The following is an 84269-nucleotide window of genomic DNA, read 5'->3' as shown; positions in this document are numbered from 1 at the left end:
GCGACGCAAGGCCGCTTCAACCCAACAAGGGTACTTCTGAAACCAGGCCTATCGCTGTTCTCACTGCAACGACAACTGCTTCAACCCAACAAGGGTACTTCTGAAACCGGATCAGTCGTCAGCGTCAGGAAAACGCCGTCGTCGCTTCAACCCAACAAGGGTACTTCTGAAACCCTGCCCGATATAGCGCCTACAGCGGCTAATAAGCTTGGATTCAGAAGGAGAACTTCGTCGACCCTCAATTCTGTGCTACCCCCCGGGGGGTCGACAGATAATGCCTCTCTTTTGTTTCAGCGATTAATTGTCGCCTTTCTCTAATTCGGTCGCGTCGAGCTCGCCAGCGAGATACTGCCGCCCCTTTCTTCGTATGATTTGGTAGTAAGTCACACTCTCGTCCGATTTTTCGATTAGGTTCCGCTCCAGAAGTTGCTCAATCTCTACGTGATTAGACATCTGAAAACGCCGAAAAACAACCACAAGGGTTGCTTCGACGCTGAATCAATGAACCGGTGGTTTCCGACCATTGGATTCTGACAACTCCAGAAATATAAATGATAGTCAAAGAAGAGAGAATCAGCCTGCGTCACGAAACAGAGTTATGAACTTCCACCGAAGATCGCTCCGAGAATCCTGAACGGCAACAATGTCACCCAGATCGCGAGCTTGAACGGAGCGACGATCAAGAACAGGACGAAGCTCAGCAGTCCACCTGAGGAACCAGAAGAGTTACTGACGGAATTCAACTTTCCGCTGATCTGCTCTTCGTCTACACTGCCTTCGTATTTGCGTCGAATTTCTCCGGCGTAGTTTTCACTGCAGTCGAGGCGGTCGGCGATCTCCTTGTTTGTGATATCGGGATTTTGAACAGCGAGCGTAAGAATGTCTTCTTGAAGGTCGGTGAGGTCTATCATGGTAGTTCTCCTGGGGTTCTGTGAAGATTCTATCCTGCTATAGTAATTTTAAATATAAATATTATTCGACCTATGTGTCTCGTTCAATCAGCAGTCGAAGCAGATGAGAATTCTAACTCCCGTCCTTCTCTAGTTCGTCTGCATCAAGATCGCCAGCAAGGTACTGCCGACCTTTCTCCGTGATTCGGTAGTATCCTCTCTTCTCTTCTATTTTCTCTAATAACCCTTCTTCCGCTAATATGGGCATTCTTCGTTTAACCGTCGGGTGAGAGATTCCTTCGATGTTGAAAGACACAACCGCTGGTGGCATTGCGATTCCTTGCTCGCCGAAAAATTCGAGAATCGCAGGGTCGGACTTAGTCATCCAAGATACCAGCGGGCGCATTATCCCGCTCTCTTTGCTCTATTACCATAATTACAGGTACCCCCGCACTGTTTGATACCAATTGGGTTTTCTATGATACCTATTGGTATCAAGATTTATTACCCCTCCCTGATTTGGCAGATGGTAGGAAGCAATTCGCGGACCCGTCGCTGTTGGGTCTACTGTCGAAAGTAAGCGGACCGATGCTAGGGACATCGGGTCCGCGGTAGCTTCCAAATGCACGCAGGAAGCCATGTACGAAGAAAACTCGCGGGGTCTTGAAAGCCCCGACTGTCTGAATGAATCGACTGCCAACTGCCCCTACTGCGACGAACCGATCCTCGCGCTCGTCACGCGCGGGCCATCCGCGCACATTCTGAGCCCGTGTGGCTGTCCGGTCGGCCCGATCACCGCACGCGAACTCGTCTCGAACACGTCACAATCGAGAGACGAAACGACGAATTCGACCGACGGAAGTTCTACTTTCACTTTCACTCCGCTGTCGAAAACCCATTTAATAGGGGGTCCGAGTACACCCGAACCGATGACACAGACGAAGAAGTCGCGAGGTGAGTACCAATGACGACCACCGTACTCTCCATCGACGATCTTTGCGACCAACTGCGCGAACTCGAAGCGAAAAAGAGAGAACAGGGCCAGACGCCCGCCGTGCTCGTCGGAGATCTCGTCGGCGAATTCGACGTGCGCGCACCCGACGAATCGCCCTTCGACACCATGCAAGTCGGCGACAGCGCGTTCTCGCCCGACACCTTCGCCGACGCAGACGGCACCGCCGCACTCCGCCGCGCGGACCCGGCGCTGCTCCACACCATCATCGTGGACGAGGACGACCTCTCGGACGGCGCGAAGGCCATCCTGAACGACGAAGCACCACCGAGCGACGAGGAGGAGGTGATTCCGCCGCTCACCGAGTACGAGGACCTCATCGCGGACGACGACCTCGACGCCTGCGACATCTGCGGGAAACACCGCGGCGTCGAGGAAGCCGACGTGCGCAACGAGGAAACGGGTGAACTGACGACCGCGTGGCTCTGCCCCGAGTGCTACGACCGGCTGGTCCGGTACAACCACGACGAACCCGACGCGTTCGACGACGTCGAGACCGACGACCGCCTCGCCACCGACGGCGGCTACGCGTTCAGCGACCTCCACGCGTTCAAGCGCGACATCCTCTACGCGGTTCGTGACCTCGAACGGGACGAACCCCCGAAGGGGCTCGCCATCAAGCGAACGCTGGAGGACGACTACGAGACCGTTCACCACTCGCGGCTCTACCAGAACCTCAGCCAACTCGTCACCTCCGGCCTGCTCGACAAGGGCCGGAAGAACGGTCGGACCAACGAGTACGAAACGACCGAGGCGACGCGGCGCATGCTCGAAGCCAGCACGAGGCGACGGGCCGAACAACTCGGAATCGCGGCCACCGGAGGTGACGCCTGATGGACCTCGTTGCCTGTCAGTACGGTTGCGACGAGCCCGGATGCGACTTCGGCGGCGACGCGAAGAACGGCATGGGCATCGCCGCGCAGCACCACCAGAAGTACGGCCACTCGACGTGGGTGGACACGATCTATACCCACCGCTACGGCTCGGGAGGTGATTCCGAATGAGCGACCACGAAGGCGACGTTTCCGCAAATGACGTACCGAGAACGAAAGCCGAATTGACGGAGCGCGTCACCCAAAACGGCGAACTCTTCGCACGCCCTCAACGCTGGACGTATCCGGACGGTCGGGAAATTCACGTTCTTCCCGATCTTCACAGCGACGGAATCACGGACATTTTCGTCGCCAAGCGAACCGAGAACGGTTCGACGATGCTCCTTGCGACGAGAACCGAGATTCACGCCGAGGACGACATGACCTGCGAGCTCATCGACCTGGGGGAGTCGTGGTTCGACGAACTCGTCAACGCTCCCTGCCTGTCGCTCCCGCACGAGATGCAGTCCGCACGCGACATGCTGCTCCATGTCGTCGATGATTGGAACGAGATACCGGACGCCGGGAAGGCCAACGCGTTGGGTCACATCATCGACGATTTGGAAGTGGCCCGTAGGGAGGTGGCAGAATGACCGGCCTCGACTGGCCCGCGACCCTCAAGCGAACCGACCCCGCGGAGCGAACGCGAAACAACCGCTACGCGGCGTCGCTCCGGGACTCCATCGACGACCTCGAAACGGAACTCGGACGCGTCGGCGTGGACGACTGGCGGCTCTCGACCGCGGCCCAACACCAGAAGCGGAACCCGCGGTATCCCTACGCGAACGCCTCGCCGACGGATCCTGGCGCGGTCGTCCGGTGGACGATGGACGGCGACCAGTACGCCGTCGCCTGCGACGCCTACTCGCGTCTCCGGGACAACGTGCGGACGCTATACCTCTACCTCCGCGAGAAGCGAAAGATGGAACAGCGCCCCGTAGAGACCGGCGAGAGCGAGTTCGCCAACGCTCGCCTCCCGCCCGCCGACGAAGGGGCCACACAGGGCGCGGTAGTCGCCCGTCAACCGCCCCACGTCCTCCTGGACGTCGCACCGAACGCTCCGGCCAACGTCGTGAAGGCGGCGGCCCGGCAGAAGCTGAAGGAGCACCACCCGGATCGCGGCGGAGATCGGGAGATGTTCAAGCGCGTTCAGGATGCGAAGGACGCCATGCTCTCGGAGGTGGACCGATGAGATCGGACAGACGGCCCGACCCTTCGGACCTCTCGATGCGTCGAGTGGTCAAACGGTACCTCAAACGCAGGCGCGCGGACTCGACGACGCCAGCGTCGATTCGTGGGAGTATCGGCTCAAGCTCTTCGTCGAGTGGTGCGAGGGCATCGACATCCAACGCGTCGGCGAGCTCCAAGCCTTCGACCTCGACGAGTACTACGACGTTCGGAGCGGGAAAATCCGACCGGCGACGCTCGAAGCCGAGATGTGGACGCTCAAGAAGTTCGTCGAGTACCTCGAACAGCTCGGCGCGGTCGATGACTTGGCCGACGCCGTCCGCATTCCCGACGTGGACGAGGACGACCGCTCCAACGAGGAACTCCTCGAAGAGTCACCGGCGCTCAAGTTGATCGACCACTTCCGAAACGACGATCAACTTCGTGGAACCCGCAACCACGCGTTTCTCGAAATCGCGTGGCACACCGGCGCGCGGATGGGAAGCATTCGTGCGTTGGACCTTCGGGACGCAAACCTCGAAGAGAACTACCTCCATTTCCAGCATCGCCCCGAAACGGGCACGCCGCTGAAGAACAAGAAGCGGGGAGAGCGACCCGTCGCCATTCCGACCGAGGTGTCGGACGTCCTTCGGGATTACATCGCCAATCATCGCTACGACGTCTACGACGATCACAACCGCCAGCCGTTGCTGTCGAGTACGAGGGGCCGACCCGGAAAGAACACCATCCGGGTGTGGTCCTATCTCGGGACGTTGCCGTGCCACTACTGTCCGTGTCCACACGGGAGGGAGCGGGAAGAGTGCGAGATGACCGAATTCGCACACGCCAGCAAGTGCCCGTCGAGTCGGTCCCCGCATCGGATACGCACGGGGTCGATCACGTGGCAGTTGAACATCGGTATCCCGCCGGAGGTCGTGGCGGAGCGAGTCAACGCCGGTCTCGATGTCATCGAACAGCACTACGACAAGGAGTCTCCGTTGGAGCGCATGGAGCGCCGACGTCGTCAACACATCGAACGAATGGAGGTTGACCGATGACGAAAACCGCCAGCAGTGCATCGGGTCGCCCGATGGTAGTTTTCTGCAGAAATTTATTTGGATTTAGTTCGGAACTGCCCCGACCCATCTATTTCTACCACGAGTAACCAACGAGCGACGATAAAAAAAATTGGTACTATTCCTGCAGAGTCATCGCCGAAATATTCAGTTACGAACGTGAGCGGTTCCGACCGACTCATTCCGGGAGGTTCTCGAAGTAGTTGCCACAGCGGTAGTATGCATCGAGGACGGAGGGCACAACTACTCGGTGAGGACCGCGCTGTCTACAGAGTGGCCCGTTAAAGCGCAAGCGAGTTGGTTTGTTGATGGCTCAGACAGACGATAGCTGTAGCACGCATTCTGAATCACCGGCATCCTGCGAGCGGTCACTTAGATGCTCATTGATGGCCGCCCTCCTTCGATTTTGAACTCATTTTCGAGTCTCATAAATAATAAATATGTTGGAATTCTTGTTTTACAATACTAGAAAAACACCTTTGTCAATTCTACAATAATATACTCCCGTATCGCTCTGTGAAATGCTACCATCATCCAAAGAAATGTCAGGATACAATCGTAGGATGAACAACGGAACGGCGAATTGGAGAGAAACGGATCCCGATCCACAGCTGGATCTCGACACGATCTTACGTGCAGTGAATCACTCATATCGTCGCCACACACTCATGTATCTCAACGTTGAGAACGAACCACAACCAGTTGCCGATGTCGCGACGGCAGTTGGTGAGGAGTTGGAACAGCATTCTGACTCCGATCGTCAGCAGATTGCGCTGGCCCTGAGACATCAACATCTACCTCTTCTCGGGGAGGCTGGATTAGTCGAATGGACATCCCGTGATCTCATCGAGTCAACCGGGATAACATCCGACGCCGTACGCCTGATCCAAAACGTCCCGAAGTATTTCGAATGAACACTACATCCAATTTGTTCTAAATAACTCGGAGAACGATCGTTGGACATGATCAAACATGAGGGATACAAATCCGATTATTTTAAGCATGAGTACCCAGTAGCAGCTTACTCGGCAACGTAAGTGCTATAAAATCTCACCATACCAACTGGTTCGATTAGAGAATCCAAAAACCATGACCGATTCAACTAATCCACTGTCAGATACTCCCCAGCCAATTCAGCCGAAACTCACCGACGGCGGTGAAACAGACTCACTCCCGGTAGCGATCGTTCGCGAGGTTGCTGCAGAGAAAGAGGTTGAAACATCCTCGCTCCCACCGATCTACGAGACGATCAACCCAGACGCTCTTGAGGAACTCTTCGACTCACCGTTGGATGGTACGTCCCAAACGACTGGACGTATCGTGTTCGAGTACAGCGGGTGCCGAGTCGTAGTTACGAGTACTGGTGCTGTACAGGCAACACTACTCGACGACGGCCAAGAAATATGAACTTCCCGCGAGTTTCGGCAGTCGCGTTCACGGTATACCACCCTGAGCACGGAACACTTCGATATCGACGTCACTGATCCGCAGCAGATCGTCGGTCAACTCCTCCGCGCCGTCGGCAAACTGCCCGCCGGGCTCGTGAACGCTCATCGGAGGCTGGCGAACGACACCGGAACATCCTTCGGTCCGAGAAGGCCCATCGAACGACCGATGCGAGTACGGCCGCTGGATCGAGCGGGAGCGTCTTGCAACGAACCACAAACGGCGAATGGCAGCGAATCGGAAGCGTTCCCGCTGGAATTCACTCACTCGCCTCACTCTGAAGGTACGACTTTTCGGGGGCGTCTCTTTCTTCGCGGTCCAATTGAGCAAGTGACCTTTGTGTAGCGAGCAGTGTAGATAAAGCAGTTCGACTCCGATTACTCGCTATGGCAATCGTCGCAGAGGTTCTCCTCGCGGATCGAGCGCTCCCGTTGGTTGATCTCGCGTGCTCGATCCCGAGTAACGAAATATCCATCTCCAACATCGTCCCGCTCGAAGATGAACGGCTTCTCGTCGCGGTGACCATGACCGACGACTCGCGAGAGGCATTCGAGCGGGAAGCAGACGCACAGCCAGAGGTGGTTGACGTGGTAGAAATCGGACGGACAGCCGAGGGGTGGTTCTATCGATTGACAATCGACGATGAATCCGGCCTCGCCGCGTCACACGATCACGAGTCGTTCAAGGGCGTACTGATGAACGCGTCGGTAACCCCCGAAGGGGTGAGACATCAGAAGGTGTTCTCCGACTACGAAGCGTTCAAAACCCACCGAGATCTGTGTGCGGCCCAAAACATCCCGTTCAAATTGCTGACCATCGCAGCCGATCCCGAAAATCCCGGAGAACGGGATCAGTTTGGACTCACGGAGAAACAGCATCAAGCAATCTCGCTCGCGTTCGCTCGTGGATACTACGACTCTCCGCGCACTTTGACGACGAAGGAACTCGCTAACGAACTCGGGATTTCCGGCCCGTCCGCATCCGACCTTCTCCGCCGGGCCGAGAATCAACTCATCAGTCAGACGCTCGGACCGGAGCAATCGGTATCCCAACACACCCAGTAGCTATGCGGGCTGTGGTTCCTCGAACTCGAACGTGACTCCGGTCAACTCTTCAGAGACCTCCCACAGACGGCGTGCAGTAGCGTGGTCGTACGACGTCGCGTTCGAAACGACGTGGGTCGGGTTCCCTCGCATCTCCAAGAGCCCGCCCGGGCCGATGTAGTGACCGCCGTCGACGTTCGCCGCTGTCGCAGCATAGAGCGCTGGAAGTGCACCGGCGACGGCGGATTGCGTCATGAAGGTGTTCACGAATTTCCTGACGATTTGTTGAATGACGGATGTATCCATCTCCGTGTCGCCGCTCACAAGTTCGGTCGCCGACGACCCCGGATGAGCGGCGACAGCAATCGTGTCAGCCCTACTTGCGCGAAGTCGTCGGTCCAGTTCGTAGGTGAACAGCAGGTTTGCGAGTTTACTCTGCGCGTACGCCTCGAATCGGCTGTAGGACTGTTTTCCATGGAGGTCGTCGAAGTGGATTTCTCCAGACCCGGACTTATGGGCGATACTACTCTGCGTGACCACGCGGGTCTCTCCGTCGGTCTCCACGAGGTGGTCGAGGAGGAGTCCGGTGAGCGCAAAGTGTCCGAGATGGTTAACGCCGAGTTGTCGTTCGAACCCATCCTCTGTCGTCGAATACGGCGTCATCATTATGCCAGCGTTGTTGAGGAGCACATCGAGGCGGGCGAACTCGGACTCGAACTCGGTAACGAACTGTCGGATGGATGCTTGACTTGCAAGGTCGAGTTCGAGCACCGTCAACGATACGTCGGTGACCATCGACTCGATCCTTCGACGTGCACGATTTGCTCGGTCGAGGCTCCGGCACGCCATGACGACGTGTGCACCTTTGCGCGCGAATGCTTTGGTCGCTTCAAGCCCAAGCCCGCTGTTCGCACCAGTGACGACGACTGTACGACCGGATTGGTCGGGCATATTCGTCGCAGTCCAGTTCGATTCTGTTGACGCTTCCATACGATGATCGAAGTTCGTCTACTGGCCTGAGTCCTGTGCTAATATACAAGTTTATTTAAGTAGACTTCCGGAGACCATCCGTGCGAATTCGGATGGACATCGGTTTCTCCATTGGTGAACCGTACTCGTGACCTACACACGCAGTCTCCGGTGGACGTTCCGAATTTGCTAGCGACGGACGATGAGCAAGAAGAAAGCCACGAATGAGACACCGACGATTGAATCGTAACGGTTTCTCTCGCACCAACCAAATTACTAATACGCTATAAATAGTGCACGACTGCATGGCGGTTATTGTTGAGTTATCTCTCCCTCCGGAGAGCTTCCCGTTAGGAACGATGCTCACTGCCGACACCGAACTTCATATCGAGTTCGAACGCATCGTCCCTGTCGGGGGCGAAGTCGTGCCTATCTTTTGGGCGTGGGACGGTGACTTGGATGCCTTCGAACGGCGCGTTCGAGACGACACCAACGTCCAGCAATTCGTTGCAATCGACCAAGTGGAGGACCGTCGCTTGTATCTCCTCAATTGGGATATCCCAAGTGGAGCATTTTTGGAAGGACTCACCATCACGGAGGGCATTATTCGGAGTGCGCACGGATATGGAAACGAAAACTGGGAGTTCGAATTGCTGTTCCCCTCTCAAGACCAGTTGACGAAGTTCCATAACATCAGCCGCGAGAACGAGATCCAGTACACACTCGGCAAAATGCATTCATTGAGCGAGGCTGGAGCATCTGAACTCGAAACCATCGTCACGAACAAACAACGAGAAGCCATCGTGCTCGCATTCCAACGCGGGTATTTCAAGACGCCTCGGCAGGTCACACTCTCGGAACTGGCGGCCGAACTCGATATCACCCAACAGTCGCTATCCGACCGAATCCGACACGGAGTCGAAGCAATCGTGGAACACGTGCTGTTTGGTACGTCCGAATCCTGAATTTCGGATCCCCTTTCACTTCCTTCGTTCTATTTAGTGAGACCTGTTCGAACAGACCAAGACCTTATACATCCAGTTCCAGTAGTCCTGATCAAGATGGACACGTCGCCAAACGACGAAAGCGAACAACGTTCGCTGGACGTCTTATTTAAACTCCTCGCGGACGAACAACGTCGTCAAATCCTGTCCTATCTCATTTCGAACGCTGATCAACCCGTTCCACTCGAAACCATCGTAGAACATCTACAGACACACACTGGCACGAATCGAGAGCGACTGAAGATCCGTCTTCATCACATCTCCCTTCCCAAACTGGCGGATCATGGTGTGATCGGGTATGATCCTTCACTGCAACTCATTTCGTATACTGAACGCCCACGTCTCGAAGCGTTGGTGCAGCAAGAGCAGATTCTCGTCGATGAGGAGGGCGAGTCTGATACCGATTGACGAATCGGGGGGCGGCGAACGACACCGGAACACCCTACGGTGTTCATTCTCGCCGTGCTATTCCGTCGATCGAGGCGAACTGGAGTCGCTACGCGAAACAGCGAAGAGGAATGTGATAGAAAAGCTTCTCACGCAGTATCGGTGTAAGCGGTAGTGCCAGACGGTTCGTTCCGGGCATTCTACCGCGGAGGGATTATTCTCGACTGTACAGACCGTACATGACCGCGCTAGCTCCCACACTCACTGGACTTACCACGATCGTGGAGACCCCACCGCCAATACGCAAGAACTCCTGATACGTGCTAAAGTTCGCTGAACCGCTCGGAACTCCCACGATGAGTACTGCCCCGACGGCACCGAGGAGAATCGATGCGATACCGATCAGAACTGTCACACCAAAAATAGTCCACGCGTGCCCCTTCGTGAGAGAAAAACTGCGCTGTAGTGCTTCTATCGGGCCACAGTCTTCCAGCATGATCGTCGCCGTGACTAACTGGAAACGCACGGAGAGATAGATGCCAGGGATAACGAGGAACAGTGCCCCGATGACGATGAGGATTCCCGCAACGATTCCAGCAATCAGTACGAAGAAAACACGGACCAGGAAGGAACGCTGGCTTTCGACGTCTCCACCCAGAGTGTTAAACGCCATAATTATCCCGAGTGCCCCGGCAACGAGCGAGAAGAAATTAGAGAACGTCTGAGAAAGAAGTCCGGAAAGACCGGTGATCAAGAACAACCCGAAGATGAGGGGAGTGTGAATTACCGTCGAAACTGCTTCGGAGGTGATATCGATGAAGCCGCTCGAAACGGTTAGATCCGTTTCGATAGCTGATGATGTTCTACTCATTTTAATATGAGTTGACCGTTGAATCGAGGGAGTAAATATCTTCAGTTAGATCAGAACGCATCGTAGACGATTTGCGATCATGGTTCATCCGATGCGTCGAGGATACGAGGCACGATCGACTGCTTCGACGAATCAGGGGATCGACACTCCGAATTTATTTCACAACGGATCGTGCTAACTCACATATGACGTCGCCGCCCTCGATACACGGAACGGTTGCTCCGGGATTCGAGCCGGTTGCCGAAACGTTCGTGGAAAACTTCCGGCGTCGAGACGAACTCGGTGCCGCCTGTGCAGCGTATCACGAGGGGGAGAAGGTAGTGGATCTCTGGGGAGGATTTCGCACCGTCGCCCGCTCGAAACCGTGGACCGAGGACACGCTCGTTCTCGTTTTCTCGACGACGAAGGGAATGGCGGCGACGGCCGTCGCGCATGCACAGTCGAACGGGTTATTCGAGTACGACGATACGGTTGCCACCCACTGGCCCGCATTCGGTCAGAACGGGAAGGACGAAATCACGATCCGCGAACTACTCGCCCATCAGGGGGGAGTTGCGGCACCACGACGGAAACTGAATCCCGGACGCATCGCGGATACCGAGACCCTCTCGTCGATGCTCGCATCGAAGCGTCCCGAATGGACGCCGGGACGCCGTCACGGCTACCACTCGTTCACCCTGGGATGGTACGAGAGCGAACTCATCAGAAGGACGGACCCGGAGGGACGAACCCTCGGTCAGTACTTCGCCGACGAGATCGCCGCGCCGCTCGACGCCGAGTTTTACGTCGGACTTCCCGACGATGTCTCCCGGGATCGAATCGCCGAAATCGACGGCTACAGCGTCGCCGAGTTTGTGACACACATACGTCAGTTCCCGTGGCGGATGGTTCTCTCGCTGTTGTCACCGCGGTCGCTGTCGAGTCGTGCGTTGGATTGTTTCGAGATCGACTCGCCCGCCGAACTCGATCGGCCGTCGTACCGCTCGGTCGAGATTCCATCGGGCAACGGTATCGGTCGTGTGAGAGATATCGCTGAGATATACGGGATGCTCGCCACCGATGGAGGCGATCTGGACATCGGGACCGACACGCTAGACGAGTTGAGACGGCCACCGAACCCGCCGCGACAGGGACCGGTGGATCTCGTGTTGAAAACCGAATCCGCCTATTCGCTCGGCTATTCGAAGCCGTCGTCCAATTTCCGGTTCGGACGTTCCACGGCCGCGTTCGGCACCCCCGGAGCGGGGGGATCGTTCGCCTTCGGCGATCCAGACGAAGGGCTTGGGTTCGCGTACGCCCCGAACCGAATGAAGCCGCAACTGTGGGACGACCCCCGAGAGAGGGCCCTTCGGAAGGCGCTATACGACTGCCTCGACTGATTGGGCTGGCGGTCCCGGCGGAGGAGATACCGATTACACGACCTCCCATTACACGACCCCCCGATACCGTTCGCGCGGAATCGACGCAGTTCGACCGTCAACACCATAGTTCGGTCAGTTCAGGTGTCGATACCGTCCGGGCGTATTTACACCACCGCCGTTCGATATATTTTGTGCAATATCCTAGAATGAGAAACTATCTTTAAATAAATTTTCGAAATGTAGACGCGACCATGAAGGATTTGTCCCTTCATTGTCTCTGGGAACATGTGCTCACTGCTGAACTCTCAATTCAAACATCTATTCTCGAAGCGACACTGACGGCGTGTCCTCACACGACCATCGAGGTGGAACGTGGGCGAAGCATCGACGACGGGAAGACTATTCAGTTGTTGCTTTGGGTGAAAGAGGGCGAAGACGACGAATTCGAAGCGGCCGTGGGAAACGACTCGTCGATCACGGAGGTAAAACAATTCTCTGAGGACACCTCCCGTGAGGACGACGTCCGTCGTCTCTATCGTGTGGAGTTCGCCGAAGCGGCGATCACCGTCGCTCCGGGTTCGGCGTGGATCGAACGCGGCGTCATTCTACTGGACGCAGTCGGGACGTTCGAGGGGTGGGAAGTCAGGCTCCTCGTGCCGGATCGGGAAGCGTTCACGTCGTCCATCGACTGGTGGCAGGCTAACTTCGGAAGCGTCTCGGTCGATGCGCTGTACAGCAGCGCGGACGATTCGGGAGGGACGGGACTGACCTCGCTCCAATACGACGCGTTGCTCCGAGCGCTAGAAACGGGCTACTTCGACGTGCCACGGCGAACGACGCTCGAAGAACTCGCCGACGAGTTCGACATCAGCGCACAAGCGTTGTCGGTCCGTCTGCGCAAAGGAACCGCCACGCTGGTCGGGAACTCCGTCGCGGAGGACCCGATATAAAGATTTGAGTCGTCAACCCACGGGCACACCCATCGGCGAGCGGTATATTTCCGCACGATGGACCGTGGATCCCCATTGAGTCGCTCGTTCGATGTGTTGTCGAACTATCGCCGTCGTCTCGTTCTCTACCATCTCCTCGAAACGTTCGATGGGTGTGCCTCCCTCGAAGCCCTGACCGACATCATCGTCGCCGAATCGGAGGGACTGGACGTGACACCCGAGACACACCGGCGCACGATGGTGAGCCTTCAACACGTTCACCTTCCCAAACTAGTCGCCATGGGTGTCGTCGAACACGACGAAGCGGAGAACGTGGTCCGTTTGCGAACGCCTTCACCGATGGTCGATCGACTGCTGGATCTCTGTCTCGACTACGAGACGTACGATCACTGCCGGAATTGACGCCGAGCATCAGTCCCATCAAACGAGGTTGTCGGCGGAACCGACGATTCCAAAATCGCAATCCGGCCGAACTATTCGTCGACCGGTTCGACCTGCTTGCCGGTCGCTTTCGGAATCACGCGCTGTTGGGCGTCCTCCCATTCGCAGTCGAGTTCTCGGCCGTCGAACAGTCGGTCGAGGAAGACGGCCAGTCCGGCGACTTCCGAGTGCGGTTGGTTCGTCACGCCGACGTTCCAGTCGGCGGCCTCGTACACGTCGAACGAGACCTTTTCCGCACCGACGACGACGAGGAGCGGTTCCTCGTCTCCCGTATGGGCGTCCCGAATCTCATCCTCCACGTCCTGCACGCGCTCGCCGTACATCGTGAGGTGGACGACCGTCCCCTCCCAATTCCGGATGAGCGCCTTCTGGCTACCCGAGCATTCGACATCGAAGGGGCCGCCGAAGCGGTCGGTGATGTCGCGGATGGTGTCCCGTGACTGTCCCGCGTTGTCGGGGAGGACGACCTCGTCCGCCCCGAGCGCGCGGGCCGTGAGTCCGACGTGGGTGGTCATTCGCTCGTCGCGTCCGGGCCGGTGGCCGAGGCGAACGACCGTGACCGACGGTTCGTCGTGCATGCGCGGAAAAAGGAACCGGTTCGGTTAGGGGGTTTCGAATTTCACTCGAAAGCCTGTGCAACGCCGATTTCGTCGGTGACGCCGACGTACTCGGAGAGGAAGTAGGTAACACCGATCAACAGCGCGACGCCGAGGAGGAGGGTAGCGCTCACCGGAATTCCGGTGTAGCCGCTGACGAGGAACGATCCAGTCGCGATGACTGCCGCGAGCATCGCGTACGGAATCTGCGTGTTGACGTGGTCCACGTGGTCGCTGGCGGCGAACATGCTCGACATGACGGTCGTATCGCTGATGGGTGAGCAGTGATCACCGAAGAGCGACCCCGTGAGGATGGCACCGATGCCCATCACGAGCGGTGACCCGAGCGAGTGCGCCAAGGGGACGGCGACAGGGAACAGGATTGCCATCGTCCCCCACGAGGTGCCGATGCAGAAGCTGATGATCGCAGCGCTCAGGAAGATGACGGCCGGGAGCAGTTCGGGCGTGATGATACCCTGCGAGACGCTGACGACGTAGTCGCCGACGCCCAGTTTCTGGCTGACCGAGCCGATGCTCCACGCCAGCGAGAGGATGGCGACGGGGAACATCACCATCTTGAATCCCTCGAAAATGGAGTCGCTCACCGCGTCGAGTTCGATGCGGGCGTGGCCGACGAGGATGGCGAGGATCGTCCCGCACCCCGCGAACGCCGCCCAGAGGATTGCACTCGCCGTGTCGGCGTCTTCGAGCGCGTTGCTGAACGAACCGCCGTCCATTCCTCCCCCGGTGAACCAGAGGCTGAACACGGTGACGAAGATGAGGACGAGGATGGGAGACACGAAGTACCACCAGCGCGGATCGACGTAGTCGGGCGTTTCGATGTCGCTCGCTTGTGTCTCCATCAACGGATTAGCGTCGTCGCCGAGGACTTTCCCTTTCTCCCGAGCGCGGCGTTCGGCGGCCTGCATTGGGCCGAAGTCCCAATCGGTAAGGACGATGATGAACACCAACACGATGGCGAAGAGGCTGTAGAAGCGGAACGGGATGGACTGAACGAACACGATGAACGGTTCCTTATCGATTCCCAACGCGTCGAACTGTTGTTTGATGAGTCCGACCTCGTAACCGAGCCACGTCGAGACCACCGCGATGCTCGCTGTCGGAGCGGTGGTCGAGTCGAGGATGTACGCCAGTTTCTCCCGACTCACGTCGAATCGGTCCGTGACGGGTCGCATCACCGAACCGGAAATCATCGTGCTGGCGTACGAGTCGAAGAAGATGAGCATTCCCAGGATGGACGTCCCCAACCGGGCTTGCCGACTCGACCCTACCCGTTTGACGATAGCGTCCGCCACCGAACTCATACCACCTGAAAGGAATATCATTCCCAGCATCGCGCCGATGAGGAACGTAAACAACAACAGTTTGACGTTGAACGTCGAGGTGACGTTCGCCACCACGAACTGCAACCCTCGGGCGGCACCGGCGATGGGATTCCATCCGACGAGAATCGTCGCACCGAGCCAAATTCCGGCGAACAAGGAAAGGAGCGCTTGTCGCGTGGTGAGAGTTAGCACGATGGCGATCAACGCCGGGAGTAAACTGATCAATCCGTATGTCTCAGCAGCCATACCGGAAACCATTTCGATATTTGTGTATAAGCGTTATTGGCGTTCAGTGAAAAATTAGATAATATTTCACGAGATCGCTTTCGATTCAAAACCTCGCTCCGGAGGGGTGGACGACGGACCGGAACACACTTGCCGGAAACAATCACACAAGCGAGCATGCAGCTTACAGGAAAGCGGATCCTCGTAACCGGCGGTGCCGGTCTGGTCGGTTCTCACCTCGCAAAGCGCCTCTCCAAATCGAACGATGTGACGGTCGTCGACGACCTCTCGAAGGGAACGCAGGACCGCGTTCCCGACGGTGTGACGTTCGTGCAGGCGGATATGACCGAAGAAAATGACGTGGCAGAGGTCATCACCGAAGACCTCGACATGGTGTTTCATTTCGCGGCGTACACGGACACGAACTACGCCCAGCCGCGCAAACTGTTCGAAGAGAACAGCGAGATGACGTACAACATTCTCGAACGAATGCACGATGTCGACGTGACCAACTTCGCGTTCACGTCCTCTTCGACGGTGTACGGCGAAGCGCCGATGCCGACGCCCGAGGACTACGCGCCGTTGGAACCCATCAGCATCTACGGGGCGAGCAAACTCGCGGACGAGGGAATCATCTCGACGTACGCTCACTCCTACGGGTTCGACGTGTGGATGTACCGCTTCGCCAACATCGTCGGTCCGCACCAGCGCGGCAACGTCATTCCGGATTTCATCGAAAAGCTGCTCGAAGACCCCGAATCGCTGACCATCCTCGGCGACGGACGACAGGAAAAATCCTACCTCCACGTCGAGGAGTGTATCGACGCGATGTGCCACATCGTCGAGAATGGGGAAGACGATTTGAACACGTACAACCTCGGGACGCGGACGACGACTTCGGTCAACGCCATCGCGGACATCGTGGCCGACGTGATGGGACTCGACCCCGAGTACGAGTACACCGGCGGCGACCGCGGATGGACGGGCGACGTACCCAAGATGCGTCTCTCCATCGAGAAACTGTCGGCGCTCGGCTGGGATCCCACCCAGAGCAGCGACGAGGCGGTTCGACGTGCCGCAGAACAGTTGTACGACGAACTGAAATAGATCGGACTCCCGAGAAAATCAGAGTTTGAAGTCTGTTCGCGCTTCCACGTCTTCTTCCACGATTTCGAGCGTCGCGACGACGGTGTACTGGCCCGGTTTCGCGTCGGGCCATCCGCCGGAGTAGGTCTTCTCGACGTCCGGGTCGAACGCCACGTTTTGGAGCGCTTGCGTGTACATCTGCCCGTCGCTTGCGCGCCAAATCTCCGCGCCGTCGTCGAGGACGGCGAAGTCGGCCTTGAGGCCGCTCCGGAACGTCACGTTCGTGGGGTCGGTGTCGGTGTTTTTCACCCGCAGTTCGAACTCGACGGTTCCGTCCGTCGGCGTCGCCGTTACTTCGCTTTCGAGCGTCATTATTTACAATTCGTTTCGCTAGTTCGAAAAGGTTGTCCCCTTCGCTCCAACTCTCCCCTCTCTTTCTCTTTCGGACTCGCTGATTCGGGACCCCTGCTGAAAAATGCCGCCGGTGATACTGATGGAGATACGGCCGTCAGCTGATGAGATGGCCGTCAGCTGATGAGATGGCCGTGTTAGTGATGAGAACGGCGTGTTGGTGATGAGAACGGCGTGTTGGTGATGATGCGGTCGTCGGGATTAGACCGCCGAGTACACGTCCAGGAGGCCGTAGCCCTGCTCGTTGCTGGACAGGCCGAGGTCCTCCGCGGTGTTCTGGAGGCGGCTTCGGGCACCCGTGTTGGAGTAGCCGAGTTGGCCCATCAGGATGCCTGCGGCACCGGCGACGTGCGGGGTCGCCATCGACGTTCCCGAGAGCGTCTCGTAGGAGTCTCCGTAGTAGGTCGAGTAGATGCTGCTGCCGGGTGCGGCAATCTCGACTTCCGATCCGGTGCTGGAGAAGTACGAGAGGCCGTCCGAGGAGTTCGTCGAACTGATGGCGACACATTCGCTGTACTTCGCCGGGTAGCCGACACAGTCCGTGCACGGTCCGGAGTTCCCGGCCGCCGTGGCGAGGAAGACGCCGTTGTTGTAGGCGTACGAGACCGCGTCCTGCAACGCGGAGGAACCGGACGAACCGCCGAGGCTCAGACTCCCGACGTCCCATCCCTGATTCGCGACGTATTCGATACCCGCTGCGATGTCGGAGTACGACCCGCGCCCGTTGCTGTTCAGTACCTTCACGGCGTGGAGCGTGGCCTCCGGTGCGACCCCGACGACACCCTGACTGTTGTCCTCCGCGGCCGCGATACCGGCACAGTGCGTCCCGTGGCCGTTGTTGTCCTCCCAGCTCGAACTGGTGTACGAGGTCCCGCTGCCGATGTTGTTGTCCAGGTCGGGGTGCGAGGAGTCGATTCCCGTGTCGATGATGGCGATGTCAGCGCCCGCGCCCGTGTATCCGGCACTGTGTGCTTCATCGGCGTCCACGCGGTCCACGCCCCACGGAAGGGTCTGGCTGAGTGCGTGCATCGTCCCGTCCTCCTCGACGTAGCGTACCTCGCTCCGTCGTTGGAGCGCTTTGACGGCCTTCTTCGGTACTTCGAGCGTCACCGCGTCGAACGAGAAGTCGTGGTGAACTTTCGACGACGCGTCCATCGCCGCCCGCTTTCCTGCTTTTCCACGATATCCGACGTTGACCCGTACCTTGTCCGTCGGTTTCGCGTTTGCGAATCCAGTGACTGCCAGTCCTGCCGTCGCTCCACCGGTCGCCCTGAGTACGTTACGTCGTGAAACCGCCTTTTCGTTGCGTGGCATTGCGATTGAAATCATGTAGCGTGCTCTCTTAAATTTTTTTCTTAGATCACTAGATTAAGAAAAACAATATACTCTTCTGGAATAATCCGTTTCGACGTCGTTCGTCGCTCAATTTTCGCTCGAATCCAGTCCCAACGCGGCCGCGACGTCCACGAGTCCGTAGCCCTGTTCGTCGCTCGACAGGCCGAGGTCCTCCGCCGTCTCACGGAGTCGTTGGCGTGCGCCCGTGTTCGTGTACCCCGTGGCCATCACCTGTGCCGCCGCGCCGGAGACGTGCGCCGTCGACATCGACGTCCCCGAGAGGGTTCGGTAGGTGTCGTCCCAGTACGTCGAGTTGACGCTTTTACCGGGCGCGATGAGTTCGATTTCCGGGCCCCGACTCGAAAAGCTGGCAATGTCGTCTTCGGTGTTCGATGCGCTCACTGCGACGACCTCCGACGACGAGGCCGGATAGCCGACACAGGACGTGCACGGACCGGACCCGCCCGATGCACCGACGAGCAGGCAACCGTTGCTGTAGGCGTACTGCACCGCGGAGTCGACCGTCGAGGACCCGGACCCGCCGCCGAGACTCAGGTTGATGACGTCGTAGCCCTGGTCCGCCGCCCACTCGATTCCCGCCGCGATGTCGGAGTACGATCCACTGCCGTTGCTATCCAGCACCTTTACCGCGTGGAGCGTGGCCTCCGGTGCGACGCCGACGACGCCCTGACCGTCGTTCGCGGCACCGATGATTCCCGCGACGTGTGTCCCGTGGCCGTTGTCGTCGCTCCACGAACTCCCGACGACGGCTTTCCCAGTCCCGAGGTTCGCCTGCAGGTCCGGATGGTTCGAGTCGATGCCGGTATCCACGACGGCAACCTCGGCACCCGTGCCGGTGTAACCGCTCTCGATGGCGATGTCGGCGTCGATACGGTCCACGCCGTGTGGAAGGTCCTGCAGGAGCGCGCGCATCGTCCCGTTTTCCTCGACGTACGCCACGCCCGGCGCGGATTCGAGGGCCGATATCGCGTTCGCCGGAACGCGAACCGTCATCGCGTCGATGGAGTCGAACTCCCGTACCACGTCGTTCGCCGCTTCGCGGGCCATCCGTCGTCCGGAGTGTGTCTCGAAGCCGACGTTTACCTCCCGAAGCCCATCCGTCCCGGCGGCGACGCCGCTCGCACCAACGGCAACCATCGATGCACCGGTCGCTTTCAATACGGTCCGACGAGTCGTAACTCGTGTTTCGTCCGTCATCAAAACAAATAGAGACCAACCCAGTATAATATTTATTTCTAGCAGTTAGTACTAGTATTTACTAATTGATTTGGTGTGTAAATGTTCCAAGCGTCCGGTGCAGTAGCTCGTCGGTTTTGAAAACGAAAGTTGGTGTGATGAACCGTCGACCGGGTCGCCGTCTCAGTTGTCGCTGGAGTCGAGTCCGAGCGCGGCGGCGACGTCGAGGAGACCGCTTCCCTGTACGTTGCTCGACAAGCCGAGGTCCTCGGTCGTGTTCAGGATTTGGCTCTCCGCGTCGCGGGCCGAGTAGCCCTGCGCGATTAGCTGACCGACCGCACCGGCGACGTGCGGGGTCGCCATCGACGTTCCGGAGTAGGTGTCGTAGCCGCCGGGGACGGTCGAATAGATGTCGGTACCGGGGGCGATGATGTTGACTTCCGGACCTTGGCTGGAGAACGAGGACTGTTCGTCGCTGTCGTTCGAGGACGCGACGGTGATCGTCTCGGGGTAGGCACCGGGGTACTCGACACAGTCCGTACACTGGCCGTCGTTGCCTGCCGCCGCCACGAGCACGACGCCGTTGTCGTACGCGTACTCGATAGCGTCCTTGAGCGCCTGCGAGCTGGAGGAGCCACCGAGACTCATGCTGGCGACGTCCCAACCCTGATCCGCGACGTACTCGACACCGGCCGCGATGTCGGAAAACGACCCGCTTCCGGAACAGTCGAGCACTTTGACGGCGTGGAGCGTCGCCTGCGTCGAGACGCCGACGACGCCCTGGCTGTTGTCCACGGCGTTCGCGATACCGGCACAGTGCGTCCCGTGGTTGTTGTCGTCGGACCACGAGTCGTTACAGGAGTTGCTGTTCCCGTAGAAGATACAGCTACCCGTGTATCCGCCGCTGCCACAGGTGACGAACGACTTGCCCGAGCCGATGTTCGCTTGCAGGTCCGGGTGGTCGTCGTCGATTCCCGTGTCGACGATGGCGATGTCGGCACCGGAACCCGTGTCACCGTTGTCGTGCGCGACGTCCGCATCCACGCGGTCCACGCCCCACGGCGTCGTCTGAGCGAGGGCTTCCATCGTGCCGTTCTCCTCGACGTAGCGGATGTGGGGGTTCTTTTCGAGCGCGGTCGCCGCCCGTTTCGGGACGCGAATCGTCATCGCCTCGATGGAGTTGAACTCGCGGACGACTTCGTCCGCACTGCTTCGGGTCATCGCCCGTCCGCGTGCGCTCTTGAACCCGACGTTCACTTCCACCTTGTCCGTCGGCTCGGCCGATGCCAAGCCAGTCGCACCGGCCGCTGCGATGGAGCCACCGGTCAGTTTGAGAATATTACGTCGTGATACGCCATTGGCTTTCCTTACCATACCATATGGTAGAATGAAACATGAGTTTAAAAGATTAACTATTTTACTTAGTATAAGTAAAATTGAAGAGATATTAACTTTCTATCGGATAATGAATTTTGTATAAATCGGGGGAGCGATGGTCGGCTACCGAACAGACCGGGTTAGTTGTCGCTGGAGTCGAGACCGAGTGCGGCCGCCGTGTCGAGGAGTCCTGCGCCGCTCTCGTTGCTCGAAAGGCCGATGTCCTCCGCGGTTTGTTTGATCGTGTCCCGCGCCTGCGTGTTCGACGCCCCGTCGGCCATCAACTGACCGGCGGTCCCCGCGACGTGCGGGGTCGCCATCGACGTTCCCGAGAGGGTGTCGTAGCCGCCGGGGACGGTCGAGTAGATACTACTGCCGGGTGCGGCAATCTCGACTTCCGATCCGGTGCTGGAGAAGTACGAGAGGCCGTCCGAGGAGTTCGTCGAACCGACTGCCATGACTTCCGGATAGGCTGCGGGGTAGCCGACGCAGTCGGTACACGGACCGCTGTTGCCCGCCGCGGCGACGAGGAAGACACCGTTGTCCACCGCGTACTGACACGCATCGCGGAGCGTGGAGGAACCGGACGAACCGCCGAGACTCATGCTCCCGACGTCCCATCCCTGATCCGCGACGTACTCGATACCCGCCGCGATGTCCGAGTACGACCCGCTACCCTGGTTGTCGAGCACTTTGACGGCGTGGAGCGTCGCCTGCGTCGAGACGCCGACGACGCCTTGGCTGTTGTCCACGGCGTCCGCGATACCACCACAGTGCGTGCCGTGTTCGTTGTCGTCGTCCCAGTCGTTCCGGCACGTGCTCTTTCCGCCGCGACACTTGACGAACGCCTTGCCAGACCCGATGTTGGCTTGGAGGTCGGGATGATCCGAGTCGATTCCCGTGTCGATGATGGCGATATCAGCGCCCGCGCCGGTGTCACCGTCGTCGTGCGCGACGTCGGCGTCCACGCGGTCCACGCCCCACGGAAGCGTTTGGCCCAGTGCGTGCATCGTGCCGTTCTCCTCGACGTATCGAACGTGAGGGTTCTTTTCGAGCGCGGTCGCCGCCCGTTTCGGCACACGGATCGTCATCGCGTCGATTGAATTGAACTCCCGCACCACGTCGTCCGCACTGCTTCGGGTCATCGCCCGTCCGCGTGCGCTCTTGAACCCGACGTTCACCTCCACCGTGTCCGTCGGCTTCGCCGCCGCGAGTCCGGTCGCACCCGCCGCCGCGAGCGAACCGCCAGTCAGTTTGAGAATTTTACGCCGTGATACGCCATTGGCTTTCCTTACCATGCAACTGTAACAATAAACCATGTGTTAATATAATTTCTTGCCCATGTTGTGAAAATAAACCACAGTTTCAGCTTCACTGACCGTTTGACCATCACCGAAGAGACACCGTTACGCCCCGGATTGCGCGTTTTCCTCGACGTAGCGTATTTCGGGATGGCCGTCCAGTTCCTCCCACTTTGTGCGCGGAATCACCACCGTCACCACGTCGAGCGACTCGAACTCCCGAACGACGGTCACTGCGGCGTCCAACGCCGCTCGTTTGCCTCCCTCACCGTCGTACCCGATGTTCGCTTCGACGGTATCCCGCTCGGAACCACCCGATTCGTGGCCTGACACGACGTACCATTGCAAGGGGTATTATTAAACTATTTTCATAAATGTGGTCCACATTAAGATAATAAAAAATCAACAGATGAGAACGAGAACCCGTAGATATCGGGCGGAACGATACGTCTTTTATCCGGTGAAACCCAACGTCAGTTGTGCAGATCGTCGGCTACGAGACGGGCGCATCCGGTGACGAACCACCAGCACTGCTGGTGAGCGACGGCGATTCCCTTTCGCGCGAGACGCTCGAACGGGGGACCGAACTCGAATACACGCTCGGAGAACGACACTGTGCGGGAACGTTCGACGGATCGACGCACATCCCCTGTTCTCGCCCCGACGCCCCCTACTGTGACGTCCACACAAGCACGTGGGTCTGTGCTCGCTGTACCGGCACCTGTCTCAAGGACGAGATGGACTGTTTCGAGGACCACGCCATCTACCTCGCCGCGTTCGCACCCACGATATTCAAAGTCGGCGTCACCCGTGAGTGGAGACTCGAAACGCGACTTCGGGAACAGGGTGCGGACCGCGCCGCCCACCTCGCGACCGTGAAGGATGGTCGAATCGCCCGCCAGCGCGAAGCTGAAATCGCCGAGACGTTCACCGACCGCGTCCGCGTCCCGGCGAAGATTCGAACCCTCAATCGAACCGTCGACGGAACCGCGTGGCAGGAGGCAGTGTCCCGGTTCGACCCGCTCGAAACGTTCGAGTTCGATTATGGGTTCGAACTGGAATCCGCACCCGTCCACGAGACGCTCGCCAGCGGTACCGTCCTCGGAACGCAAGGCCGCGTTCTCGTCCTCGAACGCGCCGGGACGGCCTACGCGACGGACATGCGCGACCTCGTCGGCTACGAACTCGAAGTCGGCACGACCGACCGAAGCCTGCAGGCCAGCCTCGGCACCTTTTAGATTCCGTACTCCCCACGTTCAGTGTGGCAGACGTGACCCTCTCCTTCGAGAACGGGACGCTTCGGGTCGAAACCGAGCGCGAAATTCCCCACACCGAACCCGACCCGCGCTCGAAGACGCGCCGCGCTCCCGCCTTCCGCTACGCGGCCATCCGCAAGTACTGCGAGGAGAATGGACTCTCCATCGCGGAGACCGTCCTCGAACTCCCTGAACTTCCGCCGCTCTACTCCGCCTACGAACTGCGTGATTATCAGAAAGACGCACTCGATTCGTGGGAGGACGCGGGACGGCACGGAGTTCTCGAACTTCCGACGGGAAGCGGAAAAACCGTCATCGGCGTGAAGGCCATCGAACGCTGTCAGACCCCGACGCTCGTCGTCGTTCCGACCATCGACCTGCTCACGCAGTGGCGGCGTATCCTCGAAACCGAGTTCGACGTTCCCATCGGCCAACTCGGCGGCGGCGAACAGAACGTCGAGGGACTCACCGTTTCGACTTACGACTCGGCGTATCTCCGGGCCGACGACATCGGCGACCGGTTCGGTCTCGTCATCTTCGACGAAGTGCACCACCTCGGCGGCGAAGGATACCGAGAAATCGCTCGCCTGCTCGCCGCCCCCGCCAGAATGGGGTTGACCGCGACGTTCGAACGACCGGACGGCGCACACGAGGTCGTGAGCGACCTCGTCGGACAGAAAATTTTCGACATCGACGTGGACGAACTCGCCGGAACTCACCTCGCGCCGTACGACGTGAAACGCATGACCGTCGAACTCACGCCCGAGGAGCGCGAGCGATACGAGGCGGCACAGGGCGTCTTCACCAACTACCTCGCCAGTTCGTCCATTCAGATGCGGAGCGGGAGCGACTATCAGGAACTCGTCAAGCGGTCAGGAAGCGACCCGAAAGCCCGCAAGGCGCTCCTCGCCAAGCAACGCGCGCGGGACATCATGATGAACAGCGAGGGGAAAGTCACCACGCTCGGTGAAATCCTCGGCAACCACCGGGACGACCGGATCATCGTTTTCACCGCCCACAACGACCTCGTGTACCGCCTCTCGGAGCGATTTCTCATTCCGGCGATCACCCACCAGACGTCGGCCCCCGAACGTCGGGAAATTCTCGACCGCTTTCGGCGGGGGGAGTACTCGCGCGTCATCACGTCGAACGTGTTGGACGAAGGGGTGGACGTCCCGGATGCCAACGTTGCAGTCGTCCTTTCCGGGAGCGGAAGCGAACGCGAGTTCACCCAACGTCTCGGCCGAATCCTCCGCGCAAAGGACGACGGAGGGCGTGCGCTCCTGTACGAAGTCGTCACCGAGGAGACGGCCGAAGTTCGCGTCGCGAACCGTCGACGATAGATTTTCGTCCATCCGTTCAGATAGTATAGAATGTTTTCATACTATCTTTTGCATCTATAGTTTTGATAGTATCCTGATAGTACTCAATATTCGTGTCGTCTTTGTCTCGGATGGGGACGACCTCTCCCTCTGACATGGCTCCCAGGGGTCGCCCCCGACTACTCTTCGAACCTGAGACTGACGATGACCGAAGTATCCACCCCATCGACGACCGACGAATACGAACTACTGACTGCGAAACGGAAAGAGCAGGTCGGGAACACCGAGACGGCAACCGTTCGGCGCGTGCACGTGACCGAGACGCACGTCAGGCTTTCACTCGACTTCGGGTGGACGGCCGACCCGGAACGGATCAGTTACGATTTGGACGACGACGGTGACGTGCGTAACCTCGAAGCCGTGACCGCCGAACACGGTTTCGAGTTCGCGCAGGTTGGTTACTTGGAAGAACTTCCGCTGGCAGTTCGATACACGGGTGACGAATGGGTTCCGACCGCCCACACCGTGTCCTCAAGCGGGTACGATTCCTTTCACGAAGCCGTTAACGCGGAGCGTGTTCGAGTACCTGTCCGCCGATTTCTCGCTCGGATGCGGTCGATAACCATGGAAGAGTTCATCGTCGGCGTGATACTCACCAAAAAAATGCTCGTGGTCGCGATTCTGATCTGGTGGCTGCTGTAGTTACTTCAGATTGATGGATATCGGCCGGTTCGTTGCGTTCTCATATCTGTCGTACGTCATGTCGAAGGGAACACTGACCTCTTTCGTCTTTCCTGCGGGAACCGTTATAGTCGGTGTTTCCTCGTGAACGGTACCGTCCGTTTTTACTGTCACCTTGAGGTCCGCGGACTCCGTTTCCTTTCCGGTATTTTTCACGGTAACGACGACCACGAGGTGACCGTTTTCCCCCTTCTTCGGTTTGATTCCGCGACTTTCTAGGTCTCCGGATCGACTATTATCACCGTCATCCTTCCGATTTCCACGGTCACCGAGAATGGCTGCACAACCGCTCATCGAGGTAAGAGAGACAACGAGACCGAGTTTCTGGAGGGATTCCCGTCTTCGCATACTCCATACCCATTGGAGCAGTTGGAATGAATCTTCTCATTCCGACTTCTTTTGTATTCGAACTACGTACCCCACGCCGTGCTTACGAAAGACCTGCTCCGGGTATCCCGCGCCGGGGGAGGCTACCATCCGCAGTTCGCCGACCGAGAACACCGACCGCTCGCAGCACGCGTGCTCGGCACGTATCAGGGCCACGTCGGCGAACCGCACGCTCGTCTCCAGTCCTCACTTTCGGACCTCGAAACCGAGGCGTCGGATTTCAAACTCGTTCGCGGGTTCGCCAAACTTCTCGAACGTGAAGCGATGTTCGAACCTCGCGCCCCCGTCCCGCCCGAACGCGCTCGAACCGTCGCGTTCGAAACCGCGGAGACGGTCGGTGTCGCAACCGAAGCGGAGCGAAAGACGGTGCTGGACCGCGCCGCGGAGCGTCTCGACGCGACTCCGGACGACGTCGCCACCTCGCTGTACGCCGACCTCGAAGAGCGCCAACCGCTCGTCGCGTTCGATTCCCGGTGGGACCCCGACGAACTCGTCGCCCAGTACAACCTCTCGCTCGCCCAAACCGCGCTGTTCGACGCGACGGAACTCCGGGTACGAACCTCGGACCCGCGAGCGCTCGTCTCGGCCGTCAAACGACTCCGGTTGATGTACGAGATTCACAAGACGGACGACGGACGAGAAGTCGTCGTCACCGGCCCGGACGCGCTCTTCCGTTCGACGCGGCGATACGGAACGCGGTTCGCCCGCCTGCTTCGAACCGTCGTCAAGGCCGATTCGTGGCGACTCGTGGCGACCATCGACGACTACGGAACCGAGCGCGAACTCGTGCTCTCCGATGCGGACCCTATCCGGCCACCCGGAACGGAACCCATCGGCGACGTCACGTTCGATAGCGACGTCGAGCGGGAGTTCGCGACCCGATTCGAAGCGCTCGAACTGGACTGGGACCTCGTACGCGAACCGGAACCCCTCGCGGCGGGTGCCCGAGTGATGATTCCGGACTTCGCCTTCGACTATCGGCACGCCGACTTCCGCGTGTTCTTCGAGATCATGGGATTCTGGACGCCCGAATACGTCGCAAAGAAGCTCTCGCAGTTGGACGCCGTGGACGACGTGCAACTGCTCGTCGCAGTGGACGAGACCCTCGGCGTCGGCGAGGAGATTTCCGCCCGGGACCACCGCGCGATCCCGTACTCGGGGTCGATTCGATTGAAGGACGTCCGTGACGCGCTCCGGCGGTACGAGGACGAACTCGTCGCCGCGAGCGTCGATTCGCTCCCCAACGAACTCGTGCCGGACGCGGACGTGATTTCCATCGCAGACCTCGCGGCGGAACACGGCGTCAGCGAAGACGCGCTGGAAGGCAAGTCGTTTCCCCGGCATCGACAGGTCGGCAGAACGCTGATTCGACCCGCCGTCCTCACGGAAGTCGGGGACGAAATCGAGGACGGTATGGCCTACTCGGACGCGAAATCGACGTTCTCCGAGCGTGGCATCGAGGACGACAGCGCGCTCCTCTCGGAACTCGGCTACGTCGTCGAGTGGGAGGGACTGGGCGGCGGCGTCGTGCGACGCCGCGAGTGAGATAGGTGGTGTGAAACCCTCAGAGGTCCCGCTGTCGCCCTTGCGGCACGAGCGATTGGAGTTCGCCGTGAAGGAACAGGCCGACGCCGAGCGGTTCGAGTCCGCCCGCGATTTCGTGTGCGGCGATGAGATAGCCCCAATCGCCGTCCCAATCGATTTCCTGATCCTCGCCACGGGCGAACCGCTCGGCCTGCTCGGCGTCGAGTTCGATGACGTTTTTCGTCGCGTGCCGACCGAACCGCTGGGACGCGTTCGTCGTCGGCTTCCAGTGGCGCTGTCGCGTGCGGAGGAACGTCATCCCGAGCGCTTCGATGTGAACCGGCGACTCCAGATCGCCGTCGAGTATCCATATCTTTCCTTTCCCCTTCTCCCAGAAGGAGGCGTGCTCGAACGTCTCCGGCGGGATGCCGAACCGCTCTTCCCACCAGTCGAGCACTTCGGTTCTACTCACGCGCCCCGACACCTCGCGGTCGTCTTCCGTCTCCGGCAGGCGGTCGAATCGCTGGCCGTCGTTCGACGCGAGTTCCTCATCGGTATCGCTCATCGGCCCACCTCCAACTTCGCACAGAAGAACCCGCCGGTGTCGTTGTGGTGCGGGTAGAACCGTTTCGCCTTCCGAATGCTGTCGTCGAACTCGTCATCTTTCCACTCCGTGAGTCCCGGTTCGGATCGCAGGCCGATGTCGTACTCGACCATTCGGCAGTCCTCGCGGGAGAGGACGTAATCGAGGACGGCCTCGTTCTCCTCCGGGGCGAACGTGCAGGTGGAGTACACCACTTTGCCCCCCTCGCGTGTAGCCTGTATCGCCCGTCGGAGAATCCCTTTCTGTACGCCAGCGACGCCTTCGATGTGGTCGAGTCCCCAGTCGTCCAGCGCGGTCGGGTTCTTCCGAATCGTCCCCTCGCAGGAACACGGAACGTCCACGAGCGACGCATCGAAGGTCTCGATGCCAAACGGTTTGAGCGAGAAGTTCCTGGCGTCCTGATTCGTCACGGCCGCGCAGGTGACGCCGAGTCGTTCGGTGTTGAACCGGAGTGCCGACAGTCGGCCGAGGTTGCTGTCGTTCGCCACGACCAACCCCTCGTCGTCCATCAGCGCGGCGAGTTGGGTCGTCTTGCTCCCCGGTGCAGCACAAGCGTCCAACACCCCCTCGCCCGGTTCGGGGTCGAGGACGAATGCCGGAATCGAGGAGACCTCCTCCTGCCCGTGCGTCCAGCCGTGAAACGAGGGCCACGTGTTGCCGGGTTTTCCCTCGATTTCCAGTACGTTCTCGTTCCAATCGCGCGGCGACCACTCGACGCCGCCCTCGTCGAACGCCCGCGTTACCTGCTCGCGGGTCGCTTTGATGCGGTTGACCCTGACGACAGAGGGCAGCGGGCGCTCACACGCCGCGAGAAACGCCTCGAAATCGTCGAGTATGGGTTCGTAGCGCTCCAGTGCGTCCATTGCTCGGCTATGCGGGCGAGAGGTGTTTGTGGGTTTCGAAGTCGTCGGTGGCCGCCCCGACCGTCTCACCGTTTTCCCTCGCCCTCGTTATTAAGACGAGTCGGTCCGAATTTACGGGTATGACGAATATCGCCGTCGTCGCGGACGATATCGAACTCGACGAACCGACGTTGGTCGAAGGGCTCCCCGGACTCGGACTGGTCGGCAAAATCGCCACGGACCATCTCATCGAACAGTTCGATATGACCTACTACGCCGCGGTGGACTGCGATGGAATCCCCCAAATCGCAATCTACGAGGACGGAAAACCAGACCTCCTCCCGCCGGTTCGCATCTACGCCGACGAGGAACGCGACTTGCTCGCGCTGCGAAGCGACGTTCCCATCTCGGCGGACGCCGCCCCGGAGTTCGCGGACTGTGTCACGGGTTGGATGGAATCGAACGACGTGACGCCGCTCTACCTGAGCGGCCTGCCCCAGCAGAAACAACCCGGAAAAGTGCCCGAACTGTACGGGACCGCGACCGGCGACATGGCCCAACTGCTCGAAGAGTATGACATCGGTTTCCCGACCGAGATGGGTGCCATTAGCGGCCCGACCGGCGCGCTCCTTCACCGCGCCAGTCGACACGGCCTCGGCGCAATCGGCCTGATCGTCGAATCCGACCCGCAGTTCCCCGACCCCGAAGCGGCCCGCGTCCTCCTCGAAAAGGGAGTCGACCCCATCGCCGGTACCGAAGTGAACACCGAAGAACTGGTCGAGAGCGCCGAGGAGATTCGCGAGCAGAAAGAGCAGTTCGCACAGCGCATGCAGCAGACCGAAGAGGCGGAGAGTTCGCAGGCTCAACCGCTCAGAATGTTCCAATAGAACGTTTTACGACGGTCAGAAGTCAGCGGTCGCGTGCCGTAGCGCGCGACCGCTGACGGCTTCCCTGTAAAACGTTCATCAAAAGCGCCGGAAGACGTTCCAGCTCACTTCGTTCGCGGGCTGCGACTTCCGAGCCTTCGTTCGCTTTACTCACGAAGACACTCCTCCCTCACTTCGTTTCAGATACCTCGCGGAGCGAGGTGTCTGAACTCCGTTCGGTCGTCGGCCCGGAAAATATCCGATTTTCCGGGAGTGTTGCTGGTCCCCGTGACTGTGTCGGTTGCTGATTTCTGGCGGTTGTGAAAATGCACGTTTTCGACGCCCCTGTCGATTGGTGCTAGCGAACTCGATGGAGGACGGGTGGTAAAGAGATGTTCAAAGTTGACACTCACGTCCGATTTCGTTCTCGTACTCCGTTTTGGTCCGCTCGAACAGTTCCTCCCCCAACTGCGTTTGAAAGCGCGGGGCGGCGGTGGCGAAGAACTCGTCCAAGTTCTCGAATTCGTCGAAGTGGTCGTTCGATTCGGTGTCGTCGTACCGGTTCTGGGACTCGTACTTGAGCGCCTGAAGGCAGTTATCGACCAAGTCCATGTCCTTGACGAACCGCGCGGTCCGCGTCTCCCGCGCCTCGTACTCCTCCCACAGCGACACCAACTCGCCGTCCTCGAAGGGACTGACGAGGTCGGTTACCGCGTTCCGTTCGGCGGCTTCTTTCTCCGCCGCCGAGATGGTCTCCCGCCCGTCTTCCGCGCGGGTGGCGATATCCCCTGTTCGCGCTTCCCCGAGGTCGTGGATGAGGGCCATCGTAACCGCTCGTTCGCGGTCGACGTCGGCCCGTCCGGCGTAGAGGAGACACAGCGATGCCGTCCCCCACGTGTGTGCCGCGACCGACTCCGGAGCCTCGATGTTCCGCAGAACCCACCCGGTACGGAGTTCGTCCTTCAAATCGAACCATTCCAGCAAGGAGTGTAGTTCGTCGCTCATCGTCACGAGAACGGACGAGACGACTATTTAGAATGTCGGTTAATCGTGCAGTTACGCTTCGACCACGAGTTCGAACTTCCACTGTATCCAAATCGATGGGGTCGTTTCGTCAACGAAGTAATCGCCGACGAACGCGTAAGTTCCCGGAACGAGACCACGGGCGGAACTCGGCGCGTCGGATCCCCTTTCTTTTCCCAGTGGTTGCCCGAGAACCGCGTACTCGCCCGTGATGGATTTCCCCGGTTCGATGGTGAGAATCGTTACCGATTCCGGAATCGTGAACGACTCCGTTACCCGCCAGATACCGTGTTCCATCGAATCGGGAACGAGCCGTTCGGGTGTGATAGAAACGTCATCCGATTCGAGCGGAATCAGGTACAACAGTCCCTCAGCGTCATCCTTTCCCGGATACACGTCGAGCGGCGGCGTCGCACCGAACGTCACGTCGATTGGGGTGTCCCTGACGTTCGTGATGGAAACTTCGACGCTTGGGGGGTGTTCGTTCGTCATCTCCCGAGTCGGTTCGATAGCGGTGGCAACGAACGAGTCGTCGGCGAGCGAGTCGTCCGGTTGAAACTCGAACTCGTCCTCCGGATGTGCTGGCGTTCGTCCGACCTTCAGTTCCGTCTCGGCGACTCGAACGGTGGGAAAGTGATCTGGCATGGTTGGTCGTGGGGGTTGTTGGGTTAGTAACCAGTTTCACAGGAAGGATCATCATACTTCTCCGAAGCCATCGCCTTTTTCCATCCCAACCGCTTTCCCCCACTCATGAGCGATACTGACAACGTGGATTTGGACCAGTTCTTCCGCGACGTGGACAAGGTGTACAGCGAGTACGACAACGGCTACATGGACGCCGACGCGGCCCTCTCGGTTATCGACGACCATCTCGACGCACTTCGCGCACAACTCGAGTAATCGAAGCGAAAATCGAGTGATCCGGAAATCAGTCTGCATCGATTGTTGCCGATGCGTTGACCCACTCGGAGTTCGATATTCCTTGACGGACGATTTTTATTTCAGATATTCATATAGACATATATGTAACCGTTATAGGTCGTCTAGTTTCACCACCCATAGACTATCATTTAAATTTCTCTCTGTTCCCAAGCATTCATTTATGGACGGGTGTTTTTGCCGACAAATGGTTCAGAATTTTCTACTCAAGCTCGTGGGACCATGTTTTGGCTTGCCATTTGCAGCGTTCGGCTGTTATATGATGTACAACGGTCGTCGAGACCAGGTACAGAGCAACCGGATTGCTGCTATCGAGACGATGCACATTAGTGACCTCCAACCCGGGACGGTTGGGGTGAAGGGAACCGCTCATCTGTCCGAGAATGCAACCCAACTAAAATCGCCGCTTGAGAGAGAGGACGCATTGGCGGCCCATGTTACGGTTGAGGAGTGGCAAGATAACGGTGAGGGCGCAAGTTGGGTGACCATCCACGAAGAAGAAATCGGTGTACCAATGACTGTGAGCGATGGAACCGGGGAGGTCCAAGTGGAACTTCCTGCCGATGGTGGATTGGATATAGAGCAAACACAAACAGAAGTTGGGAGCGGAGACGAACCGCCGGAGCGAATTCAACGATATATCCAGAACGAACCGAATATTGACGAAGGCACGCGACATCACCACGGGCCGTTAAGTATTGGGGACCGTCGGCGATACTCGGAAGGAGTAATCAAACCCGGCCAGGAGGTCTACGTGGTCGGAACGGTCCGCGAGGTTGCACAGGAATGGGGGGAACACGCCTACGCGATAGACGAACCAACTGAGTCCGGTGAGTTCATCCTCTCGGATCGCTCGAAGAAAGAACTGGTGCAAGAAGGCAAGAAGGGCGCGATAAGCCAGTTCGCCATTGGGGGCTTCATTGTACTCATGGGAGTACTGTTTGCGATCGTATTCTGGATCAATGCGTAACACGACGATACCGCGGATCACAACGCTGTGGAAGATCATCCGCGATAAGATGCTGGCAAGTAAACAGGGATGTTGCTTGTCCGGTAGTCGTATCGACGACCATCTCGAAGCGCTTCGCGCACAAGTCGAGTAATCGAAGCGAAGAATTATCGGGTTCCGTTTCGTCGCTTTCGGTGTATGACCGGCTTTTCGGACAGGGTCGAACACGTATCGATAAGCGGCATTCGGAAGGTGTTCGAGGCCGCAGGTGAGGACGCCATCAATCTCGGACTCGGACAACCGGACTTCCCGACGCCGGACCACGCGCGGGAGGCCGCGCTGGAGGCCATCGAATCGGGCGCGACGGACGCCTACACGTCGAACAAAGGGATTCCCCAGCTTCGGGAAGCCATCAGCGCGAAACACGAACGCGACAACGACATCGACGTGCCGCCGGGGAACATCATCGCCACGGCGGGTGGCAGCGAGGCGCTCCACATCGCCCTCGAAGCGCACGTCAGCGCGGGCGAGGAAGTCATCTTCCCCGACCCCGGGTTCGTCGCGTACGACGCGCTGACCCACCTCGCGGGCGGGACGCCGAAACCCGTCCCCGTGCGCGAGGATTTGACGCTCGACCCGGCAACCATCGAGGAGAACATCACCGAGGACACCGCCGCGTTCGTCGTCAACAGCCCCGGCAACCCGACCGGTGCCGTGTCGGACGAGGAGGATATGCGCGAGTTTGCCCGCATCGCGGACGAACACGACGTGCTCTGTATCTCCGACGAGGTGTACGAACACATCGTCTTCGAGGGAGAACACCACTCGCCGATGCAGTTCGCGGAGACTGACAACGTCGTCGTCGTCAACGCCTGCTCGAAGACGTACTCGATGACCGGGTGGCGACTCGGTTGGGTCGCGGGAAGCGAGCGCAGGATCGAGCGCATGCTCCGCGTTCATCAGTACGTGCAGGCCTGCGCGAGCGCTCCGGCGCAGTTCGCCGCGCTCGGCGCGCTGACCGGCCCGCAGGACACCGTCGAGGAGATGGCCGCCTCGTTCGAGGAGCGGCGTGACATCCTTCTCGACGGCTTGAACGATATCGGACTCGAAACGCCGACGCCGCAGGGCGCGTTCTACGCCATGCCGAAAGTTCCGGACGGCTTCGTGGACGAAGTCCTCGAACGCGGCGTCGTCGTCGTCCCCGGCGAGGCGTTCGGCGAGCACGGCGCGGGCTACGCTCGCATCTCCTACGCGACGAGCATCGAGGAAATCGAGGCGGCGCTGGAAATCATGGGCGAGGCGGCGGACGCGGTTCGCTGAATTTTCCGTCCTCGTTCGGCCTGAGACTTTATCATCGGTGGCGTTGTCAGTCGATTCGATGCCCATCTCACGCCGCGGTTCCGGCGTGGTTCCCGCCGCACGCGCAGTCGCTTCGCAAGTCCACCCAGTGTTCATGCTTCCGCCCGTCGCCGCCTCGTGGTTCGGGAGCATGCTGGCCGGGGAATTTTCGCTCGCGACCGGCGGACTCCACATGGTCGCCATCTTCGCGGCCGTCTACACGGCCCACGTCAAGGACGGCTACGTCGATTTTTACATCAGAGGCGAGGACGAGGACCACCCGCTTACGGCAAAGGGTTGTAAACTCCTGCTCGTCGCCGCCGCGACCCTCTTTCTGGTTTGCCTCGGGGGACTCTGGGTGACCGTCGGCGTCGGCGCGGTGCTCATCACGCTCCCGACGTGGTTCATCGGCTACCTCCACGCGCCGCAACTGGATACGAACCCCATCACGACGACGACCGGTTATCCGCTCGGTATCGCGCTGTCGATCCTCGGCGGTTACTACGTCCAGACGGGGACGCTCTCGCCCGTCGCCATCGCGTTCGCGCTCGTCTTCCTGGTTCTGCTCTCGGGCGTGAAGGTCATCGACGACGCGCAGGATTACGAGTACGACCGCACCATCTCGAAACGAACCGTGGCCGTCGTCCTCGGGCAGAATCGCGCTCGAACCGCAGCCTACGGACTCATCCTGTTCGCGTTGCTCTGTGTCCTCGGACTTTCGGTGTCGGGGGTGTTCCCGCCGAGTTCCGTTCTCGCAGTCCTGGCGTTCGGTGCCGTAGCCGTCGTCGCCTACCGGAGCGGCCCGGAACTCGCCACGATGTTGCTCATCCGCGGGTCGTACGTCTTCCTCGCGCTGTTGCTGACGGCGGTGTGGTTTCGTCCGTTTTCGTGACGGAGTAGGCTTCACCGATCAAGACAGTTGATTGAAATAACGCTTACGCCCCTACCCCTCGTTTTGTAATCGTATCCGTGATCGATCGACCAGTAACCGAAGAAAAAGCCTACGCGTACATCACGCGCAAGGCCGCGCAGACCCGCCAACTGCTCGTCTTCGAGCACGCCAACGAGGACGTTGCGTGCAGGTCCCGAAAGGGACAATTGAGGACGGGGAAGCGCCCCACGAGGCAGTCGTCCGCGAAGTGCGAGAGGAGAGCGGTTTGACCGACTTCGATTCCGTCCGTCCGCTCTCCACGGACGTGTGGAACCACCACGAGAAGCCGAAAGCCTACCGGCGGCACTTCTTCCACCTCGTCGCCGACGAACCGCGCGACGAGTGGCGACACAAGGTCACCGGGAGCGGGGAGGACAACGGCGTCGTCTACAGCTACTTTTGGATTCAGCCCGGCGCGTGTTCGCTTGCCCGCGACATGGACGACTACATCGAGCGAATTCTGGAGTGAGCTCGGGTCGCGCTTGATTACGGTTCGAGCGACCGACAGCGGTCGATCCATCGCGTTTCGAAGGTCGCGTTCGTGACGACTCGTCCAGTAAGGTCCCCGATCTCGGTGATGCCTTCGTCCTCACACCACGAGACGCACTGTTCGTACATCGCCATCGAAACGTCGTCCGTGTCCCGAACGACGCGAAGTTCGTCAGCACCCGAGAGATGAGCGACGAACGCGCGGGTGTGTCCGTCCGCGAGCGTCCACTCGCCGTGGATTTTTCGCACCGGAAGCGGGTCGAACTCCGGCGCATCGAAATCGAGCCACTGTGTCACGAGAGATAGTTTCAGCCCGTTTATGTACAACTGACTGGGTCGAACGTCGGACAGCGGCAGGGCGAACGGTTCGGTCACGAGCATACGTCAACGTTTATCGGCGAAAATACCGTCGGTAGACGTATGTCCGACATGACTCACGACGAGACCATCGTCAACGGCGTCCGTCTCCACTACGTCGAGGCGGGTGATGGTCCACTCGTCCTCCTCCTGCACGGCTTCCCCGAATTCTGGTACTCGTGGCGCGACCAGATTCCGGCCCTCGCCGAGGCAGGGTACCACGTCGTCGCGCCCGACATGCGGGGATACAACGTCTCGGAGAAACCCTACGGCGTCGAATCGTATCGCGTCGAGGAGTTGGTCGGCGACGTTGTCGGCCTCATGGACCACTTCGGCGAGGACGAGGCGTACGTCGTCGGCCACGACTGGGGTGGTGCCGTCGCGTGGGAGGTCGGAATCCGCCACCCCGAGCGCGTCGCCAAGCTCGCCGTCCTGAACGCACCGCATCCGGGTCGGTTTCGCGAAGTCCTGCGGACGCCCGCACAGCTCCGACGTTCGTGGTACATGTTCTTCTTCCAGTTGCCGTGGCTTCCGGAGGCGTACCTCTCCGCCCGAAACTACGACTCCATCGAGGGAATCTTCCGGGACACGCCGGTGAACTCGGACGCGTTCAGCGAGGCGGACGTCCAGCGCTACGTCGAGGCCGCTTCTCAGCCCGGCGCGCTGACGGGGTCCATCAACTACTACCGCGCGCTGTTCCGCGACGCCGTTCCGACGGGACTTCGGTCCCTCGTTGGCGGGTCGAGCCACTCCCTCGACGTGTCGGTACCGACCCTGCTGATTTGGGGCATGGAGGACTTCGCGCTCGGCAACGAGTTGACCGAGGGACTGGATCGCTGGATTCCCGACTTGCGAATCGAGCGCCTATCCGACGCCAGTCACTGGGTCCAAAACGACCGACCCGAAGCGGTGAACGACTCGCTGATCGAATTTCTGTCCGAGTAATCGGTTCGAGTGGCAACCGGCCCCTTCCCACACGTTTTCGATGACGTGGGTGCTCAGGTGCTCACCGGAGTTCTCGTCCCCGAACGAATCGCAATACGCCCGTTCCGATGCCGTAGCCGAGTAACGACCCGACGATGCCAATGATTCCGAAACCGACAGCCAGTGCCCACAGCGGTGCTCGGGCGGTCGTTGGTTGACCGACGAGCACATGCGCCCCGACGACGATGGCGTACAGGACGCCGGGAGTGAGACCGACGGCGAGACTGGCGAGGTAGCCGCCGCCGCGGAACGCGCTCGCACCGGAGACGAACGGTGGTGCGTAGAAGAGCGCCACGGGAAGGAGCGTGTCGGCCAGTGTCGAACCGCTGCCGAGCGTCACGACGAGGAGGAGCGCGAGGACGATTCCCGCGTACCCCCCCACGAAGACCCACCAGTGTCGATTGCGACCCTCCGACCGCCCCCAGAGCTCCGAGACTGTTGCCATCCCGTCGGGGTGCAACGGCAAAGAAAATAAACTTTCATCCGAAGTGGCACGTTTCGACGCCGGTCGAGTAACAGTTTTCCCGCGCCCCTTCCAATCATGAACAAGCATGATATACAGTGACACCGAGGTGTCATCTCGGGCGGAGCTGCGTGCGATTCAGGACGGGCGACTGGCGGAGACGGTCGCACACGCCTACGAAAACGTCCCTCACTATCGTGATGCGTTGGACGAAGCGAACATCTCGCCCGGCGACATCGGAGGCGTCGAGGACGTCTCGAAACTCCCGTTCACGACGAAGGAGGACTTCCGTGACAACTACCCGGACGGGATGTTCGCGGTACCGCGCGCGGAGTTGGCCCGTATCCACGCTTCGTCGGGGACCACCGGGAAGCCGAAAATCGTCGGCTACACGGACTCGGACCTCGGCATCTGGCGCGAGGTGATGGCCCGGTCGCTCAGTGCGGCGGGCGTCGAACCGGAGCACGTCGTTCAGAACGCCTACGGCTACGGCCTGTTCACGGGCGGCCTCGGGTTCCACGACGGCGTCGAGGAACTCGGCGCGTGCGTCATTCCAGTCGGTGGTGGCAACACCGCCCGACAGATCGACATGTTACAGGATTTGGAAAGCGAGGTGCTCTCGTGTACCCCGTCGTACTGTCTCTACCTCGCCGAAGCGATGGAGGACCGCGGCATCGACCCGCACGACCTCGCGCTCGAAACCGTCATCATCGGCGCGGAACCGTTCACGGACCCGATGCGCGAGGAAATCGAGGAGGCGCTCGGCGTGACCGCCGTGGACGTGTACGGTCTCTCGGAAATCATCGGACCGGGCGTTTCCATCGAATGCGCCGAAGCACAGGACGGCCAGCACATCTGGGAGGACCACTTCTATCCCGAAGTCATCGACCCGGAGACGGGCGAACCGCTTCCCGAGGGGGAGGAGGGAGAACTCGTCATCACCAGTCTAACGAAGGAAGCCCTTCCCGTATTGCGCTACCGAACCGGCGACATGACGACGTTGAACTACGAGAAGTGTGCGTGCGGACGGACGATGGTTCGCATGGGCAACGTCACCGGCCGCGCCGACGACCTGCTCATCGTTCGCGGCGTGAACGTCTACCCGAGCCAAATCGAGGAAGTGATGATCGATCTGGACGCCGTCGCGCCACACTATCGCATCGACCTGACGCGGGACGGCCAACTCGACAGGATGAAGATTTCCGTCGAATACCACGAAAACTTCGAGGACTCGCCCGCGGAACTCCGCGACCGGATCGATTCCTGCCTGCGCGAGATTCTCGACGTGAAACCCGACGAACTCGAAGTGGTCGAACCCGGCACCCTCGAACGAACCGAGGTCGGCAAAGTGAAACGCGTGTTCGACCATCGCTGACGCGGCCACGACACGGTTCGATGTCGTCCAACGGTTCGACAGCGTGACCACGGGCGAGAAGACCGAAACGACGTCGTAATCGGAATCCAGCGACGTTCGTTCCGAAGTCGGTGGATCGATCCGGTTCGGAATCAATTATTCGAAACCGGTCATTCGGAATCAATTATTCGAAACCGGTCATTCGGTCCGGAGCCAATTATTCAACAGTGACTCGCGCCCGTTCCGTCGTTCGACGCTGATGACGGTGCTGTACGCCGAGGAGCGAACGTCCTCGGTCGTGGAACCGAAGACGAACTCGTGGAGTCTGTGTTTCTGCGGCGCGCCGAGAACGGTCACGTCATAGTATTGGGATTGGTCGATAATTGCCTCGGCAGCGTCGTCGGCCTCCAAAATCCACTCGTCCACCCCTTCGAACTCGTCCAACCGTTCGTTCGCCGCAGTGACGTATCCCTCCGCGTCCGCGAGGAACTCGTCGTCCCCAGTTTCGGGAACGACGTGGAGCAGTTCGACCCACGCACCGTGTTTTTCGGCCAAACAACGCGCCACGTCGACGGCCCGTCCGGAGTGTGGCCCCCCAGCGACCGGAACGAGGATAGAGGACACGTCGCGCGACGTGTGTGCCCCACCGACCGAGACGACATCGCAGTCCACGCTGCGGCCGACGCGTGTCGAAACGCTTCGGCCGAGGGGGTCGGCAACGTGGAATCGGATTCGGCGACGATGACGACATCGGCCGAGAACTCCGCGCACACGTTCCGTGCGATGACCGGAACGGTCCGTCCGACGCGGGCCGCCGCCCGGGTCCGTACTTCGGACGACGAATCCACCACCGTTCGAAGCCTGTTTTGGGCCACCTTGCGCCGTTCGTCGAGCACTTTCTCCGCGAGGCCGAGCGGGGTTCCGGACGACCGGACGGCAACGTTGACGAGGACCAGCGTCCCACCGCGAGCGTCTGCGAGCGCCGCCGCGAACGAAATCGCCCGTTCGTCGTCCGCTCCGTCGGACAACACGACGACGTTCCGCCGCGATGGCCGCCCGCCGGTCGCCGCGTACAGTAACGATGGAGCCCACGGCATGGGACTCGTGTTCATATCACACGCGATTTGCTGAAACCGTATAAATCACACTATTATCTCCGTGAGTTATGAATTTAAGAATAGATCGGCGATTAAATCTTCATTTTCGACAGATGAACGTTTCGAATGGAGTCACATCCAACGATTTTCGAACGAAATGTACTCTCGATTGTATTCTTAGCTGAGTGGTGAAAATTCAAACGAATTTTTCAATAAGCACGATCCACTGACGGGTTAGCGGGGGGTGCGGTACGGGAAACGATCAGGGTTTGTACACTCGGCCACGGAATATCGCGACTTCCGCCAGTCCGTCGTCGTCCGCCGTTTCCGTGTCCTCCCCCTCGTTCCCGTCCGATCCGTCTTTCTCTACACCGACATCGACTCTGTACGTCCCCGTGCGCCGCGTCTCGTCCTCGCGCTCGGCGATTGCGACGAGCGTGTCACCGACGTCCGCCGCCGCGAGGTACGAGATGTTCGTCTCCAACGCGAGCGCCGTCTCGCCGTCGGAATTGGACGCGGCGGCGAACGCCGCGTCCGCGAGCGAGTACACCAGGCCGCCGTGGGGCGTCCCGTGGAAGTTGAGCAGTTCGTCTCGAATCTCGAGTTCGGTTCGGGCGTGGCCCGATTCCAGCGCCGTGAGTTCGATTCCGAGGGTTTCACAGAACGGGTCGCTCGCGATTCTCTCGCGCCTGTCGTCCGGAACGTTCGCCATACACCGATTCAGTGCAATAATTACTTATATTCTTGCCGAGTGGATTTCGACATGCCTTACAGCTACGAACCGCACCACTTCGAGGACTTCGAAGAGGGCCAAACGTTCGAAAGCGTCGGCCGAACCGTCACCGAGTACGACTTCGTTCAGCACTCGGCCTTCACGGGCGACTGGACGGAACTCCACACCAACAAGGAGTACGCCGAGGACGAATACTTCGGCGAGCGCGTCGCCCACGGCCCGATGACGTTTTCGCTGGCCACCGGGTTCGTCTACCGCTGTGGCTTCCTCGAACGCACCGTCCTCGCGTTCCTCGGCATGAACTACATGGACATCCCCGCCCCCGTCAAGATGGACGACACCATCTCGCTCGACATGGAAGTCACCGAAACCAAGGAACTGTCCAGCCGTGACGACGCCGGTCTCGTCACCATCGACACCACGATGACGAACCAGGAGGACACCGTCGTCTTCGAGGGCGACATGAAGTTCCTCATCAAGACGCGGGACTGACTCGAATCGCCACGAATCGACGAAAGTCACACTGTATATTTCGGTCGAGGGTCGAAACGCGACCCTCATCCTGTCCGAACATCCTTTATTTCCCCGAGTGAACAACCGGACATGGCTTCCGACGCGCTCGTGATCGCCGTCGTCCTCGTGACGTTCGGCCTGCTGTTCTTCAATCAGATCCGCGTCTACCCCCTCAGCCGGTCGTTGACGAGCGCGACGGGTGCAGTCGTCGTCCTCGCCATCGGGGCCATTTCCCCCGACGAGGCGCTGGCGAGCGTGGACACGAGCACCCTACTCCTGCTGTTCGGCATGCTCGCGCACGTCGAAGCGCTCTCGCTGAGCGGCTTTTACGGGTGGGCAGGGTCGTATCTCGTGGACTACACCGGGACGGCCCGACGGTTGACCGTCGGGACGCTCGTGCTCGCGGCCGTCCTCAGTACGTTCGCGCTCAACGACGCGACGGTGCTCCTGCTGACGCCGATTCTCGTGAAGGTGGTCCGGAACGCCGACGTCGACCCGATTCCGCCGCTCATCGCCGTCGTCCTCGGCGCGAACATCGGGAGCGTGGCGACGCCGCTCGGCAACCCGCAGAACGCCTACATCCTGAACCGCAGCGGTCTGACGTCGGTCGAATTCGTCACCCATCTCGCACCCGTCGCGTTCGTCTGCCTGTTCGTCGCGGCGCTCGTCCTCGTCCCGATAACGACGTCCGGAGTTCCGCTTCCCGAGGTTCCCGTCCCCGATATCGACGAGGAGTGGGCGCTGTCGAGCCTCGCGTTCCTCCTCGCAACGTTCGTACTCCTCATCCTGTTTCCCGACGCTGACCCCGGAATCATCGCGGCATCGATGGGTATCCTCCACATCTCGTGGCTCCAGTTGTTCCGGCGGGTTCCGGGCGAGGACGTGCTCCACGGGATGGATTGGAGCATCATCGTGCTGTTCGTCGGCATCTTCATCCTCGTCGGGAGTCTGGAGCAAACCTCGCTCATGAGCGTCGTCGGCGGATTCGGCGCGGGATGGCGGTTCGCCGGACTCACGTTCGTCCTCTCGAACCTCATCAGCAACGTCCCGGCCGTCGTCCTGCTCTCGTCGGGCGTGTCGGGGGACGCGGGGTGGTTAGTTCTCTCGGCGGTCAGCACCCTCGCCGGAAACGCGACACCTATCGCCAGCGCAGCCACGCTCATCGTCCTCCAGCAGGCCGCCCGACGCGGCGTGGACATCTCCATCGTTCGGCTACTGTCGGTCGGACTCCCGGTTTCCATTCTCACGAGCGCGATTGCGGTCTTCCTGCTGCACGCCGGAGTATGAAACGGCGGGCGAAGAAGTCGATCAGCTTTCGTAGGTTCGGTCGATACCGTGACGACCCAACAGATGGTGAACGATGTTGAGCTCCCAGTTCCTGCGGGTTGCGAGGGAAGTTTCGTATCGGGTGCTCTCGACGATGAACCCGGGCACGCCGAGATCCGCATCGGTCTTATGAACGAGGTACGGTCGCGTCCCGTCGATGGTGTTCCCGCGCTGGAACCGATAATAGTCGGGGAACGAATCGTCGACATGATAGCGATTCATGTACTCCGCCGTTGCGATCGCGTCCTCGCTCGCTCCCGGAGCGGTCGTCGGATAGATGGCTTGCCCGACGCCATCTGGGCCAACGTCCTCGCGATAGATTCCCTGTGAGCTGTGGAGGTTGATCACGATGTCGGGATCGTACGACGCGATGACGCCCCAAATCGCCCGTGCGAGCGGCGTCGTCGGTGTTTCTCCGGGTGGGAACTTCCGGTTTAAGTTCCCGTTGTCGTTGAGATAGGTGTCACGTTGGATGGCGACCGGGTTCGCTCGTGGAATCGTAACGAGCGTTCCACGGTTGATCGACCACGTTTTGATGCCGCCCGCCGCTTGATAGCCAGCGGGTTCGTTACCTTGAATCCCACCGACGACTACGGCGACCGGTCCTTCTGTTTGAGTATCAGTGATGTACACATCGGTTTCGTCCGGCGTCCCCTCGCGGATAGTATACGTCGTACGAATCGCCTCGCGAGCCGCACTTTCAGTAGCGAGTGCAGTGGAAGTCCCTGCGACGACAAGACCGGTCCGGCGTAAAAACGAGCGGCGCGTTCGAGATGGTGCGGCGACATCGTTCGACTCTTTTCCAACCATAAGAAGGCATATTAATTTCGCCGTTAAAACTTATTCGATTAAGCTAGAAGAATTTTAATATAGACATATGGTTAAATGGTGTACAACTGGTTTGTGGGTTATGAAGAATGTGAGAACAAATTTCGACTCGTTCGGAAACAGCCCTCGTGGCCGGGACGCCCGTCGTTCCCCGTTTACCGTAACGTCACGTCGTCGAAGACGACCCGCTGCCCGCAGTCGAGATACGCGTCGTAGCCGATGCCGCCGGAGGACCACGTCGCGTCGCTTCCCACGACGTGCGCGATGCGGTTACCGTCGGCGTCCCGGAGCGTCGCCATGTGGTTTCCGTCCTCGCTCCAGTCCACGACGAGTTCGTACCACGTCTTTTGTGAGAGGGTGTAGCCCCCCGAATTCGAATCGAGTCGGTGCGTCGTCCCGTTCTCGTACCGGAAGAGAATGAGGTCGGCGTTGGCGATGTCCACGCGGACGAAATACCGATTTTCGTCGTTTTGGACGCCGTACGAGAGGTTTACGTCCGTTGCGCCACCATCACCGCGAAGCCAGTAACTGACGGTGTCGCCCGCCGCGGGATACGCCGGAAGTCCGTCCGTGCTCGCCATCTCCGTGACCGTGTCCCCGACCGAGAGCGCGCCGCCCCTGCTTCGAGTCGGCGAGGAAACGACGCCCGCCCCGGATTCGCCCCGGTCGAACGAATACGCCGAGAGGGTGCCGTCGTCGAACCGATCGATCGCCGTGTTCAGGTCGTCCGGACACGACGGGTGGGCACACCGGGTGGTGCCGACCGAGTTGTTCTTTCGTATCACGTCGTTGGAGTGGTCGAGGACGACGGCGTCCCCGGTCACGTCGAACGAACTCCCCTTCACCCTGCTTCCGTCGCAGTACTGCAGGAGAACGCCGTCCCGGTCGTTGCCGGTCTGTTTCACACAGCAAGACCAGAAGACGGAGTTCGGTCGTCCGAAGGCACGAAGTGCGGCGCTGCCCGGATTCCCGCCTCCCGTGTGGTCGGCGTCGCCTTTCACCTCGACGCCGGAACAGACGACCGGTGCGGGCGTGGATTCCGGCTTCACGGCGTACATCGCCGCCGTGTCGTCCGTGCGGATTCGAATCCTCGTGTCCCGAATCTCGGTCGTCCCGCTTCCGGCGACGACGATACCCCCGTCGCTCGCCGCGTCGGCGACCTGCACCACGTCGCAGTTCTCGACCGTCGCGTCGTCGGCGAACAGCCAGATGCCGCGCATGTTCGTCGGGAAATCCGGGTCCGAATGGGGTTCGTTGACGACGACGCAGCAATCCCGAACCGTGCCGCCCGACCCGGCGAGGCGGACGTTCGCGATGTTGTTGTTCTTGTACAGTCCGCCGTTCACCGTCACCGTCCCGGTGCTCTTTTTCGACTCGTAGAGGCCGTTGTTCGGGAAGCCCTCGATCCAACAGTCCCTGCATTCGAGGCTCCCTTTCGTGTACTGGTGGACGAAGAGGCCGACCGCACCGCTGCCGTCGGGTGCGCCGTCGGGAGCGTGGAGTCCGTCGATGAGTCCCGACCCGTCCTCGGTGAAGATGCCGAAGATGAACGGGCCCTTCGAGCCGTCGTGGACGCCGCGATGGCGCACGTCCCGCACCAACAGGCCGTCGTCCACGTTGATCTGCATCCGCGGCGCTTCGGGCGCGTTTCCGACCTCGTGGCGGAGGCCTTCGTACTGGATGTTGGACGACCCGCTCCCGCCGAGCGAGAGCCACGACGCACCGGAACTCGACGTGACGTCGTCCGACGTGTCGAGGACGATGGTCGCGCCGGATTCGACGCCGACCATCCCGAAGTCGTGGAGTCCGTTCCCGTAGTCGAACGTATACTCGGTGACGCGGAAGGTTCCCTGCGGGAACTCCAACTTCGTGTTGCTCTCCAAGTGGTTACCCAAAATGTCGTCTATCGGCTCTTCCCCCGTCGGGTCCATTCCGAGGTCGTCCACGACATCGTAGGTGGTGTCGTACTGGAACTCGTCGGCGGTCACGGTCTGGTCGGTTAGGTCGAATGAATCCGTCTCCGCGTCGTTCGGCGTGGTAATCGGGGTGGCTAGCCCGGTGAACGCACCGGCCGCGGCCAGCGACCCGGTCGCGGCTTTGAGGTACGTCCGACGGCGGAACGTCGCGGTTCGTTCGCTGGGTGTGTCAGGTGTCTCAGGATTCTCGGACATCTTCAACAGAAAGGGAAGAATAATCCATAAAATCAGTTCGTGATTCTATTACTAAAAATATCAATCATCATCAGTAGTGACATAGCTACGTCCGTTGCTCTTCGGTTCGATCCGACGGTTAGCTCCGTGTCGTCCATCTTTTTCACCTCTCCGGCGAATTCTCAGGTATGACGCTCGACGTACTCGCCGAGGAGGACGAGCCACGGATCATCGACACGCACGCCCACCAACCGACGAAGGAGTTCCTGGAGGACGCGGGCGGGAAGATGATGGAGGACGCGGCGAACAAGTTCGGCGCGAAGATGGAAACGGATACCTACGACTCGCTGGTCGAGGAGTACCACGAGGCGGGCATCGGGAGAACGATCCTGCTCGGATGGGACGCCGAGACGAACACCGGCAACCCGCCGGTGCCGAACGACTACGTCGCCGAAATCCGCGACGAGTACGACGACTTCTTCATCGGCTTCGGTAGCGTTGACCCGCTGAAAGACGACTGCGTGGAGGAAGCCCACCGGGTCGTCGAGGACCTCGACCTCTCCGGGTTCAAGTTCCAGCAGATCGCACAGGGCTTCGACCCGAGCGACCCCGAACACGAGGAACTGTTCTCGACCATCGAGGACCTCGGCGTGCCCTGCGTCTTCCACGGCGGCAACTCGACGCTCGGCGCGGGTGCACCCGGTGGCCGCGGACTCAAGATCAAGTACGGGAACCCGATGATGATAGACGACCTCGCCGCGGAACACCCCGACCTGCAAATCCTCCTCGCCCACCCCGCTTTCCCGTGGGAGAAAGAGCAACTCGCCATCTGCCAGCAGAAGGGTAACGTCTACATGGACCTGTCGGGATGGCTCCCGAAGTACATCGACGACCAAGTGCTCCACTACGCGAAGACGCTGTTGCAGGACAAGGTGATGTTCGGGACCGATTACCCGATGATTCGACCGCAGAAGTGGTTGGACCAATTCGAGGAGTTGGACTTCCCCGACGATGTCCAGCGCAAAATCCTCTGGGAGAACGCGGAGGAGTTCCTGGACCTCTGAGCGGGGGGCGTCATACTCTCCGCAAGCGGCCGATTTCAGGCGACGTATAACAAAGACGGTTCGACCATTACGTGCCGTAATGATCGAAGACGGTGTGGTATTCGAACTGGAAGCCCCTCCTCTCACCGAACTCCCCTCTCCCCGGACGAAACTGGTGTACCTCTATCTGTTCGTTGTCGGCCGCGCGACTGTCGAGACGATACACGATGCGCTGGGGATCGGATATTTGGAACTCTACAGTTCCCTGCGCATCCTCCGGGAACGTGATCTGGTTCGCAACGGGAGGAACGGATTTTCCCCTCGAAACCGAGCCGATTTCGATAGCGGTTCCATCGGCGAGCAACTTCCGTGATGGACGGTAACGGAACCCAGTCGAACGTTCTTCCTCCACATAACTATGTACGGAACGAGGGAACCCAGTTCGTAAGCCGATGTCCGTACTAAACCGAGCCGAAGACGAGTACGTCGTTCGTTGGTACGAGCCGAGCGACCTGTCCGGGTTCCTCTCGCTCGACCGGGCCGTCTTCCATCGGCGCCGGACCGAGGCGTGGTTCCGGTGGAAATACATGGACAATCCATACGTCGATCACGTTCCGGTGTTGGTCGTGGAGAAGGACGGCGAAATCGTCGGTGCCCGACCGTTCCTCGCGTTTCGCATGCGCGTCGGTTTCGGGACCGTTCTCGCGCTGCAACCGGCGGATACGATGGTCCACCCGGACCACCGTCGGCAGGGGCTGTTCACGCGGATGACCAGCCACGCCATCGACCACTACAGTGACGGCGAACCGGCGTTCTTCTTCAACTTCCCGAATCAGCGTTCCCGACCCGGGTACCTCAAACTCGGGTGGCAAATCGTCGGCGACCGCGAGACGTACCACCGGATTCAGAACCCGACCGCATTTTTGGGCGACGAGGACGGGGTCGGCTCGGGGGTTCTCGACTACGTTCTCCCGCTCACGAACGACGTTCACGGCCTGTATCGCTCCGCGGTGGGAGATTCCGAGGCGTTTTCCATCACCCGTCGTTCGGGGGTCGAAGCCGGAGTCCTCGCCGACTTGTACGCGACGAACCCGCCCGAGGCGATTCACGCCCTCCGCGACGAGACGTTCTACCGGTGGCGATTTTCGAGCCCCGAATGGGAACGGACCACGTACGTCGCGTCGATTCCGGCGACCGGGTCGCCGGAATCGTGGTTCGAAAGCGGACGACGTCGGACGGCGTAACAGTGGTTCAACTCGCGGATGTGGTGCCATTGGTCGGCGGCGACTCGCGGGACAACGCGTTCGTGGCGCTACTCGACCGAATCGTCCGCGACTGCGGCGACGCGGACATCGTGTCGGTCACGAACGGGACGATTCCACCGGAGGTACTGATTCGGTTCGGGTTCGTCGGCGACGCGGGACCACCCCTCTCGTGGCTCTCCGACTTCGACTGCCGCCTCGTCGCACTGCCGCTCGATGACGACGGATGGAGTGTGGGGGGAACCCGTCTCGGGCTGCGGTCGAACTGGCACATCTCGTTCGCCGAGCGGGATACCGCGTAGGAACCCCTTACCGATGGCTCGGAAGGACCATAACAAACTTCCAGACGATACACACGGGAGTTATATGGAACGAAACGTTCGAAGCGTGGTTGGATCGGTCGCTCGACTGTACCGATTCGCCCTCCTGGTGGCGAGCATGCCGGTCGTCCTCGCCGAGTACTTTCGACCCGAAACCGGAGCGGAGTACGGGGTCGGATTCTTGGACAAAGTCGTCTTGGCCGCGAGGATGGCGCGGAACAACGTCGAGATACAGACCGGTTCGACGTTTCTGGAACATCTCGTCATCGCCACGAAAGTACTGACGATACCGCCCGACGTGGACGGGAGTCTGATCGAGTGTGGCTGTTACAAAGGTGGCAGTACGGCCAACCTCTCGCTCGTCGCCGGACTCTGTGACCGACCGCTGGAGGTGTTCGACTCCTTCGAGGGAATGCCGGAACCGAACGAAAACGACCGGGAGCACACGCTGATCAAATCCGAGCAGGTCCACACGTACGACGAGGACTCGTGGGGCGCGCCGATAGAGGAGGTACAGGAGAACATCGCACGCTACGGGGACATCTCCGTCTGCCGGTTTCATCCCGGCTACTTCGACCGCTCGATGCCCTCCTTCGAGGAACCGTGTGCGCTCGTCTTTCTCGACGTCGGACTGCGGGAATCGGCCGAGACCTGCCTCGAACACCTCTGGCCGCTGTTGGTGTCGGGGGGCTACTGTTTCACACACGACGTGAAGCACATGGAGATATCGACCCTGTTTTTCGATGGGGATTGGTGGCGGGAGACGCTCGACACGGAACCGCCGGGACTGGTCGGTGCGGGAAGCGGCCTCGGTCTGCATCCCGAACACAACGGGTTCGGAAGCCTGCTCGGCTACATCGTCAAGGACCCGACGGCCTCGATGTACGAACTGGTCGCTGAAGACGGGGAAGACGAGAATTGTGTCGAAATAATCCGAAAACGAGACGAGGAGACCGGGCCACAACAATGATTCTCGTTCGACTTGACCGGGTAATAGAGAGTGAATGCGACACGGAAATGAACGGGAGTGGGAGTACCACACCATCAGGCCGCCGAGGGGGAGTACGAAGAAGGAATCCATCGACCCCATCAACGACCTGAACGAACTCGGTGAAGACGGCTGGGAGTTGGTGACGACGATCGAGTACGTCGGCGGGGGGACGAAGTATCTCGTCTTCAAGCGACCGGCGAGGAGGGGTGACGACGACGGAGATGAATGAGAAAGACGACACCGACAACGAAATCAGCACCGCCAACACGATGCGCGAGCGGGCGGGCGAGAGTCGAATCAAACTCTGGCTCGCCCTCGGAGCACGACGGCTCGTCATCACGGGGTCGATGGCGGTGCTCTTTTTTATCGCCTTCGTCCTCGCCGGGACGTTTCTGTATCCGCCGCTGAAATCCGCAATCGCGACGTCGGACACCATCGAGACGATGTTCTCGACCCTGCTCGGCGCGAACATCACCGCGACGACGCTCGTCGTCACCATCACCCAGTTGGTCATCTCGCAGGAGAACGGACCGCTCGGCGATCAACGGGGACGGATGAGCGACGCCATGGACTTCCGAGGCTTCGTCAGCGAGATGATCGGCCACACGACGCCCTCGGACCCGTCGAAGTTCCTTCAGGAGATACTGGACACGACCGAACGTCGGGCGAACGAGCTTCGGGACGCGGTCAGCGAGGACGGGAACAACGACCTGCTCGACGAACTCGACGAGTTCATCGACAGCCTCACGGGGAACGCCGACACGGTCAAAGAGCAACTCGACGGCGCGAAGTTCGGTACCTTCGACGTGCTGTTCGCGGCGCTCAACTTCAACTATTCGTGGAAGATCTTCCACGTCGAGCGGATGCGCGACGAGTACGGGGACGACCTCTCGGACGACCAACACCGGAAGTTCGAGCAGTTGAAGACCTCGCTGTCGATGTTCGGCCCGGCGCGCGAACACATCAAGACGCTCTACTTCCAGTGGGCGCTCATCGACCTCTCGCAGTTAATCCTGTACGCCGCGATTCCGGCGCTGTTCGTTGCGGGAGCGATGCTCGCCTTCGTCGGGAGCGGGACGTTCACCGGCACGACCCTCGGATTTTCGGATATCCTGTTGGTCGTCGCCGGGGCGTTCACGGTGTCGCTCATCCCGTTCATGCTGCTGGTCTCCTACATCCTCCGTATCGCCACGGTCGCAAAACGGACGCTGGCCATCGGGCCGCTCATCTTGAGGGATTCACAGCGATGACGGGGAACGACGCGGGCGAATCGAAAAATCGGCGTTCACGTCGAACGTTCCTCGGTGCCGTCGCCGCGGCCGGACTCGTCGGGACGAGCGGTTGCGTGACGCTCGACCCGAAAGCACACGTTTCGGGGTCGAAGGAATCGAAGATATTCGAGAAGGTCTCGGTCAGCGAACCGTGGGCCAGTGGTCGGGTGAGCGCCAGCGTGAGTCTCACCCCTGCGGCGACGACGGAGTACGGCGTTCGGGAACTCACGGTCATCAGTTCGAGCGGGAGCGAGTTCGACACCGGTACCGTCCAGAGCGGACAAACCTCGAAAACGGTGTTCGTCCCGGTCGGAAAATCCACCCTCTCGGCCGTCGATTACGACGGAAAAACGGTCGATTCGGTGACAGTGACCGTCGGCGGGAACAAGATTCTGTAGCGTTTCGTCGGTGCGGAAGTTCTTGATTACCCCCGCCGTAAGAGGTTCGAGGTGAACGAAATGGATGACTACGACATCGTCGTCATCGGCGGGGGAACCGGAAACAAAGTCGCGCTCGCCGCCGCGGACCGGGGGGAAAGCGTGGCACTGATCGAACGCGGCCCGCTCGGCGGGACGTGTGTCAATCGTGGCTGTAACCCGTCGAAGACGCTTATCCACCGCGCGGACGTGGCGGAGACGGTCAGACACGCCGGAGAGTTCGGTATCGACGCCGACCTCGACCGTATCGACTTCCCACGAATCGTCCACGAAGTGACGGAGATGATCGACGGAAAATCGGACGAGTTGAGACGCGCAATCGAGGAGCGCGAGACCATCACGCTGTATCGGGACGAGGCCAAATTCGTCGGCGAGCGGACCCTCCGCGTCGGCGACGAGGAAATCCGGGGGGAGAAAGTCGTGGTCGCCGTGGGAGCGCGTCCCGCGATTCCACCCATCGACGGACTGGACGACGTGGATTACCTCACGAGTACGGACGCACTCCGTCTCGACAGGCGGCCCGACCGACTGGTCGTCATCGGCGGCGGTTACATCGCCGCCGAACTCGGATACTTCTACGAAGCCCTCGGCACGGCCGTCACCATCATCGGTCGGAGCGACGTGCTCGTTCCGTCCGAAGACCGCGAGGTGGCGGAGACGTTCACCGAAATCGCCCGCCGTCGCCACACGGTTCACGTCGGCTACGAGGCGACAGCGGTCACGCAGGCGGACGGACGGGTGACGGTCACCGCGACGTCGGACGACGGGGAACCCATCGCGGTCACCGCCGACGAGTTGCTCGTGGCGACAGGCCGCCGTCCGAACACGGACCGTCTCGCCCCCGAGAAGGCCGGTATCGACCTCGACGACCGCGGCTACGTCGAGACGGACGAGTACCTTGAGACGAGCGCCGAAAACGTCTGGGCGCATGGAGACTGCATCCGACCCTACCACTTCAAACACGCCGCCGACCACGAGGCCAAGTACGTCGTCAAAAACGCCCTCGATGGAAAAGGCGAAGCGGTCGATTACGCTGGCATCGGTCACGCCATCTTCACCTCGCCGCAAGTTGCGGGTACGGGGAAAACGGAGGAGGAGTTGGATGAGGCTGGACAAGAGTACGCCGTCGGGCGGTGTGCCTACCGCGATACGGTGATGGGGAACGCGCTCAGGGACCGGGACGGCTTCGTCAAGGTACTCGCCGCGCCGGACGGGGAGATTCTGGGCTGTCACATCGTCGGGCCGGACGCCTCGACGCTGATTCACGAAGTCCTCCTCGCGTTGGCGAGCGGTTCGGGAACCGTGGACGACGTGACCGGAACGATTCACATCCACCCGGCGTTGAGCAAGGTCGTGCTGAAAGCGTTCAGGGACGTGGATTTCGGTGGGGAATAAGTTCCGTCGGAATTGACTACTCCTTCGGAACGCCAGTCGCTCGGTAGCGATTCGAGGAGAGTCGTTCGTCGTCCACGAACATGTTCGAGTGAAATGGGATGGGAGTGCTCGTCCTCGCTTCGAGTATGAAACCACGTTTCGACGAAGTCTCGGCGCTCCCCGTCGGGACAGTCGTACTTTCATCCGGTGCGCACTCGATAGGGGATTTTATTGTAATTCAGACAACATCACCGCCATGGACATCATGGGAAAATCATTTCAGAGCCGAATTTCCTCCGTTCTGGCGGTCGTCGTCGGTATCCTCGCGTACGATTACGTCGCCAACTCCGCGTACAGTTGGCTCGACATCGTCATCATCGCCGTCATAGTCTTCGTCATGCAGATCCTGCTCGATTTCGCAATCGCCAAACGCGCGTCTGGCGGGGACGACTAACTCAGCTATGTGTGAGGACGACCAACTCAGCAGTAGACAGCAGACGAGACCAAACCATGCCCAAAGCCCGCGTGAAGTTCAAACCGCCCGGAACCCGGCCGTTCGACCTGTTCGGGTTCACGGCCGACCACCCTGACGACGAGTTCCGAATCCTGAGTAACTACCCGACGGAGGAAGGGTTGTACGTGATTTTGGAGGCGACGATGACGAACCCGGACGCCGTCGTCGACCTCTTCGAACGAAGTCCCATGTCCTACGAGGTGCTCCACGCCGACGAGCACACGGCGCTGATTCAGTACCTCCTGCCGTTCGTCCCGCCGCCGCTCCGTGCGGTCTTTTCGTCGGGAAACCTACCGCAGTTCCCGCTCCTCGTGCAGGACGGGTGGATACTCACGGACTTGACGACGACACAGGGTCGGCTGTCGGACTTCAGGGACGAGTTGGAAGCCACCGGCTTTGCCTTCGAAGTCGTCTCGGTCATACAATCGACGGACCCGACTGACCTGCTGACGGACCGGCAACGGCGGTTCATGGCCGAAGCGCTCGAACAGGGGTACTATGACACCCCACGTGACTGTTCGCTCACCGACCTCGCCGCCGCGCTGGACGTGAGCAAATCGACGGCGAGCGTCGTGCTTCACCGTGCGGAGGAGACGGTCGTCAAGGAGTTCTTCGCCGAATCGGCCGATTGAACGGGTTCACGAGGTATCCCGCTGGGCGATTGTTCGTGTCTGCCCGGCGGGTTCGGCCACCGTCTTCTGGGGCGTTGGTTGCGTACACTCTTCCTCGCTACCGAATCGGATCGATGTTCCGAGAACGTTCGACGACTCCCGTTCCTCGATATCTATCGAATCGAGGACTCGGTCGCCGAGCGTCTCTGGGAGGGCAGATACGTCGTACGCCTCGTTGATCGACTGGGCGTCGAGGGTACGGCGGACCACACTTCCATCTCGGAACTTGTATGAGACCAGCCAGATGGACATGTGAGTTCGATACTCTCTTCCACAACCCTCGGTGAAAGCTTTGTGGTGAAAATCCGCAAATAATGTGATAATATTTGGTCAGAAGGCACCGGAACCAAACCCGGATCGACAGACTTCAGCGGATTCGACCGGGTGAAAGTCGACGGAGACGGCGGTAGGATCCCACCTTACGATAGCGCCGATACTGGATCAGGATGCCCGACCCGACGAGGAGCAACCAGAGCACTTCGTTGGACCCGAGCGTCGTCCACACGTCGGCGTGGAAGACGGGCAGGACGTCGCCCCACTGGCGAGCGAGTTCCTGGAGGATTGTCGCGCCGAGGAGACTCGTCACGACCGTCAGGAACGGGAGGTAGAACTGCCAGACGAGGATACCCACGACGGCGGCGACGAACAGCGATCCGAGGACCGGGTCGACTGCTCCGGTAAGCAGCGGAACCGAGAGACCACCCAGTTCACCACTGCCGTTGAACGACGAGTAGGCGACCGACGCGGCGGCGATAACGCAGACGCCGACGATGGCGAACCGCTGTGCGGAGCGGGCCAAACGACTACCGATGTACCCGCCGATGAGGACGCCGACCAGCGAAACGAGCAACATGTCGTGTGGAGCGACGCCGAATCCGGGGGCGAGCGTTCGTGCGGCGAAACTACCGAACAGGGCACCGCCGAGGCCGCCGACGAGCGACGTGAGTTGCGTCACGAAGGAGTAGCCGAAGTACGTGAACGCGAGACCCACGACGACCGCCAGCGCCACGGCGAGGGTCGTGAAGGAATCGAGGACCATCTGTGTTCGTGTTACTCTGGTTCTCCGTTCCGTTAAATGGATCGGTGAACTATCAGCTGAAACGTGATTGAGTTAATGAACGATTCGTCCGATGCTCATCGGGACCGTCGTACACAAAGCGTTCATACTGACCGACAGATCTCGTGAAACATGGACGAATACATCGAACGACTCCTCGAAGCCGACGGAGTCCGGTTCGAGACCGAACTCCGAGCGGTGGATGCCGACGAGTTGGCAATCGTCGAATCGAGGAACCGACTCCGCGGCGGCGTCGCCGTTGCAGTCACGAACGGTGACGGAGAACTGCTCCAGGTTCACAACGGATGGATGGACGGCTACGGTTTCCCGGGCGGCGGGGTCGAACCCGACGAGGAGTGGGAGGACGCCGCCGTGCGGGAAGTCGAAGAGGAAACCGGCGTCCAAATCGAACTCGATCGTCCGTGGTTGGTACTCTGGGGAGAGTACGAACACGAAGGGGAACGATACGACGGGGAGTACACCGTGTTCTACCGCGCAACCGCGGCCGACGATGGAACCGTCGCCGACGAACTCGGGATCGAGGGGGAAACGATCGAGGACGCCGCGTGGTTCGACGCGATGCCGGATGAGGCGTTCCAACCGGACCGTATCAGCGACGTGCTCGACGGGAGCGAACGCTGATCGGCGTGGCAACGCGGAGATTCACGAAATAATGAACGAGGGGTGTCGAAACCCCCTACCGACGAATCAGTTGAACGCGTCTTCGAGCGGCGGGACGACCTGCTTTTTGCGGGACATCACGCCGGGCAGGAACGCTTCGCGGTCCGAGAACGTCGCGTCCAGTCCCGCTTCGACGGTGTCCACATCGTCTCCGGCGATCAGCGCTGTGGAGTCCTCCTCCAGAAGGTCCGTGACGAGCAATAGGAACACGGTGTACTCCCGCTCCGCGGTCACGTCGTCCATCGCGGCGAGCACTTCCTCGCGCTGTTCCAGCACCACGTCCGGTTCGACCGTTTCGACCTGTCCGATACCGACCAGTTCCGAGCCGAACTCGAACTCCTTGAAGTCGCCCACCACCATCTCGCGTGGGCTTTTCTCGCCGAGTTGGCTCTTCCGCTGGAGCAGTTCCTTTCCGTACTCCTCGTAATCCACGCCCGCGATGTCCGCGAGTCGGTCGGCGACGACCCGATCCCGCTCGGTCGTCGTCGGGGATCGAAGAACCACGGTGTCGCTCAACAGTCCGCTGAGGAGGAGACCGGCCGTCTGGGAATCGATCTCCACGTCCGCCTCGTCGTACAGTTCCGTGAGGATGGTAGCGGTGGAGCCGACCGGTTCCGTTCGGAAGAAGATCGGACCGCTGGTTTTCACGTCGCCGATCCGATGGTGGTCCACGACTTCGACGACCTCAGCGTCGCGCGCTCCGGAGACGGTCTGACTGTACTCGTTGTGATCGACGAGGATCAATTGCTCCCCCTCCGCGTCTTCGAGGAGGGTCGGACTCTCGACGTCCCAGCGTTCTAGGACGAACTGGGTTTCGGGGTTCAGTTCACCGGCGCGTGCGGCTATCGCGTCCGTTCCTTGTGCCTGTTTCAACCCTGCGTAGGCGAGTGCAGAGCAGATCGTGTCGGTGTCTGGCTGTTGGTGACCGATGACGTAGGTCGATTCTGGCATATGGGTACATCGTTTCCCCAGTTGTATGAACGCTATTATCCTGGCGAGCCAAACGCTGGATCAAGTGACGTAATAAACACACATGCTATCGATGATGGCATCGCGGTCCCGAGTGAACTCACCGTTCACCGTTCGGAGCGTCGTCCGGGGGTAACGGCGTATATCTGCCCGAAAACCGCGCGATTGCGCGAAGCCACGCACGCTGTTCGGTACCCTTTCTTTCCGGGCGCACATCCCACGCTTGCTTGCGTTGTGCCTCCCGAAGCTCCCACTGGAGACGGGCCACTTTCGCCGCTTCGTCCGACCGGAGCAACGCCGCACTTTCGGGGGCCGGATTCCGTGCGAGCGCGTAACTACAGTGGTTCAGGCACAGTCCGTAGCCGTCCTCGAAGGCTCGCCGAAATCGGGGCTGTTCGAGCAACGCGAGGAGCAGTTCGACGGCACGGTCCCGTGCCGTCTCCATGCGGTCACAGACCGGACACCGAATCGGCCGCCGTATCGCTTCACGCGCTCGCGTCGTCCCATCATCGCGCAGACGAGGGACGAACCGTCGCAACGAGTCCACGTGAGCAAGTGTGGCGGATACGTCCTCCCGTGACTCGGGGTCATCATCGAGGAGTCGCATCGCCCGGGTGAGTCTGCTGGCGACCGGGTCCGACGCGGCGTCGGCGATGGCCATCGCGAGGTCTGTATCGCCGTACCGGACGCATCCCCAGACGTGTTCGCGACACGTCGGGAGCACGTCGTGTAGTTGGTCGCCGTCGCAATCGGCGTGTAGCAACCACGCGAGCCAGGTTTGCCACGCGCGACTGACTTCGAGACAGACCGGACACCCATCCCCCGAATCGAGCAAGGCTGTGAAGTCACCGACGGGGTCCCGAGTCCCGTTCGGGTCCACGTCCGGGGGCGGAAGCGCGGACGGGTGGATGTCGTGGCCGACCGTGAGTTGGAGCGCCGTTTCGAGTTCGGAGGGGAGGCTGGAATCGGTCGCCGTCGTCGGATTTTCCCGCATCGAGCGAACCGTCTCGCGAACGTCGTGGAACTGTCGCCGCTGAACGGGCAGGAGGGTGTGAAAGAGCGACGGCGAGACCGTCGCTGCCAGCGAGCGAAAGTGGGGAAAGCAGGCGATACCGGGGTCGCCGTACTCCGCCGCGCTGGTTTCGAGTCCGTGTGCGAGAAACGACACCGTCCGGTCCCCGGCGCGCTCGAACGAAGCACATGCTGGACAGGTCGCGAGTGACGACCACGTCGTCCGGTCGATTTCACCCGCTTCGAACCGTGAGAGGGTTCGTCGGCTGACGACTTCGTGAGCGGACGTCATCGGCGACCTGCTCCGTGAGGAGTCGGCGAGAGATTCACCGTGATCGACACAGAAGCCGAGCGAGTTCGTGAGCGCGTCGAGCAGTTCTCGTTGGTGGTATCGCTCCGCGATGAACCAGAATCGAAACTCCGCCTCGTGGTTTCGGAGGTGATCACAAACCGGGCATCCGTCGTGCGTGAGCGCCCGAAGGAGTTGACGCTCGCTGACCGTCGATGCTCGTTCTCCCACGGCTACTCACCGCCGTGAAACCGCGCATCCGACGAACGCCGTCGTTGATACTCCGTGCGGTGTGGCGTTCGGGATGGTACTCGCCAATCGATTCGACGACGATCCGCGTATGAAACTGGCATCATGATTTTGAACGACCTTCGCAGGGATCGTCAGCCAGTTTCGTGGCGGTTGAAGGAGGACCCCATCTCCCGCGATAGCGTCTCACTAGTGGGTTGCGAGGATCATAAGGAGTTCGACGGGATGAGTCACGTGGCCCCCGAAATCAGCTGATTCGCGTCGAATCGTTTCGGGGGTCGCCGTGGTCTCAGTCGAACGCGTCGCGGAGCGCTTTCCCGGCCCGCTGACGGACGTCCTTCGCCGCTTCGACGCCCGGAAACGGGTCGGCGAGGCGACGCATGTTGGCGAAGTCGTGAATCATGCCGTCGTAGTTGGTGTGATCGACGGAGACGCCGGCGTCGGACAGCGCCTCGGCGTAGGCGTACCCCTCGTCGCGGAGCGGGCCGTATCCGCAGGTGAATATGGTCGTCGGTGGCAGTTCCGAGAGAACCCGTTCCGTGGCGCGGAGTGGAGATGCACGCGGGTTCGCACCGTCGATGTCGTCCCGGAGGTAGTGGTTCCAGAACCACACCATCCCTCTCGCGGTCAGGAAGTAGCCGTCGGCGTTCTCCTCGTACGATTTCGTGTCGAAGGAGTGGTCGGTGACGGGATAGAACAACACCTGGTGCTCGATTTCGGGCGCATCGACTCCGTTCTCGACGGCCATCTGTGCGACGACGGTCGCCAAGTTGCCGCCCGCGCTCTCACCGACGACGGCTATCCCCTCGCCCGCTCCGATTTCGTCGGCGTTGTCGGCGGTCCATTTCGTCGCGAGATACGCGTCCTCGACGGCACCCGGGAAAGGGTGTTCCGGGCCGCATCGGTAGTCCACGGAGACGACGACGCAGTTCCCCTCGTTCGCGAGCGACCGCGCGACGCCGTCGTGGGTGTCGAGGTCACCGGCGACCCAGCCACCGCCGTGGAAGTAGACGGCCGCGGGAAGCGACTCGTCGGGAGCGGGGTCGTAGATTCGCACGCGGATGTCCCGGGCGTACGCCGGAATCTTTCGTTCGTCCACCGATTCGACCGACTCCGGCTCGACGTCGGGGGTGAACAGTCCACCGAGCAGTGCGCGGGCCTGTTCGGGCGAGAGCTGAGTCAAGTCGGGTGCACCCTCCTCGACCAGCGTGTCGAGAAGCGCCTGTGCATCGGAATCGAGTTCTTGAGCGCGTCGCTCTACAGTTGTGGTACTCATCGAATGCCGTATGCTACCGATGTGCATAATCCCGTTGGCCAGCCAACAGGAATGTTCTATTTCGGACCGGTTCGGAACGGTACTTTCGATATCGTCGCCGTCGCCACAATCGACAGATATCCTACTTGAATTCGTTACAGGAAATCCTCATACTACCACTGTACGTACCCGGATATGGAGATACAGATGAGCGATTACGAACTACCACCGCTCCCGTACGACTACGACGCACTCGAACCGCACATTTCCGAACAGGTGCTCACGTGGCACCACGACACCCATCATCAGGGCTACGTCAACGGCTGGAACAGCGCCGAGGAAACGCTCGCGGAGAACCGCGAATCCGACGACTTCTCGTCGTCCGCAGGTGCCATCCGGAACGTCACGCACAACGGCAGCGGACACGTCCTGCACGACCTGTTCTGGCAATCGATGAGTCCCGAGGGTGGCGACGCGCCCGAGGGCACGCTCGCCGACCGCATCGAGGAGGACTTCGGTTCCTACGATGCGTGGAAGGGCGAGTTCGAGGCCGCCGCGTCCGCCGCGGGTGGCTGGGCCCTCCTCGTTTACGACTCGTTCAGCAACCAACTACGAAACATCGTCGTGGACAAACACGACCAGGGCGCACTCTGGGGTAGCCACCCGATTCTCGCACTCGACGTGTGGGAGCACTCCTACTACTACGACTACGGTCCGGACGCGGCGACTTCATCGGCAACTTCTTCGAAGTCGTCGATTGGGAGGAACCCGCCGACCGCTACGAGCAGGCCGTCGAACTGTTCGAATAATACCGCTACGACGGATATCCCCAAACTACGGTAGGCATTCTCGCCGCCGACCACTTCCGTCGAAGTAGACGGCGGCGAAACGGGATTTTTGGGAGAAGCCGTCCGTTCGAACACGAATCGGACGGGACTCCCACCGTCTCAGCGTTCGAACTCCGACTGGAGAACGGCAGTAACGAGTTTTATTTCCGCTTTTTGGAGGTGCTCCGAAGCCGTGTTCGGCGCACAGTCGAGGCGAGCGGCCACGTCCTCGTGTGTCGCGCGCCGCGGTTGTTCGTAGTATCCGAGGTCGAACGCAGCCAGAAGCGCCTCCCGTTGTCGGTCGCTGAGCCCGGAGAGTGGCGTTTCGCGGCTTCTATCGAACTCCCCAATCGCGCTGATTTCGAGCGCGATTTCCGCCGGAAATTCGTCGACCGCACGCTGAAGAACGGCCGCGCTCCCTACGATTCGAGCGTGGACCCGTCCGTCGCGGTAGAGTAGCGGCTTTGCGACCACCAACCCCTCCCGCGAGATGGTTCCGACGAGTCCCTGCAACAGCGGAACGACGGTGGGTTCGAGCACGGCGAGGAGCGTAAATCTCCGCTCGGAAATCCGCGCCGTATCGACCGACCGCATACCGAGGACGTCGGCCGCTTCGTCCCGAAATCGCTCACGCTCACCGTCGACTTCCAACAGGGCGGTGACGGCGTCGTTGGAGAGGTTCCAGTCGTACAGGCGCGCTTCGTCCACGAACGACGACCGTGCGAGCAAATCGAAGATTTCCGGCGTTCGTTCCGGGTCCGGTGTGCCGGTGAGCCGAGCGTACTTCATACGGGACGCTATTCGCGATCACTTATATACTAGCCGACTATACACGGGAGAACGGTTTACAATTCATGACGCCAACAATCACTCAGATGTCCGATAACGGTGTCCGTCGAGGCGCGATTCGACGCGGAGTCCGTTGTCGATCCAACGAACGAGAAAACCAATGGACCACTCACAAGCGGATTCCGACAGCGCAGTGTTCACCCTCCCGTTCGACGACGGGACGCAATCGACGCCTCCGTAACGGGGGGGAAGGGTGCAAACCTCGCACGGCTCGTGGACGCGGGAATCGACGTCCCGGCGGGATTCTGCGTGACGACGGACGCGTATCGATCCCTCGTAACCGCCCCGGAAACTCGCCGAGCGATCGAAGCCGTGGACGAACTCGACCCGACGGACGCGGACCGTATCGCCGAGTTGAGCGCGACGATACGGGAACGGATTCGAGAAGCGGAGTTCCCCACCGACGTCCGAAAAGCCCTCGACGATTCGCTGGTGAAGCTCGACGTGGAGACCGTGTCCGTTCGGTCGAGTGCGACCGCGGAAGACCTCCCGACCGCGTCGTTCGCCGGTCAGCACGAGACCTATCTCAACGTCTCCCCCGAGGCCGTTCTCGACAGGGTTCGAGATTGCATGGCGAGCCTGTACACCGACAGAGTGGTGACGTATCGGCTTCGAAACGACGTTCCGAGTTCGGGCGTCGCACTGGCGGTCGTCGTCCAAGCGATGGTCGATGCGGACACGGCGGGGGTCGTCTTCACTGCGGACCCGATCACCGAGAACAGGACCGTCGCCTCCATCGAAGCGAACTACGGTCTCGGCGAATCCATCGTCGCCGGGGAGGTGTCCGCCGACACGATTCGCGCCGACCGGAGCGATGGCACCGTCCTGTCGTACGACATCGGCGAGAAGTCGGTTCGGGTGCGGTCCGGAAACGAAGGCGGCATCGAACGGGAGACCGTTTCCGACGACTCCCGAGGACGACGCGCACTCTCGCCGGAACAAGTTCATCGACTCGTGGAAAAGGGAGAGAAAATCGAGGAACTGTTCGGCGGTCCGCAGGACATCGAGTGGGCGTTCCGAGACGGCGAGTTGTTCGTCCTCCAGTCCCGTCCCATCACGTCCCTGTTTCCGCTCGTCTCGCCTCAACCTGAGGACGACCTGCTCCACGTCTACATGAGTTTCGGACACCAGCAGGCCATGCCGGAGGCGCTCCCGCCGCTCGTCGTCGATTTCTGGCGGTCGTTCATCGACGGCGGGGTCGAACGCTTTCGACCACCTGAAGCGGGCGGTCTCTCCGCCGAGGCCGGAAATCGGGTGTACGTCGATTTGACGCCGCTCGTTCGACTCGCGCCGCTCCGCGGGCGGATACCCGACGCGTTGTCGTTCCTCAGCGAACCGGCGTCCGACGGCCTCCGGGAGGTTCTACGGAAGCGGGAGGACGACATTCCGGAACGCGGCGTCGGAGCGGGATGGGTGAGAATACTCCGAGCGATTCGACGTGGGAAACCGTCGCTTCGCCCCATCGTGTCGCAAGCGCTGTCCGAGTTCGTGCACTCGCTCGTGTTCGGCGTTCCAGACCTCGACGAACTGTGGACGTGGAGCGATTCGTGGGGAACGGAACGGGCGAGCGAACTCCGCTCGCCGCAAACGACGGACGGACGGGTTCGAGCGACCTTCGAGGAGGTCGATATCGTCGCCTTCCTGAGGTATATCGCACCGAAAGGGGCGGCCGCCCTTCCGGGCGTCCTCGCGGGACGGTTGCTCGGGAGAACCTTCCCCGACGCCACGGACGAACTGGACGCCATCGGAAAGGGATTCGAGGACGAAGTCGTCACGCGAATGAACGTCGAACTCGGGGAGTTGGCGACGCTCGCCGGGAACGCCTCGGAGGTGAAGACGGCGCTCGATTCGGGCGCGTCGCTGGACGAAATCGAAACCCTCCGAGGAGGCGAGGAGTTCGTGGAGACGTTCGATTCGTTTATCGACCGATTCGGCCACCGGGCAACGGGTGAAATCGACCTGCGTCGGCCGCGGTGGCGCGACGACCCGTCGGTGCTCCTCTCGACGATTCGGAACAACGTCGGCGAGGAACGCGGAAGTCGGGAACATCTGGCGGAACTGCAACGTCGCGCGGCGACCGCCCAACGCCGACTGGAAGCACGAGCGAACCACGGACCACTGGGGCCACTTCGAAAACTCGCCGTCCGTCACCTGATTCGAAGCTACCGGAAGGCGATGCCGTTCCGAGAGTTCCCGAAACACGGGATGGCCCGCGTGTTCGCCGCGGTTCACGAGATTTGTTCGGAGGCGGGGGAGACGCTGGCGGAATGCGGGAGCCTCGAACGCCCGAACGACGTCTGGTTCCTTCGACGCCACGAACTCCTCGCCATGTTGGACGGCGTCCCGCTCGACGTGGACGTCGAATCGCGGCGACGGACCCACGAACGATACACGACGATGACAGCACCGCCGTTGCTGACCAACGAGGGCGAACAGCCGACGGCCGCGCGAAATCGGAATGTCACCGAGGGGACGCTCGTCGGAACGGCCGTCTCCGCGGGCGTAGTCGAAGGGACGGCCCGCGTCGTCCGCGACCCATCCGAGGGAAGCCTCGAACCGGGCGAAATCCTCGTCGCGCCGTCCACCGACCCGGGTTGGACGCCGCTCTTCCTGAACGCGGCGGGACTCGTCATGGAAGTCGGCGGACGGATGACGCACGGCGCGCTCGTCGCTCGGGAGTACGGAATTCCGGCGGTCGCCTCCGTCACGAACGCGACGGCGGAGATTCACACCGGCGACCGGATTCGCGTCGATGGGAAAAACGGCACCGTCGAGCGGTTGTGAAATTCGACTACGAAGGGAGGAGGGAGTTGTCGCTACTTCCCGTCGGCGTCCTCGACACCACCGCCGTCCGCTGCGGCGCGCATCTCGGCACCGGACTGCTCTTTCAGTTCGTCATTTGGCAGTGCGAACGAGAAGACGAGTCCGGCACCGAGGACCGCGACGCCGACGAGGAAGACGACGTGAAAGGCGTCCACGAGTGCCTGCATGACCTGTCCTTGAAGCTGTGGCGAAAGCTGGTGAATCGCTTCCGGGCTCTGTGAAACCGTGCTTGCATCGACACCCTTCGGAAGCACGTCCTTCAGTTCGTTCGTCAGTTGGCGGTCGAAGACGATACCGAACGCGGAGACGCCGAGCGCGCCGCCGAGGTTCCGTCCGAAGCTGTACAGCGAACTCACTTCGCCGATGTCGTCGCCGCTCACTGCGTTCTGAATTGCGGTCGAAAGGGTCGGCAGCGTCATCCCCATCATACCGGTGACGAACATGTACAGCGTGGTCTGAAGCGAGGAAACGTCTGCGCCCATGGTCGAGAGCAGGTAGCATCCGATGGAACTGATAACCAACCCGCCGATGGTGATGAACTTGTACCGGCCGATTCGGCTCATCAGTTGGCCGCCGATAATGGAGCTAACGATGAACCCGACGAAGAGCGGCATGAGGAGAAGTCCGGTATTCGTTCCGCCCTTGCCGAGAACCGTCCGCATGAACACCGGGATGTAGTTCACGACCCCCATCAGTGCCCCGCCGATGAGCACGGCGAGGATGGAGACCAACAGAACCGTCCGGTTACGGAATAGTTCGAGCGAAATCAGGGGTTCCTCGACGCGGCGTTCTTGGAGAATGAACAGGGCAGTTCCGACGATGGTGACGGCCACGAGGCCGATGATTTGCCACGACCCCCACGCGTACCGGTCGCCGCCCCACGACGTGAACGCGACGAGCGCGGAGACGGCGATGACGATGAGTGTGGCACCCTCGTAGTCGATCCGATGGCTTTCGTCCGGGACGGGGACGTCGAACGCTAGTTGGACGAACACCAACGCGAGGACTCCGAGGGGGAGGTTGATGTAGAAAATCCACCGCCACGTGAACTGGTCGGTGAGATAGCCGCCGAGCAATGGGCCGCCAATGAGCGCGGCACCGTTGACGAGTTGGAGGTAACTCACGTACTTGCCGCGCTCGCGGGGGGTGAAGATGTCGCCGATACCCGCTATCGCCATCGCCATGAGTCCCCCACCGCCGACTCCCTGAAGCCCGCGGAACAGCGCGAGTTGGAGCATCGACTGTGAGAACCCGGACAGTATGGACCCGGCGAGGAAGATTAGTATCGCCGTTTGCATGAGTCGACGACGGCCGTAGATGTCCGAGAGCTTTCCGTACAGGGGTGTGACCGCCGTTGACGTGACGAGGTACGCGGTCAGACCCAGAACAGTTGGTCGAGCGAGCCGAGGTCGGTCGATATCGACGGAAGTGAGGTGGCGACGATAGTTTGGTCGATCGACCCGAGCAACATCGAGAGGGCCAACCCGACGAGCGCGAGTTTTTAGCCCAATCCGTTATCCCGGCCGCGTTTTCGGGTTCGCTCATGGTTTCGTTCCTCCCATGTTACCGCAACGGGTCCCCGGATAGGGGGACGATTTCGTCGTTTCCATCGGCCAACCGAACGTTCGGTTAGTATTTATGCGTTGTGATTTTCCCGAACGAACGTTCGGTTGGCTCGTCGATGACCGATACACTGATACAAACTCCAACCGAACGTTCGGTAGAAACGCATGGCAATCGATTTCTGGAACGACGAAGAGCCGACGAACGGGCGCGAACGTATCCTACAAGCGGTCTATTACGCGCTCCGAGAGGACGGTTACAGCGGTCTCTCGATACAACGAATCGCCGACGAGGCCGACGTGAGTAAGGCGACGATCTATCATCACTTCGAAAATAAGGAGGACCTCATGCTGGCCTTTCTCGAATCGATGCTGTCACAAATCGACGAGCGAGCGATTCGATTGGATATCACGGATCCGCTGGATCGAATTCGCGTGCTCGTTGACCGACTGTTGGTCGGACGACTCCCACCCAAAATCACCGAGGATAACGAGGAGGGTCCCGGCATCGACTCAGAGCGGGAGGACCCGCTCACGGCGCTCATCGACATTCGAGCACAAGCGGTACACGACACGGAGTACCGGGACCGTATCGGTCGGATCGATCAGATGTTCGAGGATCAGCTCGCCTCGGACATCGCGGAAGCGGTCGAGGAGGGGACTATCCGCGAAGTGGATCCGGAGCGGACAGCGAAGACAGTATACACGCTCGCGCTCGGCGGATTTTTCAGACGGATGACGACGGACGATGCGGACCTCGAATCCGTCCGCGAGGACGCCTATCGGCTCATCGACCAGTCGTTGGTCGAGTGAATTGGGGCCACAAAAGAGCGATTGGCCTTCGACCGGACGGCGCTATTCGAGCGTCACCGGAAGCCGCTTCGAACCGTAAATCTCAACCGACCCCAACGGGCAGAGATCGGTCGTATCGACGTCAGCGATATCGAATCGGTCGAACAGAGTCCTAAACCCGACCTCCGCTTCGAGGCGCGCGAGCGGTGCACCGAGACAGTAGTGGATTCCTTGCCCGAACGCGAGATGACTGTTCGGCCGTCGGGTGGGATCGAACGTCTCCGGCGAGTCGAATTTCCGTTCGTCGCGATTCGCGGCACCGATCCACGCGACGACGTAATCGCCTTCCTCGATGGTCTTCCCTCCGAGTTCGACGTCCTGCAGTGCGACACGTTCTTGTCGTTGGACCGGCGAGCGGTAGCGAAGCACCTCTTCGATGGCCGAATCGAGTGGAATCTCCCCGTTCTGAACGTCGTCCAATAGGCCGTGTTCGTGGAAACACCAGATGGCGTTCGTCAGGAGGTTCGTCGTGGTAACGTTCCCCGCGATCAGGAGGAGGATGCACAGGGAGATCATTTCGGGGTGGCTCAGCCCGGATTCCTCCGACCCTGCGGTTGCGATGACGGTCAACAGGTCGTCTCGCGGATTTTCGCGTCGGTCCACGAGAAGCGTTTGAAAGTAGTCGCTCATCCGCATCACGGCCTCCTCTCGGGTCAACCCGCCGTCCATCGATGCGTCCGCCGCACCCGTGATCGTATCGGACCACTGTTTGAACGTCGCCCGGTCCTCGCGTGGAACGCCCAACACGCCCGCGATGACATCGACGGGGAACGGATAGGAGAACGATTCGACGAGGTCGATTCGCCCCAGTTCGAGGTCGGAGACGAGTTCGTCCGCGATGGCTTCGACTCGTGGACGATACGACCGTATCGCGTCGGCCTGAAAGTGTTCGTTGACGACCGACCGGATTCGTTCGTGCTTCGGCGGATCGGTCGAAATCAACATTTCGGCGAACGCACCACGCTCCGATTCGCTCATGGTTTCCGGCGAACTGGTGGACTGGTCACGTTCGACATCGTCCTCGGATCGACTCCCCATCGGGTTCGACGAAAACAGGTCGTATTGCTTCAGGACGTACCGTACGTCGTCGTATCTGAACACGTCCCACACACCGCGGTCCGGGTCGAAACGAACCGGTGTCTCGTCGCGCATCTCTTGGTACCACTCGGACGGTTCGAGTCGGGCGTCCTCGGTGCTGAGCGTCGCCGGTGGTCGTTCCAATTGGACCTCGTTCGATTTTTCGCTCATCGACCGACCGAACGTTCGGTTGGTATTTAGCGTTGACGGTATTTCTACTCGTCCACCACCGACGAGAGTACGTCTCGGACCCTACGCTGTGACTGGACTAACGAACGATGGGACACGAGTACGAATCCGGACGGACCGAAACGTGCGTTCTACGGGCGCAATTCCCGAAACGACGCACATCCGTTCTAATCGATTCGGTCTCGAAATGTAGATCATCCACGATTTTAAGCTCCCGCCCGCCAACTCATCGTATGCGTTATCTTAGGGTTCTGGTCGAGCCAAACGGAGGGAGTGCATTCCATCCGCTTGGGAAGCAGTTGACGAACGAACCGTCTATCGAGCGGAGGGCCGTTCATCACGTCGAACTTCTCGCCGACGATACCGTGCTGTTGTTTGCCGAGGCGAGCGGCGATCAGGAACGCTACAAGCAAATTATGGAGGATTCCCCGCATGTCGCCGATTATCTCACCTCCGGGGACGAACGGTGGGTAGCCGTGAGTCGATTCGAACCGACGGAGAGGACTCGTCGGGCGCTGGAATTACAACGGGATTCACACTTGGTGATCGACACGCCGATCCGTTTCACTGCCACCGGTGCCCTCAAGATGACGTGCTTGGGGACCGACGAGACGTTTCAGCAGTTGTTCGACGATGTCGACGAAGGAGATGCGCTCTCGTTCGAAATCCTTGAGATGGGCGAGTATCACCCCGACGAGTCATCGTTCAGCAGGATGTTCACGCCCCGACAGGAGGAAGTGCTAGAGGTAGCGGTCGATCTGGGATATTACAACGTTCCTCGCCAAGCGACACTTGCGGACATCGCCGAAGTTGTCGGAATCGGTCCGACGACGGCGAGCGAACACCTTCGAAAAGTCGAAGAGCGCGTGTTTAACGAAATCGTTCGCTGACGTTGCGTCGAATGGGTCTCTACTCGTGTACTGGATCCATCCGGTACTTCGTTTGAGACCCTTTTTTGCGAAGGTCGTCTCTGAAGCTCACTGGCGAGGTTTATAAACAGCCCTCCGACTGCGGCAGCAGCGATATTCGGTCACGGAGTTTGTTCTCACGTATCCCCGGTTGAATCCTCGGAACTGCCCTCAACTACTGAACCCGGTTGTAATTCGAGCCAAAACTGATGATGGAGACGAAAACACACCCGACCACTGATGCATCGTTGCTCGCCGATCACGATATCGAATCGACCTATCGCACCGTCAACGGCGTCCGGTTACACGTCGTGACCGCGGGCGACCCAGAGGCCCCGCTGGTCGTCCTACTGCACGGGCATCCCGACTTCTGGTACGGCTGGCGCAACCAGATCGATTCGCTCGTCGAAGCCGGTTTCCGCGTGGTCGTACCGGACCAGCGGGGGTGCAATCTGAGTGAGGCGCCGAACGGAATCGATGCCTATCGGCAATCGGAACTGTCGTCCGATGTCTGCGAATTAATCCGCAGCGAGGGCCGGGAGTCGGCGCACATCGTCGGACACGACTTCGGCGCGTTCGTCGCCTGGAACGTAGCACTCCGTGAGCCGTCAATCGTCGATCGACTCGGGATCATGAACGTCCCACATCCGACGGTGTATCGAAACGTCCTCCGATCTAGCCCCCAGCAGATCGTCCGGAGTTGGTACGTTTGGTTCTATCAGGTACCGAAACTCCCCGAGTGGATGCTGAGTCGGAACGAGATGGACAACATGGTCGATTCGCTCACGATAACTTCGAAGCCGGGGACGTTCGACGAAGAAACGATCCGTCACTACCGGGCGGCGTGGCGACACACCGGCGTTGCTCCACGGGTAAACTGGTACCGTGGGTTCCGTCGTTCGGAACGCCCATCACGCGACACCGTTACACAGCCGACGCTGATCTGTTGGGGCGAAGACGACATCGCACTCCTCCCTTCGATGGCTCAAAAGAGTGTCGAGTACTGTGAAAACGGTCGGCTACGGGTGTTCCCTGACACGTCTCATTGGGTGCATCACGAACGCGAGGAAGTAACCGAAGAGTTGCTTCGGCACCTCCGATAAGCAAAAGGACCTCGTAATATCGATACACCACCGGTTCGCGTACTGCGCGAACCCGCGTCGTCACACTTGAAAGAAAGGAACTGATCACCGAGAGTTTTCACTCGAACCCGACGTTGATGCTCTTGGTTTGGGTATACTCATCGAGGGTTTCAAACGCAGTCTCACGACCGGTTCCAGATTGCTTGTAGCCCCCGAACGGCTGTCCGGCTTGAAATTCGTTGTAGGTGTTCACCCAGATATTACCCGCTTCGATATCGCGTGCCGTCTTATAGGCACGATCCAGATCGCTCGTGATGATTCCCGCAGCGAGACCGAACTGCGTGTCGTTCGCCAATTCGATCATGGTATCGTAGGAAGACCACTGGAACACTGCCTCGACAGGGCCGAAAATCTCCTCCTGTGCGACCCTGCTTTCGTGATCGAGACCCGAAATCACGGTCGGTGCGACGAAATTTCCATCAGCGAGTGCGTCATCGCTCGGAGCATCCCCGCCGGTTAGAACGTCCGCATCGGCCTCCCGTGCACATACGATGTATCGCATCGTTCGCTCCAACTCCGCCTGCGACACTTTCGGGCCCAATTCCGTTTCCTCACGAAGCGGGTCTCCGACGGTGAGATTCTCTACGTTCTCCACGAATGCGGGAAGAAATCGGTCGTAGATTCCTTCGTGGATCAGTAACCGGGTTCCGGCACAACAGCACTCTCCCGCGTTGAAAAACAGCGCCTTCGTCGTGATCCGTACCGCTCTTTCTATATCGGCATCCGGAAACACGATTACGGGACTCTTCCCGCCGAGTTCCAACGTGAGGTCGGTAATCGTGTTGGCGGTGTTCTTCATCACCCCGTGACCGACTTCCGTCGATCCCGTAAACGCGATTTTTCGAACGTCGTCGTGACTCACGAGGGGAGCGCCTGCTTCGGCACCGTACCCAGTAACGAGGTTGACGACACCCGGCGGCAGGACTCCCTCCGTTTCCCGGAGGAACTCGATTATCGTCAACGGGGTCTGCTCAGCCGGTTTTAACACCACCGTATTCCCGGCGGCGAGGGCCGGAGCTAACTTCCACGCGGCCATCAGCAGCGGGAAATTCCACGGTGTGATTTGTCCGACTACCCCGTAGGGCTCTTTGATCGTCTGAACGTGGTTGCTACCGTCCGTCGGAATCGTTTTTCCTTCCGAGAGACGAGCAGCACCGGCGAAGTATCGAAAATGATCGACGACCAACTCGATATCGTCGCGCGATTCCGTGATCGGTTTTCCGTTATCGAGCGATTCGAGACGTGCAAAGTCGTCCTTTCGGGCCTCGATACGATCCGCGATTTCGGTCAGCGTTCGTTGGCGGTCCGCTGGCGAACACGCGGACCAATGATCGTCGTACGCGTCCCAGGCGGCTTCGACCGCACGTCGACGTCGGCTTCGTTCCCGGCTTGCACTTCGGCGAGGACGTCTCCCGTCGTTGGATCGCGCGTTTGGAGCGTCTGTCCGGACGTACTGTCGACCCAGTCCCCTCCGATGTAGAGTCGAGCAGTGTAGTACGGAAGGAGGTCATTTGCGACTTCTCGATGTCGTTGTTTGATGACCCGCTTTCGATTTGAAGATGTATTAGAATGTGTTGACATTGCTCGAAGGGCTACTAACTATATCTTTGACGGTTCTACATAACTATTTTGTCGATGTGAGGGGCGACAAGCGCGAACGCCGCTATCTCTCGATACACCGTTCGTCCCCCAACCGGTCGTTCCAAACGCATCGATCACGAACGAGTAGATAACGGAAATACAGGGTGCAACCGAAAAAGTAGATAACGGAAATACAGAGCACAGCCGGAAACGCCGTTCCCGGAATCAGTCGTCTGCACCGCCGTCAGTGGCGACGACTCGATCCGTGTCGTCGTCGAAGTCCTCCCCGCCGTCCTCCGTTTTCCCGTCCTCGTTTTCCATGAACTTCCGACCTTCTGCTGTTTCCTGAAGTATCCGTTCGAGTACTTGCGTATCGTCGCGGAATTTGTGTATCTCGGGGAGGGAACTCGAATCGAACTGTGCGATCAGATCGCCATGCTTCTTGAAAAACTCGTGCTTCCAGGTCTCGCTTTTCTCGTGTTTTCGGAAGCGAGCGATAAACTGCCAGTGGTGATAATCGTCCGCGTTGAAGAACATCAAGACGTGAGGATCGTTCATCAAATCGTCGTAACACTCCTCCCATCGGTCTTCGAAGTTAGGATAATGGAACGCGATCTGAAAAAGATGGTACTCGAAAAAGCTTTCGTTCAATAGGGAAACCTGCCGAAAAACGTCCTTGTCGCTTAGATCACGAAGAATATCGTTCACACGATTGTGCGACAGCGAGATCCCGTACTGGTCCTCCAACCGTTCCTTTAGCTCACGCACGGAAGCGGTTGGATGCTCGATACGGGCTTTGAGAATAGCGATATCCCGAGCAGAAATATCGTCGATTTCCTCAATGTCAGAAGGCATGGTCTTATTAGGACTATGGGGTTTCCGGATTAAATGTCTTTTCACTATTTCGGCCCGTTCGGGCTTCCCTGCCGGGTTTTACCCATCTGTCCCGCTGTCGCCGTCCGGTCGGTAAGGCGTGATCGTCTCCCGACTCGGGAAAAAGATCGGTGGCTATCTGAGAGCGGATCGCCATCGGGAGACCGGGAGTCGATGATCCCTAATCGAGAGCGATATTGATCGTCTTCGTCTGCGTGTAGTGCTCTATCGCTTCGAACGCAGTCTCTCGGCCGATGCCGGACTGTTTGTATCCTCCAAACGGTTGCCCGGCGGGGAATTCGTTGTAGGTGTTCACCCAGATATTCCCGGCTTCGATGTCTTCGGCAGTCCTGTAGGCCTGGTTCAAGTCATCGGTGATCACGCCCGCCGCGAGTCCGTAATCGACGTCGTTGGCCAACTCGATCATCTCGTCGTAGGACGACCATTCGAAAATCGTCTCGACGGGACCGAAAATCTCCTCCTGTACCGGTCGGCTCTCGTGGTCGATATCGGTGAGAACCGTCGGCGAGACGAAACACCCGTCACTGAGTGCCTCGTCGTCGGGAGCATCGCCACCCGTCGCGATGTCCGCGCCGGTCTTGCGTGCCTCTTTGATGTAATCCAGCGTTCGTTCGGCCTGATCACTGGTTACCTTCGGGCCGAGCGTCGTCTCATCGAGGAGCGGATCTCCCATGGTCAGGTTTTCGACCTCTTCGACGAACGCGTCGAGGAATTCGTCGCTGACGTCCTCGTGAACGAAAATACGCGTTCCCGCACAGCAACACTCGCCGGTGTTGTGGAACATCCCGATTCGGGCGACCTGGGCGGCCTTCTGGATGTCCGCGTCCGGGAACACGACGACGGGACTTTTGCCGCCGAGTTCCAGCGTGACGTCCGTGATATTCTCGGCAGCGTTCTTCATCACACCACGGCCGACCTCCGTCGACCCGGTGAACGCGACTTTTCGGATGTCGTCGTGACACGACAACGGTTCGCCCGCTTCGGAACCGAAACCGGTAACGACGTTGACGACGCCGTCGGGAAGGACGTCGTCGACTTCGCGCATGAGTTCTAGAACCGAGAGCGGCGTCTGCTCGGCGGGCTTCAGGACGACGGCGTTCCCGGCGGCGAGGGCCGGTGCCAGTTTCCAGGCGGCCATCAGGAGCGGGAAGTTCCAGGGGATAATCTGGCCGACCACACCGTACGGTTCCCGGAGCGTCTGAATTTGATGGTCGCCGTCGCTGGGAATCGTTTTCCCGCTGTTTATCCTGGCGGCACCCCCGAAGTAACGGAAGTGGTCGATGACGAGGTCGAGGTCGATTCGCGCCTCCGAAATCGGTTTTCCGTTGTCGAGCGATTCGATCGTCGCGAACTCCTCCTTCCGGGCTTCCACCCGGTCCGCGATTTCACTGAGAACACCCTGTCGATCCGCCGCCGAGTAGTCGGACCAACGCGTATCGTAGGCTTCCCAAGCGGCTTCGACCGCATGGTCGATATCCGTCGCATTACCGGCTTGCACTTCCGCGAGGACGTCGCCCGTCGTCGGGTCGCGCGTTTGGAACGTTTGGCCGGATTCGCTATCGACCCACTCGCCCCCGATATAGAGCTGACCCGGCTGAGACGGGATGTGTTCTTCGGCGGCCTCCTGGTGTCGCCGTTTGATCTCGGTTTTCGTGTCGGTCGGTGGTTGTGAGTCCGTCGACATTGCGACAGTGATTCTCTCGTCGCGCTTAATAATTGTTTCTCATAAGTAGTTACATATAAACCCAATACGAAGGATTAGCATTATGATTTCCACCAAAAATCGGAATCACCGCCAAATATTTATAATATAATGATAAACAATGACTTGCAATGCGAGCCGTAGTACTCGAGGAATTCCAAGAACCGCTGCAAGTACAGGACGTCGAACGACCGGAACCCGAATCACACGGCATCGTCGCGGAGGTCAACGGGTGTGGAGTCTGTCGAAGTGACTGGCACTGTTGGCAAGGGGATTGGGACTGGTTCGGCTACCGTCCGGACCCGCCGCATATCCTCGGCCACGAGCCGTGTGGTACCGTCGTCGAAGTGGGCGAAGACGTCGAGAGCGTCTCGGAAGGCGACCATATCGCGATCCCCTTCAATTTCGCCTGCGGAAAATGTGACCTGTGCCGGAACGGGCACGAGAACATCTGTGAGAACCACGTCGGCCTCGGCTTCATGAACGAAGCCCCGGGTGCGTTCGCCGAAGAAGTTCACGTTCCACACGCGGACATCAACGCCGTCCCACTGCCCGATAGCATCCACCCCGATACGGCCGCCGGAATCGGCTGTCGGTTCATGACGTCGTATCATGCGATGGCACACCGCGGCGATGTCGGCAACGGTGAGAATGTCGTCGTTCACGGCCTCGGTGGTATCGGACTCTCGGCCGTTCACATCGCGAACGCGCTCGGTGCGAACGTCATCGGAGTCGACCTCTTCGACGAGAAACTCGACAAAGCGGAGAGCCTCGGCGCGGTCGAAACCGTAAACGCGAGCGAAGTCGACGACGCCGCAAAGGAAGTTCGGGACATCACGAACGGCGGTGCCGACTGTTCGGTCGATGCGTTGGGAATCGAGACGACGTGTCTGAACGCGGTGAACTCGCTCAAGAAAGGCGGACGACACGTTCAGGTTGGACTGACCACTTCCGAAGAAGCCGGTAAGGTGGCGCTGCCGACCGACGAATTCGTGGCGAAAGAGATCGATTTCCGCGGTTCGCTCGGTCTCCAACCGTCCCGGTACTCCGAGATGTTGGATATGATCAAGACCGGGAAACTCGACCCGACCGAACTCGTCTCGGAAACCATCTCTATCGACGAAGTTCCGGAGACGCTCGCGGCGATGAGCGACTACGATACGATGGGAATTCCGGTCTGTAGTGACTTCAGCTAGATTACTGTCGATTGATGATTTTTTTGAGTGGGTTCCTGCAGGCCCATCGCATCTCCCTACGATGCGTTATCCGGGAAGAAGGAGATTGAGGAGCGCGACGAAAATTCCGGCGACGCCCATTCTGAGGCCCGTAGTATACCACCGCTATTTCGAGTTCGTCGCGGGCCACGTCAGTCCCCGCCGGAGCCGACCGTCTCTGGATCGAACTCAGGGAGCTGTTCCTCAATCCGTTCACTTTCCTCCTCAGCCATTCTGGAAGGGTCAGGCTCGACCCGAGTTCGTCGAGGCTCTCATCGACGGTGAATCCGGCCCCTGTTGTCGCTATCTCGAAGAGGACGCCGCCCGGTTCCCGGGAGTAAATCGACTGGAAGTACTTCCGGCCGATGATCTCGGTCACCTTCAGGCCCTGATCGACAAACGCCTCTCGCCAGCGTTCCTGTTCTTCGACATCGGTCGCCGAAGTAGAAGTGGTACGCTTGCGAGTCGTCGTGGTTGACCGTTCGCTTAACGAACCGCAGACCGAGTGTATCGACGTAAAACTCGGCGTTGCGTTGTGGATCGCCAGCGGTCGCAGTCACGTGATGAAGGCCGAGCGTGGTCAACGTCATCGTGTGCATCCCTAAGAAGTGAATGCAGAAGGGGATTGTCCGAACGGACACGTGATCAAGTGATACAAGGGTAACTACCAGACGAGGATGTCGCCTAACTGTTATTCAGCTCCTCCGAGAAGGGCAATCATGGTCTGTCCGTATCTGGAGTACCGGCGCGAATCTGACGGTAAGCAATTCGACCACGAACGGGCGTACTGTACTGCCGCCGAGCGGTACGTTCAGGCGATGCGAGCAGACATCTGCAACGATCGCTACGACCTCAACCACGGGGAGCATTGCGAAATCTACCGCGAGCACACTGGAGAGGCGCAGCCGTGAGTTACCAGGACTACCTCGCTGGCGATCCGCTGATTATCACGGCGGCACTGACGGGCGGCGTCCACGGAAAGGAAGCGAATCCGAATCTCCCAGAAACTCCCGAAGAGATTGGCCGGGCTGCCGCTGCAGTAGAGGAAGCCGGGGGCGCCGTAGTGCACCTCCACGCACGCCGACCCAACGGTGAACGCAGCTTCGCCACTGAACGGTTCCAGGAGATCGATGACGCCGTGCGCCGTCACGCCAATGATCTGATTATCCAGCACTCGACAGGAGGGACGGGCGCGCCTGATGAAGATCGACACCTCCCCCTGCGCACCGATCCGCCGCCGGAGATGGCGTCATTGGACATGGGCCCACTCAACCGGTACGACCACTTGACCAGCGAGAACACGCGTAGCATGGTTGATGCACTGCATGAGGAGATGCGTGACCGCGGGATCAAACCGGAGATGGAAGTGTTCAATGACGGCCATATCAACGAGGTTCACGGCCTACTAGAGCGGCGCGAACTCGCCTGCCCGGTGTACGCCACCCTCATTTTTGGCGGCGGTACACTTACGCGACCTCGGCCGCGTAACCTTCTGAACTCCATCTCCAATCTCCCGGACGGCGTACTCTTCAACACGCTCGCATTTGGACGGCATCAACTACCGTTCACGTCGATGGGACTCGTGCTTGGTGGACACGTCCGTGTCGGCCTAGAGGACAACGTCTACTATCGCAAGGGGGAGCTTGCGACGAGCAACGCGCAACTGGTCGAACGAGTCGTTCGTATCGCAAACGAACTCGGACGGGAGGTTGCGACTCCTGACCAAGCACGTGACATCCTCAACCTCATGTCCTGACCGCGATTCACCGGTGTCTTATACTCCGACGAAGTGCGTTCGACTCTGGACTGTGTCCACTCGATTCTCCAACAATATTACGCGGGAAGACCTCGTATCGAACTACAGATACTCGTCCGCCCAGGTTTCGAGTTCGTTGAACACGGGACACAGTGACGCTCCGCTTTCGGTAAGCGAGTAGTAGGTGGCGATCGGTTTGTCCTCGACGCGTCGCTCGATGAGTCCTGCCTCTTCGAGATCGTCGAGGACGCGCGAGAGCGTTCGAGAACTAGCATCCGTCGATCGCTTGAGTTCGTTGAAACGCTTCTCGTCTGCATCGACGAGATCGTGGAGGACGAGCAGTCGCCACTCGGACCCGATCTCGTTCACGGCTTCGACGACCGAACACGCGTTCGGGTTCCCGTCTTCGTGCGTATTCTCAGTCTGTGGATCTGTCGATGACATCGGTGTTATCTACTATCACCTATGTTGCCGAGAGTACATATGGGTTCGGGAGCGAAGTAGGTAACGTAATGAAATCAGCTATCCAAGCGGAATCGAATGCGCGGATCGCAGTCGTTGACCGAACCATGCTCATCACGGAGGTGCACGTGTAATGGTGGCTACCGGAATCGAAAGCGTCCTGCTCTCGGTCGCACGCCTCCTCTTCGGTGGAGTGATCGCGTTCATGGGATTGAACCACTTCCTTCAACTCGATCAGATGACCGGCTACGCCGAGTTCAAGGGCCTCCCAGCGCCGAAACTGTCGGTTGTGGCGTCAGGGGCAGTGCTCGTTCTGGGTGGACTCGGCATCATCGTAGGTGTGTTCCCATTAGTGAGCGCGCTCGCAGTCGCTGGCTTCCTCATCGTCTCCGCGCTCATGATGCACGACTTCTGGGCCGTTGACGAGGACCAGCAGCAGGACGAGATGACGTCCTTCCTGAAGAACGTCGTCATGGCAGGCGGTGCGCTCGCCATCGGCGCGCTGGCTACCCAGAGTTGGGCAGTCGGCCTCGGTATCGGCCTGTAAACACACGCGGGCACCTCTCTAACCAACATGGTCAACACAACTGGAATCCACCACGTGACGTCCATCGCAAGCGACCCCCAGCAGAACGTGGACTTCTATACCGAGGTCCTCGGACTGCGTCTCGTCAAGAAGACTGTCAACTTCGACGATAAGTACACCTACCACCTCTACTACGGGGACGAGGTGGGAACCCCCGGAACGATTCTAACGTTCTTCCCCTTCGAGAACGGTCATCCCGGCAGCGTCGGCCGTGGCCAAGCGAGTTCGACTGCATTCGTCATTCCCAAGGGATCGGTCGAGTACTGGATAGACCGTCTAGAGTCCCATGACATCGAGGTCGACTCAACTCGAACTAGATTCGACGAAACCGTCGTCCCGTTCCGGGATCACGACGGTCAGCCGCTCGAACTCGTGACGGACACGACCGACATCGAACCGTGGGCAGACGGTCCGGTTCCTGCGGAACACGCGATTCGCGGGTTCCACAGCGTTACGCTTGAGTCGCTCAGCCCCGGGCAAACGGGACAGATCCTCGACATCCTGGGATACGAACTAGTCGAGAAGACCGGTGATCGGACGCGGTATAGCGCGCCCGGTGATAATGCGGTGATCGTTGACGTTCGTGACCGCTCGGACGCACCGCAGGGACGACAGGGCGTCGGCACCGTCCACCACGTGGCGTTCCGTGCGCCCGATGAGGAGACGCAACTAGAGTGGCGCGAGCAGCTTAACGACAGCGGACTCCGAGTCACGCCACAGAAGGATCGGCAGTACTTCAAATCGATCTACTTCCGGGAACCCGGGGGCGTCCTCTTCGAGATCGCCACCGACGGGCCGGGATTCGCCCGTGACGAATCCGAGGCGGAGCTCGGAACGGAATTAAAACTGCCGCCGTGGCTAGAGAACGAACGCGAACGGCTCGAAGAGCGACTCTCTGAGATAAGTGTCTCCGGCGCGGTAGTAAACTAATATGACCGGCCCACATCAAGATCAGCCCCTCGTGACCGCGGGCGCACCCCTCGATGTCGCTGAGGCTGCTCTCGTACTCGTCCACGGACGAGGAGCGACCGCCCAGAGTATCGTCCAGATGGCCGATGAATTCCACCAGCATGGGGTCGCGTATCTCGCGCCCCAGGCGGCCCGCAACACGTGGTACCCGAACGCGTTCACCGCGCCCGTCGAAGCGAACGAACCCGGTCGCACGTCGGGATTACAGGCCATCGACGACGCCGTGGCCGAGGCCACTGCCGCAGGTATTCCGATCGAGCGGGTCATGGTGCTGGGATTCTCCCAGGGTGCATGTCTGGCCAGCGAGTACGTCGCGCGAAATCCCCGGCAATACGGTGGGCTTGCAGTATTGAGCGGCGGCCTCATCGGTGACACCGTCGATCAAGGCGACTACGAGGGTGACCTCGAAGGAACTCCCGTGTTCCTCGGTTGCAGCGACGTCGACCCGCACATTCCCGAAGAGCGGGTTCACGAGTCGGCGACAATCTTCGAGCAGCGGGACGGTGACGTAACCAAGCGCCTCTACGAAGGGATGGGGCACGGCATCGACCAAGACGAGATCGACCATGTCTCGGGGATGGTCGCCAGCCTCGTGGAGTAAGCCAGCCGCCATCCGCCGTAGTAGACCGGCGTAATTGAGCTGCCCTCGTCATCAGTCCAAGCTACACTAACGTCACAACTGAGAATACACGACACATCATGAGCGAATCCACCCCGGGTCTTCACCACGTCTCAGCGATCGCAGGAGCCCCCCAAGAAAACGCAGCCTTTTACACCGATATCCTCGGGTTTCGGCTCGTCAAGCAAACGGTGAGCTTCGATGATAAGTTCATGTACCACCTCTACTACGGGGACGACAGTGGCTCGCCGGGGTCGCTCATCACCTTCTTCCCCTACCAACGGGGCACGGAGGGTCGAATTGGTCAGCCGCAGCCCTCTTCGACGGCATTTACGATTCCGATCCGCGCCGCGCAGTACTGGTACGACCGACTCGATAGTCGTGGCGTAGATGTCGAAGAGTCCAGCGAGCGTTTCGGCGAAACCGTACTCAAGTTCCGCGACCAAGATGGCCAGCCACTGGAGGTTGTCGAACACGACACCGACTTGCCCCCGGTGACGGAATCGATTCCCTCAGAATACGCGCTCCGTGGCCTTCACAGCGTCACGCTGCTATCGGCGAGCGTCTTCCACACTGCGGCGACGCTAGAAGTGCTGGGCTTTTCGTTAATTGACCAGGAGGGTGATCGTGTCCGGTATCGTGCACCGGGATCGTCCGCTACGATTGTCGATCTTCTAGACGTCGAAGCGTCGTACGGACGGGAAGGAATCGGAACGGTCCATCACGTCGCGTTCCGTACCGGCGAACGTACGCTCTCCGAGTGGCATGACCGACTAATGGACGCAGGGCTAGAGCCGACCTGGATCAAAGACCGCCGTTACTTCGAGTCGGTTTACTTCCGGGAACCGGGCGGTATCCTGTTCGAGATCGCAACCGACGATCCTGGGTTTACGGTTGACGAAGATCGATCGAACCTGGGGACATCGTTACAACTTCCACCGCAGTACGAGCCAGACCGGGAGATGATTACCCAACAGCTCCCCAAACTTACTGTGTCAGAGGCACGATCCACCAACGACCTCAAGTGAGATCGATGGCCATTGAGTAAGCCCGTTATTCCCCGTCAACCCACTCGAACCCATGGAAATCGCCGCGGGGAACGAGAATACAACACGGCCACAGAGTTTCCACCGAGAACTCTGCGTCTTTGCCACGGCTCAATTCGGAGGGTGGGTCAGTTGTGCTACTGTGTTTCAGTGTGTCGGACGCTTTTCGAGCGCGAGTTTCGCACCGAATCCGAGGATCACGCTGCCGCTGGCGTACTGAACTGCTTTCCGGGCGAGCGCTGAATCGAGCAGGTGGTGGCGGACCTGCGCGGCGAACAGGGTGACGCCACAGAGGTACGCGAGACTCAACGCGGCATACAGGACACCGAGCAGTACCATCTGACGGTGACGTTCGCCCGCGCCGGGATGAACTGGGGGAAGAACGCCAAGACGAACATCGCCACCTTCGGGTTCGAGACGTTCACGACGACCGCCTTCTTGTACGCTTCCACGGGAGAGCGCTCGCCGTCGAGTGCCTCGACATCAACGTCGAACTCGTCGTCGCTCCGGAACATTTGGACGCCGAGGTAGAGCAAGTAGAGGACGCCGACGTACTTCACGACGGTGTACGCAAGCGCGCTCGTTCTGAGGAGGGCGGCGAGACCGAGAACGGCCGCCGTCGTATGAACGAGGACGCCGCTCGCCACGCCGAAGCCAGCGCTCAGTCCAGCTAGCCGCCCGCTCTTGAGGCTCTGCGTCAGCACGTAGATCGAATCCGGACCGGGAGCCACGACGAGGACCAATGCGGCGGAAACGAACGCGAGAAGATTCGATATCTCGACCATGTCAGGGGCAGGAGACAAAGGCGTATATAATTTGGTCAGTCCTCCGTACTTGCCAAACACAAATTGTCCCGTGAGGTTAGGCAGCGAGTCTTTGCTAAGTTCGACTGCGACCTTTTCCTGCGCTCGCGATACGTACGCTAGCTGCATCTAACGATTCGACCATCTACTATGGGGGTTGGGACTCTTTCTATGACACCCTCATAACAGCGTCAATATCGAAGGGTCGCTATGCCCAAGTCTCACCGAGATACCCTCGAACGGGAACGGCGGCTGGCTGACGCGTATAGCGTCGGTATCGAGATTGAAGACACGTACCGCGCCATGGAACGTCCCTCGTCACAGCCATCGGTCAGGTATCAGTTCGATCGAAACCCTGGACGACTCCAATCCAGCATGGCATCCGCCCCCCATATTCGTTCAGAGGGATGCTCCGCGCAGCTTCATTTACCGCGAGATCACTGCTGAGAGTTACCAACGTATCGACCAGTATCCCGAGCTGGCCGACGAGTTTGATCTCGAAAAGACGCCGGGCCCGTCTGTGCTCTCGTGGATGTGGCGTGAGCGTTTTGATGACGCCGTCCGTGAGCTCGTCAAGACCGGTGAGATGGACTACGCGCCTGTGTTAACTGCGGGTGAATGCGTCGAAATCGTCGTCTCGGCATCGACCCCACCTGACTGAGCGACCGATTCCCCTCCGGGTTCGCCGCTTGGGAGTGGCGACACTCTGTAGGAGCACCAAAATCCGCGCAATTTCTCATGCTCGCTCGATCATCTACTTCAGAATAGCAGAAATCGAGCACTTCGTAGGGTGATGGACCCCGAACCAGCGGAGATTCGACCCGAAACTAGCCTATCCTCCGAAACTGTGATGGTCGAGATAGAGGAATTCTATAGAGCGAAATGAAGTTTATCAGTTCGACGTTCGACACCCCATCACGGGAAATTGACAGGTAAAAATAATAAGTCCGGTCGATCCACCGACTACGAGGAACCCTTCCGGGGCGGTTCACTCGAAGTCGGGTTCCCGACCTTCCAAAAACGCCGTGACGCCCTCCATGTGGGCGGGCATGTCGTAGGCCTGCGATTGGACCATCGTCTCGTAGTCGAGCGCTTCGCGCCAGTCCTTGCCCAGGTTCTCGTGAAGCGCCTGCTTGCCGAGCGCGATGGTGTGGGTCGGCTGGTCGGCCAGTTGGCTCGTCAGTTCCTCGACGCGGATGTCGAGTTGCTCCTCGGAGACGGCACCGTTCACGATGTCCAACTCGGCCGCCTCCTCGGCCGAGATTAGCTGGCCGGTGAAGGCGAGTTCCTTCGCCTTCCGTAGACCGACGAGTCGCGGGAGGATGAACGTCCCACCCATGTCGGGGATGAGACCGACGTTGATGAACGACGCCGCGAATCGCGCGGATTCGGCGGCGTAGGCGAAGTCCGCCGCCGTGACGAGCGCCATCCCCGCACCGACCGCGTCGCCGTTGACCTTCGCCACGACCGGAACGGGCGCGGTGAGGACTTCTTCCACCACGCGCGAGAGCGTGTCGCGGACGCGTTCGTAAGCTTCTCGGACGTTCTCCTCGCGCTCGGCCATCGACTCGATGTCGCCGCCCGCGCTGAACGCCTTGCCTTCGCCCGTCAACACGACCGCGTCGTGTTTCTTCGGGTCGCTCTCGGCGAGGATTTCGGCGAGTTCGCCGGCCGCCTCGGGCGTGAAGGCGTTTCGAACCTCGGGGCGGTCGAAGGTTATCGTCCGAATGCCGTCGTCGTCGGAAACGTGCATACTGGAGAGGGTCGCCCCAAGCACATTTAATTACTTCCCGTGTGCAATCGTGGTATGGACATCGAAGCGTTCTTCGAAGGAATGCCGTTCGCCGACCTCCTCGGGGTCGAGGTGACGGAAGCGGCGGACGGACACGCCGAGGGGCGACTCGAAATGCGCGAGGAACTCTCGTGGAATCAGGACCGGCTCATGGCCCACGGCGGCGTCGCGTTCACCCTCGCGGACACGGTCGGCGGCGCGGCGCTGGTGTCGCTCAACGATCAACCGGTTCCGACCATCGACATGCGAATCGACTACCTCAGCGCGGGTACGGGCGACCTCCGCGCCGAGGCCGACGTGGTGCGAAACGGGAGCGACGTCGGGACGTCGATGTGAACGTCTACGACGAGGACGGCGAACACATCGCGGAAGCACGCGGCGTCTACAAAACGGGGTGAGACGATGAAACGATGTCACTCAGCACTCATTACGCTGCTCGTTCTCGCGGCCGTCATTGCGGTCGCCGTCGTCCGACGAAAGGAGTCCAAACCGGAACTCGAACCGCCGTTCTGACGACGTCACGGTGACCGTATTCGACGACGCATTTTTCACCATCCTGTCGGTTTTTTGGTCATAATCTTTTATCCACTGGCAGTGCCAGTATAGTGGGAATGGGAACTTCTGATTCGTCTGCACCTGATGCACCCGTTCTTCGCGTCTCGGATGGGGCGGGACGCGAGGACGCGGAGGTAGTGCTCGATGGTGCACGCGACGCGGCGGAAACGGTCGCAGTGGTGAACGTCGGTCCGGTCGGAATCGAGGAGCTAACACCGCTCGCAGCGGTTACGAACGACGGAACGACCGCCTTTCATGCGAATTGTACGCCCGAACACGCCCGCACCCTCGTCGAAGCGCTGGAGGATGGTACCGTCGTCGAGGAGGACGCATATGCCGTCGTCTCCCACAACGAAGGGGAAACGGAACTTCCGGTTCCGGACGACGGTCCCCTCGCGGTCGGTCATCGGGACGTACTCGGACGCTGTGGATGGACGGACCCGACGACAGCGGACGGCTACGACGGATTCGTCGCAGAAGAGGCGGCGGACGCTCCCGAGACAGTCCTCGAACGTGTCGAAACCCTCGGCTTGCTGGGCCGGGGACGCGGCGACGCATCGATGGACGAACCCATCGCCGAGGAGTGGACCGTCGCCCGTGAAACCGACGGTGACCCCGTCGTCGTCGTAAACGGGGGAGAGACCAACGACCGCAACGGAACCGACCGACTCCTGCTGGAAGCCGACCCGATTTCGGTCCTCGACGGAGCGACGGCCGTCGCACACGCCGTCGGCGCGGAGGACATCATCGTTTACGTTCCGGAATCGGCCCACGCCACCAGCGGGCGCGTTCGAGACGCGATGGAGGTGTTTTCCGAGACGGATGTCGGCGAGGACGTGACGATTCGAACGGCCGCCGGACCGGACGCATACATAGCGGCGGAACCGACGATGACCCTCGAAGCGCTGGAGGGCAACGACCGGCTGGAAGCCCGCCTCCGACCGCCATCGCCCGGCGAATACGGATTGTACGGGCGGCCGACCATCGTCCACACGCCGCGGACGTTCGCGCAAGTACGCCACGCACTGCGCTCGCCCGACGCCTTCGATTCGGAAGATGCGGACCCCGGAACCCGACTCGTGACGGTGACGGGTGACGTGGTTGCGCCAGCAACGCTCGAACTCCCGACCGGCGGGAGTCTGGAGACGGTTCGGGACGCGGTGAGCCTCGATAGCGAATTCAAGATGGCCTGCGTCGGCGGCCAGTTCGGCGGCGTCACGCGCACGCTCGATCACACGCCGAGCGCACCCGCACTAACTGGCGCACATCTCGGGACAGACGGCGTGGT

The 84269-nt window shown here is 60.1% G+C and carries 87 protein-coding genes, 7 pseudogenes and 1 riboswitch (1 of these 95 running past the window's edge); of the genes and pseudogenes, 55 read left to right on the top strand and 39 right to left on the bottom strand.

Annotated features, from left to right (window positions below):
• Positions 1-596 precede the first annotated feature (596 nt).
• A complete protein-coding gene (locus A4G99_RS00740) occupies positions 597-911 on the bottom strand; it encodes a hypothetical protein (RefSeq protein WP_066138114.1) in 315 nt (104 codons plus the stop codon).
• Between the two features lie 112 nt (positions 912-1023).
• Positions 1024-1296 carry a phage repressor protein gene (locus A4G99_RS00735; RefSeq protein ID WP_066138111.1) on the bottom strand — a complete coding sequence of 91 codons (273 nt, stop codon included), beginning with the start codon at positions 1294-1296 and terminating at the stop codon, positions 1024-1026.
• A gap of 558 nt (positions 1297-1854) precedes the next feature.
• Here A4G99_RS00735 and A4G99_RS29310 point away from each other — a divergent pair.
• The 8 genes from A4G99_RS29310 to A4G99_RS00705 all read left to right on the top strand — a co-directional run bounded on the left by A4G99_RS29310 (position 1855) and on the right by A4G99_RS00705 (position 7527).
• Positions 1855-2736: a helix-turn-helix transcriptional regulator gene (locus A4G99_RS29310; protein WP_082837648.1), complete on the top strand. Its 882-nt coding sequence runs from the start codon at positions 1855-1857 to the stop codon at positions 2734-2736.
• A complete protein-coding gene (locus A4G99_RS25580) occupies positions 2736-2906 on the top strand; it encodes a hypothetical protein (protein ID WP_190303653.1) in 171 nt (56 codons plus the stop codon). The genes A4G99_RS29310 and A4G99_RS25580 overlap by 1 nt, the downstream gene beginning before the upstream one ends.
• Positions 2903-3367 (top strand): hypothetical protein, encoded by a 465-nt coding sequence (locus A4G99_RS00725; RefSeq protein ID WP_066138110.1) that lies wholly within the window; start codon positions 2903-2905, stop codon positions 3365-3367. The genes A4G99_RS25580 and A4G99_RS00725 overlap by 4 nt, the downstream gene beginning before the upstream one ends.
• Positions 3364-3966 (top strand): molecular chaperone DnaJ, encoded by a 603-nt coding sequence (locus tag A4G99_RS00720; protein WP_066138107.1) that lies wholly within the window; start codon positions 3364-3366, stop codon positions 3964-3966. Before A4G99_RS00725 ends, A4G99_RS00720 begins: the two co-directional genes overlap by 4 nt.
• Positions 3929-4999, top strand: coding sequence for a tyrosine-type recombinase/integrase (locus A4G99_RS00715; protein WP_223301520.1), 1071 nt, complete (start codon positions 3929-3931; stop codon positions 4997-4999). Before A4G99_RS00720 ends, A4G99_RS00715 begins: the two co-directional genes overlap by 38 nt.
• A 581-nt stretch (positions 5000-5580) precedes the next feature.
• On the top strand, positions 5581-5931 hold the full coding sequence (locus A4G99_RS24970; protein WP_150122995.1) for a hypothetical protein: 351 nt from the start codon (positions 5581-5583) through the stop codon (positions 5929-5931).
• 175 nt (positions 5932-6106) lie between these two features.
• Positions 6107-6424, top strand: coding sequence for a HalOD1 output domain-containing protein (locus tag A4G99_RS00710; RefSeq protein WP_082837647.1), 318 nt, complete (start codon positions 6107-6109; stop codon positions 6422-6424).
• 425 nt (positions 6425-6849) lie between these two features.
• On the top strand, positions 6850-7527 hold the full coding sequence (locus A4G99_RS00705) for a helix-turn-helix domain-containing protein (protein WP_066138104.1): 678 nt from the start codon (positions 6850-6852) through the stop codon (positions 7525-7527).
• On the opposite strand, the gene A4G99_RS00700 is transcribed toward A4G99_RS00705, so the two are convergent.
• Positions 7528-8496 (bottom strand): oxidoreductase, encoded by a 969-nt coding sequence (locus A4G99_RS00700; RefSeq protein ID WP_066138101.1) that lies wholly within the window; start codon positions 8494-8496, stop codon positions 7528-7530. It lies immediately after the preceding gene.
• A 284-nt stretch (positions 8497-8780) separates the two neighbouring features.
• Between A4G99_RS00700 and A4G99_RS00695 the strand changes: the two genes are divergently transcribed.
• Both A4G99_RS00695 and A4G99_RS24965 read left to right on the top strand, forming a co-directional pair.
• Positions 8781-9440 (top strand): helix-turn-helix domain-containing protein, encoded by a 660-nt coding sequence (locus tag A4G99_RS00695; RefSeq protein WP_066138098.1) that lies wholly within the window; start codon positions 8781-8783, stop codon positions 9438-9440.
• A 96-nt stretch (positions 9441-9536) separates the two neighbouring features.
• Positions 9537-9887 carry a hypothetical protein gene (locus A4G99_RS24965; RefSeq protein ID WP_150122994.1) on the top strand — a complete coding sequence of 117 codons (351 nt, stop codon included), beginning with the start codon at positions 9537-9539 and terminating at the stop codon, positions 9885-9887.
• Positions 9888-10080: 193 nt separating this feature from the next.
• Here A4G99_RS24965 and A4G99_RS00690 read toward each other — a convergent pair whose 3' ends face one another.
• Positions 10081-10737, bottom strand: coding sequence for a hypothetical protein (locus A4G99_RS00690; RefSeq protein ID WP_066138096.1), 657 nt, complete (start codon positions 10735-10737; stop codon positions 10081-10083).
• 185 nt (positions 10738-10922) lie between these two features.
• Between A4G99_RS00690 and A4G99_RS00685 the strand changes: the two genes are divergently transcribed.
• From A4G99_RS00685 to A4G99_RS00675, 3 genes are all read left to right on the top strand, one after another.
• Positions 10923-12116: a serine hydrolase gene (locus A4G99_RS00685; RefSeq protein ID WP_066138093.1), complete on the top strand. Its 1194-nt coding sequence runs from the start codon at positions 10923-10925 to the stop codon at positions 12114-12116.
• Positions 12117-12385: 269 nt separating this feature from the next.
• Positions 12386-13048: a helix-turn-helix domain-containing protein gene (locus tag A4G99_RS00680; RefSeq protein WP_223301519.1), complete on the top strand. Its 663-nt coding sequence runs from the start codon at positions 12386-12388 to the stop codon at positions 13046-13048.
• Between the two features lie 75 nt (positions 13049-13123).
• Positions 13124-13450 carry a hypothetical protein gene (locus tag A4G99_RS00675; RefSeq protein WP_223301518.1) on the top strand — a complete coding sequence of 109 codons (327 nt, stop codon included), beginning with the start codon at positions 13124-13126 and terminating at the stop codon, positions 13448-13450.
• Between the two features lie 71 nt (positions 13451-13521).
• Here the strand turns inward: A4G99_RS00675 and A4G99_RS00670 are convergent, their stop codons facing one another.
• Together A4G99_RS00670 and A4G99_RS00665 are read right to left on the bottom strand one after the other, a co-directional pair.
• Positions 13522-14067: a tRNA (cytidine(56)-2'-O)-methyltransferase gene (locus tag A4G99_RS00670; RefSeq protein ID WP_066138088.1), complete on the bottom strand. Its 546-nt coding sequence runs from the start codon at positions 14065-14067 to the stop codon at positions 13522-13524.
• Positions 14068-14108: 41 nt separating this feature from the next.
• Complete coding sequence (locus A4G99_RS00665; RefSeq protein ID WP_066138155.1) at positions 14109-15677, bottom strand: Na+/H+ antiporter NhaC family protein; 1569 nt, start codon at positions 15675-15677, stop codon at positions 14109-14111.
• A 156-nt stretch (positions 15678-15833) separates the two neighbouring features.
• On the opposite strand from A4G99_RS00665, the gene A4G99_RS00660 reads away from it, so the two are divergent.
• On the top strand, positions 15834-16763 hold the full coding sequence (locus A4G99_RS00660; protein WP_066138085.1) for an NAD-dependent epimerase/dehydratase family protein: 930 nt from the start codon (positions 15834-15836) through the stop codon (positions 16761-16763).
• Positions 16764-16781: 18 nt separating this feature from the next.
• On the opposite strand, the gene A4G99_RS00655 is transcribed toward A4G99_RS00660, so the two are convergent.
• From A4G99_RS00655 to A4G99_RS00630, 6 genes are all read right to left on the bottom strand, one after another.
• Complete coding sequence (locus A4G99_RS00655; RefSeq protein ID WP_066138081.1) at positions 16782-17114, bottom strand: BsuPI-related putative proteinase inhibitor; 333 nt, start codon at positions 17112-17114, stop codon at positions 16782-16784.
• Positions 17115-17354: 240 nt separating this feature from the next.
• Positions 17355-18467, bottom strand: a complete 1113-nt coding sequence (locus A4G99_RS00650; RefSeq protein ID WP_066138078.1) for a S8 family peptidase — start codon at positions 18465-18467, stop codon at positions 17355-17357.
• Positions 18468-18575: 108 nt separating this feature from the next.
• On the bottom strand, positions 18576-19706 hold the full coding sequence (locus A4G99_RS00645; RefSeq protein ID WP_082837646.1) for a S8 family peptidase: 1131 nt from the start codon (positions 19704-19706) through the stop codon (positions 18576-18578).
• Positions 19707-19868: 162 nt separating this feature from the next.
• Entirely contained in the window at positions 19869-20948 is a 1080-nt protein-coding gene (locus A4G99_RS00640; protein WP_082837652.1) for a S8 family peptidase, read from the bottom strand.
• A 254-nt stretch (positions 20949-21202) separates the two neighbouring features.
• Positions 21203-22249 (bottom strand): S8 family peptidase, encoded by a 1047-nt coding sequence (locus A4G99_RS00635; RefSeq protein ID WP_082837651.1) that lies wholly within the window; start codon positions 22247-22249, stop codon positions 21203-21205.
• 219 nt (positions 22250-22468) lie between these two features.
• A complete protein-coding gene (locus A4G99_RS00630; RefSeq protein ID WP_066138072.1) occupies positions 22469-22696 on the bottom strand; it encodes a hypothetical protein in 228 nt (75 codons plus the stop codon).
• Positions 22697-22842: 146 nt separating this feature from the next.
• On the opposite strand from A4G99_RS00630, the gene A4G99_RS00625 reads away from it, so the two are divergent.
• From A4G99_RS00625 to A4G99_RS00615, 3 genes are all read left to right on the top strand, one after another.
• The gene (locus A4G99_RS00625) at positions 22843-23601 is read left to right on the top strand and encodes a DUF2797 domain-containing protein (RefSeq protein ID WP_066138069.1); all 759 of its coding nucleotides are present in this window, start codon (positions 22843-22845) and stop codon (positions 23599-23601) included.
• A gap of 23 nt (positions 23602-23624) precedes the next feature.
• Positions 23625-24962 (top strand): DEAD/DEAH box helicase, encoded by a 1338-nt coding sequence (locus tag A4G99_RS00620; protein WP_066138064.1) that lies wholly within the window; start codon positions 23625-23627, stop codon positions 24960-24962.
• Between the two features lie 183 nt (positions 24963-25145).
• A complete protein-coding gene (locus A4G99_RS00615) occupies positions 25146-25643 on the top strand; it encodes a hypothetical protein (protein WP_066138061.1) in 498 nt (165 codons plus the stop codon).
• On the opposite strand, the gene A4G99_RS00610 is transcribed toward A4G99_RS00615, so the two are convergent.
• Positions 25644-26030, bottom strand: a complete 387-nt coding sequence (locus A4G99_RS00610; RefSeq protein ID WP_066138057.1) for a hypothetical protein — start codon at positions 26028-26030, stop codon at positions 25644-25646. It abuts the gene before it with no gap.
• A 78-nt stretch (positions 26031-26108) separates the two neighbouring features.
• Here A4G99_RS00610 and A4G99_RS00605 point away from each other — a divergent pair, with 78 nt between their 5' ends.
• Positions 26109-27614, top strand: coding sequence for a DUF790 family protein (locus A4G99_RS00605; RefSeq protein WP_066138053.1), 1506 nt, complete (start codon positions 26109-26111; stop codon positions 27612-27614).
• Between the two features lie 19 nt (positions 27615-27633).
• Here A4G99_RS00605 and A4G99_RS00600 read toward each other — a convergent pair whose 3' ends face one another.
• Together A4G99_RS00600 and A4G99_RS00595 are read right to left on the bottom strand one after the other, a co-directional pair.
• On the bottom strand, positions 27634-28158 hold the full coding sequence (locus A4G99_RS00600) for a hypothetical protein (RefSeq protein ID WP_066138050.1): 525 nt from the start codon (positions 28156-28158) through the stop codon (positions 27634-27636).
• A complete protein-coding gene (locus A4G99_RS00595; protein WP_066138047.1) occupies positions 28155-29060 on the bottom strand; it encodes an RsmB/NOP family class I SAM-dependent RNA methyltransferase in 906 nt (301 codons plus the stop codon). The genes A4G99_RS00600 and A4G99_RS00595 overlap by 4 nt, the downstream gene beginning before the upstream one ends.
• Positions 29061-29179: 119 nt before the next feature.
• Between A4G99_RS00595 and A4G99_RS00590 the strand changes: the two genes are divergently transcribed.
• Positions 29180-29926 carry a proteasome assembly chaperone family protein gene (locus A4G99_RS00590; protein ID WP_066138045.1) on the top strand — a complete coding sequence of 249 codons (747 nt, stop codon included), beginning with the start codon at positions 29180-29182 and terminating at the stop codon, positions 29924-29926.
• Between the two features lie 375 nt (positions 29927-30301).
• On the opposite strand, the gene A4G99_RS00585 is transcribed toward A4G99_RS00590, so the two are convergent.
• On the bottom strand, positions 30302-30910 hold the full coding sequence (locus A4G99_RS00585) for an HD domain-containing protein (protein ID WP_066138043.1): 609 nt from the start codon (positions 30908-30910) through the stop codon (positions 30302-30304).
• A 51-nt stretch (positions 30911-30961) separates the two neighbouring features.
• Positions 30962-31573, bottom strand: a complete 612-nt coding sequence (locus A4G99_RS00580) for a hypothetical protein (protein ID WP_066138040.1) — start codon at positions 31571-31573, stop codon at positions 30962-30964.
• A 105-nt stretch (positions 31574-31678) separates the two neighbouring features.
• Here A4G99_RS00580 and A4G99_RS25575 point away from each other — a divergent pair, with 105 nt between their 5' ends.
• The 5 genes from A4G99_RS25575 (at position 31679) to A4G99_RS00560 (ending at position 35554) form a co-directional block, all read left to right on the top strand.
• The gene (locus A4G99_RS25575; protein WP_190303651.1) at positions 31679-31828 is read left to right on the top strand and encodes a hypothetical protein; all 150 of its coding nucleotides are present in this window, start codon (positions 31679-31681) and stop codon (positions 31826-31828) included.
• Between the two features lie 226 nt (positions 31829-32054).
• Positions 32055-32837, top strand: coding sequence for a GIDE domain-containing protein (locus A4G99_RS00575; protein WP_066138037.1), 783 nt, complete (start codon positions 32055-32057; stop codon positions 32835-32837).
• A gap of 177 nt (positions 32838-33014) precedes the next feature.
• Complete coding sequence (locus A4G99_RS00570; RefSeq protein ID WP_066138034.1) at positions 33015-34136, top strand: pyridoxal phosphate-dependent aminotransferase; 1122 nt, start codon at positions 33015-33017, stop codon at positions 34134-34136.
• A gap of 58 nt (positions 34137-34194) precedes the next feature.
• On the top strand, positions 34195-35046 hold the full coding sequence (locus A4G99_RS00565) for a UbiA family prenyltransferase (RefSeq protein ID WP_066138031.1): 852 nt from the start codon (positions 34195-34197) through the stop codon (positions 35044-35046).
• Between the two features lie 184 nt (positions 35047-35230).
• Positions 35231-35554, top strand: a complete 324-nt coding sequence (locus tag A4G99_RS00560; RefSeq protein ID WP_223301516.1) for an NUDIX domain-containing protein — start codon at positions 35231-35233, stop codon at positions 35552-35554.
• A 17-nt stretch (positions 35555-35571) separates the two neighbouring features.
• On the opposite strand, the gene A4G99_RS00555 is transcribed toward A4G99_RS00560, so the two are convergent.
• On the bottom strand, positions 35572-35955 hold the full coding sequence (locus A4G99_RS00555; RefSeq protein WP_066138029.1) for a hypothetical protein: 384 nt from the start codon (positions 35953-35955) through the stop codon (positions 35572-35574).
• Positions 35956-35994: 39 nt separating this feature from the next.
• On the opposite strand from A4G99_RS00555, the gene A4G99_RS00550 reads away from it, so the two are divergent.
• Entirely contained in the window at positions 35995-36876 is an 882-nt protein-coding gene (locus A4G99_RS00550; RefSeq protein ID WP_066138026.1) for an alpha/beta fold hydrolase, read from the top strand.
• A gap of 61 nt (positions 36877-36937) precedes the next feature.
• On the opposite strand, the gene A4G99_RS00545 is transcribed toward A4G99_RS00550, so the two are convergent.
• Positions 36938-37360, bottom strand: a complete 423-nt coding sequence (locus A4G99_RS00545) for a hypothetical protein (protein WP_066138023.1) — start codon at positions 37358-37360, stop codon at positions 36938-36940.
• Positions 37361-37466: 106 nt separating this feature from the next.
• Here A4G99_RS00545 and paaK point away from each other — a divergent pair, with 106 nt between their 5' ends.
• Positions 37467-38753 carry a phenylacetate--CoA ligase PaaK gene (paaK, locus tag A4G99_RS00540; protein WP_066138020.1) on the top strand — a complete coding sequence of 429 codons (1287 nt, stop codon included), beginning with the start codon at positions 37467-37469 and terminating at the stop codon, positions 38751-38753.
• Positions 38754-38930: 177 nt separating this feature from the next.
• Here paaK and A4G99_RS26410 read toward each other — a convergent pair whose 3' ends face one another.
• The 3 genes and pseudogenes from A4G99_RS26410 to A4G99_RS00530 all read right to left on the bottom strand — a co-directional run bounded on the left by A4G99_RS26410 (position 38931) and on the right by A4G99_RS00530 (position 40541).
• On the bottom strand, positions 38931-39404 hold the full coding sequence (locus A4G99_RS26410; RefSeq protein WP_223301515.1) for a universal stress protein: 474 nt from the start codon (positions 39402-39404) through the stop codon (positions 38931-38933).
• Between the two features lie 113 nt (positions 39405-39517).
• A pseudogene (locus A4G99_RS29305) lies at positions 39518-39829 on the bottom strand (universal stress protein); the annotation flags it as partial.
• Between the two features lie 262 nt (positions 39830-40091).
• Positions 40092-40541 carry a hotdog fold thioesterase gene (locus A4G99_RS00530; RefSeq protein WP_066138017.1) on the bottom strand — a complete coding sequence of 150 codons (450 nt, stop codon included), beginning with the start codon at positions 40539-40541 and terminating at the stop codon, positions 40092-40094.
• Between the two features lie 51 nt (positions 40542-40592).
• Here A4G99_RS00530 and A4G99_RS00525 point away from each other — a divergent pair, with 51 nt between their 5' ends.
• On the top strand, positions 40593-41054 hold the full coding sequence (locus tag A4G99_RS00525; protein ID WP_066138146.1) for a MaoC/PaaZ C-terminal domain-containing protein: 462 nt from the start codon (positions 40593-40595) through the stop codon (positions 41052-41054).
• Between the two features lie 111 nt (positions 41055-41165).
• Positions 41166-42362 (top strand): SLC13 family permease, encoded by a 1197-nt coding sequence (locus A4G99_RS00520; RefSeq protein ID WP_066138014.1) that lies wholly within the window; start codon positions 41166-41168, stop codon positions 42360-42362.
• 21 nt (positions 42363-42383) lie between these two features.
• Here the strand turns inward: A4G99_RS00520 and A4G99_RS00515 are convergent, their stop codons facing one another.
• Together A4G99_RS00515 and A4G99_RS00510 are read right to left on the bottom strand one after the other, a co-directional pair.
• Positions 42384-43211 carry a M99 family carboxypeptidase catalytic domain-containing protein gene (locus A4G99_RS00515; RefSeq protein WP_082837644.1) on the bottom strand — a complete coding sequence of 276 codons (828 nt, stop codon included), beginning with the start codon at positions 43209-43211 and terminating at the stop codon, positions 42384-42386.
• A gap of 173 nt (positions 43212-43384) precedes the next feature.
• On the bottom strand, positions 43385-45400 hold the full coding sequence (locus A4G99_RS00510; protein ID WP_223301513.1) for a hypothetical protein: 2016 nt from the start codon (positions 45398-45400) through the stop codon (positions 43385-43387).
• Positions 45401-45567: 167 nt separating this feature from the next.
• Here A4G99_RS00510 and A4G99_RS00505 point away from each other — a divergent pair, with 167 nt between their 5' ends.
• From A4G99_RS00505 to A4G99_RS00460, 11 genes are all read left to right on the top strand, one after another.
• The gene (locus A4G99_RS00505; RefSeq protein WP_066138010.1) at positions 45568-46443 is read left to right on the top strand and encodes an amidohydrolase family protein; all 876 of its coding nucleotides are present in this window, start codon (positions 45568-45570) and stop codon (positions 46441-46443) included.
• A gap of 79 nt (positions 46444-46522) precedes the next feature.
• Positions 46523-46795, top strand: a complete 273-nt coding sequence (locus A4G99_RS00500; RefSeq protein WP_066138003.1) for a hypothetical protein — start codon at positions 46523-46525, stop codon at positions 46793-46795.
• A 79-nt stretch (positions 46796-46874) separates the two neighbouring features.
• Positions 46875-47666 carry a GNAT family N-acetyltransferase gene (locus A4G99_RS00495; RefSeq protein WP_082837643.1) on the top strand — a complete coding sequence of 264 codons (792 nt, stop codon included), beginning with the start codon at positions 46875-46877 and terminating at the stop codon, positions 47664-47666.
• A complete protein-coding gene (locus A4G99_RS24145) occupies positions 47579-47986 on the top strand; it encodes a hypothetical protein (protein ID WP_150122993.1) in 408 nt (135 codons plus the stop codon). Before A4G99_RS00495 ends, A4G99_RS24145 begins: the two co-directional genes overlap by 88 nt.
• A 64-nt stretch (positions 47987-48050) precedes the next feature.
• Positions 48051-48974 carry a TylF/MycF/NovP-related O-methyltransferase gene (locus A4G99_RS00490; protein WP_066138002.1) on the top strand — a complete coding sequence of 308 codons (924 nt, stop codon included), beginning with the start codon at positions 48051-48053 and terminating at the stop codon, positions 48972-48974.
• Positions 48975-49008: 34 nt separating this feature from the next.
• The gene (locus A4G99_RS00485; RefSeq protein ID WP_066138001.1) at positions 49009-49224 is read left to right on the top strand and encodes a DUF4177 domain-containing protein; all 216 of its coding nucleotides are present in this window, start codon (positions 49009-49011) and stop codon (positions 49222-49224) included.
• Positions 49217-50245: a hypothetical protein gene (locus A4G99_RS00480; protein WP_066138140.1), complete on the top strand. Its 1029-nt coding sequence runs from the start codon at positions 49217-49219 to the stop codon at positions 50243-50245. The genes A4G99_RS00485 and A4G99_RS00480 overlap by 8 nt, the downstream gene beginning before the upstream one ends.
• Positions 50242-50664, top strand: coding sequence for a twin-arginine translocation signal domain-containing protein (locus A4G99_RS00475; protein WP_066138000.1), 423 nt, complete (start codon positions 50242-50244; stop codon positions 50662-50664). The genes A4G99_RS00480 and A4G99_RS00475 overlap by 4 nt, the downstream gene beginning before the upstream one ends.
• A gap of 60 nt (positions 50665-50724) precedes the next feature.
• Positions 50725-52098 carry a dihydrolipoyl dehydrogenase gene (locus tag A4G99_RS00470; RefSeq protein WP_066137997.1) on the top strand — a complete coding sequence of 458 codons (1374 nt, stop codon included), beginning with the start codon at positions 50725-50727 and terminating at the stop codon, positions 52096-52098.
• Between the two features lie 244 nt (positions 52099-52342).
• On the top strand, positions 52343-52531 hold the full coding sequence (locus A4G99_RS00465) for a hypothetical protein (protein ID WP_150122992.1): 189 nt from the start codon (positions 52343-52345) through the stop codon (positions 52529-52531).
• 56 nt (positions 52532-52587) lie between these two features.
• On the top strand, positions 52588-53223 hold the full coding sequence (locus A4G99_RS00460; protein WP_066137990.1) for a helix-turn-helix domain-containing protein: 636 nt from the start codon (positions 52588-52590) through the stop codon (positions 53221-53223).
• 6 nt (positions 53224-53229) lie between these two features.
• Here A4G99_RS00460 and A4G99_RS00455 read toward each other — a convergent pair whose 3' ends face one another.
• Both A4G99_RS00455 and A4G99_RS00450 read right to left on the bottom strand, forming a co-directional pair.
• Complete coding sequence (locus tag A4G99_RS00455) at positions 53230-53472, bottom strand: hypothetical protein (protein WP_223301512.1); 243 nt, start codon at positions 53470-53472, stop codon at positions 53230-53232.
• Between the two features lie 157 nt (positions 53473-53629).
• Positions 53630-54301: a hypothetical protein gene (locus tag A4G99_RS00450; protein ID WP_066137985.1), complete on the bottom strand. Its 672-nt coding sequence runs from the start codon at positions 54299-54301 to the stop codon at positions 53630-53632.
• Positions 54302-54451: 150 nt separating this feature from the next.
• Here A4G99_RS00450 and A4G99_RS00445 point away from each other — a divergent pair, with 150 nt between their 5' ends.
• The gene (locus A4G99_RS00445; protein WP_066137983.1) at positions 54452-54961 is read left to right on the top strand and encodes an NUDIX hydrolase; all 510 of its coding nucleotides are present in this window, start codon (positions 54452-54454) and stop codon (positions 54959-54961) included.
• A 66-nt stretch (positions 54962-55027) separates the two neighbouring features.
• Here the strand turns inward: A4G99_RS00445 and A4G99_RS00440 are convergent, their stop codons facing one another.
• The 3 genes from A4G99_RS00440 to A4G99_RS00430 form a co-directional block, all read right to left on the bottom strand.
• Positions 55028-55951, bottom strand: a complete 924-nt coding sequence (locus A4G99_RS00440) for a manganese-dependent inorganic pyrophosphatase (RefSeq protein ID WP_066137982.1) — start codon at positions 55949-55951, stop codon at positions 55028-55030.
• Positions 55952-56069: 118 nt separating this feature from the next.
• Positions 56070-57500, bottom strand: coding sequence for a hypothetical protein (locus A4G99_RS00435; protein ID WP_066137979.1), 1431 nt, complete (start codon positions 57498-57500; stop codon positions 56070-56072).
• Between the two features lie 136 nt (positions 57501-57636).
• Positions 57637-57701: riboswitch (Fluoride riboswitch) on the bottom strand.
• A gap of 106 nt (positions 57702-57807) precedes the next feature.
• Positions 57808-58794, bottom strand: a complete 987-nt coding sequence (locus tag A4G99_RS00430) for an alpha/beta hydrolase (RefSeq protein WP_150122991.1) — start codon at positions 58792-58794, stop codon at positions 57808-57810.
• Positions 58795-58980: 186 nt separating this feature from the next.
• On the opposite strand from A4G99_RS00430, the pseudogene sod reads away from it, so the two are divergent.
• A pseudogene (sod, locus tag A4G99_RS00425) lies at positions 58981-59582 on the top strand (superoxide dismutase).
• Positions 59583-59720: 138 nt separating this feature from the next.
• Here the strand turns inward: sod and A4G99_RS00420 are convergent.
• Complete coding sequence (locus A4G99_RS00420; protein ID WP_066137975.1) at positions 59721-60389, bottom strand: helix-turn-helix domain-containing protein; 669 nt, start codon at positions 60387-60389, stop codon at positions 59721-59723.
• Between the two features lie 99 nt (positions 60390-60488).
• Between A4G99_RS00420 and A4G99_RS00415 the strand changes: the two genes are divergently transcribed.
• Positions 60489-63233 carry a PEP/pyruvate-binding domain-containing protein gene (locus A4G99_RS00415; RefSeq protein WP_082837640.1) on the top strand — a complete coding sequence of 915 codons (2745 nt, stop codon included), beginning with the start codon at positions 60489-60491 and terminating at the stop codon, positions 63231-63233.
• Positions 63234-63265: 32 nt separating this feature from the next.
• Here the strand turns inward: A4G99_RS00415 and A4G99_RS00410 are convergent, their stop codons facing one another.
• Positions 63266-64651: an MFS transporter gene (locus A4G99_RS00410; RefSeq protein WP_223301524.1), complete on the bottom strand. Its 1386-nt coding sequence runs from the start codon at positions 64649-64651 to the stop codon at positions 63266-63268.
• Positions 64652-65002: 351 nt separating this feature from the next.
• Here A4G99_RS00410 and A4G99_RS00405 point away from each other — a divergent pair, with 351 nt between their 5' ends.
• Positions 65003-65647, top strand: coding sequence for a TetR/AcrR family transcriptional regulator (locus tag A4G99_RS00405; protein WP_066137971.1), 645 nt, complete (start codon positions 65003-65005; stop codon positions 65645-65647).
• A 42-nt stretch (positions 65648-65689) separates the two neighbouring features.
• Here the strand turns inward: A4G99_RS00405 and A4G99_RS00400 are convergent, their stop codons facing one another.
• A complete protein-coding gene (locus A4G99_RS00400; protein ID WP_066137968.1) occupies positions 65690-66934 on the bottom strand; it encodes a cytochrome P450 in 1245 nt (414 codons plus the stop codon).
• 251 nt (positions 66935-67185) lie between these two features.
• Here A4G99_RS00400 and A4G99_RS00395 point away from each other — a divergent pair, with 251 nt between their 5' ends.
• Together A4G99_RS00395 and A4G99_RS00390 are read left to right on the top strand one after the other, a co-directional pair.
• Positions 67186-67842, top strand: a complete 657-nt coding sequence (locus A4G99_RS00395; protein ID WP_066137964.1) for a helix-turn-helix domain-containing protein — start codon at positions 67186-67188, stop codon at positions 67840-67842.
• A gap of 227 nt (positions 67843-68069) precedes the next feature.
• Positions 68070-68963: an alpha/beta fold hydrolase gene (locus A4G99_RS00390; RefSeq protein WP_190303650.1), complete on the top strand. Its 894-nt coding sequence runs from the start codon at positions 68070-68072 to the stop codon at positions 68961-68963.
• A 97-nt stretch (positions 68964-69060) separates the two neighbouring features.
• Here the strand turns inward: A4G99_RS00390 and A4G99_RS00385 are convergent.
• The 3 genes and pseudogenes from A4G99_RS00385 to A4G99_RS00375 all read right to left on the bottom strand — a co-directional run bounded on the left by A4G99_RS00385 (position 69061) and on the right by A4G99_RS00375 (position 73161).
• A pseudogene (locus A4G99_RS00385) lies at positions 69061-70583 on the bottom strand (aldehyde dehydrogenase family protein).
• Positions 70584-70808: 225 nt separating this feature from the next.
• Entirely contained in the window at positions 70809-71438 is a 630-nt protein-coding gene (locus tag A4G99_RS00380) for a helix-turn-helix domain-containing protein (RefSeq protein WP_066137963.1), read from the bottom strand.
• Positions 71439-71637: 199 nt separating this feature from the next.
• A complete protein-coding gene (locus A4G99_RS00375; RefSeq protein WP_066137960.1) occupies positions 71638-73161 on the bottom strand; it encodes an aldehyde dehydrogenase in 1524 nt (507 codons plus the stop codon).
• 149 nt (positions 73162-73310) lie between these two features.
• Between A4G99_RS00375 and A4G99_RS00370 the strand changes: the two genes are divergently transcribed.
• Positions 73311-74375 carry a zinc-dependent alcohol dehydrogenase family protein gene (locus tag A4G99_RS00370; protein ID WP_066137957.1) on the top strand — a complete coding sequence of 355 codons (1065 nt, stop codon included), beginning with the start codon at positions 73311-73313 and terminating at the stop codon, positions 74373-74375.
• 1 nt (position 74376) lies between these two features.
• Here A4G99_RS00370 and A4G99_RS24140 read toward each other — a convergent pair.
• Positions 74377-74983: pseudogene (locus tag A4G99_RS24140) on the bottom strand (VOC family protein).
• Positions 74984-75112: 129 nt separating this feature from the next.
• On the opposite strand from A4G99_RS24140, the gene A4G99_RS00360 reads away from it, so the two are divergent.
• Positions 75113-75304: a hypothetical protein gene (locus A4G99_RS00360; protein WP_066137951.1), complete on the top strand. Its 192-nt coding sequence runs from the start codon at positions 75113-75115 to the stop codon at positions 75302-75304.
• A complete protein-coding gene (locus A4G99_RS00355; RefSeq protein WP_066137948.1) occupies positions 75301-76149 on the top strand; it encodes a 3-keto-5-aminohexanoate cleavage protein in 849 nt (282 codons plus the stop codon). Before A4G99_RS00360 ends, A4G99_RS00355 begins: the two co-directional genes overlap by 4 nt.
• A 102-nt stretch (positions 76150-76251) precedes the next feature.
• Here A4G99_RS00355 and A4G99_RS00350 read toward each other — a convergent pair whose 3' ends face one another.
• A complete protein-coding gene (locus A4G99_RS00350) occupies positions 76252-76593 on the bottom strand; it encodes a helix-turn-helix domain-containing protein (RefSeq protein ID WP_066137946.1) in 342 nt (113 codons plus the stop codon).
• A gap of 151 nt (positions 76594-76744) precedes the next feature.
• Between A4G99_RS00350 and A4G99_RS00345 the strand changes: the two genes are divergently transcribed.
• The 4 genes from A4G99_RS00345 to A4G99_RS00330 all read left to right on the top strand — a co-directional run bounded on the left by A4G99_RS00345 (position 76745) and on the right by A4G99_RS00330 (position 79813).
• Positions 76745-77158 carry a DoxX family protein gene (locus tag A4G99_RS00345; RefSeq protein ID WP_066137941.1) on the top strand — a complete coding sequence of 138 codons (414 nt, stop codon included), beginning with the start codon at positions 76745-76747 and terminating at the stop codon, positions 77156-77158.
• 27 nt (positions 77159-77185) lie between these two features.
• The gene (locus A4G99_RS00340) at positions 77186-78127 is read left to right on the top strand and encodes a ring-cleaving dioxygenase (RefSeq protein ID WP_066137940.1); all 942 of its coding nucleotides are present in this window, start codon (positions 77186-77188) and stop codon (positions 78125-78127) included.
• 1 nt (position 78128) lies between these two features.
• On the top strand, positions 78129-78767 hold the full coding sequence (locus tag A4G99_RS00335) for an alpha/beta hydrolase (protein WP_066137936.1): 639 nt from the start codon (positions 78129-78131) through the stop codon (positions 78765-78767).
• Positions 78768-78865: 98 nt separating this feature from the next.
• Complete coding sequence (locus A4G99_RS00330; RefSeq protein ID WP_066137932.1) at positions 78866-79813, top strand: ring-cleaving dioxygenase; 948 nt, start codon at positions 78866-78868, stop codon at positions 79811-79813.
• 165 nt (positions 79814-79978) lie between these two features.
• Here A4G99_RS00330 and A4G99_RS00325 read toward each other — a convergent pair.
• Positions 79979-80616, bottom strand: a pseudogene (locus A4G99_RS00325) (LysE family translocator).
• A gap of 595 nt (positions 80617-81211) precedes the next feature.
• Here A4G99_RS00325 and A4G99_RS29650 point away from each other — a divergent pair.
• Positions 81212-81295 (top strand): annotated as a pseudogene (locus tag A4G99_RS29650) (transposase); the annotation flags it as partial.
• A 327-nt stretch (positions 81296-81622) separates the two neighbouring features.
• On the opposite strand, the gene A4G99_RS00315 reads toward A4G99_RS29650, so the two are convergent.
• A complete protein-coding gene (locus A4G99_RS00315) occupies positions 81623-82387 on the bottom strand; it encodes an enoyl-CoA hydratase/isomerase family protein (RefSeq protein WP_066137927.1) in 765 nt (254 codons plus the stop codon).
• A gap of 54 nt (positions 82388-82441) precedes the next feature.
• Here A4G99_RS00315 and A4G99_RS00310 point away from each other — a divergent pair.
• Positions 82442-82824: pseudogene (locus tag A4G99_RS00310) on the top strand (PaaI family thioesterase).
• A 213-nt stretch (positions 82825-83037) separates the two neighbouring features.
• Positions 83038-84269, top strand: the 5' portion of a protein-coding gene (locus A4G99_RS00305) for an NADH-ubiquinone oxidoreductase-F iron-sulfur binding region domain-containing protein (protein WP_066137926.1). 322 nt of this gene lie beyond the right edge of the window; only the first 1232 of its 1554 coding nucleotides appear in the window; it begins with the start codon at positions 83038-83040; its stop codon lies off the right edge, out of view.

The organism is Haladaptatus sp. R4, assembly GCF_001625445.1.
GTDB lineage: Archaea > Halobacteriota > Halobacteria > Halobacteriales > Haladaptataceae > Haladaptatus.
This window is presented reverse-complemented; position numbering and strand designations above follow the sequence as displayed.

Excerpts from the sequence above, each read along its gene's own strand:
- A4G99_RS00610 (WP_066138057.1), bottom strand. The coding sequence starts at position 26,030 with ATGCGAAGACGGGAATCCCTCCAGAAACTCGGTCTCGTTGTCTCTCTT.
- A4G99_RS00495 (WP_082837643.1), top strand. The coding sequence starts at position 46,875 with ATGTCCGTACTAAACCGAGCCGAAGACGAGTACGTCGTTCGTTGGTAC.
- A4G99_RS00335 (WP_066137936.1), top strand. The coding sequence starts at position 78,129 with ATGACCGGCCCACATCAAGATCAGCCCCTCGTGACCGCGGGCGCACCC.
- A4G99_RS00725 (WP_066138110.1), top strand. The coding sequence starts at position 2,903 with ATGAGCGACCACGAAGGCGACGTTTCCGCAAATGACGTACCGAGAACG.
- A4G99_RS24970 (WP_150122995.1), top strand. The coding sequence starts at position 5,581 with ATGAACAACGGAACGGCGAATTGGAGAGAAACGGATCCCGATCCACAG.
- A4G99_RS00585 (WP_066138043.1), bottom strand. The coding sequence starts at position 30,910 with ATGAGCGACGAACTACACTCCTTGCTGGAATGGTTCGATTTGAAGGAC.
- A4G99_RS00670 (WP_066138088.1), bottom strand. The coding sequence starts at position 14,067 with ATGCACGACGAACCGTCGGTCACGGTCGTTCGCCTCGGCCACCGGCCC.
- A4G99_RS00440 (WP_066137982.1), bottom strand. The coding sequence starts at position 55,951 with ATGCCAGAATCGACCTACGTCATCGGTCACCAACAGCCAGACACCGAC.
- A4G99_RS00400 (WP_066137968.1), bottom strand. The coding sequence starts at position 66,934 with ATGAGCGAAAAATCGAACGAGGTCCAATTGGAACGACCACCGGCGACG.
- A4G99_RS00485 (WP_066138001.1), top strand. The coding sequence starts at position 49,009 with ATGCGACACGGAAATGAACGGGAGTGGGAGTACCACACCATCAGGCCG.
- A4G99_RS00380 (WP_066137963.1), bottom strand. The coding sequence starts at position 71,438 with ATGCCTTCTGACATTGAGGAAATCGACGATATTTCTGCTCGGGATATC.
- A4G99_RS00370 (WP_066137957.1), top strand. The coding sequence starts at position 73,311 with ATGCGAGCCGTAGTACTCGAGGAATTCCAAGAACCGCTGCAAGTACAG.
- A4G99_RS00340 (WP_066137940.1), top strand. The coding sequence starts at position 77,186 with ATGGTCAACACAACTGGAATCCACCACGTGACGTCCATCGCAAGCGAC.
- A4G99_RS00420 (WP_066137975.1), bottom strand. The coding sequence starts at position 60,389 with ATGAAGTACGCTCGGCTCACCGGCACACCGGACCCGGAACGAACGCCG.
- A4G99_RS00615 (WP_066138061.1), top strand. The coding sequence starts at position 25,146 with ATGACCGAAGTATCCACCCCATCGACGACCGACGAATACGAACTACTG.
- A4G99_RS00315 (WP_066137927.1), bottom strand. The coding sequence starts at position 82,387 with ATGCACGTTTCCGACGACGACGGCATTCGGACGATAACCTTCGACCGC.
- A4G99_RS00405 (WP_066137971.1), top strand. The coding sequence starts at position 65,003 with ATGGCAATCGATTTCTGGAACGACGAAGAGCCGACGAACGGGCGCGAA.
- A4G99_RS00645 (WP_082837646.1), bottom strand. The coding sequence starts at position 19,706 with ATGACGGACGAAACACGAGTTACGACTCGTCGGACCGTATTGAAAGCG.
- A4G99_RS00480 (WP_066138140.1), top strand. The coding sequence starts at position 49,217 with ATGAATGAGAAAGACGACACCGACAACGAAATCAGCACCGCCAACACG.
- A4G99_RS00520 (WP_066138014.1), top strand. The coding sequence starts at position 41,166 with ATGGCTTCCGACGCGCTCGTGATCGCCGTCGTCCTCGTGACGTTCGGC.
- A4G99_RS00665 (WP_066138155.1), bottom strand. The coding sequence starts at position 15,677 with ATGGCTGCTGAGACATACGGATTGATCAGTTTACTCCCGGCGTTGATC.
- A4G99_RS00550 (WP_066138026.1), top strand. The coding sequence starts at position 35,995 with ATGTCCGACATGACTCACGACGAGACCATCGTCAACGGCGTCCGTCTC.
- A4G99_RS00710 (WP_082837647.1), top strand. The coding sequence starts at position 6,107 with ATGACCGATTCAACTAATCCACTGTCAGATACTCCCCAGCCAATTCAG.
- A4G99_RS00345 (WP_066137941.1), top strand. The coding sequence starts at position 76,745 with ATGGTGGCTACCGGAATCGAAAGCGTCCTGCTCTCGGTCGCACGCCTC.
- A4G99_RS00600 (WP_066138050.1), bottom strand. The coding sequence starts at position 28,158 with ATGAGCGATACCGATGAGGAACTCGCGTCGAACGACGGCCAGCGATTC.
- A4G99_RS00445 (WP_066137983.1), top strand. The coding sequence starts at position 54,452 with ATGGACGAATACATCGAACGACTCCTCGAAGCCGACGGAGTCCGGTTC.
- A4G99_RS00515 (WP_082837644.1), bottom strand. The coding sequence starts at position 43,211 with ATGGTTGGAAAAGAGTCGAACGATGTCGCCGCACCATCTCGAACGCGC.
- A4G99_RS00475 (WP_066138000.1), top strand. The coding sequence starts at position 50,242 with ATGACGGGGAACGACGCGGGCGAATCGAAAAATCGGCGTTCACGTCGA.
- A4G99_RS00490 (WP_066138002.1), top strand. The coding sequence starts at position 48,051 with ATGGAACGAAACGTTCGAAGCGTGGTTGGATCGGTCGCTCGACTGTAC.
- A4G99_RS00530 (WP_066138017.1), bottom strand. The coding sequence starts at position 40,541 with ATGGCGAACGTTCCGGACGACAGGCGCGAGAGAATCGCGAGCGACCCG.
- A4G99_RS00330 (WP_066137932.1), top strand. The coding sequence starts at position 78,866 with ATGAGCGAATCCACCCCGGGTCTTCACCACGTCTCAGCGATCGCAGGA.
- paaK (WP_066138020.1), top strand. The coding sequence starts at position 37,467 with ATGATATACAGTGACACCGAGGTGTCATCTCGGGCGGAGCTGCGTGCG.
- A4G99_RS00460 (WP_066137990.1), top strand. The coding sequence starts at position 52,588 with ATGCCCAAAGCCCGCGTGAAGTTCAAACCGCCCGGAACCCGGCCGTTC.
- A4G99_RS00390 (WP_190303650.1), top strand. The coding sequence starts at position 68,070 with ATGATGGAGACGAAAACACACCCGACCACTGATGCATCGTTGCTCGCC.
- A4G99_RS00430 (WP_150122991.1), bottom strand. The coding sequence starts at position 58,794 with ATGAGTACCACAACTGTAGAGCGACGCGCTCAAGAACTCGATTCCGAT.
- A4G99_RS00740 (WP_066138114.1), bottom strand. The coding sequence starts at position 911 with ATGATAGACCTCACCGACCTTCAAGAAGACATTCTTACGCTCGCTGTT.
- A4G99_RS00470 (WP_066137997.1), top strand. The coding sequence starts at position 50,725 with ATGGATGACTACGACATCGTCGTCATCGGCGGGGGAACCGGAAACAAA.
- A4G99_RS00695 (WP_066138098.1), top strand. The coding sequence starts at position 8,781 with ATGGCGGTTATTGTTGAGTTATCTCTCCCTCCGGAGAGCTTCCCGTTA.
- A4G99_RS00570 (WP_066138034.1), top strand. The coding sequence starts at position 33,015 with ATGACCGGCTTTTCGGACAGGGTCGAACACGTATCGATAAGCGGCATT.
- A4G99_RS00705 (WP_066138104.1), top strand. The coding sequence starts at position 6,850 with ATGGCAATCGTCGCAGAGGTTCTCCTCGCGGATCGAGCGCTCCCGTTG.
- A4G99_RS00555 (WP_066138029.1), bottom strand. The coding sequence starts at position 35,955 with ATGCTCGTGACCGAACCGTTCGCCCTGCCGCTGTCCGACGTTCGACCC.
- A4G99_RS00650 (WP_066138078.1), bottom strand. The coding sequence starts at position 18,467 with ATGCCACGCAACGAAAAGGCGGTTTCACGACGTAACGTACTCAGGGCG.
- A4G99_RS00505 (WP_066138010.1), top strand. The coding sequence starts at position 45,568 with ATGACGCTCGACGTACTCGCCGAGGAGGACGAGCCACGGATCATCGAC.
- A4G99_RS00565 (WP_066138031.1), top strand. The coding sequence starts at position 34,195 with ATGCCCATCTCACGCCGCGGTTCCGGCGTGGTTCCCGCCGCACGCGCA.
- A4G99_RS00510 (WP_223301513.1), bottom strand. The coding sequence starts at position 45,400 with ATGTCCGAGAATCCTGAGACACCTGACACACCCAGCGAACGAACCGCG.
- A4G99_RS00525 (WP_066138146.1), top strand. The coding sequence starts at position 40,593 with ATGCCTTACAGCTACGAACCGCACCACTTCGAGGACTTCGAAGAGGGC.
- A4G99_RS00685 (WP_066138093.1), top strand. The coding sequence starts at position 10,923 with ATGACGTCGCCGCCCTCGATACACGGAACGGTTGCTCCGGGATTCGAG.
- A4G99_RS00395 (WP_066137964.1), top strand. The coding sequence starts at position 67,186 with ATGCGTTATCTTAGGGTTCTGGTCGAGCCAAACGGAGGGAGTGCATTC.
- A4G99_RS00690 (WP_066138096.1), bottom strand. The coding sequence starts at position 10,737 with ATGAGTAGAACATCATCAGCTATCGAAACGGATCTAACCGTTTCGAGC.
- A4G99_RS00450 (WP_066137985.1), bottom strand. The coding sequence starts at position 54,301 with ATGGTCCTCGATTCCTTCACGACCCTCGCCGTGGCGCTGGCGGTCGTC.
- A4G99_RS00465 (WP_150122992.1), top strand. The coding sequence starts at position 52,343 with ATGGGAAAATCATTTCAGAGCCGAATTTCCTCCGTTCTGGCGGTCGTC.
- A4G99_RS24965 (WP_150122994.1), top strand. The coding sequence starts at position 9,537 with ATGGACACGTCGCCAAACGACGAAAGCGAACAACGTTCGCTGGACGTC.
- A4G99_RS00660 (WP_066138085.1), top strand. The coding sequence starts at position 15,834 with ATGCAGCTTACAGGAAAGCGGATCCTCGTAACCGGCGGTGCCGGTCTG.
- A4G99_RS00715 (WP_223301520.1), top strand. The coding sequence starts at position 3,929 with ATGCGAAGGACGCCATGCTCTCGGAGGTGGACCGATGAGATCGGACAG.
- A4G99_RS00545 (WP_066138023.1), bottom strand. The coding sequence starts at position 37,360 with ATGGCAACAGTCTCGGAGCTCTGGGGGCGGTCGGAGGGTCGCAATCGA.
- A4G99_RS00580 (WP_066138040.1), bottom strand. The coding sequence starts at position 31,573 with ATGCCAGATCACTTTCCCACCGTTCGAGTCGCCGAGACGGAACTGAAG.
- A4G99_RS24145 (WP_150122993.1), top strand. The coding sequence starts at position 47,579 with ATGGGAACGGACCACGTACGTCGCGTCGATTCCGGCGACCGGGTCGCC.
- A4G99_RS29310 (WP_082837648.1), top strand. The coding sequence starts at position 1,855 with ATGACGACCACCGTACTCTCCATCGACGATCTTTGCGACCAACTGCGC.
- A4G99_RS00360 (WP_066137951.1), top strand. The coding sequence starts at position 75,113 with ATGGTCTGTCCGTATCTGGAGTACCGGCGCGAATCTGACGGTAAGCAA.
- A4G99_RS00375 (WP_066137960.1), bottom strand. The coding sequence starts at position 73,161 with ATGTCGACGGACTCACAACCACCGACCGACACGAAAACCGAGATCAAA.
- A4G99_RS00350 (WP_066137946.1), bottom strand. The coding sequence starts at position 76,593 with ATGTCATCGACAGATCCACAGACTGAGAATACGCACGAAGACGGGAAC.
- A4G99_RS00700 (WP_066138101.1), bottom strand. The coding sequence starts at position 8,496 with ATGGAAGCGTCAACAGAATCGAACTGGACTGCGACGAATATGCCCGAC.
- A4G99_RS00655 (WP_066138081.1), bottom strand. The coding sequence starts at position 17,114 with ATGACGCTCGAAAGCGAAGTAACGGCGACGCCGACGGACGGAACCGTC.
- A4G99_RS00735 (WP_066138111.1), bottom strand. The coding sequence starts at position 1,296 with ATGCGCCCGCTGGTATCTTGGATGACTAAGTCCGACCCTGCGATTCTC.
- A4G99_RS25580 (WP_190303653.1), top strand. The coding sequence starts at position 2,736 with ATGGACCTCGTTGCCTGTCAGTACGGTTGCGACGAGCCCGGATGCGAC.
- A4G99_RS00595 (WP_066138047.1), bottom strand. The coding sequence starts at position 29,060 with ATGGACGCACTGGAGCGCTACGAACCCATACTCGACGATTTCGAGGCG.
- A4G99_RS25575 (WP_190303651.1), top strand. The coding sequence starts at position 31,679 with ATGAGCGATACTGACAACGTGGATTTGGACCAGTTCTTCCGCGACGTG.
- A4G99_RS00590 (WP_066138045.1), top strand. The coding sequence starts at position 29,180 with ATGACGAATATCGCCGTCGTCGCGGACGATATCGAACTCGACGAACCG.
- A4G99_RS00720 (WP_066138107.1), top strand. The coding sequence starts at position 3,364 with ATGACCGGCCTCGACTGGCCCGCGACCCTCAAGCGAACCGACCCCGCG.
- A4G99_RS00500 (WP_066138003.1), top strand. The coding sequence starts at position 46,523 with ATGATCGAAGACGGTGTGGTATTCGAACTGGAAGCCCCTCCTCTCACC.
- A4G99_RS00575 (WP_066138037.1), top strand. The coding sequence starts at position 32,055 with ATGGTTCAGAATTTTCTACTCAAGCTCGTGGGACCATGTTTTGGCTTG.